This is a genomic window from Cyanobacteria bacterium FACHB-DQ100, from assembly GCA_014695195.1.
Lineage (GTDB): Bacteria > Cyanobacteriota > Cyanobacteriia > Leptolyngbyales > Leptolyngbyaceae > Leptolyngbya.
The window spans coordinates 115,344-230,686 of the sequence record JACJNW010000032.1; the positions used below are offsets into that span (position 1 = coordinate 115,344).

Sequence of the window (115,343 nt, forward strand, 5' to 3'; positions counted from 1 at the left end):
GGAAGGGAGTCCTTCGTCCCCATATCCTACCGTTCTAACTTGACCCCCGTCAAAGAAGAGACGGTCGGGATCAGAGCGGCAGCAGGCGATAATTCTGCCAGTGCCCCGAACGCGGCAGTCAGCAGCCGAGCGGGCTTGATGTCATCTTTGACCAGTTGCCATAAGCGTTGGACTTCTTCGGTGTGGAGACGATCGTCCTCGGTCAGCGCAAGCAGCAACTGACGACGCAAGAACTGTCCTTCATTGGAAAAGAGGTACTGTAAGCCCAGTTGAGCCGTCGGAAGAATGTCAAAATTAGAGTCCGATCGAGCGATCGCAATCATATTTTCCAACCGGTGCCACTGGAATTTGCCGTCTTTGAACAGCACTTCGATCAAGCGACGACGCAACCGGGGTGATTCACCCGTCAGTAATCGGCGTGCGACGTAAGGATAAGCAATCTCAACAATTTTAAAGTTGGGATTGAGGGTGAGAGCTAAGCCTTCCTGAGTAACGAGCGATCGAATGATCAGCGCAAATTTTGCGGGCACTCGGAAGGGATATTCATACATCAACTCACTGAAGCGATCAGTAATCGTTTTGAAGTTGAAGTTTTCGACGCTTTCACCCATTATGTCGCCCAGAACCGATTCGATCGCAGGAACGATCGGGTAAATATCGGTGCCGGGTGCGAGAAAACCCAGCTTAACGAAGTCTTGTGCGAGATCAACGTAATCTTTGTTGATTAAGTGAACAACGGCATCGACTAGCGTTTCTTTTGCTTCTTCTTCAAGCTGATCCATCATGCCGAAGTCGATATACGCCATTTGCCCGCCGGATGGGGCTGGCAGAGCGAACAGGTTTCCAGGGTGCGGATCAGCGTGGAAGAAGCCGAACTCTAAAAGCTGACGTAACCCAGAGGTGACACCGATGCGAATGATCGCGTTTGGATCGCCCCCAACGGCACGAATGCTATCGACATCCGTTAGCTTGTAACCTGTAATCCACTCCAACACGAGAACGTGCTCAGACGTATAGCGCCAGTAGATTGAGGGCACTTTCACAGAAGGATCGTTGCGAAAATTTGTAGCGAATTTCTCGGCGTTGCGTCCTTCGTTGAGATAGTCGATTTCTTCAAACAGCTTGGAGCCGAACTCATCCACAATTAGAGTGAGATCGTGTCCTAAGTTCAACGGTAGCCAGGGAGCCATCCAACTCGCAGCCCAGCGCATCAGGTAGAGGTCGAGTGTCAGGGTTGGGAGAAGGTTCGGGCGTTGAACTTTGACTGCGACTTCTTCACCTGTCTTGAGTTTGGCGCGATAAACCTGACCGAGTGATGCAGCAGCGATCGGGCTTGGCGTAATTTCCGCAAAAATTTCATCGACATCAGCATCAAGCTCGGTTTCAATAATGCGAAACGCGATGTCAGTCGAGAATGGGGGCAACTGATCTTGCAGCTTGGTCAGTTCGTCCAAGAAGTCGCGGCGAATTAGATCAGGACGGGTCGAAAGCGCTTGCCCAACTTTGATGAAGGTGGGGCCTAGTGTCGTCAGAATTTGACGGAGTTGGGCGGCGCGTTTGAATCTGTTACGTTCTACGACTCTGCGCCAGTCGTCAAACTTCAAGCCTAGAACAAACCCGATGAACAGGGCGGTCACTCGAAGCGCTCTCCAGATGAATAGCCAAGGACGCAAGCGGTAATAGTTTGCGATCGCGTTTGAGTCGTAACGTTTAAGTTGAAAAAGCGGAGTACGAGCCACGATATTATCTGCCTCTTTGTCGATCGATGGTCGCAATCATCCGCAGCGATGCCCTCGTCGTTTTTCCACTTCTAATTTAGTCACTGGTCATTCAGTAACTGGAAGTGTCGGGACTATCCCGCCGTCTCACCGCTCTGTGATGATTACTATTCGTTATGTTTCATCTCATTCTAGTATATAAAACTACAACTTTTCAGCATGAAAATCCAGCCGCTTTTATCTACCGAAAGCGTGATTTTATCAGGCTTTCAGCAGATAAAAGCAGTCTAGAACTGAAGCTTTTTAACCCAAACAATCTTTCAAACTGTAAACAACTTGGTTCTGCTGTTCGTGCGAGAGTTCGGGGAACATAGGCAGCGACAGGACTTGATTAGCGGCACGATCGCTTTCCGGGAGTTGTCCTGGTTGATAGCCCAGCGACTTGTAAACAGGCTGCAAGTGCAAGGGAAGCGGGTAATAAATCATCGTGTTCACGCCCTTGGCTTGCAGATCGTTCTTGAGCTTGTCGCGGTAGCTTTGCTGCACGGAGTGCTCGTGCTCAACCCGGATCGTGTATTGATTCCAAACGCTTAAGCCCCCCTCAAGCGACTGAGGCGCAGTAATTCCAGGAATGGGGCCAAGCAGAGAATGATAGCGATCGGCGATGGCTTGACGCTGTTGGTTCCAGCGATCGAGATAGCGAAGTTTGATTTGCAAGATTACCGCTTGAACCGCATCGAGGCGACTATTTACGCCTAATTCTTCGTGATAGTAGCCGCTATAGCGTCCGTGGTCGCGCAGCATTTTCAATTTCGCTGCAAGCTTTGGATCATTAGTCGTGATTGCGCCACCATCACCGCAGGCACCGAGATTTTTGGTTGGATAAAAGCTAAAACAGCCGATTTGACCAATGCTACCGACTCGTTTTCCTGCCCATTCCGCCCCGGTTGCTTGGGCACAGTCTTCGATTACAAACAAGTTGTGAGCGTTGGCGATCGCCATTAATCCCGTCATATCAACCGGCTGACCGAACAGATGCACCGGAACGATCGCTTTCGTTTTTGCGGTGATAGCGGATTCGATTTGATCGAGGTCGAGGTTAAAGGTATTCGGATCAATGTCGATAAACACTGGAGTGGCACCGACTGCGCTAATCGTTTCTGCGGTGGCGATAAAGGTAAAGGGAGAGGTAATCACTTCATCGCCTGCGCCAATGCCAAGCGCTCGAAAGGCGAGAAATAGTGCATCCGTGCCAGAGTTACAGGCGATCGCAATTTCAGAACCAATGTATTGGGCAAACTGAGTTTCAAACTTCTCGATCGCGGCTCCGCCAATGTATCGACCGGATGCCAGCACTTCTAAAACAGCCTGATTAATCTCTGCACCAATGGATTTGAATTGCTCGGACAGATCAAACGGGGGAATTGTATTCACTCGGTTGTACCACGCACCTGTAATGATTGGTCTTATTCTTAGACCGGGAAGGTTTGAGATTGGTTTCATCAAATCTTGAATCTAAAGATATCAGGCAAGGGAAATTCAATCAATGAATTTGGCGATTCAGGCAGTTTGGGCGATCGGATTAATTTTGGCGGCGTTTGCGCTTTCTTCGTGGCAACGGTTGGGGTTAGAAGGCAGCTTAATTCTGGCGGCGGGACGTGCAGTAATTCAATTAGCAGTGGTCGGCTATGTTTTAGCGGTTGTCTTTGCGCCGCCTCAGAGTCCAGTTTTAATTGTGTTTGTGTTGGTGGTATTGCTGATTGTCAGCGCGATCGTCACTCGAAATCGGATTAGCCAAAAGTTACCGATTCTACCTTGGATTATTGGGTCGTTTTTGATGACTACGATTGTCACTGTTGCGTATGTTCAAGCGATCGTGGTGCAGCCACAAACCTGGTATGAACCGAGGTTTTTGATTCCGTTGGGAGCGATCGTTCTTTCTCAGGCGATGAATGCCGCAACGATTTCAGGGGAGCGGTTTTTTACGGCGTTAAATTCTCATACGTTAGAAATTGAAACGCATTTGAGTCTAGGGGCGACTCCGCAACAGGCGATCGCGCACTATCGCAAAGAGGCAATTCGGGCGGGAGTGTTGCCTGTGATTAATACAATGTCGATCGTGGGATTGGCAACCCTGCCAGAACTGTTAAGCGGTCAGCTTTTGGGGGGTGCAGATCCGATTCAGGCAACAGCAGTTCAAATTGTTGTGCTGTTTATGGTGGCATTTGCGACGGTGTTGGTAACGCTACTGGTTGTTCATGGAATTGGGCGACAATTTTTTAACACTCAGGCACAGTTAATCCGATGGTGATTTGCTCCGATCAGCGATAGACTGAGGGCAATCTCTTCGATCGAGTGATTAACCTTGACTTCTCAGTTTTACCGATCGATTCCCGCATTTTTCAAAGGCATCGCTCTCTTTACGCCAGGAGGGGATCTAATCTACTGCATTGATCCTGACAAAAAGGGGCGATGGCACTTAAATTTGTGTTCTGCAATTCAAGATGCGCTAGAACTTCCTGAACCGCCGCATTTCCTCGTGCCTTGCTATACAGCAACGCTCGATCGCTGGTTTGATGCGAGAGCGCAGCAGGTTCGGGTGTTCGCAGAAACCTATCCGCCTGTGTTTCGCTATCGATCGTTGTTAAATCGGGTGTTTGAAGCGGGTGATTTAGTTTGGCAGATTGCGCCGTCGCAAGAAATTTGCGATCCAATGATTCTAGAAAACTATCGTTCTCAATTTCCGCAGCTTTGGGAGAATCACGATTTAGTCATGCGCTATGAGCCAGTTCCGCCGCCTCAATCTGCTGCGCCTGTCTCTCCCTATCCACAAGGCTATGTGTTGCGATTGTTCGTATCGGGCTACAGTGCTGCAACAGCAAGAATTTTACAGAACTTACACGCGCTTCTAGAACAATCGCTTGATAGCCCATATACGCTAAAAGTGATTGATATTTTCAAGCATCCAGAGCAAGCAGAATCCGATCAGATTTCGGCAACGCCTACACTAATAAAAGTGTATCCGCGTCCGGTACGTCGAATTGTGGGAAATTTGGACGATGCCGATCGCGTTTTACGCTTGCTAGGCGCACTGGATGAAGGACGGCAAGAATGATTGACGCAATTTTAGAGAAAGCACTCTCAGGAATTGATTTATCTCCCGCAGAAGGGGTGAGGCTACTGCAAGCAAAGTCCGAAGAGATTGAGCAGATTCGGCAGGTGAGCGATCGATTACGGCATCAACAATCGGGCGACACTGTTACTTATGTGATCAATCGCAACATCAACTACACCAATATCTGTGAGCAACACTGTAGTTTTTGTGCGTTTCGCAGAGATGAGGGTGATGAAGGGGCTTACTGGTTAGATTGGTCGCAGATTTTAGAGAAAGCGACAGATGCGGTAAGACGCGGTGCGACTGAGATTTGTATGCAGGGTGGATTAAATCTGACTGCAAAGATTAACGATAGTTCACTACGGTACTATCAAAACCTAGTCAATACAATTAAATCCGAGTTTCCGCAGCTACATCTTCATGCGTTTTCACCGCAGGAAGTCCAGTTTATTGCGCGAGAGGATCATTTAACCTTTGCGGAAGTAATTGCAGCATTGAGAGATGCAGGGGTGGATTCGATGCCCGGAACGGCTGCGGAAGTGTTGGATGACCAGGTTCGCAAGGTTCTATGTCCTGAGAAGATTGATGCTGAAACCTGGATTGAGATTGTTCGGACAACACACGAACAGGGTGTTCCAACAACCAGCACAATGCTATCTGGACATATTGAAACACCAGAACAGCAGATTCAGCATCTCGAAAAGCTCCGATCGCTCCAACAATCGGCGCAACGATCGGGTTACACCGGAATCACAGAATTCATTTTGCTCCCATTTGTCGGGCAGGAAGCTCCGAAACCTCTGCGTCGTCGCGTTGGGCGCGATCAGCCTGTGTTATCTGATGCGTTATTGTTAACGGCTGTAGCTCGAATTTACCTGGGCAATTGGATTCCGAATCATCAACCGAGTTGGGTGAAATTAGGACTCTCTGGAGCGGTGGAAGCCTTGAACTGGGGCTGTAATGACATTGGCGGAACCTTGATGGAAGAACACATCACCACAATGGCGGGCGCGATCGGCGGAACCTGCATGGAAGTAGAAACTTTGCAAAGCGCGATCGCGTCTCTCGATCGACCTTATCAACAGAGAGATACACTGTATCGACCGATCGCGCTCTATCGTTCTGTTGTTTAAGTCTGCCCCGCTAATTCTCAGCGCTGCGGGAAAGTCGATCGCAAATTCGTCACAGATTTCAAAGACTTTGCTAAAGTGTCTACGGCACTCCACTCACCCTGTTGCTTCTCATGAACGCCCCCACTAAACCCCGCCCTCCAAAGCAAAAACTTCCCTTACCTGTGACTCTCGGTGCGGCGACTGCTCTCGTTGCCGGGGGTACGATCGCTTACTTCTCTTTGACCCGTCAACAGCAGCTTAGCGTCATGCCAGTCGGAGCAAATGCCATTCCGCAAGATGCTTTGATGGTGGTGTCAGTTTCGACTGATCCGGGCAAGTGGCAGCAGCTTCGAGAATTTGGGACACCGCGATCGCAAGCCGGATTCGATCAAAGTTTGGCGCAGTTTCGCGATCGCTTCCTTAGAAGTCGGGGTTTAGAGTATGAGCGCGATATTCAACCCTGGATTGGTAAAGAAGTGACAATGGCATTTCTGCCGCCTCAAGCGGGGGTGAGTGTTCCCCCGCCCGGACAAAGCGCAACGCCGCCGACGCAGCAACCTACCGTGATGGTGTTACCGATCGCCGATGCGCTGAAAGCTAAGGAAGTGTTGGAGCAATCTCCAGCAACCAAGGGCGGAACCTGGAAAGAGCGAGATTACAAAGGCGTAAAGATTCGCGAATCCCAAGATACAGCGGGACAAAGTGCTTCGATCGCTGTTCTAGATACCACTCAAATTCTCGTTGCCAACAATCCAACTGCGATCGATCGAGCGATCGATACGGTGAAAGGTGGCGCATCACTAACACAAACGCCCGGATATGGAGATGCGCTCACGCAGATTAAATCGGATGATGCAATGGCGCGATTATACGTGAACATTCCTGCTGCCGCAAATATATCTGCTACCACCTCAGGTCGAGCAGTACCACCGCAAACACTCGCACAACTGCAACAAAATCAGGGATTAGCGGCAACTGCAACCCTTGCAAATGATGGAATTCAATTCAAAAGTATCTCCTGGTTAAAACCAGATAGCCAACGCAAGTTTGATACCAGTAATAACGCAAAATCGATACCAACGCGATTACCCGGAGACACGCTAATGATGGCATCTGGTGGTGATTTGAAGCAGTTCTGGCAAGACTACTCGCAGGGCGTTTCTGCAAATCCGATTCAGCTTGTGAATCCAGAAGCACTGAAGCAAGGCATGCGATCGACCGTCGGACTTGATTTAGAGAAAGACTTGCTCGACTGGATGCAAGGGGAGTATTCGTTAGGCTTACTGCCTGCACCCCAAGGTGCGCCTGGTAACTTTCCGGCAAGTTTGGTGCTGATGGTGCAGGCAAGCGATCGACGCGCCGCAGAAGAAACACTGAAAAAACTTGATGGCGTAATGGCAAACAAATACGCTTTCAGAGTGGAAGAGTCGAAAATTGAAGGACAGTCTGTGGTGAATTGGTCGTTGCCTGCTGCGAACGTCAACGTGACTCGCGGTTGGCTCGATGGAAATATCGCTTTTCTCTCGCTCGGTGCGCCTGTGGCAGGCTCCTTTTTACCAAAGCCAGCGACCACACTGGCAGAAAATGAGCTATTCCGCAAAAGCACACAATCTGAACTGAATCCCCGCAATGGTCATTTCTTCGTCGATATGGATCGGGTGCTGAAGCTTCAGAACTTCCCACTGCTTCAGATTCCCGCCGCAAATCGAGCTGCATTGGAGGCAATGCAATCGATCGGGGTCACTACTGCGATTACAAGCGATCGCACCTCTCGCCATGATGTGTTCGTGTCTTTGCGGAAAGGCAATAAGCCGGGAGCATTACCCTAAACGGGATTGACCGTAGGGACAGAGCGAAAGAACTACACAGCGATCGCACTGGGGACTGCGGTAAAAACAACAGCGCTGTCCATGTAGCATGAGAACTTCGTGGTTATCGTACACCTGTTGGGCTGTCCAACCTGCGGGCAATTGTGCTTCTAGCAAGTCGTGAGCTGGGGCAACCGCGACCGTTTCGGGAATTAAACCGAGTCGAATTGCTACGCGGTGATGATGACTATCCACAGGTAAGGCGCGTCGCCGGAGATTGCTGAAGGCGAGAACTGCCGCGCTGGTTTTACGCCCGATGCCCGGAAAAGATTCCAGCCAGTTTCGAGCTTCTTCGACGCTGAGATCGGCGAGAAACTCGATCGACAATTCGCCGCGCTGGACAGTGATTTGCTGCAAAATTTGTTTGAGCCGCAGTGCTTTTTGATCTGCCCAAGTGCAAGGTGCGATCGCGGTTTCAATTTCTTTTTCTGGCGCGTCGCGGACTGCCTCCCAAGTGGAGAACTTTGCTTTTAATTGTTTGAATGCCCGCGCAGAATCCGCATTTTTAGTCCGATGAGATAACAACGCTGAAACTAATTCGCTCAGCGGATCGAGATTATGAAAATACGGAATTGGACAGCCGTATTCTTGGCATAAACGATCGTGAATCTGAATCAGTTTTTGCTGAAGTTCTGGGGTGACAGAAGGGGGGCGCGATCGCATAAAAATAGGAATAATCGTTCTGAATTGGGACTTAAATCTTCACTGGTTTTCTGAGTTTCTATCACCTCAATAGTCTCGCTACTTCAACCTCGACCTCTGGAAAAGCTAGAGGAGTAACCCTGTCATCGGTCAACACAACTTGATGCTGATACTCCCCATTTACCGCATCCCGAAAGATGTTCAACTCCCTAGTTTTTAGGTTAATCACCCAATACTCGCGAATTCCTGCTTCTGCATAGACTTTGGGCTTGATCTCTAAGTCCTTTTGCAAACTTGTATTGGAATACTCGATGATCCAGAAGATGTTCTCCGGGTAGGGGTGATGCCCAGTGATGTAGACCTCTCCGAGCGGTTCAACGATCGCTAAGTCGGGTTCGGGTTCTGAGTTGTTTGGCAGGGTAATCGGGTGTCCCTCTCGAACTTTGGCGCGACTGCCTAGACGATCGCGTAAATAATCGCCTGCATCGCTGCTTAATCCAGTATGAGAAATTCCTTCAGGGGACATTTCTACCAGCTCTCCCTTCAATAGTTCAACCTGCACATCATCAAACACACCTGCTTCTACTGCTTGGTGATAGCGATCAACTGTCCATTTCCAAGTCGAAATTGTCATACAGATTCCCTTACTCTAAATTTCAGTGATCTAACTTTTGAGTCTGCGAATTCGACTGGTTTCTTCTAAGATACTTTCTACATCATCCTCACTCAGTTGTCGCACATAATTAACTTTCACTTCCTCTAACAGATCAATGACCAATGATTGAAGCTCTTGTAGCGATCGCTGTTGCTGCAATTCGGTCGTCAAATTCTGACCAAAGCTTTTCACCAGTTTGCTGATTAATTCTGCACCCTTTTTATCTTCAAGTGCCGTGACGATCGCCTCATACATACCGCTTGTCACTTCAGAAACTAATCGCTCATTGATTTGGCGCGGCAAATCTCCAACCAGCGGCATCGTTTTCAAGCCTTGATAAGCAGGCGACTGACTCAAAACTTGATCGATCGTATGCCGCAACACTGCATCTAGTTCAGGCTTTATCTTGGGTAGAACTTTGTAAACAGTCGTCTGAACAAAATGTGTTGTTAATTCCTGAATTTCGTCGCGCTGATTGAGATCAATGTAAGGGCGATTCATCGACTGAGCAATCCAACGGGAAAACTCGCCCCGCTCGATCGTCGATTGAAACCGATCGATCACCTGAGTTACCACCGCTTCTGCCATATCCTCTGAGATATTTGCGACAAAGCCTTGACTCGCTTGAGCGCGAATGTGGCTGAGATCGATCAGTTTTGCGTGATCCAGTCGAACTGTGATCGGAATCACTCGCAGCCACCGGAAAAAGGGCAATAGCAGAAAGATGTCATACCATCGCCAAAGTGCCGCATCGAGCCAGCTTAAACTTCGATAACGCCGACTAAGATAGAAAGTCCGAGCGATAAACTCTAGCGCAAAGATGGCGATAAATGGAGCATCGATCGCCCAGAACCAATCGACAAATTCACCGTTTTCACCAATGCTGCGGTAATAGTTTGAAGCAATCAACGGACGGATCTCACGATTGAAAAATTGCAGTTCGTTATTGATTCCGCGCTGGGTTAAGTTTTCTGTGCTCCAAAAGGTTGCGAATGCCTGTTTTGAAGATTCACGCCGACGCTCCTGAAAGATATGCTCTCGCATTCGATTTTTGATTTTCTCTAGCGTTCCGCTTTTATTTGCGACTGCAAAGGGATTGGTATCAACCATCTCGGAACTGCGCGATCGCAATTCCTGTAATCTTGCTTGCACTGCCGGATTTTCTAATCCAGTTTGCTGAAGTTCCTGCTGTAACGCGTTAACAGTATCTAAATACGCTTCGGTGTCGCGATGTGGCTCAATTCCTTTGACCCGATCGTACCCCCGTGTCACACCGGGAAAATTACGAAGCCAGAAATCTCGCCACGGGATATACGACCAATCAAACGCCACCAGTCCTAAATTTGCCACTGCTAAAAATGCCATCGATCGCTCAAACAGCAGATTACGACGGAGCGGAGAGCGAGAAGGAGACGATCGCATAAGTTCAAACCAGCACTGACTTTCCTAGATTGATCATAGAACCGTTTATCCTAGATAAGGACTCGATCGAAAGTGTTGACTATGACCGAACTTTCTCCAATTCATGTCATTGGCGGCGGATTAGCAGGCACCGAAGCGGCTTGGCAGATTGCTCAAGCGGGTGTCCCCGTCGTGCTACATGAAATGCGCCCGATTCGTCAAAGCCCTGCTCATCACTCCGAGCATCTGGCGGAATTGGTGTGCAGTAACTCATTTGGAGCGCAAGCAACCGATCGCTCCTCCGGACTGCTGCACGAAGAATTGCGGCGCTTGGGGTCGATCGTGATTCAAACCGCAGATCAGCATCAAGTTCCGGCGGGTGGGGCATTGGCGGTTGATCGGGGGGTGTTCAGCCAAGAATTAACCGAAACCCTGTCGAATCATCCTCTAATTGAGTTACGGCGTGAAGAAGTGGTCGAAATTCCGCGATCGGGCGTTGTGGTGCTGACGACAGGGCCTTTAACCAGTGAAGCGCTCTCCCAGGATTTGCAGCGCCTGACCGGAATGGAGTATATGAGTTTCTTCGATGCAGCAAGCCCGATCGTCGTGGGAGAGTCGATCGATTTTGAAACCGCATTTTTGGCTTCTCGGTACGATCGTGGCGAAGCCGCCTACCTCAATTGCCCAATGGACAAAGCGCAGTATCTCCACTTCTGGCAAGAGCTGTGCAATGCAGAACAGGCGGAATTAAAAGATTTTGAGCGCGAAACGGCGAAATTTTTTGAAGCGTGCTTACCGATCGAGGAAATGGCGCGACGGGGCGAAGATACGATGCGTTACGGCCCGCTTAAACCTGTGGGACTGTTTGATGCCCGAAAAGGCAACTTCCGCGACAACAAAGAGCATCGCCCTTATGCAGTTGTCCAGTTGCGCCAGGAAGATAAATCCGGGCAATTGTGGAACATGGTCGGATTTCAAACCAACTTACGCTGGGGTGAACAAAAGCGCGTCTTTCGGCTCATTCCCGGTTTAGAGAATGCTGAATTTGTGCGAATGGGTGTGATGCACCGCAATACGTTTATCAACTCACCCGAACTGCTTCTACCAACCTTGCAATTTAAATCGCGATCGACCCTTCTTGCCGCCGGACAACTCAGCGGAACTGAAGGTTACACGGCGGCTTGTGCAGGCGGTTGGTTAGCGGGAACCAATGCTGCTCGTGTGGCGTTGGGATTACCAACCCTGTCTCTTCCGGTCACAACGATGATGGGCGCGTTGTTCGATTTCATCAGTTCTGCCTCTCCAAAGCATTTCCAACCGATGCCGCCGAACTTTGGCATCTTACCGGAACTGCCGCAGAAGATTCGCAACAAACAAGAGCGGTATGGACAATATCGCGATCGTGCCCTGTCCGATTTAGACCAATTCCGCGCTTCTTTATCCTCGAACAACTATGCGTTTGCTTTGTCTTAGTAACGGTCACGGTGAAGATACGATCGCAATTCGGATTCTTCAAGCGTTGCAGCGAAAATCAGATTGCAAGATCGAAGCTTTACCGATCGTTGGAGAAGGTCACGCATACAGAAATGCAAATATTCCTGTAATCGGCTCGGTGAAAGCGATGCCATCGGGCGGATTCATCTACATGGATAATAAGCAACTGGTTCGAGACATACAAGGTGGATTACTAAAGCTCACACTAGAGCAAATCAAAGCGATTAAGAATTGGGCAAAAGACGATGGCTTAATTCTGGCAGTCGGCGATATTGTTCCAATGTTGTTTGCTTGGATCAGTGGTGCGCCGTTTGCCTTTGTTGCCACTGCAAAGTCAGAGTATTACCTGCGCGATGAGAAAGGCTGGTTGCCAAGACAATCCTGGTGGGACGATCGATTAGAGCGATCAACCGGATGTATTTTCCAACCGTGGGATCGCTGGCTGATGAAGCGTCCTCAGTGTAAAGCTGTGTTTCCTCGCGATCGTTTCACCGCTCAGATTCTCAAACGCTTTGATGTGCCTGCTTTTGATCTGGGTAATCCGATGATGGACGGCTTGGAATGGTCAGGCTCAGAAACCTTCGATGGTTTGACTGTTGCGCTGATTCCTGGTTCTCGCCCACCCGAATGTTTTGCGAATTGGGAATTGATGCTGCAAGCGATCGATAATCTGAGCGATCTAAAGCAACCCATGCAGTTCTTGAGCGCGATCGCACCTGGAATCGATCTCGATCAATTACATACTTTATTAGTTCGCTATCGCTGGCGCTCCACAGATTCTAATACTTATGTGAACGGATACGGTGAAAATCAAACAACACTCAAGTTAATGCCTGGACGATTTGCAGAATGTATTCAGCGAAGTGAGATTGCGATCGCAATGGCAGGAACCGCCACCGAACAATTTATCGGACTGGGTAAACCTGCGTTTATCATCCCTGGTGCAGGACCTCAATTTACTCCTGCTTTTGCAGAGGCTCAAACTCGATTGTTAGGGGCTTCAGTAACGTTAGTTCCGCATCCCGCTCAGATGAGTCGTGCAGTGCAATCGCTCCTAGAAAATCCCGATCGCATTCAGATGATTGCAGAAAACGGACGGCGACGCATGGGAGAACCGGGAGCAGCGGAGCGGATTAGCGATTGCTTAATTGACATTCTTCACACCCTCTAAAATTTTGAAGCTAACGGATGGACTTGATAGAGTGAGAGTGCAATTTGTAGGTTTCAATGGATTACGATCTCTTAATCGAAATTTTTCACGCTACCTCAAATGACGAATACCGAATTGCAAACATGGCTTGATCGTGATGATTTTGAGCTTCTTGATGCGATTAAATCAGAAATTCGTACTCACATTGCAAAACTTCATGCACATAGTACGCAATTCTATGGATATGCACTATTACCTGGTGAACTTGAGGCAATCTGTGATCTTGTTGCTGCTTTCAATTGTGAATCGGATATTGCTCCAGAACATATTGCTAGCAGTTATTACCGATACTCTGTCGATGAATGGGCTAACTATGCACATAGCGAATTTCCAAGAAGCAGCGCAATCATCGATTCGCGCAACGCTCAATTCAAGAAACTCCACCGTAAAGATAATTCTAATGAATATCTACTGGATGACTGGGAAGTCGCACACGCTAATAAACTGCTTACCACAATTCTGACAGCAATGATTGAATTACGACATGATGGTCTGCTCGGAGGTGAAAAATCGTTCGCTATCATCTGGATCTCTGATTCGGATCACAGCATCATGTCTCAGTCTGCTAAAGCGCTGAATTCTGATGCTATCTACAAAACGTATATACAAGAGTTTTGTGATTGAGAGTGCAGCAGCCTACAAAGAATGAAAACTATTTGCAAACTAATCTGTAATGATCGCACTTCTCAACGTCTGACAAAACTCCTCGATCGCTTTCAATCCCTCCGCAGGCGATCCCTCAGACAATCGCTTCACAAACGCACTTCCGACGATCGCCGCATCTGCGCCCCAGTTCATCACTTGCCGCGCCTGTTCCGGTTGTGAAATCCCAAATCCAACACCGATCGCTTTATCCGTCACCTGTCGCAACTCTGCGATTAAATCTTTCACCCGCGATTCCATTTGCGATCGCATTCCGGTGACACCCGTTGTACTCACTAAATAGATAAACCCTTGCGACTGTTGCGCGATCGCTGCGATTCTCTCCGGTGGACTCGTCGGTGCAACCAACAGAATTAATTCAATCCCGTATTCTTTTGCGGGACGGAGCAGTGTTTCAGCCTCTTCTAGTGGCAAATCTGGAACTACTAAACCTTTCGCACCCGCTTCAGAAATCTCCTTCAAAAAGGATTCAATGCCGCGATTCAGAATTGGATTGTAGTAAGTGAAGAGAATGATCGGCGATCGCAAGCTCGGAGCAACCTGCTTTACTAATTGCAGAACATCATCGAGTCGGGTTCCATTAGCGAGCGATCGTGTGGCTGCCGCTTGAATCACCGGGCCATCCGCCAACGGATCAGAATAAGGAACGCCCAACTCGATTAAATCGGCTCCATTGCGATCGAGAATCTGCAACGCCTGAGCGGTCGTCTCTAAATCCGGATCTCCGGCAGTTAAAAAAGGAATCAACGCACACCGACCCTGATTCCGTAGCCGCTCAAAACATTCCGACACTGAAGCCATCTCGATTCTCTAAAACGCACAACTTCAGTAGATTACTGCAAATTTGGGCACGAAATTCTAAGAACCTTGCTTTTTCCGTTCCGCTTCAATCTCTGCCTGAATTTTCTCTAATTCTTCAGGAGTTAATTCTTCTAAGCGCTTGCGGAGGACGGCTTCTTCGTAATCCTTAAGCTGCTGGTTGTACGTCATGTTCTTTGACAGCACCCGAAACAGGTAACTCGCCAACCATCCAATCAAGCCGCCGACTAACAGCAACTGACTCCAAATTCCTGCGCTAACGCTGTCCAGACCTGCGCCCTGAAGTGCCAGAAACGCAAGTCCGCCCGCTAAAAACACACCAAACGTAATCCCGATCGCGTCAATTCGTCGCATCGTTCTAAGCTTCTATCTGTCGCGCTTTCGGTCTGAAATTCAAGAACGGCGCAAGCAAGAGCATTCCCGGAAAATAGAGAAACACCATGAAATACATAAAGCCCCGCTCAACTGAACTTGCCACATACCAGCGCGACTTCAGATAGAAAAAGATGATTAAGGGCACAACCACCAGGTAAGCGCCGCCCAAAGCGAGGTATAGAAGTGCTACATCCATGCGTTTCAACCGGATATCAACTTTTCTATCCTAGCGCTTTCGTGCGATCGCGCTCTGAAAATCAAACAGTGAAATTTAATTTGCGATCGTTTCACAAATTTCTATACCAATCCTGCAGATCTAGTGATATCCTTGGAAAGCTTCTGAATTGCAATCCTAATTCAGAATATTGTCTTGGGGGCGTGGCGGAATGGTAGACGCTACGGACTTAAAATCCGTTGACCGCAAGGTCGTAAGGGTTCAAGTCCCTTCGCCCCCATACCTTAAAGATTTATTGCGGCAGTCCCTCTACAAAATTTAGCCGCACAAAAATTACGGATTCCCCAACTCGTCCCGCTCGGCTTGGGCTGTATTATTCCTCGTTCCACGCGCTACCATGAATAAACCGCCACTTATAGGCAAATTGTTTCAGGCAACTGCTATGGAATCACCGATTAAGGCTGTTCAGTCCTCAAATTATTATGGCGATGCCTCTTACCGCACGCCCCCACCCGATTTAGCATCTCTGATGCTGAAAGAGCGCATTGTTTATCTTGGCGGCCCCCTGCACTCGATCGATGAATATCGTAGAAACCCCAACCAAGATTACACCCGATTGATCATCGCGCAACTGCTGTATCTGCAATTCGACGATCCGGAAAAGCCGATTTATTTCTACATCAACTCAACCGGAACTTCCTGGGAAGGTGAAACGATCGGGTTTGAAACCGAAGCGTTTGCAGTCTGCGACACCCTTAGCTACATCAAGCCTCCGGTGCATACGATTTGTATCGGGCAGGCGGTTGGTACAGCCGCAATGATTCTCTCGGCGGGAACCAAGGGATTCCGCGCAAGTCTGCCGCACGCGACGATCGTTCTCAACCAACCGAAATCGGGAACACGCGGACAAGCAACCGATATCCAGATCCGGGCGAAAGAAGTTCTAGAAAACCGAGCTGCAATCCTCGACATCCTGTCTAAGAACACTGGACAACCGATCGAGAAAATCGTTAAAGACACCGATCGCACCTTCTATATGACACCGCAAGAAGCGAAAGAATATGGACTGATCGATCGAGTTCTCGAAAGTACCAAGCAACTGCCCAAACCTGTTGCCGCTTTGACTTAATTCACCCCCTCACTGAGCCTTATGCAAGTTCCTTACCGTCTTCCCGGTAGCCAATATGTGCAGTGGGTCGATATCTACACCCGCATGGCATTCGAGCGGATTATCTTTCTCGATGGCGAGATTGATGACAATACTGCGAATAGCATTGTTGCGCTACTGTTGTATCTCCATTCAGAAGACGCAACCAAGCCGATTTATCTGTACATCAATTCGTATGGTGAGCGGATCGGTGGCGGTGTGTCCTCGTTAGCGGCAAGCATGGCGATCTACGACACAATGCAGTACATCAAAGCGCCGGTGCATACGATTTGTATGGGCATGGCAGCGAGTAGTGCAGTGTTGCTGCTGTCATCCGGTACAAAGGGATCGCGCCTGAGCTTACCGAATGCAGAGATTGTTTTATCTCCGCAGTATGGACGATCGCGAGGACAAGCAACCGATATTCAAGTCGATGCCCAAAAGGTACTTGCCGATCGTGCAACCTTCCTGCAAATTCTGTCGCTCAACACTGGTCACACTGTCGAAAAACTCAGCAAAGATCTCGATCGACGCTTCTATCTCACCGCTCAGGAAGCAAAAGACTATGGACTGATCGATCGGGTTCTCACCAGCACTAAAGAGTTACCCAAACAATTGCCCGCCCTCGTTTAATCAAGAGATTGTCTTATGCCAATTGGAACTCCAAAAGTCCCGTATCGTTTACCGGGTAGCTCATACGAGCAATGGATCGATATTTATCAGCGCTTAAGCTTAGAGCGGATTATCTTCTTAAGCCAAGATGTCGATGACAATATCGCGAATCAGATCGTGGCAATCATGCTCTATCTCGATTCCGAAGATCCGACCAAACCGATCCAGTTGTATATCAATTCTCCTGGGGGATCAGTCACCGCAGGAATGGCGATCTACGACACGATGCAGCACATTAAATCCGAAGTGATCACAATCTGTGTCGGGCTTGCTGCTTCAATGGGAGCCTTTCTTCTCGCCGCTGGCAGCAAAGGAAAGCGCGTTGCACTGCCGCACTCTCGAATCATGATTCACCAACCCTTGGGTGGAACCGGACGACAACAAGCGACCGACATCGAGATCGAAGCTAGAGAAATTATTCGGATGCGGCACCAGTTGAATGGAATGCTGTCAGACCGCACCGGACAACCGCTTGAGAAGATCGAAAAAGACACCGATCGCGATTACTTTATGTCCGCCGCAGAAGCGAAAGAATACGGACTGATCGATCGCGTCATCGAAACGGTCTAATCGTCAAACACACGCTACACCAATTTGATAAAGAAGTGGCAGAATGCAATAAGTTCTGCCCTTTTTTTTGTATCTATGAATATTGCTGATTCTTACCGACTGTTAGGGCTAAGGACGGGAGCAACTCACGAAGACATCAAAGCTGCCTACCGTAAACTAGCGCGGCAATTACACCCGGACATGAATCCGGAGGACGATCGCGCCAAAGAACGCTTCATTCGCATCACCGAGGCGTACCAGTTTTTATTGGGGATCATCGCTGAGAAGCCGCCCGACCCTACTGAAGCACCATCGGCAGAACCCCAATCGGCAGAACCCCCTAAAGTGACCATTAAAGTAACTCATCCCCAAACCGCACCCGAACTTTCCCTGATCGATCGCCAATTGCTACAAACCTCCTACGAGCAATTGCAGGATTTCTTCAAGCTGAAGAAATTCCCACGGGCGATCGCGCTAGTGGAAGGACTTGCCCAGCGCTTCCCAGATCACCCCGATGTACGCCAATGGCAAGCGATTACTTATCACCGCTGGGCACAACATCTCATTCAGGAGCGCAACTATGAAAAAGCGCGGCTTTACCTGAAAAAGGCTCTCCGCACTGATCCCCACAATCGGCGGCTTTGGGCGGAAATTGACCAGGATTTTCGACGATTAGAAGAAAGAGTTTATCGGCGACGATGACAGAAAGATGAGTAAAAATTCGTGTCTCAGCCCTCGTATTTTGGTATAGGATGAAGACATAGGCATACAGAGCGCGTTTCGCTTCTGCAAAGCCTCAATAAATTTGCGAATTTATAACAAGGTTGCTTAACTCTTTTAGGTACAGGATTGACGGTAAAGCAGGATAAAAACTCTAAGGTTCTTCAATCAGTACCAAGCTGATTTCTCTAGAAGCAACCCAGTTTTTCCACGTGCAATTGCTAAATGATCTATGTGTTGATCCATTTGAAAGCAACGGAGTTCTCCGAGTGATTGCGATGTCTCCTCGTCCGGTTGGACGCAATTGGAATACGGTCAGCTTTCCTTCAACGCTGTATCTTCTTCCGATTCTTGATCTTCTGCTGTCAAAAGTTCCCGCCCGCTGGAAAGCCGAGGTGAGGTTGGGATTGCAGGAAGCTCTTGTCAACGCCGCAAAGCATGGAAACTGCCTTGATCCCTGCAAAAAAGTCCTGATTCAGTTTTCAATGGTTGCTGACGAATACTGGTGGATTATTTCAGATCAGGGATCTGGATTTGAAGCGCCTGAATGCTGCTGTGTAGAAGAGGCAGAAGAACACCTTCCTCAGCATGAAGGCGAATCTGGACGAGGTTTGTACATTCTGTATCAAGTGTTTGACCAGGTTGAGTGGAATCGTGAAGGGACAGAACTAAGGCTATGTAAGCAGGTTCGGAATGCTCACCGATCGCCATTAGTAGTTTAGTACCAGTCTTTCTCTAAGTCAAGCTTAGGTAGAAGAACGACTCACGCCTTAATTTGAACGGTCTCGCTCGTTACCAGATTTGCAACACAAGCGCATCATTCTGGCGAAATTTTGTTATCGTGGCAGAGCAGATTGCCCATTGTGCGAATAGTCAGAAGAATGAAGACCAAGCGATTAGAGTTATTTTTGTTAGCAAGTTGTTCTTGTTTGATCACGCTGTTGGTGCATCCGATCGCATCGGCGATCGCGTCTCCCCCAGTGATCCCCAATCTTCAAGCTCCAAAACCTGTGACTGGTGCATTCTGTGCCCTCAAATTGGAGTCAGAATTCTTGCAGGCGCGATCGGACTCCTAGCGCTTTTGTCTTAGTTTTGCTGATTGGAGTTCGAGCCACTCTAGTATCCAGCAGGAAATGAGACCCACAACCATGATCGCGGCCCCATGAGCCAGATGTTCCTGCCAAAGAAACAATATGGCAAAGACTCCAATTCCACTCAGGGTGATGAGCAGCAAGGATTGCAGGTTTCTTCTTCGGCTTTCTTTCAGCACGGATGAACTCTGCAAGCCGAATGTCATGATCCCCAAAAGCAGATAGACCAAAAGACTAACGAGACTAACCAAGCCTCCCGCGTAAAGGAGAAGTCCTGGTAGCTTTCCGGGGATCGCGATCGCTTGAAAAATCACACCGGGTAGGAATAGCACCAGCACAAATAGAATGTGCAAGTAGTTGATCATGCCGAACTCTTGATCCTGAACGACTGGGATTACAAAGCCGATCGTTAGTAGAATCAGATTGACCAACCTCCACGTGCGTCTGAGGCTAGAAGATTGGTAAAAACGCGATTTGCTCATGGGCAAGAAGCAAGATAGCCACTGTCTCAGGATAACGATTGCCATCAACAAGTGCGATGAGCAACCGTGACAAAGTGAGATAAAAATAGTTCAAGAACGCAGCAGTTGTCCCATTCCTGTCCACCAGTGGTCGCGCTCTTATTCAGGATTGCGCTGCGCTTTTATTCGTCTAATTGTCGTCTACCAGTTCTCTACCAACGTTGGGTCTAAACTTCTCAAGAAGTTCCCAAAATCATAAGTCCCCAAAATTGTCTTTTGCTGAGAGTAGGACACTATCAGAAGTTAATGCAAAAACGACAGAAACCTCTCAATGAGAGGTTTCTGCGAAAGCCCGTGACGAGGATTGAACTCGTGACCTCACCCTTACCAAGGGTGTGCTCTACCACTGAGCCACACGGGCGGAAGGCGATGAAAACCATCGCACTTGTGAATATGGGCCGAGCTGGATTTGAACCAGCGTAGGCGTAGCCAGCGGATTTACAGTCCGCCCCCATTAACCACTCGGGCATCGACCCTTGCCATTCACAGTTATATATAGTAGCACAGGATTGTGAGCAAGAGCGAATCTCGAATTAAAAAAATGTTTTTTGTTGTTGACTTACTAGGGCTGGAATCAGAAATTGAGTCAACGTATGGGCATCAACTCCAAGCTCTGTGCGGTTTTGAGCCGCGAGAATGCCTGCTTCAGCATGCCACCAGGCAGCAGTCTGAGTCAGACCGAGCAGCGGAATTGGAGGCTGATCTGCAAGATTTTGTGCCAGGAGTCCGCCGAGTAGTCCGGTCAAGACATCGCCGCTACCGCCACGGGCAAGCGCTGGGGTACTCTTTGGGTTAATTCTTGTTTGCGCTTCGGGAGATGCGATCGCAATTCTTGCTCCCTTAAGCAGTACGATTGCACCTGTTGATTTTGCCGCTTGCTGAACCGCAGTCACTCGACATTCAACCGCAAGATCCGGAAATAAGCGGTTAAACTCGCCGAGATGCGGTGTAAGAATCGTTGCAGCTTGGCGCTTTTGAAGAGTCGGAACGGTTCCAAATTGCGCTAAAGCATTTAATCCATCGGCATCGAGCACGACTGCGCGATCGGACGCTAAAACCTGACCGACGATCGCAGCGGCATCGAGCGTTAATCCGGGGCCGCAAGCGATTGCATCAAATGCGCTCAAATCGATTTGTGAAAGCTCGGCGACCGCGCCGGATTTAGTTTCAGGACAACCAATGATTAAGGCTTCGGGCAGTTGAGCGGAAAGGGTCGGTTTGAGCGATTCGGGAACGGCGATCGACAGCATTCCCACGCCGCTCGATCGTGCGCCGAGTCCAGTTAGTAGCGCTCCACCTGCATATCGACGAGAGCCGCAGATTAGTAGCAAATGCCCCATCTTATATTTATGAGTTGAGGCAGGACGATGAAGCGGTAAGGCGGACATTGCCCAGGCTGAGGTAACTCGTTGAATTTGGGGCGGATCGCCTAACACCGCAGCGATGTCAGTTAGGGGAATATCAAAATCAATTAATTCAGCTTGACCGACAAACTCCAAGGCATGATCTTGCAGTAAGCCGAGTTTCCATAAGCCGAGACAGAGCGTGTGAGTGGCTCGGATTGCGGCTCTAAGGGGGCGACCTGTATCGGTGTGCAGTCCTGATGGCAGATCAATGCTGACGATCGGTAAATTCCATTCATTGACAGAATCAACCATTGTAGAAATCGGGGCTTCGAGCGATCGGGTTAGCCCAAAGCCAAATAAGCCATCAATTAAAAAGTCAGACGATCGCAAACTGTCGATTTCTGCGTCACAAGGAATGCCTAAACTTTTTGCGTACTGTAGGTGACTGGTGGTTAGCTCTTTGCAGCGAGAGAAGGGACAGCACAATCGCACGTCATACCCTCGAAAGTGCAGTTCTCGCGCCACCACTAAGGCATCTCCGCCGTTATGCCCTGACCCGACGAGAACTCCAACTTTGCAAGCAGAAGGATACAGGCTGACAATGCGATCGCTCAGCCTTCCAGCAACCTTTTCCATCAGTGCGGTAACGGGCATTCCCGCATCAAATAGGCGCTGCTCGATCGATCTCATTTGTGCAGCCGTGACGATCGTGCGGTGGATTTGTTCTAGCCTGGTGTCTAACTTCGTGCGTGGAGAATTCACAACCTCAATTCCAATCACAGCACTCTCAGGCTATCAAGCAAACGCCAACTCTACGAGCTTTTTCCGGGTTCCAATAGACGGAGGTACAGAAGGGTTGCCACGAAGAAAAAGGGGACAAAAAACCATTCGGGCGAATTGCGATAGACCCAAATCATGAGGATAAGCCAACAGGCTAGGCTGGTCAGAGCGAGAAGATCACGCATGGAATGCCTCCATGATTTTTAGAGAACCAGTTAGTCCTTCAGCAGATTTACTGGCTTGTCAGACAAAATCAGTGAAATCTTTCTAAAGATCCTGTGAACTCGACACTCCATACGTGACCCTTCTGTTCGCGATCGCCCCTACAGAGTACGGTCTCCCCCCAAAGCGCAGAGATCCCGGAAACGGAACGGCTTCGCTACAATAAACGAAAACCACCCCGAATACGCACGAGGCTTGCTTAATGCAATCACCGACTCTTTTGATCTCCAAAGAGCTACCCAGCTTGAACTATACCTATGCTCCCGATCGCTTCGATGAAACGTGGGAAGCACCGTTGTCGATTTTGCTTGGACTTGGACGGGCAGCCGGGGCAGACTTTATCGAATTTTTCTTAGAGCGCGTCAACTACATTAGCTGTATGGCAGAAGACGACGCGATTACCAGCATTTCGCCTCGATTGGCAACGGGTGCAGGGGTGCGGGTGTTTCGTGGCAAAGCAGACTGTTACGTTTCGACGAATGACTTGTCGTTTAACGGTCTGAAAGCAGCATTAGAGAAGGGCTTGTCGATCATGGGGTTGCACTTGCCGTCTCCCAATTCGTTTATCCCAGAAATTCATCTCGAACTGCTGCGCGATTACGCGACGAAGAAGGGCAAAGAAGCGTGGCTCGGTCAGTCGAGTTCGATGCGGGAAATGGGCGATGTGCTGCTTGCGGCAAACGGATCGCTCTTGCAGAAAGCAAATCACGTTCAATCGCGCCGCGCTGTGTATTTCCGCGATTGGCAAGAAGTGTTAGTTGCTGCGAGCGATGGCACGTTTGCGCGGGACATTCGTTTAACGCAGTCGGTTGGATATAGCTTGCTGTGCGCCGAGGGAACGAATCGATCGTCGATCAATAAGCGTGTCGGTAGCACCAGTGAGCCAGATTTTCTCAGAAATTGGAATTACGCGAACGATGCGGAAGAAGTAGCAGATTCTGCCGCGAAGATGCTGTATGCGGATTATGTTGAGTCGGGCAACTATCCGATCATCATGGCAAACGAATTCGGCGGCGTGATTTTCCATGAAGCGTGTGGACACTTGCTCGAAACGACGCAGATCGAACGCAAGACGACTCCGTTTGCTGAGAAGAAAGGCGAGAAGATCGCACACGAAAATCTCACTGCTTGGGATGAAGGCATTACATCGGATGCGTTTGGAACGATCGACATGGATGATGAAGGAATGCCCGCTCAGCGCACGTTGCTGATTGAGAATGGCATTTTGAAGAACTTTATTTCCGATCGTGCAGGTTCGGTGAGAACTGGGCATCCAAGAACTGGCAGCGGTCGCCGTCAAGGATACACTTTCGCAGCAGCCAGTCGGATGCGGAACACCTACATTGCACCGGGAGAGTATGAGATCGATGACTTGTTTGCGTCGATCGAGAAAGGCATCTACTGCAAGAAAATGGGTGGCGGTAGTGTTGGGCCTACCGGCCAGTTCAACTTTGCAGTTGATGAAGCGTATTTGATCGAAAACGGCAAAGTGACCAAACCGCTCAAAGGTGCAACGCTGATCGGAGAAGCAGTGGACATCATGAATAAGATTTCCATGTGTTCTAAGGATCTAGGCTTGGCGGCAGGGTTCTGTGGTTCGGTGAGCGGTAGCGTTTATGTGACCGTTGGACAGCCGCACCTGAAGGTCGATTCGATCACCGTGGGTGGTCGATAAGGGCAAATTGCTTCGTTTTGGGTGGGTTGTTGCCCCCTAAATCCCCCACCAGTGGGGACTTTGAGATAAAGGAATCGATCGACTGTAGGAGCATTCTTGGCGTTAAAGCTTATACCGAATTAAACATAGAATGCGACAGATCATACTCAAAGTCCCCCATTCTGGGGGATTTAGGGGGCGAGAATCTGTCGCATCCACAAATCAATCTGGTATTAGTGGTGCTTCTCAGGAGGTTAAAGCATTTTGTTCAAAGTTTCTGATTGGGGATTTAGGGAGCAAACCCGAAGTAATTAAAGAGATTTATTTCTGCACAATAGGCGCTAAACAAATGGCAAAGGTTCAAGACATTGCAGCCGCAGCACAAGAAGCTGCAAAGAAACTCGGAATTGAGAAGTTTGATATCTATGGTTCATCGATCGATGAAACCAGCGTGCAGGTCGATCAAGGTGAGCCGCAGCAAATGAAGGCTTCACAACGATCGGGCGTAACGGTGCGCGTGTGGAACGAAGAACACAGTGTAGGTGTAACTTCGACAACCGATGTTGATTCGATCGGCTTAGAGCTTGCTTTGAAGACGGCTAAAGAAGCAAGTTACTTTGGCGTGAAAGACAATGCACCGGATTTTAGTCCTGAAGCAACGGCGAAAACAGCGGATGTGAACAGTGAGCATCTGCCGCAAGCTCCGGTGTCGCAATTGTTAGAAACATTGATTCACGCAGAGAAAGAACTACTATCGGCGCATCCTGCGATCGTCGGTGTTCCCTACAATGGTTTGGCGCAGCGGGATATCGATCGCTTCTATCTCAACAGTCAAGGTGCATTACGGCATGAAGCGCATTCTTATGCGTCAATGTATCTCTACACCAAAACCGAAGAAGAAGGCAGAAAACCTCGTAGTGCAGGAGCTTTTCGCGTCAGCCCTGGAATCGAAAAGCTGGATGTTGAAGGCTGTTTGAAAGAAGCAGCAGAGAAAACAATCAGTCATTTGAACTATGACAAAGTAAAAACAGGCAAATATCGCATCGTGTTTTCACCAGAAGCCTTCTTGAGCTTGATTGGTGCGTTTTCTAACTTGTTTAATGCTCAGAGCATCTTAGATAACCAAAGTCTCTCTACTGTTGAATCTTTGGGCACAACGATCGCCTCTCCGCTCCTGTGCTTAAATGACAATGCCCTACATCCTGAAAACATTGGTGCAGAAGCATTTGATGGCGAGGGAACTCCGACTCGTGCCATTCCATTGATCAAAAATGGCGTGTTGTCGAACTTCCTACATAGTGCAGGCACAGCAAAACGGATGAATGCACAGCCCACTGGACACGCAAACATGGGCGCAAAGGTTACAGTCAGTCCGCATTTCTTTCATGTCTATGCGGGTGAACCCGCAGCGCAGGAATATAGCTTAGAGAATGCAGACAATCTAATTCTGATTGATGATCTGAGTGCGCTTCATGCGGGAGTTCAAGCGCTGCAAGGTTCGTTCTCGCTGCCGTTTGATGGTTGGCTGATTCAGAATGGAAAGCGTACCAGCATTGAATCTGCTACCGTTGCAGGTGACATTCGGGAAGTGCTGAAGTCGATTATCTATGTCGAGAAAGAGACGGAATTTACAGGCTCAGGGGTTGCTCCGAGAGTTTGGGTAGACGAACTATCCGTTACTGGAGAATAGCGAACCATTGAACTGATCAAAAACGATCGGAGCTTATCAATCCTCCGATCGTTTTTTTGCACCTTAGAACGTGAAAGTGGTTCGGATTGTTCCAATCACAATGTCATCGTTGCGATCGTCATGATTCGGAGCCGTTAGCCAAATAATTCCGGGTGTAATCGCAATGTTGTCATTGAGTTGATATTGATAGAAGCCTTCAACATGGAGTGAGGTGCTGCGATCGCGTCCCACCGCAGATCCGAATGTTCCCCGCGCTCCGGTAACTTTCGGTTCCATCCCCACAATCACCCCGGCAACGCTGCCTTTTTTGAGAAAGTCAGGAACCGCTAAACCGACTGACCAGTTCCAGATGTCCAATGTCCCCCGCTGTCCAGGCTGTAACGATTGAGCATTCGTGTAGCCGACTGCACCATTAAGTACAAGCTGCGGCGCAAGTTGGAAGGTTGCCGAGATGCCGTAAGCATTCGCCGAAGTAGGCACATTGTTGGCTAAGAAGCCTGTGTCGCCGAGAGAGCGGAAATTTGCACGAGTGCTACCTACCGAGCCGTTTCCTGCAAAATCGACGTTGTAAGCGTGAATGTAAGTCAAACCGATTCCCAGTCGTTCAGTCGGACGGAAGGTGAGTTGAGCCAGCGCACCGTAAGAACCGTTAAATAAGCCGTCTCCGGCTGCGGGAGAATTTGGCTCACCTGAGAGATAGCCTAAACTCAGTTCTAGAGCATCGCCGAACTTATGGCGCAGTCCGAGGCCGGTTCCGGCGGTACCGTTGCCTAGATAGTAAATCGAGTTGCGTGTGCCGAAGTGCGACAATGCGCCTGAACCACCATCTCCATCAAGATAAGGATTCAATGTATCGGTAAAGTCATCGATCGCACCTGCATTCGCTTCGACCACAACGGTCGTGTTTTCTCCGATCGGAAACGTATAGTTCAAAGCATCGATCACCACTTCATTATTATCACCCCCTGCAAATCTCAACGCCCCTTCGGTGGTCAGTTGGTCGCCACTCACGCTGGCAGGAAGCGCAGAAAGGTTTGCCGCTTGCAGACGGGTTCTCAAGTTGTCGCGTCCGGTGAAGCTGGTGTCGAAGTTCAAGCGGATACGATTGCCGACGATCGTATTGCGGGAGACGCGATCGAGCACTTCGGTACTGGTTCCGGTCACAGGATCAAACTCACGTCGAATAAAATCGCGTCCTGCGGCGGCTCCGGTGATACCTAAAACGACTTCGGCATTGAGCTTTGTGGTGGTTGAAAATTGTTGTTTTTCCAGCGTAGTCGTGCGAGCTTCCAGCGAATCGACCCGACCCCGCAGGGTTGCGAGTTCTGCGGCAAATTGTTCTTGCAGTTTTTGCAGCGTGGCGAGGTCTTCTTTTTTGACTAAATCTGCGGTGGAAGCGGCGATCAGTTCATTAATGCGATTGAGGCAGGCATTCAATCCGGCTGCAAATTCATATCGAGTGGTGGCACGATTGCCTCGGAAGGTACGATCGGGATAACCCGCGATACAGCCATAGCGCTCAACTAGAGACTGTAGCGCCTGAAATGCCCAATCTGTCGGGCGGACATCGGAAAGCTGCGAAACCGATGTCACCTGCGCTAAAGGCTCCTCGTTGCTCAGTTCTGCAACAGCTGGATTTGCTGAATTTACCTTAATTTCTGAATCTACGCTAATTTCAGATGCGGTGGCGTTAGAAGCAAGTCCCAATCCTGCTGCTAAAACCAGGGAATGAATCAAAAGCTTTGTCATGACCTATCTATCCTTACACCAGTGAATCATGAATCGTGTTGCAAACTAGCAATACCGAAAAGGGCGGTCTTTTTGATAATAGGTCTTATTCTCAACTAAATCGCGAGCGATTTTCTCTGAATTTAAGATTTTCTTTTTCTGGGGAAGGGACTCAGACTGTTACAACGACAGGCTGTAAAACTTGAAGCCTGTCATTTTTGAAAAGTAGTATCGTTAATTCCTGCCTTGGGAAATCGTTGTTGGTGCAGGCGTAGTGGCTCCGAACGTCATCGAGTCTAAATCATTCAGTAGCTTCAGTGCTTGGGCACGACGCAGGCTCGAATCTTGGGGTTGTTTCTTGAGCCACGCGATCGCGTTTGGTTTGCCATGTTGTGCGGCGAGTCGGAGTGCTGCCCAAAGCTGCACGTCCGATCGAGCAGGATTTAGGTTTAGCACTGCATCAATACGCTTCTGAACTCGATCTGAATCCAATTTGAGCGTATCCAGGATTTCAGCACGATCGGTTGCAGGGTTCTGCACAAACTGGGCAGCGCGTTCCCAGCGTCCATCAATTAGGTTGGCTAACACTTGCTGTCCTGGACTTGCCCAAGGCTGATCAGCTTGTGCTTTGGTCACTTTGGCATGACGCTCGACGAGATCCATTTGAGCTTGAGCCGTCATCGTCCAGTTTTTGCCAACTTGCTGCTTGACAGACTGCATATACTCAAGTGCTGGTGACCATAACCCACTGCGGGCAAGGAACAACGCATCGACAAAGGCTCCATTCTCTTGCCGCAGTCCGCTTTGGCTGAGTGAAATCGGCTGAAGCTGAAACGGAATGTTTTTTCGCTGCACCGATCGCAGTTGATACACCTGAAAATCTGGCTCTAGTCCGACGGTTTGATTGACTACAAACTCAGCCGGACGACCTTTTGAAGCCGCTTGCCAGGTTGGAAACTCGCCCGTTGAACTTGTCCAAGACAGCATCACGCTCATCGCAGTCGTGATGGGATTGTAGTAAACCACCTGACCGTAAGCGATCGATTTGTCCCCCTGCTGGAGCTTGCCGCTCAGGGTGAGCCATGCCCCGTTACGTGGCGCGCGGTCTTCAAATCGTTGAACTGTGGTGAACGGGACAGATCGATCGACACCGGAATCGATCACATGGGCGCGAATGAGAGGTTCGGTGACAAAATCTTCCTGTAGCTCCCGCACTGCGATTTGATTGACGAACTGCAGGGCTTCGGGTTTGTTTGGGGTTGGATTGAACACCAATTGATAAGCCCGGAGTTCGGTTAAGCGATCGTCTCCGCCATTTTTATCAGGACGATAGATCGGGATGAGCAAATCGGTTTGGTTTGATTTGGCTTTGATTGCCGTTTCAATGCGGATTGGTTCTCCTGCAAATAAGCCAGCTTTTCTTAGGTCTGCTTGGATTTCTCGGAGCGTTTTTGGATCGTCCCAAGCGCTAATCGGGATTTTGGCGTTTGTGGGCAGGTATTGATTCATCCAGGCGACCGATCGCGGGTCTTTGATGAATTGCAAACTTAGCCAAATGCTAGAAGCAACCAAACCTGCTGCGGTCACGATTACCACACTCGATCCGACTGACTTCCAGGGAATTGCACCGATTTTTGGCAATTGCACTTTCATAACGCGATTTGAAACACTGCCCTTTCTTTGAATGGTATATGCGTTTTTGAGTTTTCGAGCTAATTTCTCTCTAAGACTTGTAAATATTGCCGTCCTGCGCGTTCCCAAGTGTATTCGGTTTCGATTAACGATCGTGCATTTTGGGACAGTTGCGATCGTAACGCTGGATCACCAAACAATCGTGAAATTGCTGCAACATATTCGCTCACTGTATTTGCTTGCAGTGCCCGAATGGGTCGGTTGAATTGTACTCCTTCAAGTCCTCGATCGCTCGATACAATCGGTGTTCCGGCTGCCATTGCCTCAAGTGTTTTGTTTTTAATTCCGTATCCGGTTCGCATTGGAATTACACAGACTGTTGCTTGGTGTAGGTAATCTGCGATCGATTCAACTCGTCCGGTAACGATGATATTTTTGCGCTCACCCAATTTGCGCTCACCTAATTGTTGAATTTCTGCGGTTGGACGTGCGCCAACGATCGACAACGTAACATCAGGATAAATCAATTGAAGCTGCGGTAAGATTTCCAGACTTAAAAACTTTGCAGCATCAATATTCGCTAAATTATCCATTGCACCAATGAAAACCAGATGATGACCACCCGGATCAGTGGTGCGGTAAGGAAAAGCCGTGAAATCGACTCCATTCGGAATCACGGTGAAATCGGCATTTGGATTAAAGCGTTGGAGTTGGGTACGATCGTCGTCAGTTGTCACCACAATGTTGGTAAATTTTCGACAATAGCGTTTCTCGTAGCGTTTCAGAAGCGGTAGATTAATGCGATCGCGCAGTTGATTCTCAGAAGTTCCAGTCTGTAATTGATTCTTGCAAGATCCATACACTGAGCTATGTACGTTTACGATTTTTTTCTGTTGGAATGTTGGACGGAGATAGATTTCGTTAACGCTATGTTCACAAGTAATCACATCAAACTGATCGATGTGCTGATCAATCCAAGCTTGCATCTGGGGTGAATAGTTTGATCGCACACTCGGTGGTGTTCCTTCGATCAAAAACTCTGAAAATCGTTGCGCTTTATTCGATCGAGAAATCGGTTTCTCAAATACAACTAATTTCCCCGTAAATTCCCGTAGTGCTTCAATTTCTGCATCGCTAACATCCTCGCTTCGCTGGGTCAGAAGCGTAACGTGATGTGCTTGATTGAGATACTTCAGCAAATGAAATGTACGAACCTGCGTCCCGCCTTTGGTTGGGGGATACGGGAAAGTTGTGGACAACATGAGGATATTCATGGGGCGATCGTGTCGATATTGAGAGAAACTAACCTCCTATCGGTATGCCCAAAATTAGCGTTTGCATTCCTACGTATAATCGCGCTCACTTTCTGCCTTATGCGATCGAGAGTGTTTTCGCGCAAACGATTTCGGATTGGGAGTTGATCGTCTGCGATGACGGCTCTCAAGATGGAACTCCAGAAATCATGCAGCGCCACACTGATCCGCGAGTCCGATATGTGCGACATCCTCGCAACGTGGGCAAAAGCAACAATATGCGATCGGGCTATGAAGTTGCGAGTGGGAAGTATTTTATTAAATTCGATGATGATGATCGCCTCATCCCAGAGTTTTTAGAAAAAACGAGTGAAATTCTTGATCAAAATTCAGGGATCGACTTTGTTGGAACGGATCACTGGATTATTAATTCCGACAATCAGCGCGACCTTGAACAAACGGATAAAAATTCGCAAAAATGGGGCAGAACTGAATTGACCGAAGGAATTCCGCGATCGCTTCTAGAAATCGTATTTGTGAAGCAGAGTTTTCAAGTTGGTGCAACGCTTTTTAGAATGCAAGCATTACAAGATGTAGATTATATGCGCCCAAATATTCAAAACTGTGAAGATAATGATTTATTTGTGCGATTAGCAATTGACGGAAAGCAGGGTTATTACTTGCCACAACGCTTAATGGAATATCGAGTACATCCAGAGCAGCAAGGCATCGATCGTGCCATTCCTTATCTCAAAGACAAGCTGCGTTATTTAGAGAATTTTCAGTTTACGTCAGAATTAGAGCAGATCCGGCGATCGCGCTTAGCCGAAACGCAATTGTTACTTGGACTGAGATTGATCGAAATGGGTGAAACAAAGCGCGGACGGGAATTAGTGCAATTTGGCAAATCTGCTTCAGTTCCAAAAGCTTATGCTGGATTAGCACTTTCGCTGGTACCCAAATCCTTGAGACAAATGCTGTTTCAAAGGATTCGGAAAGTTAAAGCTTGACTATAGCTTTGTTTCGTTTAAGCTTTCCGCATCGGTAGAACGCTGCACCGCTAACCGCACGATCGACAAAACTAAAATCATCAAAAACATCACAAGCCCGATTGTACAGGCATAGCTAATTTCTAGTTTTGTGAACGCCTGCTCATACACGTAAAACACGATGGTTTTAGAACTATTCAACGGGCCGCCTTGCGTCATGATGAATATTTCTTCAAACACTTTCGTTGCAGAAATTGCAGAAATCACCGCAACTAACAACAAATAAGGCTGCATCAACGGCAGAGTAATATCCCAGTGCTTGCGAATGCCGTCTGAACCCTCGATCGCTGCTGCTTCGTATAATTCCGCCGGAATCGACTGCAATCCTGCCAGATAAATCACCATGTAGTAGCCCAACCCTTTCCAAATCGTCACCGCCATCACGCTAAACAGCGCCCAATTTGGATCAGTTAACCAGGGCACGCCTCCAAAACCGATCGCTCGTAAAAACTGATTCAACAATCCGTTATCCGAGTACAACCACTTCCAAGCAATTCCCGCCACCACCATCGAAATGATCACAGGCGTATAGTACGCTACTCGAAACCAGCGAATTCCTCGAATCTTCTGATTGACCAGAATCGCTAAAGCCAGAGGTGCGATCGCCAGAACCGGAACCACGCAGACCAAATACAAAATCGTATTGCGTAACGTCTGCCAAAACACCGGATCAGTACTCAACCGCTTAAAATTTGCCCACCCGATCCACTGCGGTTCTGTGATCAAGTCGTAGCGCGTAAAACTGAAATAAAACGCTTGCAGTGCCGGATAGAAAACCGTAATCCCCAACACGATCAACGCTGGCAACAAAAACAGATAAGGCGTTAAACGCCGCTGAATCGGAGACCAACTGATTCGGAGTGTCTTAATCATCAGGAGTGGAGTTGCAAAAAGCCAACTCACACTCTACCGCTAATCGATTTCCTCTGCTTCAACTCGTCGGATCGATCGCCGCGCAGGCAGCACTTGCGTTCGACGACGGTTCGACAAATAGCCCGGATACTCATCGTGAATCACTTCGATCGTTCGCGAAGGGCGCTGCTGCTTTGCGAATAACACAAACATTCCAACCAGGGCAATCCCACCGCCAAAGGTTAAAATCACCCCGCCCAGCATCCAGAGAAGATTCGAGAGAACAGAATTGTTTTCGCTTGTTGGATTTGCAGTCCTTTGTGGCGCGGGTACGGCAACTTTGTTTTGAGTATTCAGCGTTTCAATCAGAGCTTGCTGGCTTTGCAGTTGCGTTTTGAACTGCTCGGTTTGAATCCGCTGTTGCTCGACGATCGCTCTCAACTGCTCAATCTCTGCTTTTTGTTTATCAAAATCAGCGCTCGTTGTGGCGATCGGAGAAGGAGGTGCAGTAGGAACAGCAGGCGGCACAGAATAGTTATAGTTCGGCAAGGGTTGAGACGGGATCGTAGGCGAACTGTTGCCGACTCCTCCTTTCAGCAAAACAACAGCCGCCAGTCCTGCAAGTGCTGCGCCTCCTAAAAATGATGTCGTTTCACTCATCTCCCCTTCACCTTCTCATGCTGGCTGTAACACGGATTGCGGTCTCCCAACGGTCTCTAGTTTATAGTCTCTAGTTTGTAGTCTCTAGTTTATTGTGACTCAAGCCAGGATTTCTGAATCTTATTGGTGATTCCATACTTATTCAAGTTCAGATTTTCTGACTTGTCCATATCAGTTTATATAGATTTTTCCGGAAAAGGGCAATTTCTAATCTATTTAAAGATTGAAGCTGCCCCGTTTTGAGTCGCTTTTACTGAAGCCTAGAATGCCCTAGTGCGCGATCGATCTCGACGTTCTAACCCAGAATTCGTTGACACAGCAGAACGGCAAAGGCTTGCTCGGAATCTGTCCAGACGTGAACCCAGTCTAATTTTTTTGCGCTTAAAAGCTGTTTCATTTCATCGAGATCAAATTTGCGCGAAATCTCGCTTAAAATCGTCTCCCCGGCTGAAAATTCGACCGTTAAATCTAATGTGTTCAGGCGAACGGTTTGCGATCGCAAACTCCGTAAGTGCATCTCAACTTGTCGCTCAGCTTCGTTATAAATCGCGACGTGCTGAAACTGCGTTAAATCAAAATCGCCCTGAAATCGCTGATTTAAATGACGCAGCATATTCAAGTTAAATTCTGCGGTTACGCCTTGGCGATCGTTATACGCTGCTTCTAATCGGGCAGTGGATTTATGTAAATCAATTCCGAGTAGAAAATATTCTTTCGGCTTCAGCGCATTTGCAATTTGATCAAGAAAAATATCGCATTCCTGCGGATTCAAATTTCCTAATGTGCTGCCGATAAACCCGATCATTCGACTTTGAAGATGAGTTTGCGGAAGTTTTTCCAGTGCCTGTTCATAGGTTCCGACTAGCCCATAAACTTCAAGGGTTGGGTAGTCCGACAGCAAGCTTTGAGCGCTACTTTCAAGAATTCCAGCGCTAATGTCGATCGGACAATACACCAAAGGATGATCCGCCGCTCGGTAGGCATCCAGCAAAATTCGCGTTTTGGTTGAATTGCCGCTACCGAGTTCAATCAGTTCGCAGGCTCCGGTGATTTGAACAATTTCGGGCGCACAAGCTTTGAGAATTTCTGTTTCAGTTCGAGTTAGATAATATTCTGGCAGTTCGGTAATTTGCTCAAATAGTTGAGAGCCGCGATCGTCATAAAAATAGCGCGGCGGTAAGGTTTTTGGTGCTTGACTCAATCCGCGTATAACATCACTTCCCGGATGTAGCTCATCTTCAGAAGGAAGGGAGCGATCGACGAGATAAACGAGGTGAACGCGATCCAACGCACTAAAATTCTGCGGCACAACTAACTCCTTACACCAGCCGAACAAACACAGCGAAACCCTGAAAAAATCTCTCGAACCTGCGGATAATACCAGTTTCGGAAGCTGTTTCGCATTGCCCACGGGAAAGTTGCCCAACTTCCGCCTTTGAGTACGCGATGCGCTCGATCGAAATAGGTTTGAGAATATCCCGGATACGGATAGCTCTCAAAGCCCGAATATCCATCAAACCAGGTCGATGTCCACTGCCAAACCTCACCTAGCATATTCTGAAATGCAGCCGCTTTTTCCCATTCGGCTTCGGTTGGCAGTCGTTTTCCCACAAATTTTGCGTAAGCGTCCGCTTCATACCAACTCACACCGCAAACTGGAATATTGTCTGCACTCCCATACAACGGACGATCGATTCCGCTTTTCTGAACCCATTCCCATCCTTCTGCTGTCCACCACTCCCGATCCTGATAGCCGCCCGCTTCAATAAACGATCGATATTCCGCACAAGTCACTGGATGTCGATCGATCCAATATGCCTCTAAATAGACTTCGTGCTGGGGTCGCTCATTATCTTGTGCCTTGATCGCCTCATTCCCCTGAATAAAAGAACCCCCTGGAATTGAAATCATGCGCTCTGATTCAAAATCCCCCACGGGTGGGAGATTTAGGGGGCTTCCTGCATCTCCCACCGCAGCCCGTCCGATCAGCGCAAGCACGATCGCCATCGTTTCCGCGTGTTGACACTCATGTTGCAATAACCATTTCCACAATCGTTCCTGCTGATCCACAGGCGCGATCGCCAAATAATCAAACACTTTTGCCCTCACCGTCGCTAAATATTCAACGACCGTATTAATTTCAGGTAATCGAACACGATCGCTTTTCGGCAATCCATCCTGAGCAAACAATCGATGATATTCAGGCAGCAACGGCGGATAACCTGCACATCGCTGCAAAATCCACAGCGCCTCAGTATAAGCAATATGTCCCAGATGCCACCCGATCGGGCTGAAGTCCGGATGTGCCTGAGTGCAAAAAGTGTTGTAATCAATCGATTCAATGAGCGCTAACGTTCTCGATCGACACTGCTGCATCGAGTGTTGCAACTCAGATAGAAGTAATGTTTGGCTCGAAATCATCATCTATAGTTAACAAACAGCGATCGCTTAATGCTTTCCAATTTCCCTCGAATAGAGGCTCAGATGCAACGAGAACCGACTGCGGAAAATTCGGGTCGTTCACCAGATAATAAAGCGTGGGAGTCGGAACTCCCTGAGCATAACGAGATGCAATCAACTGATTGCCATCACTCAGGATTAGGTTTGCCGAGAAAGGAACTTGATGTTTTTCACCCAGTTCAGTCAGCACCTTCAAAGTACGATGCAACGCCTCGGTTAAATTCGCGCTCGTTTCTAGCTCATTAATCACGGTTGCAAAAAGATGCTCTGAATCCGTCAGTCCTTGGATTAATTCATAAGCAACGTCGCTAAGACGATCGCGCAGGGGACGATACAGCGTTTTGCGAAAATTCTGAATAAATCCGTTGTGAAGTCCCAAGATCGAATCGTACTGGAATGGCTGACAGTTACTCAAATCCGTCGCAAGTCCAGCCGTTGCGCTCCGAACATTTGCCAACACACAGCCTGATTCGACATACCGACTTAAACTTTGCAAGTTCATATCATTCCAAATCGGTAAGGTGTTGCGATACATAAACGCTTCAGTTTCCCGATACCAACCGACCCCAAAGCCGTCAGCATTCATTAAACCCGCCGTCATTTCCTTCGGTTGATAGCTCTGCACGACCAGAGAATGATCCGATTGAGAAACTAAGCGATCGAGTAAAACAGGCTGTCCCAAATAACCTAGCAATCGACACATATATAAATTTCGTGGGCGAACTGTCTAAATGGTGACATAAATCTTTTGCTTATAGTTTCAGTCTCCAAGCTGAGATCGCCAAACATACCCAACCGACGATAAACGCTGTTCCGCCTAATGGAGCCACCGCTCCCAACCACTTCACGCCAGAGAGCGACAGCGCGTACAAACTGCCAGAGAAAAGCACAATTCCTACAATAAACGCGATTCCTGAAGCAGTTAAAAGCGGATCTGCAAATTCAGTTCTGCTAATAAATAATGCAACTAGAACTAATGCGATCGCGTGGTACATCTGATATCGTGCCCCCGTTTCAAAAATAGTCAAAGCGCGATCGTCTAGTTTTCCCTTTAACGCATGACTTGCAAATGCCCCTCCTGCAACCGAAATTGCAGCAAAAATCGCTCCGATTGATAAAAAGAATCGCATTACAATCAATCCTTCTAATTAGTTCTACTCAATGATTTTAGATCTGACTTTCACGATCGAGCACGGGCTATAAAACAATTATGAAGATAAATGAATAAGAGCGAATTGATTCTGCTCTATCTAAAGAATCAATAAAATTGCACTGAAACTGATCTCGCTTCGAGCAAAACGCAAATTTGTAGGCAGATATTTTGTAATTTAGCCCTGTGTAATAGAGCAAACATAATCTAACCAAAAGCGCAATTTCGATAGATCAAAACAATCATTTGGCGGCTGAAACTTCCTTAATATCTTTCTTCTAGCCATTTCTGAACGTTCATAGGTTCCAATCAATTTTTAGCATTAATAGGTTCAAATAAGAATAATTGCTTAATCAATAATTCGGATTATTAAATCAAAATAAAAACTTATCGAATGGATTGGATATTACTCTCATGGTTTTATTCCTAACTTGATCAAGATGGCTATAAAAGGCTATAAACTAATTTCCATCAGAGAAGAAAGTTCTGAGTTCACAAAGTTTATTTACTAATTGAATACTTGAACGCAAACACAAATGTCAGCGCGATCGCGGCTTCTATCTGTTTAAACAAATGTTAGAAGACCTCAGGGATTGTGCGGCTTTGCGTCCTTCCGGTTGCAATATTTGTGTTTCGTTTTGGTTCAATTTCTGCTCAGCTTTTACTTCTCAAAAGGCTGTCACTTTGGGATAACTCCTGACAGCTTCTCATGCCAAAAAATAGCGATTTTGTTTGTTAGGAGATTCGAGTTATGAGTCAGTTTTCCCGTCGCCGCTTCTTATATACTGCAACTGCATCCGGTATCGGCGCGTTTGTGCTGAAAGGCTGCGTTGGCAATCCTCCCAGCCGGGATAATGCGGCTGCCCCTTCCTCCCCCGGAGCCGTTCCAGCCGTGAACTCTGGTGGTGGAGATGCCCCAGAAGTCACAACCGCTCGGCTTGGCTATTTGCCTATCTTTGAAGCTGCGCCATTCGTCGTTGCCGTTGAAAAAGGCTTCTTTAAGAAGTACGGCATGACCGATGTGCAAGCCTTGAAGCAATCTTCCTGGGGTGCATTGCGAGATAACATTGTCATCGGCTCGGCAGGTGGCGGGATTGACGGCGCACAGTTCCAAATGCCGATGCCTTACTTAATTTCAGAAGGCAGAATCACGGATAACCGCAAGGTGCCAATGTACGTGATGTTGCAGACCTCAACTCAAGGAAATGGCATTGCGATCGCCAATAAGCACCTCGGCAAAAATCTTCACCTCGATCTGTCCAAAGGCGGCGCTACCTATTTGAAGGAACTGCAATCGAAAGGCACTCCGTTCACCGCAGCCTACACTTTTCCTGGCGCAAACCAAGAGCTGTGGATTCGCTACTGGCTAGCTGCAGGCGGTGTGAACCCCGATACCGATGTGAGACTGATCGTGGTTCCGCCCGCGCAAACCGTTGCCAATATGAAAACCGGCACAATGGACGGATTTAGCACCGGCGACCCCTGGCCCTACCGGATCTTGTCTGACAACATCGGCTTTATGGGAGCGCTCACCGCTCAAATCTGGAAAGACCACCCCGAAGAATACTTTGGAATGCGAGCAGACTGGACAGACAAGCACCCGAAAGCGGCCAAAGCGATTCTGAAAGGCTTGATGGAAGCGCAACAATGGTGCGACAAGCAGGAAAACCGCAAAGAACTGGCTCAGCTTGTGGGTGGACGGCAATACTTCAACCTGCCGGCGAACATCCTCGACTCGCCGCTCGCCGGTAAGTACAACATGGGCGACGGTCAGCCTGAAATCAACGATATCAGCATGGGGCCGCTCTATTGGAAAGACAGCAAAGGCAGCGTGTCTTACCCCTACAAGAGTCACGACACCTGGTTCCTCACCGAGAACATTCGCTGGGAAATGCTTCCCGCTGAAACCGATGTCAAAGCGCTGGTAGATAAAACCAACCGCGAAGACCTCTGGAAAGAAGCGGCGAAAGAAGCCGGAATTGCAGATGCTGACATTCCGAAGGATGCCTCGCGCGGGGTCGAGAAGTTCTTTGATGGGGTTTCATTCGATCCTGCTAATCCGATCGAGTACCTCAAGAGCCTGAAAGTGAAGAAAGTCAAAGTCTAGAACGCGATCGATTCCGAAGAGTCGTGTCTTGCTCTTCGATCGTTCATTGCCAGCCTGACTTAAACCAACATTGCGAAGGTTGGAGCGTCGATACATTCTCCACTTTCGATCGAGTGTCCCAAAGGATAGCATCAAGAGTGCGGAACGTCGAAAGACCGACTGTGCTCTTGTTTTCTTTTTAAATCTTCAACGCCCTAGCTTATTCGGAATTCCTTCACACCCACCGGGAATAGTGCTGCGTGTTGTTGAGCCACCCCAAGCGCAGCAGTAGTATCGTTGCTCCTCAGACATATCTTCTGCATCAGTGAAGTCTGCGTTTTCGATCACGGCACCTGTATAAGCTCCGGTTTTGAAGTTTGGCGGCTCTGTGCGACTGCGAGGCGAGGCGGTTTCTGCTTTGCCATAGAAGAAACGAGTCCCGCTTAAATCAGCGCCGCGTAAACTCGCACTACATAATACCGTGCGGGCAAAATTCGTTTTCACTAAGTCGCAGTTGGCTAGATTTGCACGAATGAGGTTCGCTTCACTCAAATCTGCCCAGCGTAAATCCGTTCCTGAAAGATCTGCTGCTGCCAGCATAATTCCTAAATCGATCACCCGAATCCCGTTGACTCGATCTTCTGCATATCCACCCGTTCCGTTAAGGATTGCTCTGCCCAAGCGTGCATCTCGCTTGAGGGGAGACAGCAATTTTGCCCGCGAAAGGAACCGAATGATCTTGGCTTTTCCGGCACCATCGACACTGCTTAAAATTGCAGCTGTTCGCCCTTCTGCGATCGCTCGTTCTTGGGGCCAATCTTCCAGCAGCCCTTCTTCATCCAGCACTAGATCCGAGATTCCCTGGAAATACGTATCGATCGTTTGCTGTTGCGTAATTGTATTTTGCTGCACGGTGAGTTCGATCGAGATGATGTACTGTCGCCATGCAATATAAACTGCCAAGATCGCGATCAAAATCTGTCCCAACGCGCCGAACACTTCACCTAATGCCCCAACTGCATCCCAATCTAAAGCGCGATATAACTGTGCGATCGCTTGATCGGCTCCGAAAATTTTTGCAATCCCAATCAACCCCACAACTGCCCCAATTACCCCCAAAGTAATCCCTTGATCTTGCTCGGTGAGAATTTCGATCAGGACGGGCTTTACGGTTGGGTAAAGCATCTGCGCTGAGAACAAGAGCGTGACGATCGAGCCTGCCAAAATTAGCCAGAACTGGTTGAGAAATAGCCCGATCGACACAATGAGCAATGCCACAATCAAAATGATCGCTCGACTCGGATTTGGGGGCGATGAGCCAGATTGTGAAGACGCTAGATGAGAGGCAGTCCGCTCTCTCGAAACTTCTGCGCGAGTTGGCGTGATTGAAACCGCAGAACCATTGGTGGTATTGGAAGCAGGCAAATTGGGATCAACAGACATGGAGCTTTGTCAATTCAGTCAGTAAGCTTATGTTACCCGTTACGCACAAGGCTGATCTGTGTCTTTGCTGCGATTCCAATCTCGAATACAGTGCGGATTGATCAATTCATCGTTAGATTGTGGGAAAAATATTTCTCCAATGTGACAAAAGTTGGCTTTATGCCATAAAATTCGTTCAACTTCCCAGAATTGCAGTATTACTAATTTGTGTCCTTGTGCGTGTGGAGTCTAAACAGTATGGGTCAGGCAACTCAGTCAAATCAGCCCTCGGTGCAGGAGTTGGCACGATCGGGCGATTTGGATGCACTCACGTATTGGCTGAATGTGTTTTTGCTGCCTCATAATCTGTTCGCTCAGACAGAATCCGCTTCATCGCCGGGATGCGTCAGAATCTTTGTCGAATTTTATCCTTCTCCGGAAGTCGATGCCCAATCGCCAGAATTTCAGCAAAATCTGGTGCGCTTCATTTGCCATCACATTTGGCAATTGAACTCTGCCGCGATCGATGGCGTTCAAATTGCTGCCCGCTTTACGGGTAAACCTCAAATTCTCTGGCGTAAAACGGTGCGAGTTGTTTCTCCCGCTCGTCGCGCCAAACTCGCACAACCCCAGGCGCAAGCTCCCACCACAGACGTTGCTCAGATCAAGTCAAAACTCCGGCAAACCACTCGTCAAAGAGTGCAGTTTCGCGCCCTGCGATCGCTCTTACTCACCGGGACGACTGCTGCCGCGTTTATCTTCGGCTGCTGGTTAGGGTACAAAGACGCACCGCCCACCCAAACCACGGCGACAGCAGCCAACTCTACAGTCAGACCCCAAACCGTGACCACTGCGCTAGAACCTGTGCAGGTCGAGACTGCCGGAACTTCCACCGATGGAACCGCCACGCTTCTATTTACGGGTGATGTGTCGCTCACGCATACTTACGCAGAGTTGGTGAAGGACGACAAAAACTGGGCATTTGCCGCGCTGCCAGAAACACGGCAAGCGGATGTCTCGATCGTCAACCTCGAAGCGCCGTTTACTACGGCATCCGATTCAACCAAGAACGAAGGGTTCAAAGCTGATCCGGCTCAAGTAGACGTGCTGAAAAACGGCGGCATCGGTCTTGTGAATCTAGCAAACGATCGCATGATGGATTACCAGGGCACCGGACTCGAAGACACGATCAAAACGCTTGACCAAGCGGGAATTCGTCATTTTGGGGCAGGACGAGACACGAAAGAAGCCCGTCGCCCTGAAATTCTTGATGTCGATGGGCAACGAGTGGCGTACCTGGGTTATTTTGGCGCACCGGAGCAAGCCGCTAGCGAATCAACCCCCGGAACGAACCTGAAGCAAAACGATCGCATTGCAGCCGATATTAAAGCCATTCGCGATCAAGTCGATTGGGTGGTTGTGAACCTCCACTGGGGCGATGAGATTGCCAAATATCCCAGCGAATCTCAGATCGAACTCGCCCATTTTTCCATCGATCAAGGCGCAGATTTAGTGGTGGGTCATCATTCCAGCGTTTTGCAAGGCGCAGAAATTTACAAAGGTCGCCCGATCGCCTATTCGCTCGGAAACTTCATTTTTGGCAAAAAAGCAGAAGGGAATTATGACAGTGCAATGCTGCGGGTTGCGCTCAAAGATCGGCAAATGAAGGTCGAACTTTTGCCCGTTGAGGTTAAAGGATTTCAGCCGCATGTGGCAACGGGCGATCGTGGACAAGAAATTCTCAACCAAATCGAATCGGTTTCCGATGTGTTCCAGCAACCGCTAAAGTCGCCTACGATTATTGATGCGCGATCGAACAGCATAACTCAGCCGAATACCCCATCTCCGAGTCCCTCTAGCACTGTTCAACCTGATTCTGATCCTGATCAGGCTGCACCAAACCCAGAGTCAACGCCTTCAGATTCCCAATTGAGTCCCGATTCTGCAAGTCCGACTTTAACGCCTGCTCCAGAATCAAGTCCGACTTCTTCTGACCAACCTTGGAATCAAAATTCGTTCATCAATCAACCCAGCCGCGAATCTCCGGCTCCAGAGGTTCAGCCCTCTATTTCACCCAGTCCGCAGGCGACCGACGATCCAAACGATCGCCAAACAGACTCAGATGGACTCAACCCTCCAGCACCGAGTCAAAGCATTGAACCCGATCGTCGTCGTTATGCAACCTCAATGCCTAATGACACGATCGTCGATGCTGCTCTCTATCCTTAACACCATTTATTCATCTGCCTGTGTTTTCCATTGAACGTCGTCGCCAGCAATTCGATACCTATGTCTTATCTGATCGAGCTTCTAACTCTAAGCTCGAAATCGTTCCCGATCGCGGGGGCATTATCACCAGTTGGCAAGTTCAGGGACGCGAACTCCTGTATATGGATACCGCTCGGTTTGCTGATCCCACGCTTTCAGTCCGGGGTGGAATTCCGATTTTGTTCCCTATCTGTGGGAATTTACCCAACAATGCTTATACCTACAAAGGACAGTCCTACACCTTGAAGCAGCACGGATTTGCCCGTGATTTGCCCTGGGAAGTGATGGAGCAAAACACAGAAGCGGAACTCAGCTTTACGATCGGGCTTTCCAGTACTCCTCAAACTCGTGAACACTATCCGTTTGACTTCCGGTTAGTACTTACTTACCGATTACAGGGTCAAACGTTACTGATCGAGCAGCAAATTAGCAATCTCTCAGATGAACCGATGCCGTTTTCGATCGGGTTTCATCCCTATTTCTTGGCTCCAGAAAAACATCAGCTTCGATTCGATATTCCTGCGAACGACGCTCTAGATCAAAGAACTCAAGCGCACCATTCGTTCTTCAATACGTTTGATTTCGCTCAGGATGAGATCGACTGGGCGTTTCTGCAAATCAGCCGCCAAGTCTCAAATGTCACGGATCTAAGCCGTCACACACGAATTACTCTGACTGCGGCGGATGAATTTCCTTTGCTGGTGTTTTGGACGCTGAAAGGCAAGGATTTTTATTGTCTAGAACCTTGGAGCGCTCCCCGCAATGCTTTAAATACAGGCGATCGATTACTTTCGGTGGAACCTGGCGCAACGATGAACACAACGATTAGCTTATCTATTGAGTTTTCGTGAGAAGGCGATCGTCTTAAAGGCGCGATAAGTGTAGAACTTGTCATAGCGACGCGAGTAATCGCGTCGCTACGATCACGGATGCAATAAATCGGCGATCTGCCACCTTTATTCTTTAAAGCTACGACGCAGCCAAAACTTGTTTTGCGTGACTTGCAACTTGCTCGGCTTCATCGTGGGTCAGAGTTTCGATCGTCGCTCTTGCTTCAGGTGTATTCAACCGAGCTAGGGCTTGCACCACCCGATAGCGAATCTGCCAGTCGGAGTCAGTTGCATAAGGCGTAAGCAATTCAACGGCTCGCGCATCCCCTAATTCTCCCAGTGAGCCGATCGCTGCCGTTTTGACCAATACCTCACTGTTAGAGCCGAGCGCTGCTTTCAGCAGATCAAACGATCGCGGCTCACCCAGTTCGCCCAGCGCTGCAATCACACTGAAACTCACCAACCATTCTGACGTTCTGTGGTAGAGGGCTTCGAGTTGTTCATAAGCTTCCGTCAGCTTCAGCGCCCCGATCGAGTCCGCTGCTGCCGCTTGCACATCCGCTTCCACATCTGCCAGCGCCACTTTTAATAAGCTCAGTGCAGCCTCGCGATTTTGGCTCCCCAGCGACGCAAGCTGACTAACCGCAGCATATCGCACCCGCACATTGGAGTCTGCCACAGGAATTTGTATGAGTTCAAACGCGATCGCCGGATCAATCGTTCTGAGTTGATTGACGCCACGCAGGCGATCGCCAAAATCTTGAGATTGTAATAGGTCGCGAATCGAATCTGGTGTATTCATAGGGTCAAATCTCTAATAAATCAAGCTTGCTCTGCTGCCATGCTGCGGATAATATCGCCACGAGTTAAGATGCCGACGACCTTACCGAATGAATCAAGCACAGGCAATCGATGAATTTTGTGGTCGTGCATTGCCTTGGCCGCTTTGGACAGGAGTGTGTCTGAAGTCGTGGTGACTGGAGCCGAACTCATCACCTCTCCGACGGTTTGCCCGATCGCTTTATGCAATTCTTTTTCATACCGCCCTGGATTTTCTAGATAAATCACACTATCGAGCAGCATGATATAAGCGGGGGGTGTGACATCGGTTTCGCGCCACATCAAATCGGTTTCAGAAATGATGCCGACCAGTTGACCGTTGGCATCGAGTACAGGCAGACCGCTAATATGCCGCTCGGCTAGGATTTTGATCACGTCGTTGATCGGGGTTTCAGGATGAACCGTGATCGGATTGGGGGTCATCGCTTCCGCAACAGTTTTCGGCATGGAGGTTGTGAACCGTTCTTTTCTAAGGTCTAGATCAATTATTGGGGAATTGGCGATCGAGGCTGCGATCGATTCACCCGATTTAACATTCGTAGATCTACCGTTGCGGAATAAACACTCTAAAGGAGGATGAATCTGCGATGATAGAAGCACTTCGCCACCGATAGCGCGAACACGCTCAAGCTTGACTATGCAAGGTTCCCTCAGACGAATCATCACCGGAGTCGTCTTTTTTGTGATTACCGTCTTGATTGCTGCCGCAGGCTATGTTGTCGCGGGCTGGTCGGTACTCGATGCGTTTTACATGGTAGTGATTACGGTGTTTGGGGTGGGGTTCGGAGAGGTGCGTCCCGTCAATACCCCGGAACTCAAAGTTTTTACGATGCTGGTGATCATCAGCGGTACGTCGTCTGCAGTTTATGCCGTGGGCGGATTTATCCAGATGGTGACTGAAGGCGAAATCAAGCAGATTTTACAAAGAAACCATATGTCTCAAACAATCAAGGCACTGGAAGACCATGTGATTATTTGTGGTTTCGGTCGGATGGGGCAGATTTTGGCGAAAAAGCTGACCGATGCTCAAGTCAAGTTTGTGGTGATTGATCATAACGACGATCGCATCGAGCAAGCAGAATCTCAGGGCTATTTAGTGTATTTGGGAAATGCGACCGATGACACGGTTTTGCATAAAGCGGGAATCAATACGGCGCGGGCATTGGCGACGGTGCTACCCGATGATGCAGCGAATGTGTTCATTACGCTGACGGCTCGCGAACTGAATCCAAAACTCTTGATTCTGTCTCGTGGGGAACTGCCTTCGACCGAGAAAAAACTCCGACTTGCAGGAGCCAATCAAGTAGTGTTACCTGCTTCGATTAGCGCTTTGCGGATGGCACACATGATCACGCATCCGGCAACGCTGGATTTTTTCAGCCAAGGCGACGATCGCAATACGCTGAATGAACTGCTTGGACAGATGGATATTCAGATGGATGAACTGGCGATTACCCAAAAGTCCGGCATGATTGGGGCGACGATCGGCGATATTGAAACGCGGGGACGCGGCACGATGATCATCGTAGCGCTGCGACGAGCAGACGGGACGACAATCACCCATCCGGGACAAATGATCGTTTTAAGCGAAGGCGATGCGGTGATTGTGATGGGGCATCGCGGCGATATTCCGCAGGTGATGCGAAGTTTAGTCGTGCGCCGGAAGATGCGTTATCGCGGCTCTCCCCGCATTTGGAACTAATTGACGGACGCTTGATCGATCACTCCTGCGTCAGATTGAAGCGAACCTGCGACGATCGGCATTCGACTCGGCATTCCTAATCCGAATCCCTGCCCCAGATCTACGCCAATCGATCGACAAAATTCGATGTCTTCTACAGCTTCGAGTCCCTCGGCTAACACCGTGATGCCAAATTCTTTCGCCACCTGAACCAAGCTCTTAACCATCACTTGCTTCATTTCGTAGCGACTACACCGGTGAATCAATCGTCGATCGAGCTTGACCACATCCGGGCGTAACTCGGTGCAATAGTGATCGATTCCCACATTACTGCCCAAGTCATCCAGCGCTAACCCAAACCCGCCTGCCCGAATTTGTTCAATCACTCTCGGTAAGTTAGGATGCTGAGTCAGCGCTTCGACTTCGGTGAGTTCAAACACGATTTGTTCTGGGTGCAAGCCGAGATCCAGCACTTGCTGAAAGTTCTGCTCTAGCGATTCGGGATGATGCGCGATCGCGTTGGGTAAGACATTAATGAAAAAAGTAGGGCGATCCGGCTGATTCCACTGCGCCAAGGTGTTAAAGCACATCGATCGGGCGAGCGTATCAAACTCTCGGGTCAAATTCATCATCAACGCTGCATCAATCAGTTGCTGTCCGTTAAAGAGCTGCCCCTCTTCATTGCGAGCGTGGGCTAAACATTCATGCGCCACCACCTGACCCGAATGCAGATCAAAAATCGGCTGATAGTTAAAAAACAGTTGCCGACTCGACAAGACCTGGAAAAACCAGGTGTGTTTGCCCAGCAGCATCATGTGTTTGAGCGATTGGGCACTGTGGAACTCACTCAATAAATGCTCCAGATCCAGCACCGATCGCGTCACGAGATATCGAGATAATGCCTTTGCCTGGTTCGAGACGTGCTGACAGATTGCCGCGAACAGATTCGACAGTTCAAACTGGCTCACAGAACGATAGAGCAGTTGCGGCAAGACTGCGATTTTCTCAAAGCCCAATCGATACAGCACCGCACGCGTTTCGCGATCGCTTGGCTGCACAATCAAGGTGAACAGATGACTAGATTGGGGAATGATCTGCACAAAAGAAACCCCTCACATTTCTTAAAGGATGCACCACGGATGACGAATTTTTCTCCGTGCCTATAGAGTATCAAATGTGACTTGGATCGCGCTACTTTGCGATCTAAATCACACCCTAATTTGCAAATTTTAAGGAAGAAGCTTCAAGAAAACCATTGCGTGAGATCATTTTCTACAGGATTTGAATCGTTCTCCCTCCTGACCTATGACTACCCCGGCTCTAGAAACCGCACAATGGTCTGAATTACTTCAGCAGCTTCTCGATCGCGACTCGCTCTCGCTCAATCAAGCTTCAACGTTGATGCAGGGATGGCTCAATGATGAGATTCCCCCAGTTTTATCGGGTGCAATTTTAGTGGCGTTGCAAGCAAAAGGTATTTCAGCGCCAGAACTCGCGGGAATGGCGAAAGTATTGCAGTCGCAAGCCCAGTTGATCGAGCGCCCCAATTTTTCTCTGATCGATACGTGCGGAACGGGTGGCGATGGTGCTTCTACATTCAATATCTCAACTGCCGTGGCGTTTGTGGCTTCAGCAGCCGGACTACGAGTGGCAAAGCATGGCAATCGATCGGCATCAAGTTTAGTGGGATCAGCAGATGTTCTCGAAGCGTTGGGCGTGAATTTGGGTGCAGACCCGGAGCGAATCCAGGCGGCAGTATCAGAAGTGGGCATCACGTTTTTATTTGCTCCGGGTTGGCATCCGGCGCTGAAGGTCGTGGCTCCGATGCGAAGAACGCTGAAAGTGCGGACGGTGTTTAATTTGCTAGGCCCGTTGGTGAATCCGTTACAGCCGACAGGACAAGTGATCGGAGTGTATAGTTCTGTGCTGTTAGAGCCGATCGCAGAAGCATTAAAGCTGTTGGGCAAGGAATCTGCGATCGTGCTGCACGGCAGAGAGCGACTCGATGAAGCAGGCTTGAGCGATCTGACTGACATTGCAGTATTGAACAATCAAGCGGTGGAACTGACGACGATCGATCCCCAAGCGCTTGGATTGCAGAAAGCCGCAACCGATGCCCTGCGAGGAGGGGATATCTCTGTGAATACGGAGATCTTACGATCGGTGCTGCAAGGGAAAGGAACGCAAGCTCAACAAGATGCTGTGACTTTGAATGCGGCATTAGCGCTGCGTGTGGGACAGGCGGTAGAGTCGTATGAGCAGGGAATTGATCAAGCAAGAGAAATCCTTAAGTCTGGTGCAGCATGGGATAAGTTAGCCCAACTCGTTGAATTCTTGAAGTAGGAGCTTATGCCAGCTCTTGACCTCTATCATCATGTTGTAAAACAGGCACTCACCAAGGATGGCTGGATCATTACCCATGATCCGCTCCATTTACGGTGGGGACGGAAAGATATGTATGTGGATTTAGGAGCAAAGCGGTTAATTGTTGCAGAACGAGCCGAAGAGAGAATTGCAGTTGAAGTGAAGAGCTTTACTGGAGACTCCGAAATGCAAGCTTTTCGCGATGCAATTGGACAATTTGCAATTTACCGATCGGTTCTACGTCGCACAAATCCTGAATACAAACTATATCTCGCTGTTCGCGATATCACGTACAGTTCTTTCTTTGAAGAACCGATCGGGCAACTTTTGATCGAAGATGAGGATCTCAAGCTGATTGTATTTGATGCGGAGCAAGAGGTAATTCAACAATGGAGAAGTTAGCGGAGTATCGCCGAATTATTCAAGCCGTTCTGATCCCATATACTGAAATTCCTTACTCGCATGGCGAGCTGATTTGCAAACCCATTTTTGATGAAAGCCGGGATAGTTATGTGCTGATGACGTTGGGATGGGATCGTAAAACGCGGGTTCACGGTTGTCTAGTTCACCTAGATATTATTGATGGCAAAATTTGGGTGCAACGGGATGAAACAGAAGATGGTGTGACTCGTGAATTGGTAGAAGCAGGTATTCCCAAACATGATATTGTTCTGGGCTTTCATCCTGCCGATGTGCGACCGCATACGGGATACGCGATCGCTTAACTATTTTTCTTGGCGCTCCACGACGAAAATCGCGTCTGTCTGATCTAAGCGGAGTTTCCCTTTTAAGGTGGGTTGAGTCTAAAGTGGATTGAGTCGTGGCTGCTCCGCTTGCTGCGATCGCAATTCAAGCTGCGATCGCAGCAAGCGGAGCAGCCTGAGATCTGCGCGGTTGTTCCCGATAGCTCTAAATTAAGCTATCGGAAAACCCAGTGAGAGAAGGTCTCTTTCTAGAAGCCGTTTGCTCTTGTGTTGATGCAGAGAATTCTAGAAGCGATCCGTTGAGATAAAGTCCGGGTAGAGTACACCTCAAAAGTATTTCTGCTGATCTTGCACTTGATCGGATTCATCCGCGAATCTTTACAATCAGTCTGCTCTAATAACTATCTTCTCCTGGAACTGCGAACGGGTCAGAATCCGCCAATTGCGCGAGTGAAGCGTCGCGAATCGCTTGCCAACGCAGAAGTAGTTCTTCGCCTTGCCAATCATTTGTAATGTAGTTTCTGACTGCCTCATCAAGTTCCTGCCTTGTCTGCAACACTTGACGAACGGGAACAACGATCGCATCTGCCATACAAACCTCCAGATAAGCTGTGCGATTTGTCTCCAATTTTACTGAGGTCTGGAGAAGTGCAATCCTATTTGCGACAAATACTTCAACTTATTCACACTTCCACGCAGTTGGTAATGAAAATTGATAAACATCTTCGAGGACTTGTACCCATCCATTCACTAGAGCGGTGAGAATGCGATCGCCCTTTTCTTTTGTGGCAGTTGTGGGATCGCCCAACACACCGCTGCGGCTCAAATCACGAGTCATCCAGGCAAACGGAAGCGCTCCTTCCATGCTGAGAACCCCTGCTTGCGGTTCACCCAGCGGATATTCGGCTTTAGCACGTTCCATTTTCACTTGATCCGGCAGGATTGAAAGTAGCAAACTCGTCTCAACATCGCCTGCATGAATTCCAAGTTCGAGTTCTTTTTCGCTGAAGAGTTCAGATGCAATCGCGCCGATCGTTGGAACTTTCCAAGTAAATAACGGAAACAAGGCAAAGTCTTCGTATTGCTGGTGCAAATCACGGGCAGCGATTTCGAGAATTTGCGGCTGCCCTCCGTGGGAATTGATGAATACTAACTTACGAAATCCAGCCCGATAAATGCTTTCTGCAACTTCAATTAGAACTGCGAGTAGGGTTTGAGTGCTGAGTGTGATCGTTCCGGGAAAGTGCCAATGTTCATTTGATTTGCCATAGTACAAAGGCGGTAAAGCATAGGCGGGAATGTTGGGATCAAGTTGAGATAATGCTTTACCCAAGACAGCGACACTAATAGCAGAATCCACCGCTAACGGTAAATGTGCGCCATGCTGCTCGATCGCGCCGATCGGCTGCACAATTACAACGTTCTCTTTGTTAGGCATTGATTCGATATCTGTCCAACTGAGATAGGGAAAATAGCGATCGCTGGGAATAAAACCGTGCATCATGGGGTTCCTAAGTCTGATACCGTTGATTTCAGATTGTAAGGTGTCTTGCTCGATGCTCTGGTTTCTCTCGACTGTTTTAACAGGGGCGATCGCGTTTGCGGCGACGAATATCGATGATTTGTTTGTCCTGATGCTGTTCTTTACTCAGGTCAATTCGTCTTTTACAAGAGCACACATCTATTTAGGACAGTATTTAGGATTTGCCGGAATTGTTGGGTGTAGCTTATTGGGATTTTTAGGTGGATTGTTGATCCCGCAGACTTGGATTGGTCTGCTAGGAGTTCTGCCAATTTGTCTGGGAATTCGGGCGATCGTAAGCCGAGAGGAAGAAGGTGAAATTCAAGGCGCAACGCTACCGGATCACCCAGTCACGAAGGTTTTATTGCGATTTTTTCAGCCACAGATCCTAAGTGTTGCGATCGTCACGTTTGCAAACGGTGGAGACAATATTGCAACCTACATTCCCCTGTTTGCCAGCTTAGAGTTACAGCGAATGATGATTGTGTTGACCGTATTTTTTAGCTTGGTTGCGGTGTGGTGTAGAGTTGCCGACTGGTTATCGCGTCATCCAGCGATCGCGCCTGTGCTGGAACAATACAACCGAATTTTAGTGCCGATCGTGCTGATTGGGTTAGGAATTTACATTTTGATCGAGAACGAAACCTGGAAAATTTTTGCTTAGCTCCAATCGTCGCGTTTTGCGCCGCGCCCTTTGTACGGTTGGGATTCTGCATGAATTTTGCGAGTTTTTTCAAACAAGACCTCCTCGGTTAAGTTCCACTGTTTGAGAACTTTGTCTAAATCCGCTTGAATGTCTCGCGCTCCAGGAAAGCCATTGTAGCGAATGCGAAGCCGCGCGAGTTCAGCAAGATTCAAATCGGTCGCTTCACCGCTCAGTAAACCATTCACAATCTCGCGATCGGTCTTCCACAACGGATGTTCTTGATCTTTTTGCTCTTGCGCCATAGCTCACTGCCGAAGGAATGTTCGATACCATGATAGGGCTTAGCGTTGTCAATTCTCATGAATTTCAATCGTCTTCCCTCTCGGATGCAAGCAGTTCAATCGCCGATTATCCCGATCGTCGGTGAACTGATCCGGCAACACCCTGGTACGATTTCACTCGGTCAAGGTGTGGTGAACTATCCGCCGCCTCAAAGTGCGATCGATCAAATCACCACGTTTCTCAGCAACCCAGCGAATCATAAATATCAAGCGGTTGAGGGAATTCCAGCATTGAAAGCGGCGATCGCACAGAAATTAACCACTGAAAACAAGATTGATTTGACTAATCGAGAAATTGTTGTCACCGCAGGCAGCAATATGGCGTTTCTGCATGTTGTTTTAGCCATTACTGATCCCGGTGATGAGATCATTCTGCAAACTCCGTTTTATTTCAATCACGAAATGGCGATCGAGATTGCGAGTTGTCGAGCTGTGTTAGTGCCAACAGATGAAAATTATCAGCTTCAGCCTGAGTTAATTCGAGCTGCCATCACCGATCGAACTCGTGCGATCGTCACCATTTCCCCGAATAATCCAACAGGTGCAGTGTACTCCGAATTTGCATTGCGAGAAGTGAATCAATTGTGTCGTGAATCGAATTGCTTTCACATTACCGATGAAGCTTACGAATATTTCACTTATGGCGTTGATCATTTCTCTGCTGCCAGCATTGGCGATAGTGCTAACCATACGATCTCAATCTTTAGTTTATCTAAAGCGTATGGCTTTGCCAGTTGGCGCATTGGATATATGGTCATTCCGGCTTACTTGCTCGAATCAGTGCAGAAAATTCAGGATACGAATGTGATTTGTCCTGCTGTGGTTTCTCAATATGCAGCACTAGGAGCATTGCAGGCAGGACGATCGTACTGCGAAGAAAAACTTGTATCCATTTCTCAAGTCCGCGACATTGTTTTAGCTGAACTCGAATCGATTCGTCATTTCTGTACCGTTCCAAAAGCAGATGGCGCATTCTATTTTCTGCTCAAAGTTCACACCGAACTAGACACAATGGAACTCGTAAAACGACTGATTCAAGATCACCAAGTTGCTGTACTTCCAGGGTTTACCTTTGGACTAGAAAATGGTTGTTATTTGCGTGTGGGATATGGCGCACTCGAAAAAGAAACCGCGATCGAAGGCATTCAGCGACTTGTCACCGGATTGAAAACGATCGTCGAGACACGCTAGAACATTAAAAAATGCGGTGTTAATTATGCTCTCTACTTCCGAATCGATCGCTTCCTTAACAGGCTGTTTACGTCAGGTGCATCACCTCGCTCTGAACGTCAAAGATATGCAAGCATCTCGCCATTTTTACGGCACAGTTTTAGGCTTGCATGAACTCACTGGATCAGAAGTTCCCGAAACGCTGAAAAACGCAGTTGCTTCTGGGAAAGTTGCCAACTTCAAAACACCAGATGGCACCATTATTGATTTGTTTTGGGAACCCGATTTAACTCCGCCTGATCCCGATCCCAAAAAAGGCTTTACCCGAATGAATCATTTTGCGTTTGACATCGCACCGGAGTTGTTCGATCGGGCTGTTGAAGTGCTGCATCACTATCACGTGGCGATCGATCATGGCCCTGTATCTCGCCCAACCGGACGCGGAATTTATTTCTACGATCCGGATGGCTTTATGTTAGAAATTCGTTGCAATCCTTCACCTTAAGTTACAGTTTTGTCCTCACTCATTTCTTCTGTTCTCTGTTTGCTGACCTGACTCATTTTCACCAACCTAAAGTGAGTCAGATCACTCCATTTCCTGCAAACTTATAAGACTCTAAAGATACGCGATGTGCATCAAATGTGGGTAAGATCATTCAAAAGGTAGATGCACGATTTGCCTTCCTGAAAATTGAGCGAGGTTCGAGATGCTAGAAAAACTTCTACAAGCGATCGTCATTACTGCGCTTCTGACATTGTTCGCAGGCATTAGCGCACCCAAACCGAAAGAGGCTCCGACTTCATTTTTTAACACCTTCTCCCTCTCGCTTCTCACTTTGGGATCAATGGGATCAATAAACTAATGCTCCTGCACATTACAGAGCGCGATGCTGCAATTGCGGCTCAACAATCCGGAGCCTATCGGGCTGATTCGCTTGAGACGGAAGGATTTATTCACTGCTCCACACCGGATCAAGTGATTTGGGTTGCAAATCAATTTTATCGAGGAAAAACTTCATTGGTTTTGCTCGTGATTGATCCCGATCGCGTTCGTGCAGAAATCAAATATGAAGCGGTCGAAGGAGTCGGAGAGTTTCCGCATCTTTATGGTGAACTGAATACAGAGGCGATCGTGCAGATCGTTGATTTTCCGCCGAATGCAGACGGATCATTCACGCTACCGAAACAGTTCGCAACTTAAAGATCGAATTGGGTTAGGGTTTGTTAAGATTCTAGAACTTGCCTGCATTCCTAACCCTTGGAGTTTCTTATGTTGCGACTAGAGCACGTCAGCAAAATTTATTCGACTGGCGAAGTTCTTAAAGATGTGAATTGGGAGGTTAAACCGGGCGATCGCATCGGTCTGGTTGGCGTGAACGGAGCAGGCAAATCTACTCAGCTAAAAATCATTGCAGGCGAGATCGAACCGACTGACGGAGAAGTCATCCGCCCTGCCAGTTTGCACATCGCTTATCTTACGCAAGAATTTGAAGTCGACCCAACTCGAACCGTGCGCGAAGAATTTTGGCGGGCGTTCAAGGAAGCCAACGAAGTGCATGAAGCCCTGACCCAAGTTCATTGTGCGATGGAAACCGCGACCCCCGAAGAATTAGACAAGCTGCTGAACAAAATGGATCGCTTGCAGCGTCAATTCGAGGCGATGGACGGGTACGGCTTAGAAACTCGAATCGAGAAGATTCTGCCCGAAATGGGATTTGATCCTGACGATGGCGATCGCTTAGTCAGTGCGTTTAGCGGCGGCTGGCAAATGCGAATGAGCTTAGGAAAAATTCTGCTGCAATCTCCGGATCTGCTGCTGCTTGACGAGCCGACCAACCATTTGGATTTGGAGACGATCGAATGGCTGGAGAACTACCTCAAGGAATTATCGACTCCGATGGTGATTGTGTCGCACGATCGCGAATTTCTCGATCGCCTCTGTACCCAAATTGTAGAAACCGAGCGCGGCATATCGGCAACGTACCTTGGCAATTACTCCGCTTATCTGCAACAAAAGCAAGAACAACGAGACGCGCAACTGAGCGCCTTTGAGCGGCAGCAAAAGGAATTAGAAAAGCAGCAAGCGTTTGTCGATCGCTTCCGCGCCAGCGCCACCCGTAGCACTCAGGCAAAAAGCCGAGAAAAACAACTCGACAAGATCGAGCGGATTGAAGCTCCCGATTCTGATGTCAGAACCCTACATTTCCGTTTTCCGCCTGCGTCTCGAAGCGGTCGTGAAGTGGTGATCATCGAAGATCTCACGCATATGTATGGCGATAAAATTCTATTTTTAGGAGCAGAATTGCTCATCGAACGTGGGGATCATGTCGCGATTTTAGGGCCGAATGGAGCCGGAAAATCAACGCTGCTGCATCTGATGACCGGAAGCGAACAACCTGTCGAGGGCACCGTTAAGTTAGGGGATCATAATGTAATTCCCAGTTACTTCGAGCAGAACCAAGCCGAAGCGCTAGATCTAAACAAAACCGTGATCGACACGATTCACGATGAAGTTCCGGACTGGAAAAATGAGGAAGTTCGTACCCATTTAGGGCGATTTCTGTTCAGTGGTGACACCGTTTTTAAGAGAGTAGAAGCGCTCAGCGGTGGCGAAAAAGCGAGGCTGGCACTGGCAAAAATGCTGCTTCAACCCGCCAATTTACTCATTCTTGATGAGCCGACCAATCACTTAGATATTCCAGCCAAAGAAATGCTGGAAGAAGCCATTCAGAACTATGATGGCAGCGTTGTGATTGTGTCGCACGATCGCTATTTCATCTCGAAAACTGCAAATAAAATTGTTGAGATTCGAGACGGTGAACTCCGCCTGTACCGAGGCGATTACCACTATTATTTAGAGAAAATCGCTGAAGAAAAAGAGAAAGCAAAGCTAGCTGCAATCGAGGCTGAAAAAGCCGCGAAAGTTGCTGAAAAACGCACTAAACAAAAAGCCAAAGAGAAGGAAAAAAAAGCTCAAAAAAGCGCGTAATTTTTGGCGAAACCCGCTACTATTCAAAAAATAAGAACTTGCGATCGATGGTTTGCTATGAGAATGTTGACTGATAGCAAGCCATTTATTGTTGGGTGAATTCCCTGCTGTGATTTGTTGAACTGATAAGATTCTTAAGAAATCATTAATAAAATAACTGATTAAGAATCTTCAGGGGCATGGAAAAGGGAATGGTCACGATAGCAATGGTATGATTTGCGGAGAATATTTCAGTGAAAGGGCAGAACAATATGGGGCAACCGCCTGTTTCTCCTGTGGTGCTTGTTATTCTGGATGGCTGGGGCTACCGCGAGAGCCGCGATGGAAATGCGATCGCGCAAGCCAATACGCCAGTCATGAATAGCTTGTGGGCAGCGTATCCTCACACGCTAATTCGCACATCTGGAAAAGATGTCGGATTGCCAGACGGTCAGATGGGCAATTCGGAAGTCGGACACCTCAATTTAGGCGCAGGGCGCGTCGTTCCTCAAGAATTGGTCAGAATTTCTGATGCAGTCGAAGATAAAAGCCTGCTGCAAAATCCAAAATTAGTCGAAATTTGCCAGGAAGTGTCTTCGCACCAGACGAAGTTACATCTCGTGGGCTTGTGTTCAGAGGGCGGGGTTCACTCTCACATTTCGCACTTGGTCGGCTTGCTAGAACTTGCAAAAGCACAAGGGATCGAAGAAGTCTGCATTCACGCGATTACCGACGGGCGCGACACCACGCCGATGTCAGCGTTATCAGAGATCCAAAAGTTTCAGCTAGAAATCGATCGTCTCGGTGTCGGTCGGATTGTGACGATTAGTGGTCGCTATCATGCAATGGATCGAGATCGTCGCTGGGATCGAGTTGAAAAAGCCTATAAAGTCATGACCGAGAGCGGCGAAGGCACTGGGCAAAGCGCGATCGAGGTGCTGAAGGCTTCCTATGCGGCAGGTGTAACCGATGAGTTTGTCGAACCGGTGCGGATTGCACCGGGAGCCGTGGAACCGGGAGACGGGGTAATTTTCTTCAATTTCCGTCCCGATCGGGCGCGTCAACTCACTCAAGCATTCGTTGATCCCAAGTTCAATGGATTTGAGCGATCACAGATTTCGCCGCTCTCGTTTGTCACTTTTACGCAGTATGATCCTTCGCTTTCGGTCAAAGTTGCGTTTGAGCCACAGAACTTTAACAACATTTTGGGCGAGGTCGTTGCGCGGCATGGATTACGCCAACTCCGCACCGCTGAAACGGAAAAATATGCTCATGTGACGTATTTCTTCAACGGTGGGCTAGAAGAGCCTTTCCCCGGAGAAGATCGGGAACTGGTGCCAAGTCCGATGGTGCTGACCTACGACAAAAAACCTGCGATGTCAGCCGAAAAAGTTACCGAAGGCGCGATCGCAGCCATTGAGAAACGTATCTACTCAATGATCATTCTCAATTACGCCAATCCTGATATGGTCGGACATACAGGACAGATCGAAGCGACGATTACGGCGCTTGAAACGGTTGATCGATGTTTGGGTCGCTTGCTCGAAGCGATTAATCGCGCCGGCGGAACTGCGTTGATCACAGCCGACCACGGGAATGCTGAACAGATGTACGACGAAAATCACAATCCCTGGACAGCTCACACGACAAACCCCGTTCCCTTCATTTTGGTGGAAGGCGAAGGTTTAAAGATTCCGGGACATGGAACTGAAGTGTCACTACGAGATGATGGACGATTAGCGGATGTCGCACCAACCATTCTCGATATTCTGAGACTACCGATTCCTGAAGAAATGACGGGTCGATCTCTGATTCAGAAAGCTGAGTTTGATGTCAGAGCAAACCGGACTCCGGTGAAAATTGCACGATAATCGGCTCTCGCACTAATCTGTCCCCTTTGTCGGATTGGGTTCTGTAAATTGGATTCAGTCTTACAGAGGGGATCGGTTTTTATTGCGAAAAGAAGCCTGCCAGCAATAGCGGGATCAGTAGAACTGCGATCGCAACAACTAATAAAGTTCCAGCATCAACATCAATTACATTTTTCGGCTTATTATCCATAATTTGAATTATTGCGCTGGTCTCATCCTATGCCTCCAAAGCTGATCATTCAACTAGGGCGTTTTGTTTGGACGACGATGTGGCGGATTATGATGTCCAAACTTGCGCCGCGTGATGCGTCTGGTGCTTATACTCGTCCTGAAAGCCAGTTTCGGGATCGCATTGGATCAGAGAATTACCCCGCCGCTTCAGGACGCTATAAGCTATTCGTGGGAATGAGTTGTCCTTGGGCGCATCGCACCTTAGTCACACGATCGCTGAAAGGATTGGAAGCCGCGATCGCGGTCTCAATCGTCTCTCCTTCTCCGGAGAATGGCGGCTGGATTTTAGAGAAACCTGAGTTTGGCTGCTCTACTTTAACGGAACTCTATCGGTTAGCAAAACCAGGGTATACAGGGCGATCGACCGTTCCAGTGCTGTGGGATTGTGAAACAAATACGATCGTCAATAATGAAAGTTCTGAAATTATTGTGATGCTCAATGCTGAGTTGAACGAATTTGCAGCGCATCCAGAAATTGATTTATATCCAGAAGCATTACGCGATCAGATCGATCGCTGGAATCTAAAAACTTATAATCCAGTCAACAATGGCGTTTATCGGTGTGGATTTGCTCAAACACAAGCTGCTTATGAATCCGCTTGCAACGAGTTATTTACAACGCTGGATGCGATCGACAACACATTAGAAAAAAATCGCTACCTCTGTGGTGATACTCTAACGCTTGCAGATATTCGCCTCTTTACAACGCTATTTCGCTTTGATGCTGCTTATTACGGCATTTTCAAGTGTAGCCGCCGCCGCATTCAAGATTATGCAAATTTAGGCGCGTATGTTCGAGATATTTATCAGCTTCCTAGCGTTGCGGAAACGTGCGACTTACAAGCGATAAAACGAGACTATTACGGTAATCTATTTCCGCTTAATCCAGGTGGGATCATTCCGATCGATAGCGATTCCCAAAACTTACTCGCACCTCACAACCGGGATCGGATTTACGCCTGATGACCACTTTCGCCGTTAATAACAGCCGAAGCAATTAGATGCGCTAATCTTAAGGCTTCGGGAACATGACCCCGATCGGTTAATCTCGCTAACACTCGCGCTGTCGTGTCCGGTGCTGCACCCTGAACTTGAAACACAAACGGCGGCGACTGATAGATTTCCCCCGCTCGCGCAATCAACTTTAATCGGCGTTCTGGCTCTGGCAATCGTCTAAGCGCGTATTCAACCTTCTCTAACTTCGGATAGCGACGCATTACGCTCACACAGGGACGATCGATCTCACCCGATAATGCAGGCAAATCCACCACATTAAAGCCCCCTAGCGAAATCCCGTCGAGCAGCACAATATGAGCTTGGGGTAAAAACTTACTGTTTAACAGAATGTTTGCGATCGTCTCGGTGGCATTCCAACCATCCGGCTCAATCTGTCCCCACAACATCCCCTCAAATCGTGTCCCGGCACAAACCACGCCCGCGATCGACACAGGTTCTCCGGACTTGCGGATAAACGGTGCATCATCAAACCCGATCGCTCGAATCAATCGACGCTGTTCTAATAATGCTTCTAGCTCCATTGCAGTCTACTTCAGCTTTTCCCCACCAGAATAGATCAGCAGATCGCCAGAACCCCGCAAAAAGCCCTCGATCGGAAACTCACGATCGAGGGCTTTCTAAGCTTTCATCTTAGTTGCGAGCTAACCACTTCTGACCGTTCAGGCGTTGAACTGTACCAAACACCAGCAGATCTAGCGTAACTTTGCGCTCATCAATCAAAAAAGATTCCAGAGTGCTAAGACGATCGCCCTCTGCACAAGCAAATCCTTTCAAACCATTGATATTTTCATCGAAAAAATAGATATTAAATTCCCGCAATTGCTTATAGCTCGGTTGCCATTTGCCAATCACCTGCCAGCACTCCGGCGCTTGGTCGTAACCCTTAATTGGAATCTTGCGCTTCTCGAAATGCAGTTCCAGCGATCGCGTTCCCAGGTTCTCTAATCCTTGCTTCAAAGCAGGCAAATAATCTTGTTGAATAAAGTCACCGAAAGGCTTATCCTCAACGCCTGGAGCCTTTTCTTTCTTCGCCTTCGCAGGCTTGATTCCCGCATCTTCTTTTGGAGCCTTTCCGGTTGCGGGATTCGCTGCGTTAGGATTATCTCCAGCATTTACGGCAGTGGGATCAGGTGCGTTTGCCGTCGGAATCTCCGTGGTGGTGGGTACATCTTCCCCATGCAGGTTTTCTTTGACGACATCGGGTACATTTTCGCCCACCGTCGGGGGGAGTTCCGATTCGCCTTGAGGCTTGGTTTCTTCCGTTGCCATAACACCAGTTTGTTTGCGAGTATTCGTCTCTCATGATATCGGAGAGCGGGAAGCGAACGTTGAGAATTAGGGGTAGAAATGAATCGATTTTCTTTAAAGGTATGGATTGATGGAGCGGGCTATCCGATCGTTTGTCTACATGGACATCCGGGATCGGGTCGCAGTATGAGCGTATTTACTCAACATTTATCAAAGCGGTTTCAAACGATCGCGCCCGACCTACGCGGCTATGGTCAGTCAAAAACCCGCGCCAATTTTGTCATGCTCGATCACCTGGATGATTTGCAAGGGGTGTTGGAGCAGTACGGCATCGATCGTGCCTTAATCCTCGGCTGGTCGCTCGGTGGAATTGTTGCGCTCGAACTTGCCGCCCGCTTCCCCGAAAAAGTGAGCGGTTTGATTCTCGTTGCTACGTCTGCGCGCCCCTGGGGAAATCATCCTCGAATTAGCCTGCAAGACAATCTCTATACTGGGATCGCTGCCTTGTTGAATGTGATTAAACCTGGATGGCGCTGGAATATTGACACCTTTGCAAAGCGATCGCTCTTCCGGCACCTCATTCAGCAGCACACCCCCGCAACCTACCGATACATCGCGAGTGATGCAGTCTATGCTTTTCTGAATACCTCGGTCGCTGCAAATCGAGCGCTGAATGCAGCACTAAGCGAAGGGTATTATCGAGTGCAAAACTTTGAAAAGATTACCTGTCCGGTGCTGATGTTAGCGGGTGAACATGATCGCCACATTACCGCAGCGTCAAGTCTTGAAACCGCAAAACATCTGGCGAACTGTGAATGTAAAGTCTATTCCGACACAGCACACCTGCTGCCGTGGGAAATTCCGAATCAAATTCTAATGGATATCGATCAATGGCTCGATCGACATCCCGAAGTGTATCAGTCCGAAGTGTGTCAGTAGCTGGAAAGACGCGATCGCACATCGCGTCTTTCCCAAGCGCTTTGCCAGCTTATGCTTAATACTAATACTGACCGCTCAAAACACCGGGCATCTTGTTAAACCCCACATCCGCTTTCTCATCGTAAATGGTGAGATTCGAGGGCTTACAGCGTTTGATCGTGATTTTGATGTTGGTCGCGCCTTCGCGCTCCAAATCTTCGAGATAGCCCGACTGGTGACTTTGAGCCATTTTCTTGTTGGGAAAAGGGCCGAAATAGTAGACGCATCGGGGGCTATCAGTCGTGATCTCAACCCACCAAGCAAGACCGATCGAGCTAAGAAAACCTGTCAAGAGTTCATTCATAAGCTAGCTAATTCAATCAAAGAACGACCTGCGATCCGCAGCGAACATCGTCAGAGGGGAAAGCTACCAGTGCATCAGATTCAATCTTGCAACAGAATGCTGGGAGATTGTTGTGCTTGATGCTCCAAATCGGAGTTCAAGTCTCTTTATACTCCGTCACACTTGATTTTTCAATCCGATCGATGTCTTAAATCCATCCAGATGGATGGTGTTCTCCCAGCGTTGACGGTACACCTCATAGAGTGCCATTCCTGCTGCAACTGAGGCATTGAGGCTAGGCGTAGTGCCCTGTAGTGGAATTGAAACCAGTACATCGCATCCGCGCTGCGTCATCAATCCTAAACCTTCCCCTTCTGCACCAACAACCAACACCGAGGCTTTAGCAAATTTGACGGTATGAACTGGCTGGCTTGATTCGGAAGCTGTACCATAAATCCAGAATCCAGCCGCTTTGAGGTCTTCCAGCGCACGAGCCAGATTGACCACTCTAGCTACAGGAAGCTTTTCGATCGCGCCTGCTGCCACTTTCATCACGGTTGAAGTTACGCCCACCGCACGACGCTGCGGAATCACGATTCCCTGTGCTCCTAACGCTTCAGCCGTCCGGATAATTGCGCCTAAGTTGTGGGGGTCGGTAATGCTATCTGCAACCACGATCACAGGCTGATCGGTTGCAGCTTTCGCACGAACAATCAAATCACCAAGATCAGTGTACTCATAAGCTGCAATTTGCGCTGCGATCCCCTGATGATTTGCACCATGTGTTAGCTGATCTAATCGCTTTGGTGTGACTTCATCGATGACTGTTCCGTTTGCTTTCGCTTGATTCAGCAATGAAAGATAGCGGGGATCATAGTGAAGCTTTTCTGTAATCCAGATGCGATTAAGCGATCGCTCCCCTTGCAGCGCACTTAACACCGGATGACGACCATAGATTAGATCGGGAGCTTCGTTGCTTTCAAATGGCTCATCATGCGACACAAAATGCTGCGGGATATCATCGCGGGCTTGCTCGGCTAAATGGTCAGGCTTGCGGGGAGCGAAGCTATCGCGTCTCTCAAATCTCGCACTGCCGTCATTTCGAGGACGATCAAAGTTCCGTTCTCTTCGTTCCCCGTTAAATTCGCTTCTGGGACGATCGAAGCTGCGTTTTTCACCATTGGGGCGATCAAAGTTCCGTTCTCTTCGTTCTCCATTGAATTCGCCTTTCGGACGATCGAAGCTGCGTCTTTCACCATTGGGGCGATCGAAATTCCGCTCTCTTCGTTCTCCGTTGAATTCGCCTTTTGAACGATCGAAACTACGTCTTTCACCGCTGGGGCGATCGAAATTCCGCTCTCTTCGTTCTCCGTTGAATTCGCCTTTTGAACGATCGAAGCTGCGTCTTTCACCGTTGGGGCGATCGAAATTCCGCTCTCTTCGTTCTCCGTTGAATTCGCCCCTCGGACGATCAGAATCCCGTCCGCGCCGCTCTCCATTGAAATCATCTCTAGGACGATCGCGCTTCTCAAATCGCCGATCGTCGTTTCTGGGACGATCAAAACTTCTTTCTTTGCGTTCGTAGCGTCTTTCACCGCTTGAGTCTGAGCGACCCCGATTAGAGCCGTCAGCACCGGCACTGCGCTGATCTCGATCCCCATCGAAGCTGCGGTCGCGCTTTTCAAATCGGCGATCGTCAGTTTTAGGGCGATCAAAGCTTCCCTCGCTGTTGCGTTTGGGATTGCCCGACTTTTTGAAATTGGGTTTTTTACCGCCAAAGTCACGATTTGACCGACCTTGTGAGCCAGCGTTGCGGTTATTGGGAGTAGCCATAGTAATTTAATCCTGGTTGAAGAGGCAGAAGGAACAGGCAAAAAGACGACAAAGAAAAGCGATCACGTCAAATCTTGCTTTTTCTAATTTTTTACTTAAGGTTGAGAAACCCTAACAATTCAAACAAGCGGGCAGGGTCAGTCAAATACAGATAGCCAATTAGGGCTTCTAGGCTGGTGGCGTGTTGGTAAATTTCGGGGTCAAGTCGTTTTGGGCGATTTACAGCAGCATTGCGTCCCCGCTTGAGAAACTCATGTTCAGACTCGCTTAAATGGGGCATGAGCGATCGCAGGTGCAAGGCTTGGGTTTCTGCCCTCACGTTCGACACAACTTGTTGATGATAGACTTCAGAACGCTTCGGTGGCAACAGACAACGCCTCCGAATATACAGTTCGTAAACTGCATCGCCTAAATACGCGAACGCAGCCGGAGAGAGCCGCTGGATCTCAGACATCGATGGCGCAGGCAAGCCTGTAGATAATTCTAGAACCCCTAACTCATTCGATGAGATCACATCTTTTCCGACTCCGTAAGACGCTTTTTTATCGTAACAGACTACGAAAAAAACCGACTATCCAACCATTTGGACAGCGGTTCTTTTCTGAGATGATGCGACTTAGGCAGATTGAACATTCTCGATCGCGGTTTCCACGGACGGTTGCAGCGCCAAAAATTGTTCTAAACGAACAAGCTTGACCGTCTGTGTGACTCGCGCATTCGTCACAATCTGTAAGGTTCCCGATGCCTGCTGCGCTTTTTTGGCAACTTGCACCAAAGCGCCCAGACCGGAACTATCAACAAAGTCAATTTTAGACAGATCTAAAATGACGTGTTTAGGGCCGTCTTCAACGCATTTTGTCAGAACTTTCCGGAAGGTTGGTTCAGAAAAAGCATCAAGTTGCCCGACGAGGCGAAAGAGTTGATATGTATTGTCCCTAACTTCGCGTGTGCCTCGAAGACTGACTGTTAGGGTTAGTTGCTCAGGAATAGCCCCCTCCTACCGCGTTTAAACTCTAAATTTAATTTGACGCTCCAGTATACACCGTTGCAGCAATATTTTCTATTGCCTGATTTCTGATTGTTTATGTTCGCGCATCGATCGCACGAAATTTTCAAATAGATAATCAGCATCGTGTGGCCCAGGACTCGCCTCCGGATGATACTGCACTGAGAACATCGGCAGGGTTTTATGCCGTAATCCGGCAACGGTGCGATCGTTGAGATTCAGGTGAGTGATTTCGATCGAGGCATCCGGGAGCGAATCGGCAGCGAGCGCAAAACCGTGATTTTGGCTGGTGATTTCGATTTGCTGGGTCAGACCGCAGGGTTGATTCAAGCCGCGATGTCCGAACTTGAGCTTAAAGGTTTCGGCACCCAGTGATAAGCCGAGAATTTGGTGTCCCATACAAATTCCGAAAACGGGCTTCTCAGCCTTCAAGAGTGCTTTTGTAGTTTCGATGCCCTCGGTGACAGCAGCCGGATCGCCCGGCCCGTTCGAGAGAAAGATTCCGTCTGGATTATACTTAAGGACTTCTTCAGGCGGAGTGTTGACCGGAACAACGATCACACGGCAGCCATAACTCGCAAGCCGTCGCAGAATATTGCGCTTGATGCCGAAATCGATCGCAACCACAGTCATCGGGTCTTCAAGGCTCGAAGCAGTCGAGCTAAATTCCCAAATCGTCTCGGTTTTTTCTGACCATTCGTAAACTTGGGTCGTACTGACTTCTTTGACGAGGTTCAATCCTGCCATGCTCGGTGCGTTCTGCACTTGTTCGAGCAGTTCGCTGGGGTCGAGCACTTCGGTTGAAATCGCGCCGTTCATTGCACCCGCCGATCGTAGTTTTCGCGTTAGGGCACGAGTATCGATGCCGTAGATGCCGAGTAAGTGGTGCTGTTTGAGATAGTCGGGCAGGGATTGCGTCGATCTCCAGTTGCTCGGACGTTCGCAAATATTTCGGGCAATCACGCCCCGGACATGCGGCACGTCGGATTCTTCATCGTCGGGATTTACGCCCGTATTGCCCAGTTCTGGATAGGTGAATGTCACAATCTGACCCCGATAGCTTGGATCAGTCATGACTTCTTGATAACCCGTCATTCCGGTATTGAACACGACTTCTCCGATCGTGGTTCCCGTTGCACCGAACGAGTAACCCTGATAAGTTGTGCCATCAGCCAGCACAAGTAACGCAGGTTGAGCAGAGGACATAAACACAGTCAATTACAAAGATCTCATCATTATTATCATGTCTATTGCGGCTTGCAAGGGGTCTCTAAGCTTTTGCACAGAATTCTAGGGAACTCTAAGACGGTCAGGATTGAGTCCTTGGAATTCTCAGTATGCTCAGAGTTGGTGTTTGGGTTGGGTCGGCGATCGTGTTCGCGGCGATTGCAGCGGGGTGTAGTCAGGAGCGATCGACGCAGCGAGTTTCTCCACAGGTTTCGTCTTCTCCGGTTCAAACGGTCGCCACTCCTGCGGCACCGACTGAAGATTTCTATCAAACGGCGCTCGATCGAGCGGCAAGTGCCCGCACGATCAGTCAATCGGCGCAGTCTCCGGAGGATTGGCAACTGGTTGCGAGTCGGTGGAAGAGTGCGATCGCAGCGCTCAAACAAGTGCCGAAATCTGATCCAAACCGCAAGCGAGCCAATCAAAAACTCTCTGAATTTCAGCAAGCCCTTTCAAGAACGGAAGATCGAGCGGCACGCACCGGAAAAGAAAAAATCGCCGCGCAAGATCCAGGCATTCGCATCGATCGCGCAATTTCAGCCGAGGAACTAAGCGCGATCGCAGCTCAAAAAGAGCAAGGGATTCGAGTCCCAATTAAGTATCGTAAGAATCGTATTCCTGTGATCGATGTGGTTTTTAACGGCAATCAACGCTATGAAATGATGGTTGATACGGGGGCATCCGCGACGATGATCACGGCGGAAATGGCGCGGCGATTGGGAGTTAGGGTCGTCGGTGAGGCTCAGGCGATGACCGCAGCAGGTGTGACGACGGTGAGAGTTGCGGTGGTGCAGTCGATCACCGTTGCAGGGAGTACGATTCGCGAGGTTCCGGTGTCGATCGGCCCGTTGGATGTGGGGTTACTCGGTCATGATTTCTTTGGCAATTGCGATATTTCGATTAGTCGGGATCATGTCGAATTTCGGCAGTGTAATGTGTTGTGATGCCCCTTGGGTGTGTTGCTCATGAGTTGCACATCAATTGATCGTTACCGGGATGTAGAGACGCGATTAATCGCGCCTCTATATCCATTGGGATTTTTTACAACAAATCCTGAAATTCCGATCGCGCCTGAATCGTTTTCAACACCGATTTAATTTCTTGCGTCCGGTCTTTTTTCACAATCAGCGTCACTTTGCCATCGCGAACGATCACTGTGTCTTCTAAACCGATCGTCACCACCACTTCATCATCATCTGAGGTATAAACGATCGCGCCACTGGTATCCAGCCCGACATGCTGCCCTAACTCCACATTTGGATTATCGGACTTCATTAAACGCTCGATCGCTCCCCAATCGCCCAAGTCATCCCAGCTAAAGCGCACTGGCAGCACACAAGCACAATCGGTCTTTTCCATCACTGCGTAATCGATGCTGAGTTTAGGAACGGTTGAATACGCCTCGATGCCTTTCTCTTCTAATAATTGAATGATTTCTGGGGCGTGTTTGTGCAGCTGATCAAGCATCACTTTTGCTTGAAATACGAACATGCCACCATTCCAGCTAAACCGTCCGCTACTGACAAATGCTTCTGCGGTCTCGCGATCGGGCTTTTCTGTGAAGCGATCGACTCGATAAGCAGGATAATCGTCATACACTCCAATCTTTTCACCCTGCTCAATGTAGCCATATCCCGTTGCTGCATGAGTTGGCGCAATTCCCAAAGTGACGATCGCTGCATTTTGGACGGCTGCATCTGTTGCGGCTTTTAGCGTCGCTTCAAAAATGTTTTGTTCTGCAATCCAGTGATCGGCTGGAAAAAATCCGGTTACAACATCCTCACCGTAGCGCTTTGCAACTTCGATCGTGCTCCATGCCACTGCCGGAGCCGTATCGCGCCCCTCTGGCTCTACTAGGATGTTTTCGATCGGCAAGTCGGGAAGCTGTTCACGCACCCCATCGGCTAAATGGGAAGCCGTCACGACCCAAAGATTGCTCCAATCGCCTGCGGTCGAAAGTAAGCGATCGGCGGTTGTTTGTAGAAGGCTGCGTCCGCTGCCATCTAGACAGAGAAACTGTTTTGGACGGTGTTTGCGGCTGAGGGGCCAAAAGCGCTCACCTTTTCCGCCAGCAAGGATAATCGGAACAAGAGATGGGGTCATATCGCGTCACACCATTGGGGTTAGAACAACGCTCAGATTTTAATCAATTCACGACTATTCGTATATCGTTGATTACTATCTTTGCGGACTCTTCTCATTCTTCCCCGATCGATCTAGGCGGATCAGCAATATTCAAGGTTTATCGTGGGAATCAGGCAGCTTGCCTGACTCTGAGAATGCTACTTCGGTTGGCAGATGCGAAAGATGCGGTTTTCTTTGACCCCAAATCGTGCAATTTTGATAGACAACACTAGCCGAATGTCGGAAGGGGAGTGTAGAATTCCCTGGAATGACCCAAGCCTGGTTGCTCAGAATTTCATCTACCGAGTGATAATTCAAGTGGTAATTAATTTACTTAGTTTGGCAGGAGAGAATATCTCCAAAAGCTGAAGAAAATTAGAAACTTTCTGGCTAGGATAACGACGAACAGCTTGGTAGAGCGTTTGAGCGAAGTTTTTTGAGGTGTGAACGGAGTGAAAGAGTCTAAGCGACCATCTACGCTAGATCCGTCTAGCGCGACTGAGAAATTGACCGCTCAATCTCGCCCTGCCGTCCCGATCTCGCCTGTGACCTCTCCTAAGCAGCCTGCGATCGCACGATCGCTCTTTTGGATTGCTGGATTTTTGGGAGCCGCGACGATTTCGGCAACGCTTGGAACCACCTTGGCGCTGATCGCCCCGCTTCCCGGTGTCGCTCCAGACCAGGGGCGAAGATTGCTCGGAGATTTTTGGAGCAGTGGGTTTCGGTACAAAGTGTCTCGTCCCGTGAATGTGTTGGTGATGGGGATCGATCGCGTGCTGGATGCTCCTGCGGGTTCAAGCGAAATCTTCTCCGGTCGAAGTGATACGATGCTGCTGCTCCGAGTTGATCCAACCGATGATTCGGTGAGTTTGCTGTCGATTCCACGGGATACTCAAGTTGAAATACTGGGCGTGGGAGTCACAAAGATCAATCAAGCCAACGCCAGCGGTGGGCCGCTTTTAGCGCGAGAAACCGTGAGTCAGGCGTTAAATGGAGTGCAGATCGATCGCTATGTCCGCGTCAGTACCGATGCGTTTCGCGAACTGGTCGATCTGCTTGGTGGAGTTGAAGTGTATGTGCCTGAAGCGATGCAGTACACCGACAACACGCAAAAGCTCAAAATTGATCTCAAACCCGGTTGGCAGACGCTAGACGGAGAAAAAGCAGAGCAGTTTGCTCGATTTCGGCATAACTCGATCGGCGATATTGGACGGGTACAGCGGCAGCAGGCATTAATCAAAGCGCTGCGATCGAAATTGACCAGCCCAATGGTTTTGCCGCGCATTCCCAGGTTGGTCAGCTTGATGCAGAAGTACATCGACACGAATCTGACGATGGAAGAGATGCTGGCGCTGGTGAATTTTGGGCAGAAGCTCGACAAAGATGATTTCAAGATGGTGCTGTTGCCGGGTCGGTTTAGCGCTCCGAATGAATTTCGTGCCAGCTATTGGATCATGGATACGCAGGGGCGCGATCGCGTGATGCAGGAATATTTCAAGTCTGCCGCAACGGAAACCGGACTGGAAGCTCCCTTAGCGAATCTCAAAATTGCCGTTCAGAATGCGTCCGGCGATCCGAAGGCTGGAACTCAGTTTGCTCAGTATCTTGAAACGCTTGGATATACGAATGTTTATCAGGCTCAGAATTGGCAAGACCCACAGCAGAAAACGCAAATTATCGTGCAGCGCGGCGATCTTCAGGGTGCGAAAGTGCTGCAAAGTGCGCTGGGATTTGGCAACGTTGAAGCCAATTCGACTGGGGAACTCGACTCGGATTTGACGATTCGGATTGGGGATGATTGGCAAGCTCAGCGATCGAAACTCCCGCAGTAAGCGTTAGGCTGATGGTAGCTCTTTCGTTCACGCTGGTCTGATGTTTCTTGTTCCAATTCCCCGCACGGTAAAGCGTATCGTTTACGCTCTGTTGATTGTTGCACTGGCTTGGTTTTGGATTTTGCTGGCGGCAAATCCGGCATTCGCTGAGACAAGGTTTCTCAACTATGCCAATGCTCAACTCACTGGACAGGATTTTTCCAACCAAAATTTTGAGGGCGGGGTGTTTGTTGCTGCCGAGATGCGGGAGGCAAATTTTCAGGGGGCAAACCTGAAAAATTCAATGCTGACCAAGGGAAATTTACTGGGTGCAAATCTGAGCGGCGCAAACTTGGAAGGATCGCTGATCGATCGCGTCACGCTTTACAAAGCGAATTTGACGAATGCGATTTTAGTCGGTGCAACGTTGACGAATAGCATTCTGGATGAGGCGGACATTACAGGGGTTGACTTTACCGATGCCATCCTCGATCGCTACACGACAACGCAATTGTGTAAACGTGCGGCTGGGACCAATCCCACAACCGGAGTAGACAGCCGCGAAAGTTTAGGCTGTCGCTAAGGTTTGATCAGGTGTAGCGCAATTTTCCCAACTAGGGCGATCGCTCCAATTAACACCGCCAGAATAACCCAAAGATAGCCGGGGCGATGCGTTCGCATCTCGATCGTCGTCGCCTTCGGGTCAGCAAGAAAGCGATCGAGGGATTCCCTCTGCTGCAATAGCTGCTGATTGTTGCTGATTGACCAATTGCGGGTGAGTGGAATTTGTTCGCCAGACTGGGTGACTAAAGCAAGTCGAATTTGATTAGATCGGCTCTGGATTGTGGTCGATCGCAGCCGGGATTTATCAAACTGCTGCGTTTCTAGCTTGCCGATGAGTGGTTCGCGGGTGAGTTCACAAACCACTCGATCGGATTGAGGACGAGCATTGAAATGAACCAGTTCACCGATCGAGTCGATAAAGTGCGCCCCCGCCCACAATAGACCCACGATCAAACCTACAGAAATGCCGAGAATCAAAACCTTGCTCATCGCACTCAAAGCGCCTCGAAAGGAAGCTCAACCACAAAAGTTGTCCAACCCGCTTCGCTTTTGACCGCGATCGTGCCCTGGAGTTGGTCAACCAATTTTTTCACCACCGCTAGTCCTAACCCTGTTCCACCTTTGAGCGCACGATCGCGACCCGGAACTCGGTAAAACTTGTCGAAAATTTGCGGTAGGCTCTGCGAGGGAATTTCGGCTTGATTGGCGATCGTAAATCTCAGCACGGTTCTCCGAGTTGAGCGGGCGATTTCATCCACTCGAAAGCAAATTTCGCCGCCGCTTTCGGTGTACTTACAAGCGTTGTTGAGCAGCTCCACCAAGATGCGTCGTAAGCTGATGCTATCGGCTACGATCGTGGGTAGCGTTTCTGGCAAATTGACTCTGAAGCGTTGCTGACCCTCGCGGCTTCGCACTCGAAACCCCTCGGTCGTTAAGCGCATCAGTTCCTTTAAGTTGAGCGGTTCTGCAGGAGATAATGCCTCACCCGCCTCTAGTCGATATAAGTCAAGCAGATTTTGAATCAGCTCCTCGCCTTGCTCACAGGCAGTCAGCGCAATTTCGGTATATTGCCCTCGATTTTCGGGCACGGCTTCCATCAGCTGCAGCGCCACTTTAATCGTGGTGAGTGGAGCGCGGAGATCGTGCGTAATCGTGTTGAGCAGATCGTTTTTTTGACTGTTGAGCTGTTGGAGCTGATCGACTTTCTTCTGAATTTCGACTTGGGCGCGATGGCGTTTGAGGCGCGCCGCGATCGTATCGAGCAATTCAACGCGCCGAAACGGTTTGACAAGATAGTCGTCGGCTCCCAAATTCATGCCGTGCCGAATTTCGGCTTTGTCCGCTTTTGCGGTGAGAAAGATGAACGGGATCATGGCGGTTTGGGGATCTTGCCGCAGGGCTTCTAGAACGTGGTAGCCGTCAAAATCGGGCATTTTAATGTCGCACAAGATCAGATCGGGCGATCGTTCTTTTGCCAGTTCTACGCCCATTCGTCCATTGTCTGCATTCAGCGAGTCGAATCCTCCAGAAGCCAAAATCTCAACAATATTGAGGCGCACGTCCCTTTCGTCTTCGATGACTAAAATCTGCATCAAATCTTCCCTTAGCGTCGGTTGCAGCGATTGAGGGTTATTCTTTCGAGTCATTGCACGGCTGACTAAATCTGAAGATAGATTTGCTGGAAAATTAGCGGTATTATACTAATCCGGTCATTTTTCTGGTAGGTATTACCTGTGCTGCTCATTAGATGAAACCGCTTTTTAGCGTTAGCCAAAACATTCTGTATAAGTGGAATGTCACCTTAAAAATTTCATCTTAAAGATGCTGTATCAGTTGCAGATACTCATGATCTTTCTAGCCAGAAACCTAGAATCCTGAAAGCTTCTACTGTTTTTTCATAAAAACATCGCTAAATTTACATCAATTTATTTGCACAAATTCAATACTTTTACTTCTGTGTAGAAAGGTTGTCCTTGAGATAGATCCGATTCTATCTCTAAAGCGGTTGCTTAATATAGCTTAAAGGTCATTATGTTGAGCACTACGAAGCTGATTCACGGTTGGGTTTCCGTATTAATTTGCTATTCAGAGCAATATTACTGGTTAGAAATCGATCCCTGGAATTACTGAGAAGTGATTGAGCAGGCTGAACAGCGATCGGGTTTGAGTTGTGAACGCTAAAACGACACCCCACTCCCCGACTGATTCAGGGTCGCCCCTACAGGAGTCAGAGTTGGCACGACATCCGCTACTGTAGGAAGCGATTTTCGATTAGGCTAGAAAGCGAAATTTTACCGATCGCTCATGCAAAATTACGATGTTATTGTTTGCGGTGCGGGCCCGTCTGGAACGATCTCGGCTGCAAAGTTGGCTCAAGCAGGATTGAAAGTAGCGCTGCTCGAAAAGCAGTTTTTACCGCGTCATAAGACTTGCGGTGGTGGAATGCCGATGGTGATGCAGGATCAACTGCAAGATTTGGCTCCGGAGGCGTTTGTGGAGTCGGATGTGACGATGATGCGGCACACCTGGAAGTTTGAGGATGCGTATTTGGGCTTGATGAATCCACGATCGACAGATGAGCGGTTGTCGTTGTGGATGGTGCAGCGCCCGATTTTTGATCAGGTTTTGGCGCAGAGAGCGCTGAAATTTGGAGCCGAGTTAAGGGATGGGATTGCGGTGCGATCGGTGGAGCCAGAATCGAATGGCGTGATCGTGAGAGCGCAAGGCTTTAAGACAGGCAGTGAATTTACCGCAAAGGCGCGATATGTGATCGGCGCAGATGGCGCAAACGGAGTCGTGGTGAAGGCAACACAGCTAAGGAAGAAGCCGACGATCGCGCTGGCGATGGAGATTGAGCATCCGCATCAATGGGGCGAGGGTCATGCGGATTTGCGTCCGGATATTGCTCATTTAGAATACGGGGCGGTAAAACGGGGCTATGCGTGGATTTTCCCGAAGGGTGATCATTTAAATATTGGGGCGGGTGCGTTTCGTCCGAATTCGCTGGACGCAAGGAGCGATCGTGCTTTACCCGCGCAGTTGAAGCAGACGATTTTTGAATATATGGATGCGCTGGGGGTGAAGTATGACCCGGATGCGCTGAAGTTTCATGCTCATCCGCTGCCGATTTGGGGTGGAAAAGAGCGACTGCATGAAGGACGAATTTTACTCGTTGGGGATGCGGCGGGGTTGATTAATCCCCTGTTTGGTGATGGAATTTTACACGCGGTGAAGAGTGGTGCGATCGCGGCAGATTCGATTATTGATGAGGCAACCGATGAGTACACGAATCGTATTCATGCGGAATTTGCGGCAAATTTCGATGCGGCGTTGAATTTGGCGCGGATTTTCTATCAGTGGACGGGGGCTTGCTACAAGTACGGTGTGAAGTATGACAAGGCGACGCGGTATGCAACGCAGCTTTTGTGCGGGGAGTTGTTGTTTACCGAGATGGCGGGTCGAGCGATGCGGCGACTGAAGCGATCGGTCGGGGAGAACTTCTTTCCAGCGTTTAATTGGTAGGACTGAAGAATTGCACTGTTTTAGTGCAACGGATCACTGAAATAGTGCAACGGATCGCTGAAATAGCGATCGCGTGAACTGTTTTAGCGATCGCGTGAACTGAAATAGCTCATCGATGAACTGAAATAGCGATCGCGTGAACTGAAATAGCTCATCGGATCACTGAAATAGCGATCGCGTGAACTGTTTTAGCGATCGCGTGAACTGAAACAGTGCAACGGATCACTGAAATAGCGATCGTGACCACTGGAATAGTGCATCAGATCACAATCGTCCGAAGTCCTAGTCGATTTCACGGAGTTCGATAAAAATTATCCGCTTCGTTGATTGCCTTTGCTAGCCCCCTAAATCCCCCACGAGTGGGGGACTTATACCGAATTAAACATAGAATGCGACAGATCATACTCAAAGTCCCCCAGAATGGGGGATTTAGGGGGCGAGAATCTGTCGCATCCACAAATCAATCTGGTATTAGAAAACAAAACTAAAATTGGGAGTTTTCCAACCTTCAAAGTCCCCCAGAATGGGGGATTTAGGGGGCAAGAAGCCGGTAAAACGAAGCAGGAAAACTCGTCGAACTGACGTTAGATGAGGAGACATCACCCGACTCAGCCGCAGCGAAAAACTCTCCCAGACCGATCGTTAAATCCCCTCGATCGCCGCCTGCAATCCCTGACTCATCAGCACTTGCAGCAGTTCATCTGCCTCGGTGCGATCGCGAAACGCACCCGCCTGCATCACATTCCGTCCCCGCAGCGAAAACGCACCCGGAACTACCGATCGCAATTGCGACTGTTCAATATCCGTATTCGCTCTCACAATCACCCGAAACCGAAACCCTAAACTCGCCGCTTGACTCACCACCGCTGCGCTCCGTGCTCCCCCTCCTCGCCAAACCCGCACCGTCGTTCCGCGTGTATTCCCGATCGGCGGTACAGCACGAGGCACAGGTAAGAGCCCTGCTGGAACAGCGCGCCGAGCCTGAAACGCAGAAGGCTGCGAGACCGGCGCTCGCGAGATGCTATTGATCTGGATTGGTGTCGCTGATCGAGGAAACGCTGATGCCGGCAGTAGAATGCTCTGCCCGACAGGGAGCGACGCACTTTGCCTCGGTTCAGTCGGACGCGGAAACGCCGATCGCGCGATCGGCAATGATGCAGATTGCCCAGAATCCATTGGGCGTGCAAACGTCGATCGCGCGATCGGCAGGGGTGCAAATTGTCCAGAATTCATTGGGCGTGGGAACGCCGATCGGGCAATTCGGCGCTGCACCACAGGAGTCGGATTGCTCATCGGAGCTGGAACCGGAATCTCAATCGCGCCTGAAGCCGAGGCGGAACGACTACGACCAACTGGAGATCTGGCATTAATGGTGATCGGAGTCAGACTGGTCAAAGGTCGCGCCTGTCCGAACCCAGTCGAAGACGCAATATTTGTTGTAATCGGTGGAGTGTTGTCAATTCCAGATAAATCCAACCGTCCGATCGTCCGGGCAGAGAGTTGATTTCCAAAGGCTGGAACCGTTTGCGTCGTCCTCTGAGCATTGACATCAAACTGACGATTACTCACAAACGTATTGTTACCCGGATCAGCCGAAGTACCCAAATCCGGACGAGACTGCGCGATCGAAACAATGCCATCGCGATCGTTACTGTCGATCACATTGTTTCGCAAAATCGGCTGAGCATTACCCTGAATCACAATGCCGTCTTTGTTCAGAGTAATCCGATTGCCGATCAGCCTCGGAGCCGCATTTTGAGAAATGTTTACGCCAAATCCAGTCCGTTCAAAAATGTTCTCTTGAAGCTCAGGGCGTGAAGTGCCATAAATTGTGATGCCGTTTGCACCATTTTGGTGGAAATAATTGTTTTTCAGAATCGGAGCGCTATTGCCTACGATCGAAGCGCCGTCATGACTGCTCCCGGCGAAAGTATTCGCCACAACCACCGGACTACTCGATTCTGTCCAAAGTCCATATCCTTGCGGGTTCGGATTGGTTACTGTAACTCCGGTTAAAGTCGCCCCATTCGCCCCCAAAATCGTGACATTCTGCCGCGCAAACGATCGACTCAAAAACATATCGCCGCCGCGAATCACCACATTCTGCCCCCGATCGCGGGGATCGCCCTGAACCGTGACGCTGGGTTTAAGCTGGATCGGGAAAACCTCCCCAGTTTCGACACTATAGACTCCAGGTAAGAGAACGATCGTCGAATTTGGAGCCGCACGATCGAGCGCCACCGTAATCGTTTTAAGCGGAGAATTCGCTTGACCCAACGCACTATCACTACCGATCGCGGGATTCACATAAATTACAGAGCCAGTCGATCGAATCATCTGATCAGGAATCGGATTTGCACTGGCAAGCGGTGCAGCGAGTCCCGATACACTAAAGACAGCAAATACCGAGAAAGCAAAACGGGGCTGAAAAGGGCGATTCACAGTTGTTCTCCTACATACGGCTTGTTCGGATAACATGGCGCACGCAAATGGATCGGTTACAGAGATTTCAGTCTACATAGGAAATCTAAATCGACCTCTGTAGAACTACTGGAACCTTGAGCAAGAGGCGATTTCTACGTAAATTACCACGCTGGGATGAAATTCTCTCAGTTAATCTACTGACAGATAGTTAAAGATTCTTTATAAAAGCGTTAGGTCTCGCACCCCTGATACGATAAACAATCAATAGGACTGATCGAATGGGCAATTCAGCGCAGTTTCAACCCCTTATGCAGCCAGCACTATACCGAATTTTAGATGCGAACCTCGATCGTGCCCGCGAAGGCTTACGGGTGATTGAGGAATGGTGTCGCTTTGGCTTAGAGGATGCCACGTTAACCGAACAGTGCAAAGACTGGCGGCAAGAACTCGCCCACTGGCATGAGTCAGAACTGCGTGCGGCTCGAAATACCCCGGATGATCCTGGCACCGACTTAACCCATCCCCAGGAAGCAGTCCGCACTAGCGTCGAACAAGTGCTACAAGTGAATTTTGCCCGCGTAGAAGAGGCACTTCGAGTGCTGGAAGAATATGGCAAAGTCTATCGATCGGAGATGGCAAGCGCGGTCAAACAAATGCGCTACCAAGTCTACACGCTCGAAAGCCATTTACTCTCGATCCAGCGCCGTCAGCAATTAGAATCTGCACGGCTATACCTCATCACCTCACCGACCGACGACCTACTCAGCACCGTAGAAGCAGCCCTACAAGGTGGACTATCCCTGGTGCAGTATCGCGATAAAGAAGCAGACGATTCTGTCCGGCTCAAGAATGCTCAAAAGTTACGCCAGTTGTGCCGGGAATATAACGCGCTATTTATCGTCAACGATCGCGTCGATCTGGCATTAGCCGTGGATGCTGACGGCGTTCACCTCGGACAAGACGACCTGCCGCTAGAGTGGGCACGCCAAATGCTCGGTCAACACAAAATTATTGGTCGATCGACCCACAGCCCAGAGCAATTAGAGCAAGCGATCGCGCAGGGAGCCGACTATGTTGGAGTCGGGCCTGTTTACGAAACGCCGACAAAAGCAGGCAGACCCGCAGCAGGCTTAGACTATGTGCGATACGCAGCCGCACACTGCTCGATTCCCTGGTATGCGATCGGTGGGATTGATACGCAAAATGTCTATGAAGTGTTAACCGCCGGAGCCGATCGCATTTCTGTGGTGCGGGCGATTATGCAAGCCGACCAGCCCACCTTTGCGACCCAGTTTTTTGTCGCCCAATTAGAGCAGAAACGCCGATTTCGGGCGCACACCACGCCCGATCCGTGGGGGGACGCATGATCACGCTACAAGTGAACGGAGAAACTCAAACCTGTGAGGCAGCTTTAACGCTGCCGAAATTTCTCGAATCGTTAGGGCTAAATCCCCGCTTAGTCGCGGTCGAATACAACGGCGAAATCCTGCATCGCCAGTTTTGGGACGAAACCGAAGTGAAAAACGGCGATCGGCTAGAGATCGTGACGATCGTCGGTGGCGGCTAACTTCTAGTACGGAAATCTCTCCTAAAACGTATCGCTTAGGACATTTGCAACCTCTATTGAAAGCGATACAGTAGATCTGTGAGCTTAAAACTCTGTAACAAAGAGTTAAGACAAGCCGGACGGCTGAACCTGACTTCTCTCCGTCTGGAAGCGATAGGGGAAAGATTTATGAAGATTTCAAAACGATTTAAAGCCTTACTCCGTCCGGTGATCGCACTGGCGCTAGTGATTACGCTGGCGTTTGGTCATGCGGATGGTGCGCTGGCAGCAAGCGGTGGACGGATTGGTGGCGGCTCATTTAGAGCGCCGGCTCGGAGCTATTCGCCTCCCAGCCGGACTTATTCTCCACCTGGAGGCGGTTACGGTGGTGGCTATTACCCCGGTGGCGGTGGGTTCTTCCCGTTTGTCTACTTCCCGTTCTTTGGCACTGGAGGCGGACTGGGTGGCGTGTTCTCGCTGTTCATTCTGATTTCGGTTGCAGGCTTCTTGGTCAACAGCTTCCGCCGCGCTAGCAGCGATGGCGAACTGGATTACGGCTCTTCGACCGTTTCGGTAGCGAAAGTCCAAGTCGGGCTGCTAGCTCAAGCACGGGAACTGAAAGCCGATCTCGATCGCATCGGTGAACGCGCCGATACGGAAACCTCGGAAGGCTTAGCTCAAGTGCTGCAAGAAGTAACGCTGGCTCTGTTACGTAATCCTCAGTATTGGGTGTACGGCATTGCCGAATCGAGCCAAGCTCGACTTGAAGCCGCAGGTGCAGAGTTCAATCGTCTGGCGTTATCTGAGCGCAGCAAGTTCAATGCAGAAACCCTCTCAAACGTAAACAATCAACTGAAACCTGCTTCATCGAGTGCGTTGACTGTTGCAGAAAAAGGTGGCGCATTATCAGAGACTTCCGGCGAGTACATTGTTGTAACACTGCTGGTGGGAACTCAAGGTAAGTTGCAGCTTCCACAGATTAATAGTGCTGAAGACCTGCGACGATCGTTGGGTCAGTTGGGTAGTGTTTCAAGCGATCAGCTTCTAGCTTTGGAAGTGCTATGGACTCCGCAAGCTGAAGGTGATGTTCTGACTCGCGATGATCTGTTGGCAGAGTATCCGAACTTAAAGATGGTTTAAGCCATTGAGAAAAGGGGCGAATCATTCGCCCCTTTTTTGTGTCAAAAATTTCTCCCTGTTTTGATACCGATTCAAAAACAAATTCCGCAGCGATCAATCGGGCGCAAAACTCATAAATCAAATTGGTATTACGATCTATTTAGAATTACAGACAGAGTAATCATCACATTAAGGGAACCTTCATAAAGTTCAGGTCGCCTGAAATCAGACTGATAATAAAGGAACACTTCCGACGGACGATGCTCAACACCCCGCAGTGTAATAGAGTCAATCGCTTCCTCTAAACCTGCCGCTTGCTCTCCCGGATATGCCTAGCTTCCAGAACCTGAGTCAAACTTCTTCCTGGATTGTGTTTAACCAAGTCGGAAGCTTGCTCCAACAGATGGTTGGATCAGATGCGATCGTATTGACAGAAGCCAATTTTCCTCAAATTGCCTCTCGCTTTGTTCTTGTAGCATCGCCCGACTTTAGCGCCTTGCTGCTAGGAGCACCCCTAGATTCAGAGCACTGTTGTCTAAAACTATCGTTTTCGCCTACTGAGATCGCCGACTTTCTCAGCACTTTAAGCCATCCGCCTACCTTTTCATTCGAGCTACAGGAAAACAACAGCGATCGCCAAAGTGAATTCGCACTAAAACTGATCGAACTGTTGTCCCATCCTGCACCGGATGCTGCAATGTTTCATCAAGTCGAGCAAGAACGCCTACTGAGCCAGGTCACGACTTTAATTCGGCACAGCTTAAATCTGCCTGTGATTCTCGAAACCGCAGTTCACCGAGTGCGCGATTTTCTGCAAGCCGACCGTGTAATCATTTATCAATTCAACTTTCCGGCTCCTTCTTGTGCAATTGATCCGATGACAAGCTCGATCGCTGACGGCATGATTCAGAAGCTGGATGGTATTACCTATGAGTCACGCAGTAACGACGCGATTGCTTCGATTCTGCATGTGATGAGTGAATATAGTGCTGCCAGTCTACAGCGTCTTCAGAAAACTCAGCACGAATCGATTACCTGGACAGTGAACGGACGTAAATCCTCAACAGTTGCCTCGTTGTTGGATCAGTTCTCACTCGATATGCAAGCGGAACTGGTCACTCCGATCGTTGTACAAGATGAGCTTTGGGGATTGCTGATCGTGCATCAGTGCCAACAGCCCCGTCAGTGGAACGATCGCGAAAAAGTCCTGCTTCAGCGCATCGCCGAACACCTCGCGATTGCCATTTATCAAGCAAAACTTTACAGCGAACTAGAAGAGCAGAAAGACACGCTAGAGCAGCAAGTTATCGATCGCACTCAAGAACTGAGAGATACTTTGATCGCTGCTCAATCTGCTAGCCGTGCTAAATCAGAATTTCTCGCTACGATGAGTCACGAACTACGCTCTCCCCTCACGACGATTATCGGCATGGCTTCAACGCTATTACGCTGCTATAACCAGGATGTCAGTTATACACTGGCTCCCCAAAAGCAGCGGGAATATCTCCAAACGATTCAAGATCGCGGCGAACATTTGCTGACACTTATCAACGACATTCTCGATTTGTCAGAAGTACAAGCGGGGAGAATGTTTCTGCAAATTCAACGATTTTCCCTCGCTGACCTGGCTCAGCAAACCATTCAACTGCTGCGGGATAAAGCCGATGCGAAACAGGTAGAACTATCGCTAGAACTGCTGCCACAACGATCTCAAAGTGCCATAGAGCGATCACAAGACTTTCTATTTCAAGCTGATCCACAGCGAGTCCAGCAAATTTGCCTCAATTTGCTCAACAATGCGATTAAGTTCACTCCAGCGCAAGGTCGCGTCACGATGCGCGTCAGAATTAGCCGAGAAGCCGCAGTCTTACAAGTCGAAGACACGGGAATTGGCATTCCTAGCCATCAGCGATCGTTTCTGTTTCAGAAGTTTCAGCAGTTAGATGCGTCATATGACCGCAAGTATGAAGGAACGGGGTTAGGACTCGCGCTCACCAAGCAATTAGTCGAGCTACACGGAGGTTCGATCGAAGTTGAATCGACGGTTGGGGTTGGCTCAAAGTTTACCGTGTACTTACCGATGCAGGTACTTTCGGCGATCGAGCATAGCTGAAAATGATCCGCTATTTGGGGAGCGATCGGATTGTTCAGGATTGATTTTCTAGAGGAAGTCACTAGACTGAATTGTAAGGTGCAAGGTCTAGAATTATTGATTTTTTCCCACCTGCTCGAATCTCCGGCTTCAGACAGGTTTTTTGTTAATGCGAAATAACCATGTTCAGCTCAAGGAACTTAACTTCTAGCTGCAAAGTCAATCAAGACATCGCCGCTAGATTCAGACTTGAAGGACAAAAATCATGTTGAACCTGAAAAAACTACAGTCCGGGACTGCACTTGCCCTGACATTAGGTGTAACAGCAACCGGAGCTGCCCCGATCGTCTTGGCAAAAGACGCGGTTGCTGCCCCTGCTTCCATGCAGATTGCTCAGCTTTTTCCCTCGCAACCCCGCTCTACGGGAGCAGTTCGCATCCCCGCCAATACTACTCTGCGCCTAGCTTACCGCGATGCTGAAAAAATTCTGGTTGCCCCTAATGAGCGTCTTCCCATTACCCTAACGATCCCCAACAACGTTCGCACCTCGAATGGAGCGCTGCTCATTCCCGCAGGTAGCCAAGTCAAAGGCGAATTCCAGCCCGCCAGCGGTGGAACGCGCTTTGTCGCCAATACGCTGGTCTTGACCAACGGCACTCAACTCGCACTCGATGCCCAAACCGATGTGATCAGCCGGACTGAAGAGATTCGACGCGGAGTCAGCACCGATGCCATCCTCAAAGGAGCCGCGATCGGGTCTGGTGCGGCGGCGATTATTTCCGCTGTCAGTGGAAATCGTCGGGTTTCCCTGGGTAAGGTTTTAATCGGAACAGGCGCAGGTGCATTAGGCGGCTTGATCTTCGGACGCAACACAAATCAGGTCATTTCGGTTAATTCTCAAAGCGATCTAAATCTCCGCCTTAACTCATCGCTAGCGCTTAATCCGCTTTAACTGGATTTAACGTATTAGAACGCATTAGACTGTCCGCCGCCCCTGCGATCGGCGGACAATTGTTTTTGAGAAACTTAAACCACGGGGGTTGGCTCTGGAGTTGAGCGATCGGCAGGAGCGAGTCCCATATGCTCCCACCAGAGCTTTGCCAAGTCTTCTGCTTTAGACCGAGCTTCCGGGCGCAGGTGATACATTCGGCGCGGACGACCCCGCTTTTCTAGTTTTTTCCAGTAGCTTGTGATCAGGGCTTGTTTTTCCAGAAACCGCAGCGAATTTTGCAGAATCGTGTCTGACAGCCGATAGTTGGGGTAGTCCTGCTGTAGCTGTTGTACCAGTTCTGTCCCATAGGACTCAGAGCGAACTAGCACCGACATCAAATAGCAAACTGTGAGTTCTTGATTGAGAAAGACCGGCTGCGGGGTTTGAAAAAATTGATAAATTCCCTCGAAAGTTAAGCGTTGAGCATTCATCATAGAGAATCACCGTCTAAGTTAGGGCAAGCTATTCCTAATGATAGATGTGAATTACAAAAAAAGACTGATGAAAATTTGTTCTGTCGATCGTAACTTCTAATACCAAATTTCTTTCGTTACCGATCAAAGCGAGCAATCAATCACAACGCAACTCGCTCTAGCCCCACCAATACCGCAGTGATCCCTACTGCTAAGGCAAACAAAACGAGGTTATTTTCGCCGCCTGCTCTGAGAGCAAAGCTGAGCGAAGTAGCAACCGCAGGAGGATGAACAACATCTAGATCATCAACACGATCGTCAGAATCATCGCGCTTCCGGCGGCGAAATACCCTGCTCCCAACCACCAAAACGTCAGCCAACCGATCACGGCTGACATAATTTGCGCTGAAACCAAAGTTCGGACGGAGTTTGTTCCATGCTGCGGATCGAGATAAATCAAAAACGCACTTGCAGCTAAAGAAGCAAACAATAGGCGTTGCCGACTCAGCACTTCAACCAGAGCTAGGACACGCTCAATACAACGACGGTTGGAGCCGTTGCCAGCAAGAGTTCCCCTTTAATTCCCAATCTGCGCCGCATTGTGCGATTTGCACCTTCGATCGGCTTTAAGCTTTTTCGACTCATCACACTCTCGGTTGTGCAGGTTGCTCGGACATCCGATTTTGTTCGCCTTGCTGGATTTCGCGCTCTAGGAAATGGTTCAACAGGGTTCGCAACAGCACGATCGCACCCAAATTTAGAATGTCTTGACGAGTTGGAGCAACCGCAGTACGAAGAATGTCGCTCGCAACCGTAAACTCTAATCCCAGCGCCAGAACTCGCCCCAATTGTAGGCGAATCCCTTCGGTGGCATCCAAATGTTGCCTCCGAGAAAACACTTGCCGCCCATAGCTCACGATGCCACGAAGCACCGCCGCTCCGATTACAAATGCTGCCGCCATTTCCGCCCCGGCGGCTAAGTAACTCACAAGCAACTTCAGCCAAGCCTCCAACGGACTGCTTTCTGTCGTTTCTGAGCTAGTCTGTCCTGCATTGAGGCTGAGCAAGAGTACGAGACCTAAAATCAGAGTGAGCGGTAACACCAGAGACGCGATCGTGTCTCTGGACGAATCTGGTTTTCTTTCCCAGTTCATAGAGGTTCGTCCTTGAGCGGCAGTTTAGCGCTACGTTAGCGTAAGCAGCCCGGTGCAAAATTGCTTCTCTCTTAGGATTGTTTATTGCAGGTGTGATCGTGGCAGAATACCTACCGGATTTGCGATCGTAGGCTGCCTATCTCGCAAGCCTCTTCAATCTCAGCCGCTAAATTCTCGCTCAACGAGGATTACGTTTTCTGTGACTTTCTCGAAGGTGTCATCGTGGCTAATCACAAACAGTTGACGGAAGGATTTGATGTTACCGATCGCTTCGGCTAAGCTTTCTCGTCTGGGTCGATCCATGTTTGTAGTGGGTTCATCAAAGAAAGCAATGTCGATGTCTGCCAGTACCTTTAACAGGGCTAAACGCACGGCTAAAGCGGCACACATCTGCTCACCGCCAGATAGATTGATGAATCTGCGGGAATGTGCGCCTTCTTGCACCATGATTTCATAATCGCGTGTCCATTGCAGGGCAACATTCGGACGGTTGAGCAATTCTCTAAACAAGCGATCGGCTTCATGAGAAATTGTTTGCACATAGCGTTCTGTGATTCTAGGTGCGGCTTCTTTGTAGGATTTTCGCGCAAACTTGATAAATCGTTCAGTCTTTTGTTTTTGCTTGAGTTGGGCTTGGGCTTCGGTTCGCTTTTGCTGAATGGCTTGTAGGCGAGATAGCCTGGTTTCGCATTCTTCTAGGCGCTTGGTTTCGATCGGGAGTGTTGTGCTAAGTGAGATTTTTTGACGGTTGGCTTCTTCGTACTCAGCATTAATCTGTTTAACTTGCTCTGGATCGTAGCTTTCTTCTAGCCGTGCTTTTTGATTGGTTAATGTTTGAAGTTGTGATTGATATTGATTTAACTGTGCGATCGCTTCTTCTAGCTGTGCTTTTCGGTCTTTGAAACTGTTTGCGGATTGCTGGTGAGCTAGATAAAGCTGATAGTCTTCTCTGTAGCGATCGCGTAAGTTCTGCTGTTCCTGAATTTGATCGGCTAAGTTCTCAAAAGTCTTTAACTCCAAGTCGATCGCGGTGATTGCGTCTTGCCCGTTTTTCAGTTCTGATTGGACTTGAGTAAGTTCAGCATCCAGACCTGCTAAAGCTTTTAGATCGCGTGTGAGATACCGACTACGATCGCGGGGATTGTCTAGTGCTTGTAGTTGTGCTGTAATTTCAGCGAGTTTTGCTGTGAGTTCGGGTTCTGTGAGCAGTTGGGATTGATGTTCAGCAATCAGCGATCGGAGTTCTGCAACTTCCGCAGCAAGTCTTTCTTCTTGATCAAACTTCGCGTCTAGACTGCGATACTGTGTTTCTTGATCGCGAACCGTTTTAAGCTGAGTTTGAGTTTCTTTGAGTAATTGTTTTAAGCGATCGACCACTAGCTGCTGGGATAAATCATCTAAGATTTCTTGAAGATCCTGCATCAAAAGATGATTGAGCTTTGAGCTATGGGCGATCGTGGTTAACACTGTTTCAAGCTGAGATTGCCAAAGCGGTGTTGCTTGTTGCAGTTCTTTTAATGTTACGGTTGCCGCTCGAATGTGTTGGGTTTGAATGTTCTCGCGCTTCTGGGCTTGTGAGATAATTTGGCGCAAGTCTGCCTCGAATTGAGTAGCAGCTTCGATGCGGCTGAGTTGTTGTTGATAGCGCTGCTGTTGTTCCTCAAGCTGAGGAATTTGTTTGACGATCGCGCCTAATCCCTCTAATCGCTCGATTTCATCGCTCAGTTGTTTTTGATTCTGCTGAAGTTGCACTAGCCGCTTTTCATCGCGCTGCATAGTTTGCTTCCAGCTTTGACAGGCCTGGAGTTGCTGATTGAGTTGGGTTTGCTGTTGCTCTAGTTCAGATTGTTGCTGGATTAATGGTTCTAATTGCTTGAGATCCGCTTCGATTTGCGATCGACGCTCACCTTTTTGAGTTAAAACCGCTAACTTGGATTGATAGGCACTGAAAGATTCAATTCGCGTTTGGCGATCGCGCAATAGTTTCTCTTGCTGAGTCCGACTTTGATCGAATGCTTGCAAAGCTTGGTCAGCTTGCATATAAGTTTGATAACTCTCACGGCGCTCTGTACAGATAGCAACCGATTTTTCCGCCGTCTCTAGTTCTAGCTTCAATCGCTGGACATTTAGTTCCTCAGCCCGCATTCGACTGGCGATCGCTTCTAAATTAGCAGTAAGTTGCTGAACCTGAGCCGCGATCACACTGTACTGCTCTTGATCTGCTTTGAGCCGATCGTATTGCTGCTCCCAATGCTTCAGGTCAATTTGAATCTGCGCGATCGTCTGGCTAAGCGCTTCTTTCTGCTGACTCAGTTCATCCCATTCTTGCAGGGATTCCTCATACTGCTGGATATCACGCTCTAACTTCTCAGATTGAGCTTTGGCAAACTTTTCTAAGTCGCCTAACTCTTTATAGACTTTCTTGTACTCTTCAACCTTCAGAATCGGATCAAAGACCTTCTTGCGCTCCTCTGCGGTCTTGAGAAAATCAACTGTAAACGTGCCTTGCGGAACCCCGATCGTATTGCGAAACAGATCGGATAAATTTGTCCCTATTGGCACTCCCAAATGTTCTCTCAGCCAGGGAAGGACATCTTCTTTTTTGGTGTAATTGAGCTTTTCGCCCAGTTCCGGATCATAAATGGTGTAGCTCGATCGCGTACAGCGACTTACATCATAGGTGCGCTGATCCCGGCTCGAAACAAAGCTTACCCGCACTTGGGCACTATTGGAGCCATTGCGAATCAAATCATCTTTGGTGTACGCGCCCGTATAGTCAAACAATACCCACGCGACCGCTTCGAGAATGCTCGTCTTGCCTGCACCATTCTCACCACAAATCGCATTTGTCCCCGGCTGAAACGAAAAGGAGCGATCGCTGTGAAACTTGAAGTTTTTAAGACTAACCGAGAGTATTTCCATACACTGATTCGGGGCGCAGATCAGATGTTCTGATCTTAAATCGGAATGGAACTGATTCTAGCGTCGATCGTCTCATCTGAGAAAAAAGAAATCCTCACAGCAATGCTCATCAAATCTCCGATCGCTGTTGTCATACCAAATTAATTTTTGAGTGCTACAGATCTTGGAAGCCCCCTAAATCCCCCACGAGTGGGGGACTTCAAGCCAAATCTGTTTCGGATTCTCAAAGTCCCCCAGTATGGGGGATTTAGGGGGCGAAGGATCTGTCGCATTAACAAATTGATTCGGTATCACGGCAGCGAATCGATTTCTTCCTATTTTTATTCAGCAAAGTTCCGATTTCTCTAGAAACAGTAAGCTGCTTTAAATGGATTTCAGCGTATGTGCAGATTGCGGCGGAGGGGTGCGATCGTATGAACGTCTTTGCTCCCCCTCAACCGCTTAGTCTTACCCCGTAAGCTGCTACAGTCCTAAATCCACTGCAATCCGATGGGCACAGGCAAATCCTGAAAACGCTACCGCATTCAAACCCTGTCCAGGAAAGGTACTATCACCCACGCAGTAAAGATGAGGAACCGCAGTCCGATTAAACGGCATTCCCAATAATCCCAGCAGTTTGCGCGAGGGAATCGGGCCATACGTGCCATTGTCACGCCCCAGATAGCGGCGATGGCTTCTCGGTGTCCCAACTTCCTCAAAATCTAAACCACGATCGAGATCCGGAATAATCTGTGTTAAACGATCGATTAAGCGATCGGCAGCTTTCTCTTTCTTCTCGGCGTATTCGCTCGGAGACAAGTTCTCCCATTCCTGCATCCAGCTAGGGGTAAAGGTATGAACAATGTGATGTCCTTCTGGTGCCAAACTCGGATCAAGCAGCGTCGGAATCGAGACGAAAATCGTTCCTTGTTCTGCTTCCATATCCTCCCAATTCTCTAGCAAGATGTGATGACATTCGATTCCAGCAGGTAATGATTCAGCCTTGACTCCAAGATGCAAACTCAAAAAACTTGGGGATTGCTGATAGCGTTTTTGCCATTTTTTCTCAGAGGTTGGCTTCTGCGTTTCGGGAAGTAATTTCTCAAACGTATCCCAGCGTGTTGCATTAGAAACAATCCGCTTTGCTCGGAATGTTTCCCCGGAGGCTAACTTAACCCCCACCGCGCGATCGTTTTCAGTGACGATTTCCGTCACTCTTGCTTTGTACTTGATGTGACTTCCAGCCTTCTCTAATCCTTCGACTAATTTTTGTGCAATCTGCCCGACACCGCCTTTCGGATAGTTGATGCCGCCGTAATGTCGATCGCTAAATACCATCCCCGCATTGATCATCGGAGTACGATCGGCAGGCACAACCGACCAGATATAACATTCCGCATCAATAAATTTCAGCAATTGCGGATCGTGAATATACCGACGGGCAATATCTCCAGCATTCTGCGGCAAATATTTCACTAAGCCCAAACAAGCAAAGGGATGTTGGAAAAACACTCGCGTCAGATATCGCGGTTCTTCTAATGACAGCAGCTCCATCGCATTCAGGCAATTAAATACCTTCCAGCACTCATCATAGAATTGCCGAATTCCCTTTTCTTCGTGTGGAAAGTAGGCGATCAATTCGTGCAAAAACTTCTCGTAATCGCGATGAACTTTCAGATCCAATCCATCCGGCAAGTGATAGTGAACCTGAACCGGATCGGGAATCGTTTCGATCGACATTCCCACGCCATCCAAAGCGCGGGTGAGTAAATTCGTCGTTCCCTTGTCCCCAAACCCAAAAATCATTGATGCCCCGACATCAAAGCGGTAGCCTTCCTCACGATCGAAATAGCCTGCACTGCCTCCAGGAATCAGATACCGCTCTAAAACTAAGACGCTGGCTCCTTTTGCCGCGAGCTGAGTGGCTGTCACCAAGCCGCCAATGCCTGACCCAATTACAATCACATCGTAGTCGGTAGAATTCATGAAACCCGCGATCGCTCAACAGTTCTCAGTGTATCCAGATTCGGTCACAATTCGGCAGCTTTAACCGACCTTACCGCCGCCCATGAGATAGAGCAGTGCCATTCGCACAGCGACTCCGCTCGTCACCTGTTGAGAAATTAAACTCAAAACCGGATCATCCATCAAGTCCGAGCTAATCTCGACCCCACGATTTACGGGGCCTGGATGTAAAACTCTCACCTCTGGCTTACACAACTTCAGGCGATCTCGAGTGATCCCAAACTGCTGATGATACTCCCGCAGACTCGGCAGCAAATGACTGGTCATCCGTTCTTTCTGCAATCTCAGCGTCATGACAAAATCCGCATCAATCAGAGCAGGTTCTAACGTCCAATGAATGAACAACTGACGCGAAATTTCCGGGTTACTGTCTTTCACAAACGCTGCAAATGCTTTTGGTAACAAGGTCGGAGGTGCAGCTAAATGCACTTCTGCACCACTTGCTGTCAAGCTCCAAATATTCGATCGCGCTACTCGCGAATGCAAAATATCTCCCACGATCGCGACTTTCTTTCCAGTTAATAACGTCGAGCGCGGCTTCTCCACATCAATCAGCGAACAGATTGTAAACAAATCTAGCAACGCCTGCGAGGGATGCTCATGCTGTCCGTCGCCTGCGTTTAACACGCCAACTTTCACGTTTAAGCGATCCATCTCATCGGCGATCGCCTGCGGTACTCCTGCTTCTTTATGCCGAATCACCATCATGTCCGTTCCCATTGCTAGATACGTTTTCGCCGTATCCAGAATGGTTTCGCCTTTTGTAATTGAAGAAGTGCTGGCTGCAAAATTTAATGTATCGGCAGATAATCTTTTTGCCGCAAGCTCAAAACTACTGCGGGTGCGGGTTGAGGGTTCAAAGAACAAATTTGCTACCACTTGCCCTTGCAGGGTCGGGACTTTTTTAGTGCGGCGCGTTAATACTTCTCGAAAACTGCTCGCCGTTTGCAGAACGGTATCATATTCCGCAGGCGAGAAATCAGCCAGCGAGAGAACGTGACGACGATTCCAACTCATATATCGCAGTAACTGAGGGCGTGAACTCACTATTCATACCGCAAAACGTTCCGCTCAGCACGGCTTGATCGAGATAGAGTTTTGGAAATTTGGGCGATCGTGCAAGAAAAAAATCAGGATGCACCAAGTTCTGCTGTGGTAGAAATTCTGTGGCTTGAAAAAGCTGCCCATCTGGAGAGATGGCCGAGTGGTTTAAGGCGCAGCACTGGAAATGGTTTGAAGGAATTGACTCTACAAGGATTCCAAGAACGATTTAGCCATAATTTAGACATTAGAGGAATACAGGAATAGAGGAAAGCAAGCTTAACATTGCTTCTTTTTTGCTATTTAGGCAAAGCTCTTTCACTTTTAACAAGCCGCTAAGACAGCAGGAATTTTCTAAAGTTGATCGTGATCTTGACTTAATTTATTTACTTTAGAGATTTTTGTTTCTAAAGCTGAGGAAGTTTCCTTCTAAAATCTGCTCAACGAAAGAAGTTGCTGCTCAATCTAAATTTAATTTACCGTGATGAAGTACTCTGCTCTATGAAGGGAGATTGGCTTCCTAGACACCGCTTCATTGCATCATTTTGAGATCGAGGACTTTGATAGTCGGCCTCCCAAGAAGCAAGATTATGTAACGTACCAAAAAGTAAATTTCCAATAGTGGGTTGGTGCAAAACAAGTGTTTCCTTACTGTCAGCAGTTTTGAAATTAACCACGTAAAAGTCAGGTAATGTATAGGTTCCAATTGAGGCAGTAGTGCTACCTCTTGCCGATAGTCCCTGATAGCAGAGGCGATCGCCGTTGGCTGAAATTTGAATGTACTTAGACCCAATTCGATACATGCCTTCCTGAAGAGGCAAAGCCATCGCAGGAATACTGGAGCAGCAAAGCGCAAGCGTGGAGAAGAACGCACTCCATAGTTTGACGGAAGCAGTTTTCATATCATCCTCGATGAAATCAACAGAGTTTATAGCCTATGCAGAAAAGCTTCTCTTACATAATATTCAGGATACAGCTAGATAACCGATGGACTGCTGAACTTGAACAGATAGCAATGCATAAAAATTAAACTAGATGTCGATAAAAAAGGATACAAGATTAGAAAAATGGCGGTGTCGCTTCGGGAAGGGTGAGAAAAATAGACTAAAACGAGCAACCTCATCTACAAGGCAGGCAGCTATGCCTGATTATTCTTCATCCTTTTCGAAATAGGATCACCTGGGGTTGAACGGGATCTTAGACAGAATAGTATAATTTTCTTTGAGAGGAAATACTGAAGTTTCCGTCTATTTCCTCTGCGGAGGGGTAATATGCGGAATATGAGTCGGGCTAACGTTTCAAATCCCGGTATTAGATAGAAAGAGTCGGTCTAATGTCTCAGTTTGGGGTGTTATACCGACTTCGAGCGGCCTAAATCGCCCTGGCAGAATGTTATGCCGACCATTTTCGGTCTATCGTCCAGATGTGGATGATTAGGCAGAAAGAGTCAGTCTAAACAATTGTTATGCGGCTCAATCTGCTGGTGAGGGCGATAGTTGTAAGTCTTCGGTGGAGCAATTAAAGTTAAGTTGACGTTAGGCTAAACCGACGTTGTATAAAATTGCTCATGGTGGACCAACTTGAATTGAATGAATACAAGCAAGAGGTCGCAGACTCATACGATCATAGAAGTCAAGCCTATGACGATAGCGATTGGCACGTACAGATTTGTCATCGTCTGCTTGAGTATTCTCACGTTAGGACTGGACAGACGGTTTTAGATATTGGAACTGGAACAGGTCATCTGCTGATCGCAGCCGCTCAGGTTGTTGGTGATCGAGGACAGGTGATTGGAATCGACATTTCTGCCCGAATGTTGGAGCAAGCGCAAAGCAAAGTTGACGCATTAGGACTCAAGAACGTAGAGTTTCAACTTGCAGATGCTGAGGTGCTTGATTATCCACTCAACCATTTCGATCAGATCTTATGTGCAAATACATTTCCCTGGATGGAACGCAAAGAAGCGACGTTAAAGCTGTGGCATCAATTCCTCAAGCCAGGTGGTGGAATCGGTGTTCATACTCCTGCTGACACAGCATATATTGGTGCGGTTGTTTTACGAAGAGTATTGGCAAAATATGATGTCTCGTTAGAAGCTAGCAATCGGATTGGATCAATTGAGCAGTGTCAAAATTTGTTTAGCAACGCTGGCTTTGAGGCAGTTGAAGTCAAAACAGAGCAGCACGGCAGCTACACGAGTTTGGATAAAGCAAAGGCAACTTGGGAAGGAGTCATTGTGCATCCTTCGTCTACCTCGCTCAAGGTATTTGGCAGTGGGTTGTCACAATTGACATCAGCACAGTTGGCGCAAGTCAAGGCTGAATTTGATGCAGAGTTAGAATCTCTTCAAACTAATCAGGGAATCTGGGATGATCTCACTACTTTATATATCCTGGGTCGTAAAATTTAAAGTAGAGGTTTGTAGAGTTATTGATCGCCGCATAACAACCCTAGTGCAGCGGACGGTTGAGAGATTTGGGTGGTGATACAAAAGTGATCTGCCGCCGCTGACCAGGAACGTTAGACCGCTAAATTACTAATGGAGTTGAAATTGAAAATTCATCTGTGGGTTGTATCAATCAAGCAAAATCTTCAAGAGTATTCACTGTAGCAAAGGTGATGAAACCCAACAGTTAGCTACATTCATTTAACATTTAGTCTTTGCCTGGAAGTATCTGTTAAATAATAGGAATAGGTAACCACATTCGTAGCCGCAGCCTGCTTTAATTCTCTTGATTTGCAGGGTTAACACAGTCTAACAACCCCATTGCACACCGACTGTATCAAGTCTCTCTGCCGAGTTCAAGAAGTTGTTAGCGGCGGGTGAATGGGGTCGTTAGGCAGCACCCAATTAAGAAGCTACACTTGGACTCTTAAATGTAGGCAACTTCATTAAATGTTCAGTTTATCCAGATTAAAAGACAAGGAATTTGTAGAATGATTAAGATTTTATCGATTGATGGTGGGGGTATTCGAGGGATTCTCCCAGCAATGTTGTTAGCCGAAATTGAAGACCGGACAAATAGACCAACCGTAGAACTATTTGATTTAATTGCTGGTACTTCTACTGGTGGAATTCTAGCCTTGGGACTCAATAAGCCAGACTTGAATTCTGAAGGGAAGCCACAGTACAGTGCTAAGAAATTGGTAAACCTATATGAAAATGAAGGCAGTAAGATTTTTCCCCTTCATCTGTACGATAGTTTCTACAGTAAGCTTGGAGCTATAGATCATCCCAAATACCCTTTTCAACCGCTTGAGGAGATTTTAGATACCTACTTTGGTGAAACTCGCCTTAGTGAATCTCTAAAGGATGTTTTGATCACAAGTTATGACCTTGAACGTCGCCGTCCTCATCTTTTTCTAAGTAGTCAAGCAAGGAATAGAGCTAGCGAAGACTTTCTGATGAAACAGGTCGGACGTGCAACTTCTGCTGCGCCGACGTACTTTGAACCCCTTAAATTGAAGAAACCTAGTTCATCGGATTACTATGCTTTGATAGACGGTGGTGTTTTTTCCAACAATCCTACTTTGTATGCTTATGCGTATGCTTCTGCGGAGGCAAGACGGGTTCATAGAGATGCAAATGATTTCTTACTCATCTCACTTGGTACTGGAGAACTTGCTCCCAGAATGCCGTACGAAGAGGCAAGAACATGGGGATTAGTTGAGTGGGCACAGCCAATTCTAAACGTTGTTTTTGATGGTGTTAGTGATGCCGTACATTCTCAGCTTCAGCAGTTGTTTCCTGAAGATAGGTATTACCGTATTCAAGCTGCACTTGGTGGGATAGGTGATCGCATGGATAATGCCAACAAAGACAATATCACCGCACTAAAAATCTTGGCAGACAACATGATTAAGGACAATGATCGATTAATCGATAAACTATGTGAGCTTCTAGTTAAATAAGTATAGACAGCTTGCATTATTGTCATTTTCAAAGCTGCCTAACAACCGCGCTGCACCGGAATGCCCTAGATAGTGGTTAAGTTGCAAAAGTCTTCTGTCTCCGGTGAGCGCGACCGTTATGCTGCTTGGCTATCAGTGAGGGCAGTGTTGCAACGTTATTGGTTTTTGTTGAGAATCAAGGCAGAGTAAGGTAAGGGCTGAATTTGTATAGTTCGTCAATTTAGTTGAGTTAAAGGACATGCACTCTGATCCTGTTCAAAACGAATACGCCCATCTTGCGCCTCGGTATGATCGTCGTTGGTCGTTTTATGTGAATGCGACTGTTCAGGAAACTATGCATCGTTTAGATCTCAATTCTCATGAGCGCATCTTGGATCTTGGTTGTGGAACAGGAACGTTAATTCAGCGCCTTTTGCACTTGGCTCCAGACACAGAGATTGTTGGATTAGATCCTTCCGCAGAAATGTTGAGTGTAGCCCGACAGAAATTACCGAAGTCAGTTGAGTTGCAACTCGGTAGTGCAGATAGTATTCCATTTCCGAACGAGAGTTTTGATTTGGTGATTTCAACCAATGCATTTCATTACTTTCGCCATCCTTCCCAAGCGATTCAAGAAGTAAAGCGAGTTCTAAAGCCTAATGGGCATCTAGTTATTACAGATTGGTGCGATGATTATCTGACGTGTCGTATCTGTGATATTCTGCTACGTCTTTTTAATCGCGCTCATTTTCGGACGTATGGTACAAGTGAGTGCCAGAGAATGCTTCAAGATGAAGGATTAGCCAGGGTTTCAATTGAGAAATACAAAATTGATTGGTTGTGGGGGATGATGACAGCAACGGCTGTTAAGGAGTTGATCGCAGCATAACGTTCCTGGTGGAGCGGACTTACAGAGAGATCTTGTCTGTATTGCGAAGGCTACTTGCAACCGCTCAGCAGGAACGTTATGCTGTGCCAGATATGCTGTTAACTCCTATTGAAAGTCTCCTAAGACAGCTTGTGGAGTTACGATCTAGTGCTGTTAACGTTGCTGTCTAACAAATCCACTGCACTATAACACTGAATTTTTGGTTGAGTTTCAAGAATTATCCGCATCTGGTGATCGGAGCCTTTGTTTCACAAGTGACTTGAAAAATGTAAATCTAACTTTAGGATTCACCCAGCTTTTTCTAGAGATTTGGCGATTTATCTTCCACTCTTTTTATTTCAATTCAATTAAAGCCGCGCCTTCTCACGATCCAGAAATAGGATCTGAAAAAAGTAAGTTACAGAAAATTCCTGCAGAAAATTCAAGAAATTCAAGAAACTAACTAGAGCGGTTCACCAAGCTCAGTTAACTTAGTTTTTTCGAGAACTAGCGATTCTAATACAGCGCAAGTTCCCTTCCTATAATTTGATTAATTTTTGGACTCAAAACTGAATTGAAACCCCGCTTTTTATTGCCTAAAAACGCCTAAACGCTTCTTGGGCGTTCTAGAAGCCAATCAAAGCATTTTTAATGAATGACCTACGACATCTGAAATCATTTTGAGCTTGGATACTGGTCATTCTCAGAGGACTATTTAGAGGAGTATCACCATTTAAAGATCGATTCCAAGTCAAAATTTAGAATCTACTCAATCTTTCTCAGGACTTCAATTGGAATGAATTTATGCTTTTCATTTTTCAAAGCGATACCAATTAGCGGGGATCACTCTAATTTCTCTACAGATTTGAGATAAAAGGCGCGGGTCTTTTTCCCCAACTTCCTTTCATCGTTGACCGAACCCAACCTGCTCAGTTTCATCAAGCAATCGGTCTAATAGCTTTTTGAGTGGTGGGGTCATCTAATTCAAGGCTTATCGGGTAAATGTGGTTGAACGGGCTCTTAGGCAGAATAGTACAAGCCTCTTTAAGAAGTACTGAAAGATTCAGTCTAATTACCCTGACGAGGGGTAATATGCGGAATATTGAGTCGATCTAATACTCCAATTTCTGGCATTAGACAGAACGAGTCGATCTAATCGCCCAGTTTGGGATGTTATGCTGACTCCCAGCAGCCTAGCTCGCTCGATGAGGACATTAGATCAACAAAATTCGGACTAGCGTCCGGATTGAGGTAGTTTAGGTGGAAAGAGTTAGTCTAAATAATAGTTATCTTGCTCGGTTTATGGGTGAGGGCAGTAGTTTCAAAGCTATCTGTTCGTATTTGAGATCAAGTAAGATTCAGCAAGTGATCATAGAAGCAACCTAAATGAAGCCTGAAGTAATCACTGCAATCATTGCGGCGATTGTTGCAATTACTAGCGCAATTATCAGTATTTACGGTCAAAATCGCATTACCCGATTAACTGACCGACTCACAAAGCAGCGCGAAGCCGAATCGCGCGAAGCTCAAACTGCTGCTTTGATGTCTAAGTACCGAAACCCTTTATTGCGCTCAGCGATTGATCTTCAGAGCCGCTTGTACAACATTCATCAGAACAGGTTTTTGGAGCGTTTTTATCATCAGTCGCCATCCGCGCAGAGCTATGCGATTAACAACACCTTATACGTTGTGGCGGAGTATCTTGGATGGGTAGAAATTTTACGCCGGGAAATTCAGTTTTTGGACTTGGGTGATCTAGAACTGAATCGTCGCTTGAGTGAACTACTGGTTAATATCAATCAAGCATTTGCACATTATAAAGCCGGAAGCACTTTCCAACTCCATAACGGTGAACAGCGAGCAATTGGGGAAATTATGACAGTTCCTCGTTCTAATAGTGAAGCGATTGGATATGATTGCATCGGTTATGCGATGTTTGTGAAAAAGATGAGCGATCCGGAGTTTGCGGGTTGGTTTGCGAAGCTGAAAGATGATATTGACACGATGGGAGATGCGCCAAAGGTTGATGCTGAGAGACTTGTATTGATTCACAGTAAGCTCATCGATCTCATTGATTTCCTTGATCCTCATCACATCAGAGTGCCGCCGCAGTACAGGACTAGGATTGAAGAGAAATAAAAACCTTGTTTGCAATTGTGTTAGAGCGTAAGTCAAATCGGCAACGCCAGATACGCTGTTAACTCCTATTGAAAGTCTCCTAAGACAGCTTGTGGAGTTACGATCTAGTGCTGTTAGCGTTGCTGTCTAACAAATCCACTGCACTATAACACTGAATTTTTGACTGAGTTTCAAGAATTATCCGCATCTGGTGATCCGAGCTTTTGTTTCATAAGTGACTTGAGATGTAATATCAAACTCTAGAATTCACCCAGCTTTTTCAAAAAATTGGCGATTTAGATTCTGCCCCTTTTATTTCAATTTAAGTAAAGCCGCACCTTTTCTCCGTCCAGAAGTAGGGTTGCGGAAAATTAATTTATAAAGAGATCGCTTCAAACCCTTTCAGAGAATTCATTTAATTCATCCTTACTCAAATCAGTTCCGTTCCTAAAACTTTCTTAATTTCCCGAACTGAAATCAGAAAATTTACCCTTTAAAAAGATATCTTGAAAGTCCATCATCCGACTTTAAATCTAGTCAAAAACTAGTCAAAAAAGTCAGAGTTGTCGATTTAGTTAAATACAAAAGCTTTATAACAAACACTTTGTTTAGATTTTCTATCTCACTTTTTTCTAAATCCTCATAGAATTTAGGGATAGACACAATTTGTTTCTTTCGTAACGCATTTGATTCAATTTGATCTTAAAAGACACTTTTTGCTTCTTGTTTCTTGTGTCATTTTGAAATAAATTGCTTTACAATGAATTAAATAGAAACAGTTTGTGTCTGTTTGAAGAAAGTAATAAAAAGGTGAAAAATATGGTTCAAGCAGTTGAGATTATTGAGTTAATCAAGAAGCATCCAACAAAGGTTTTTTCATTTGGTTTCGATATTGGAAATCTTCACGGGAGAATCCAATGGGGTAAGAAAAAAAGTGAGAGACAAATTTGTGCAAGCTATGTTTTAGAAATTGAGGAAGATAAAAGCTTTCCTGGAATGTATAAGTGTTTAACTAGTACAGCGAGCCATAAATATGTGAATAAGTGCTGGTTAACTGGAGCTGAAGCGTTAGATGTTAATCAACGTGCGGGGAGCTGGGTAAAGAATGACAACGTTGGGAAGGCTGAGCTAGCATTTCCAATTTTTGCTCATCTTGCTTGGGATGAGATTGAAGCAGAGAATACTGTTCTGAACGTGGCACTGTCCGTACACGATCCTGCGGCTTTGAAAAAACAAGCCAAGGCTAATTTAGAAGGAATTCACGAAGTTGAGAAAGATGGTGTTGTTAAGAAATTTGAGATTAAGGTACTTGCAGTTTATGCAGAAGGAATTGGTGTAATTCGAGGTGAGAAAGCCAAGAAGCTCTCATTCTTATTTGACTTAGGTTCCAATACTTTAATTGGGAGCGCTTTTGTTGGTTATGAATCAAGATGCGAACCTTGGTATGGGGAGTTTATCGCTGGAAATCAATTGATTACAAATATTGCTTCTTGCTCCAAGATCTCCGAAATCTTAAAAAGAAAGCCGACTTTTGAGGAAGTTAGACAATGTTTAGAAAATCCTGTTGCGGAAACGAAAGTAAATAAAAAAGGCGAGAGCAGAAATATTAGCAAATATAAGATCGCTGGCAAGGATATCACAGAGGTTGTAAACTGCGAAGCTGAGAAATGGCTAAAAGAAGGGTTGAATGATTTGGAAGGAATGCACCGAAAGAACATTGTTGAGTCTCAAGACAAAATCGCGACTGGCGGTTGCTGCCTGATTCCTAAAGTCAAGGAGATCTTACAGGCTAGAGGATATCGGATCGCTGCTGAACCTCTTTGGAGTAATGTCAACGGTCTATTTGAAATTGCCGAAACATTAACCAAAAAAGTAGGAGGTTAACTTATGCCCAGTCCTCAACTTAGAATTAATTCTGAACTTATTCAAACTTTTAGAAGTAGATTTTCTGATGTCTTCTACTTAAATGATAAAGATTTTATTGAATGGACTTTATCTCATATGTGGGAAGTTTATTCAAAAGTGTCTCCACCTTCTTTAGCCAATATCCCTGCTATTTCTTCATTTTTTTCCACGCAGCAACATAAATACGAAGACGATGATAGCTATGTAGATAAAGGATCTGCATCTTCGAATGAGGATGACAGTTGGCGAAATGATATCCCTTTAGACAATTAGCCGCTTAATGTTTTACCCCCGCGATTGATCTTTTTATAAACAAGAAGTAACAAAATGAAGAATTCAGAATGGACGACTTTAATTTCGGATTCTAAGATTCAAGAATTAGCTAGATTGTTTAGTGCTACTCCAGAGCAGATTATTGAAGGTGTTTGATTTACTTGAGGATTATCTAGGCGAGGAATATGGTTATCCGTTTGAGCCTAAGAATGCAAAAGCACGACTTAAATCAAAGTTGAAAATTGAAGATGATGACATTCTATTTTAAGTAGGATAATTGCCCTCCCAATCGGGGGGCTTTTTAGTGGGAATCTTAAGAAGACGCGACTGTTTTGCGGAATCAATTTATCCAGGACGAAGCCATTTCAAACACCTGCTACTCCCCCCCAGGGGTCGAGTCCAAATAATTTTCAGTGCTGCACCTTTAAATCCTGGAAATGAAGATTCCAAAAGTGATGTCTGCTGAAAAGGTGGGGGTCGATCGATGAGCAGAAAAATGGGTTTGTTCTTTCTGATTATGCATTGGGATGAATGACCCACTTCTTTTGTTGCAGAACGTGATGTAAAAAGTGCAAAAAAGCATCAACAAGTTACAAAAGAATTAAAATTACTCCTTTAAAACTGTCCAGGAATACTGGCATTCTTGAAGCGGTGAGGTGATTCATCCTTATGTTTTTATTGATCGATAGCCTTCTGACCACTCAGAAGTTGGTTTTTTGGCTCCTACCCTTATGCTTCAGAAGAATTTCTAGGAGTTCATCAAATAATTGATGAACTTGTAACAGCAACGCTCAGTAGAGTAGTGTCGAATGCAAAGAATTCCTGGTTTCTTGAATCAAACGTCCTTTTCAGAATTCTTCTCAAATCGATCGTGATAATTTGAATCCTCAAGAATTCCCCAAACCCCATCGAAGCGAATTAGAAAATCTGCTTCACACTGATCCTGATAGAAGTTATACGTTTCTGCTCTGATGGGTATTCAACTGGCTTAAACCGGCACGTCCCTCAAAAAAGGTGTATTTTTACGGAGCCTAATTCAACAGATAGCAAGTATATTACAAAATATTGTGGACTTAAAGAAGCCCAAGCTGAGGTAACAGCAGAATCTCGTTAATCCACAAATTGAGTTCAGCTAACCTACTTGAAAGCGTGATTTATAGCTATTGATGTTGGATCAAGTTAGTCAGCTCATCTTCTCAGTGCCATAATTTTGTTTCCAGGAACATAAAGTATGAATCATGTTAATACAACGAGGTTCTATTGGGAGCAACAGGAAGATAACAGTAATGGGATGTTACTGAACCCTGATGCTGCAGTTATCGATGAACTGGAGAAGCAAGAAATCATCGGTTATCTACCTCCGCTGGAAGGAGCTGAAGTTTTAGAGTTGGCTGCAGGCATCGGACGCTACACAGCTTTTTTTGCTAGTGTAGCCGATCACGTTACGGCTGTAGATTTTGTCGAAAAATTCATCAAGAGAAATCAAGAAATTAATAGAGCATCTTCAAACATCACTTACTACTGTAGAAATGTTATGGAGGTGAACTTTGATACTGGTAAATTTGATTTCATTTTTATTAATTGGTTGCTCATGTATCTAGAGGATCATGAAGTGCAGCTACTGGTTCAACGTATGTACCAATGGATTAAGTTGAATGGAAGCCTTTTTGTTAGAGAAAGTTGCTTTACTTCTTCAAATCCTGACCGTATACATCCCCACACCTACTACAGAAGCTCGAACTTCTACTTGAATCTGTTCAGTCAACACTTTAAACTTGTCTCTCATGGCAACATCTCAGTGTATGAGAAGAAGTATCAGAATCCCAATCAATTGTATTGGCTATTCCAAAAAAACTAGTTCTTTCTAGTGCCTTAGAGCTTAGAATCAACTAAGGAGACAATCATATGAGGAGTAAGCTCTTTCACAGACTGTAAAACTACGTTCGCTCCTGCTTCAATTAGCGTTTTTTCATACGCTTGGGCCGTTGAATCTGCTTTCTGAACGTGCGGTGGTAGGACACCAATGCTTAACCACTTCCGATCAGGTACAACAAGGCGAGATCGATGTATGGTTTCTACTTCGGCTGTTGTATCTCCTACAAATATCACTGGAATGGAATTGTCTAGTCTTCCTACACACTCTAGCTGATTAACTACTGACAACAGATTTGTTGGATCAGGTTTGCCAGGGCCATCTTCAAAAGCCGCTATAGTTGGAGAAGCGAGTTTGAGGCGGCTTTCGAGAACATAACTAGCAGATCGTCGAGTTGTTCCAGTGAAAAATCCCCAAGGAATGCCAAATCGCTTCAATTGGTCAAAGTAATCTCGATCGACTAGTAGTGTTTCTTGGTAAACGTAGCCTAAATTACTTCCTGAGTTCTGCCCCCAATAGCAACCTTCAAAAAATTCAACTAATGCTTCATAATTCAGTTCAATCTGTCCTCTAGAATACCCTTGACCCTCGAAATAGCGGTAGATAAGTTCTTGAGAGGCAAGCCAATCGTTATTCCAAGTTCCCTCTGCTGTGAGTATATCAATGTCTTCTAAGGTGGGACAGTAAACTCCATCAGTGAAATGCACAACAGTATCAGCCATTGCTCGGAAATGAGAACTAGCAGCATCTCGAATGACACCATCAACGTCAAAAATAACAATGGCTGGAGTATGGGAATGAGCAGAAGATTTCGACATATAGGCTCAAGCTCATAATTAGCTTGAAGGAAATGTTGTACATAAGCCCGGCTAGAAATTTTAGGAACTCAGCCTGAACCAAATTCTGTGCTTTCCACCTAGCAAGATACTATGCAGCTTGCATAGCTACTTCATAATCATACTCAAGTGGAAGGCTGTAAATACTGTTTATCGCATTGATAATTGCTTGATTCTCTCCTTTAGTTCTGGCAGCAATTCTGACAAACTGCCCGTCTAGCCCAATCTTATCTGAGCAGCTTCTAGTGTAGATATGATGCTGAACAAGCATTTTAATAAAGAAGTCAGCAGCACGGGAACCATCGATCAGTTCAACGAGAGCAAAATTTGCCATACTGGGATACACTTTTATGCTAGGAATTTTTGAAAGATTCTTAAAAAAGGTTTGAGCTTCCTGGACATACTGGACTCTAACCTTTTCATATTCCCGCGAAAACTCTTCTCTCGCATAGAGATTGAAAAAGTACTGGGCTAACCCAGATACATTCCATAGGTATCCATTCTTGAGCAGATAGTTGACTTTAGCTTCGCTCATCACTGCATAACCAGCGCGAATACCAGCAATGCCAAAATCCTTGGACATGCTTTTGATAATAATCAAGTTGTTGAAGTGTCTAGATAACTCTAGGGCGCTCCTAAATTTGTTCACACGTTCTTCAAAGGAAAAGTGAATGAAGCTTTCATCAATGATGATGTTGTCTACTTCCCTTAGTTCCTCTAGTAAATGCTGAATTTCTGCAAATCCAATATACCCGCCATCTGGATTGTTTGGATTAATCAATACGACAGTGTCTGGTTTCTCTCGCTTTATGGTTTGAAGATAAGAATCTATATCTAATCTAAAGTTGTTGTCCTTGTCGAGCTTAAAATAAAGCACCTGAACATCATCTTTTGCAAACTCGTAATAGGATGAAAACGTTGGGATATTCACCAAAATCTTCTTGGTTGTGAAGTTGTGGATGACTGCTTGAATAATTTCGGCGGCTCCATTACCAACAAAGATTTTTCCCGTAGGCACATCTAAATGCTCTTCTAGAGCGCTCGCAATTACCTGATTTTGGGACGGGTAGAACTCCAAGAAGTCTCTTAACCTTCCAGTGTCAATTAGCTCGCGCCTGAGAAAGTTCAGAAATAATTCTGTTGCATAAGGGTTAGACAAATAGCAGGCATCAATCTTGACCCTTAGCTCAGGGAGATTTTCAAAGAGCGTAAACACGCTTGGAGAATGAGATCCTGCTTTTGACTTCATTTCAGCAATGCTTGCTGCGATCGCTTTTTCTTGCTCAGTTAGAATTAACATGATTAAGGCTCCACTTTTTCAGATAAACAACGCGGGTAGGTGTTAGTTTTGGAAGCTTGGAAAACTAAGGCTTTCGGTGATTTTCAGCTTTATTCGTGAGCTGTTTGCCAAGATGAATTGGGATTTTGATAACAAACTTTGTACCTTCTCCAGGAGTTGAGACACACTGCAATTCCCCTTGATGATTCTCTGTGATGATTTGGTAGCTGATTGACATTCCTAAGCCTGTTCCTTTGCCTACAGATTTTGTTGTAAAGAAAGGATCAAACAAGCGTTTCTTTGTTTCTTCCAGCATTCCCGGACCATTATCGATAATCTCAATTTCGATCCAGCCAGAGCGTGCTTGCTTTGTCACAATTTTAATAATTGCCGCTTGTCCTGCTGAGGAGAGCTTGTCTTGATATTCCTCTAGGGCATCGATCGCATTAGCAAGAATATTCATGAATACCTGATTAAGCTGACCAACATAACACTCGACTAATGGTAGGTTACCGTACTCCTTAATAACCTGTACTGGAAGACGATCGGATGTACCTTTCAAGCGGTTTTGCAATATCATCAGCGTGCTATCTAAACCCTCATGAATGTCAGCATCTTTAATCTCAGCCTCGTCAAGGCGAGAGAAACTGCGAAGAGATCTGACAATTTCTTTGATTCGGGATGTTCCTATCTCCATTGAAGAGAGAAGATTCGGGAAGTCTTCTGCTAAAAACTCCAAATCAATCTCTTCTGCTTTTCTCTGAATCATCAAAGGTTGTCGCTCGAATTGCGCTTGATAAAGACATAGAAGTTCCAATAATTCCTGTACGTATTGACTGGCATGAGTGAGATTGCCGTGGATAAAATTAACTGGATTATTAATTTCATGTGCCACTCCAGCAACGAGTTGTCCTAGGCTTGACATCTTCTCGCTATGCACCAATTGAGCTTGAGTTTCCTGCAATTCGCGCAAAGCTTCTTCTAAGCGCAGGTTTCTATCATTCAGCTCTTTTGTTCGTTGCTCAACGCGCACTTCTAGCTCTTCATTCGTAGTTTTTAATGTGCTAAACGACTCTCGTAATCTTTGTGCCATTAGGCTGAAGGAATGTGCTAGAAAATCTAGTTCGTCTATGTTTCCTCTTAGTAAAAAGGAAGATTGCTTTTCGTCGGAACTAGTTGTAGAAGAAATTGAATAAGTTACAGTTTCCATCGCATTGGCTGTCGCTAAATCGCTACATTCCTTCAGAATGGGCTGTAAACGTTGATTGAGGCGGTGGACAAATAAGGCGACAACTAATGCCAGCAAAACTCCAGCTCCTAGTGCTCCAGTGAGTGTTCCAACTAGCACAGGCCCTAAAACCACAGATTGAGGAACTGCGGCAATCATTAACCAATTAGTCGCAGGGATTCTTTGATAAGCCCAGAAAATACCATCTGACTGGATCAGTCCTGATTGATCTGCCTGAATCTGATTCCAAATAGACTTTAGTGCTGGTACTTCTTGATAACTTGCTCGAACTTTAGCCTTTTCAGAATTAGGAGGATACGCGAGTAGTTTGCCTTGCTCACTCAATATAATAAAGTAGCCTCCGCCGGAAGTTACAGAACTTTTTACTTGATTTCCCAGAGCAGTTACATTAACATCAGCTCCAGCGACACCAAGCATTTTGCCGGTGTTATCAAAGAAAGGGTTTAAGAGGCTTGTCATTGTAATCCCATACCAGTCGTATGGTTCTATCCAAACCGCCTTTCTGGTTGCAACAGGAGTTTTGTAGTAATCCTGCTCTGGATATTTATCGTCAACGGCTAAATCTGCATAACGAATTGAGTTGTGAGGAGCTGGAAGCAACTGTCCGACTGCTCCCGGAACTCCTTGATCAGCGTAAAAGTAGGGCCAATACCACTGAGAATCGGGCGTAATTGCGAAGGGAGTTTGCCCAAAACCAGCCGCCATCATTAGACTTGGGCGTTTTTGAAAGACTTCAAAAACGATTTGTTTATATGCATCTGGATCATTAATTCCCAAACGTTGCATATTTTTGATTGCTGCTGACATGGTAATCATGGAAGTTTCCGTTTGGGAAAGCAGACCATCAATTGCTTCAACTTGGGTGCTAAGTGTGCCTTGAATCTCAGTTTTTATTCGGTTCTCCGATACAACATAGAAGAAGTAAGATAAGCAGGTTAATCCAACTAAAGCACTGCCTAAAACATTAAGAAAAAGCCTGGAACCAATAGAGTTCAGACCTAAAAAAACCAATTTAGAAGATTTTTGCGATTCTGCATTGGTACCACAACGTTGCTTGAGCACAGAAGATCCCATGACGTGAATATCGAGTTGCAATTCTCAAGAAGATAAAGCCTTAATCTATTACAGTCTTGCAATGAGTTGCTTCATCAGCTAGCAGTCTGGTAGTTTTATTCCCATATTCCCTTGCAAGTCTTTCTACAACCTCTTAATGGAAGTATCCGAAGTTGAAAGCAGATGACCTTAAATGTATTTTCGCTAATTTTCTTGGCAAAAGAATGAGCTATTCCACGTATTCAATATATGAATTTACGTAGAAGTAACCGTAGTAATACGGAAACGCTGCATTTGAACCTTAGACATGAAGACTTACCGCTTTTATCGATTCATGCGCGATTCAAGATGCTCAAATTTCAATTAAAGGAGCGATGACAGAATTTATTATTGCGTGAAATTACTGAGTCCAAGTAACGATTGTATAGTCAGGTCAAATCGCTCTAATAACATCAAATGGAAAGATAAATCAGCCAGTCATGCCCGTGGTGCTCAACCTAATGTCTCAAAAAGAGCAAACACTTCTGATGCATCTTTCAAAAACTGAACTTCCCTTGCTTATAGCAACTAAAGACGTTTCTCTAAGATAGAAGTGCTTTATAGAGCGCTTTTTCCATTGAATTTCATAGGATGTTGAAGCAGGTTAGGTTAGAACCGACATGACATGTCTATAGCTAACTCAGATCTTTAATGGAATTTTTTAAAGAGCCGATAAAGGGTGAGATAGTAATGCTCGTTCCAGGAATAATGAGGCATGCCTCAGCCAACTTATCAACGTGAACAAGCAAATTGCCACGGGTACAGTCCTTGCACTAAGCAACCCAATTATCAATGCAACTGCTAATGCTATTAGAGTTGCTAAAACTGGAACCGCGATCGCAACCTCACATCGAGCAGCCCATACCAGTGCTACAGCAGCCTAGGTTGGATTTGGCAGCATGAAAGCTGGCATGTTTGTGATGGGTGCTTTTCCTGTCATTGGGGACTGCTGATTCTTGATGCCATCTGTGGTCGCGATCCTGGAGTACCAATGATTGATTGGTATGAAGAAGCCTGGAAGAGATATGAAGCCCAAGCTGAACTGGAGGAAATGAAGAAGACAGTCAAGGTAGATCCTGACCATCAAGTGAGGACAAAGCAAGCTGCTTCATTAAGCCAATTAAATGATCAGTTCCGAGCGCTTGAAGTTGAGCATGAGCTTTATTTAATGAAAAAAGAGTTGGGACTTATCTAATTGAGTGGACAAAGAATCCAAAATGGGAAGAAGTTGAAATGCTACTTCCCATTTTCTTTCACTTGAGTTAAGATTCTGGATGTTAACTGAGGTGAATTGAGTGCCTTAGAGGTCTGTCATAACCTATCTATTTTCTTTTCTAGAGAGTAATAGATAGTAAAAATAGTCTTGCGATAGCGGCTTTTTAAGCGCGGTGAACGTGGTGAGGATTAATTTCTTTCCGCAAGGTTTGGTTGTGGCAATAGCTGGTTGACAAGTTATCTCCAGAATTTTCTCCGCGCGCTTCTTGCATCTCTTTTGCATTTCTTTTGCATTTCTTGATCATCTCCTTTGCACCTCATTGGGAAGTGAGATAGTCTTTCCATTTCTTTTGCACTCCAGCATTTTTTTGCTCCCTATGAGGTGCAAAGAAGTGCAAGAGCGCCAAGCGGGAGTAATTTTGTGTCCCAATAGAGCTAAATCAGTTGGGGTTCAACCTACAGGATCGATCGCCCCAACCCAACCAGAATAAACTGAGTGCGCATATTTTTATTTATAAAGATGAGGAGCACTGAGCAGATTGGAGCAGCTTCAGTTTCTGTTCAGGAAGCAATATGATTTTTATATTGGAAAAATCACAACTCAAATTTATAAATGAGCCAAACATCGAAAAGAAAACGAGGTCGTCCCAAAATTCTGGCTAAATCTACAACTTATACCTTTCAGATCGAGCAAGAGCTTTTGGATAAGATAAAGCAAGATGCCAAAGAAAAAGAAGTTCCAACTGGAATCTTAATCCGGCAGATATTAGCTGATAGATACCCTTAGAATTGTTACCAGAACGATGAGATTGAAACTTGGAATCATGGCTGCATTGCTAATTTTCATTTGGGGATGCAGCAGCGCCCCTTCGAATCAAGAACAGCTCAAACAATTAGAAAAACTTCAAGCAAGTCCGAAGGCATCAATCTCTTCATCTCCTAGTCCAACTGTTTCTGCTTCTCCCTCTCCACCGATCGCTCCCTCAGCAGAGGCTTCTCCATCAATTGCGCCGGAACCTGAAAAGAAGTTGGATTCCCAGGAACAAGGAAAATCTCAACCTGTTGAACCGCAGCAGAACTCAAATGAAATTCCTTTGTTTGCCAATTGCAAAGAAGCAAAAGCAAATGGTTACAGCAATATCAGTGTCGCGGAGCATCCAGAGTATGCATCTAAGGATCGAGATAAGGATGGAATTGCTTGTGAATCTTAATTGTGACTGAGTGGGAATTCTAATATTGCGCCTTATTGACGTTAGACCATGAAGAAAACAATTCTTTTATCTGCGATCGCATCTCTGATAATTAGTCCTGCTGCGATTGCTCAATCTCGCACTCCTGCTACAATCCTTTCTGTGGGAGATGGAGACACCGTCCGAGTCAAAGAGGGCAACAGAACTGTGACTGTTCGATTATCCTGCATTGATGCACCAGAAATGGCGCAGCGCCCTTATGGAGAGGGAGCATCAGCAAGACTCAAACAACTCTTGCCAGTGGGTCAATCAGTGCAATTGAGGACAATCACTATAGACAGATATGGTCGGAAAGTTGCTGAAGTTTTCAAAGGTGAGCAATCAATCAATTTAGCAATGGTTGCAGAGGGACAAGCTGCTGCATATCGGCAGTATTTGAGTGGTTGCAACGCGGATCAATATTTGAAGGCTGAGGCTCGTGCGAAAAGTCAACGGTTAGGATTCTGGAATCAATCAAGACCAGTCATGCCTTGGGATTTTCGCAGAGGTGGGCAACGTGCTACTTCTAAAACAGTGGCTCAACCTTCAAATAACTTTCCTGCTTGTGTGAATAGTGATTGCGATTGCAGTGACTTTAAAACTCAAGCTGAGGCTCAACGAGTTCTAGTTGCTTTTCCTGGCGATCCATTTAGGTTAGATGGGGACAAGAATGGCAGAGCTTGTGAGAGGTTGCCTTGAGAGGATGTCTGAGAAGCAGAAAAGCTGTTTTCGAGTGTGGCGACTGGATGGAACTTGGGGTAACTTTTACCCAACTGCATTCAAGTCATAGCAATTGGGTAAAAGCTGCTGCAATACCCTTCAATTTGGCTTCTGATTCTGAGCCAAAGCTGTACGTTAGATGTGGAGTATAGTCGTTGATTTAGATCACAATTTTGAGCAGTAATTATCACTAAAAAGGAGGGAACTATAGCAACTACGTAGTGTCTTTCAGCGTAGTTAATTCTTGGGATGTTTCTAAACAAGTCAAACACTCCTGAAATTATTCACCTTATTGCTGAGGAAAAGAATTATGGCAACTTGGAAACAATTTACAGCGGTATTATTGGGAGCCGCCATTTTGAGCAGCTTGTGCATTACTGCTGCTGAGGCAAAACCTAGCAAGGGCAAAAAAGGTGAACAATCGAATATAGTGCAGCCCACTACGTCTTCTACCCAAACCACCACAATTTCTTCTTTTTCTTCCGAACAACGAACCCAGTTGACAGCGCTGCTAAGTGGCAGAGTCGTGCGCAATGATGTTCTGAATGTCAGCACTCGCAATCTGGTCGCCAGCCAAATTTCTTCCCTGCCCCCTGGAATTCAAAAGCGGTTAGCTCGTGGGAAAGGCTTGCCCCCTGGCATTGCTAAAAAAGTAATTTTGCCCAGAACGGTTAACACATACCTCAATATTCCGGCTCAGTATGAGTTGGTTGTCATTGGATCTAATGTCGTCCTCTGCGATTCTGCGACAAAGATCGTAGTCGATTTGATCTCCCAATTCATTTAGGGTTTGGCTCCCTGGATAAGCTATCCAAACTGATGGCTCTTTACGTGAACAATAAAGCCAGATCGCTCTTTCCAGCGATCTGGCTGATTGTTTTAGAGGATGTCTGAAAAGACTATCAAGCCAAACAACGTAGCATCAATCGAATGTTCGCGACATAGAAAGGCTCTCAGAATGCTGTCGTGTTTTTGTTGTAATTGACAGCCTATCGTTTTGAGAGCTTTTCTATTTCATTGTCTTCTCAGACATTCTCTGAGGAGCAAGGTTTTACCTTATTAATATAAAATAAATTGGCTAGAAACACGATGACCGATCCTGAAATGCCAGGGAATGATCCGGCTGTTTATGCTGGAGAATTAGTGATCCAACCTGTTCAGCGTTGGACAAGAGAGCAGCAGCTTGCTTTATTAGATTGGCATCCAATGTTTACTGGAAGATGTCCTAATTGTGAGCGAACAATTCTGCAAACTCATCCAGCGCGGGTAAATTGGGATTGTGAGCAGTGTGGCTGGAAAGATGACTTAGTTTAGATGCATTCATCTACGATCGCGCTTCTATCATTTCTTCTCAATCGACCAGCATACAAGTTGATGAATTTCAGGTTCATTGATTTATGCCATTCTTCTTCAGCTAGCCAAGTTAGACGCAATATCGTTCACCCCAATTCGGCTTTCTAGTATCCCGTCCAGGTTCTAGACACTGAAACGACTCGATTTTTCCACCTGGAAATACTCCAAATGAGTCAACATTGCCTGTTCTCCACACTCCAAACGTCACCATTCCAGTTGAGCTACAGTTTTGAATAACTTTGGTAGCGACCGACTTTAAAAACTGAGGTGATTCCATCAATGAGTGTGCGCTTCTCCCTTGAAAGAGAAAGCGGTACTCTACTGGTCGATTCTCTGGGTGATCAGAGTAATCGCTAGAGATGTCATGTGGCTCAGTAGAAATGACTTTCACGGATCGACCCGTCTCAAATTGTCTACGAGCATTTTCTAGTGCTGCCGTACATTTCCCAGATGAGTTTTCTGCTCTGAGTACGACAGGCTTAGGAGATGAAGATCGCGACTCGCTTTTCTCAAGCTGCCAATGACGCAGAATTAGCCGACCTCCACCAACAGTGACAACAGCAAGTTTTCGACCATCTGCTGCGGCAAATTCAAACCGGCAAAATCCCATTCCTGTGCCAGAGCAACTGACCACTTCGTTGTAGCCCCGATCAAGAGCAGGTTCTATCCAACTCCTTGAGCCTGCTTCACGTTGCAGAGGCGGAATCTCGATCGCTTGCCATCCTGCATTAATTAGAATCTCTCTTGCCTCTGAGTAATGCATTCCCTGTTTTAGACGCGGTACTTCTTGAGCTTGTACTGTTCCCTGTAAAGCTGTGATTACTCCAGCAAGAGTTCCAATGATCGAGAGGGCAATAGTTTTTGCGTTCATTTGATGGCAAAGCCAAAATTCTAATTAGTGTTCTTAGAGGCTACAGAATTCCTGTCCTCACATTTCATTGTTTGAAGATCACTTCATGGAGAAATCTCTGTACCATCGAAATTATTTACGGAAAATGAAGCAGCATTAGTATTAAATTCCTGGTAATGCCAATTGCTCTTCTTCAGCCCCCAAATCTCGTTTAGGAACACGCTTAAATACAAAGGAGAAGGTATCTCCACTGCTAATCACCTGGGTCATCTCCTCATACATTGGGTAGTGACCACTTCCACTAAGTGTTGCCCATCCCCTAGAACGGGTTAACGCAGTGAAGACCTGGTTTCGGAGAGTTATATTGCTCTCGTCCTTAGCTACTTGGTCGAAGCCCACAACATAAACTACATCAGCTTCATTACCCTTAGCTCTGTGAATCCGAGATACAGTCACCGCTCCTTCACACCAAAATTTATTTGGATCAATATTGGGATATCTGGGCTTGAGAACATTCGCCGTGAGCGCACTGGGAATAAAGATGTTTAATCCTTGCTTCATTAAGAAGCCTGCTACGTGATTTTCTAATTCCATAGCCTCGAAAGTAGAACCCAGCACAACAACTAGGATGTTGCGGCTAGGCTGCAGCCCCTCATTCTTCAAGTTGCTATGAATGTTTGCAGCAAGAGCGCTTAATTCTTCTTGCCGAGAGTGATAAGTTTGAAACTCCAGAACTGGTCCTCCCCAGAGGTAGGGAATAAGGTTGGGAGAATTTTCTGGAGGACGATGAATTGTGACTTGCTGACCTGGAATAAATTTACCTGTTACCTTGTAACCGATCGCATTCCAGTCTTTTTGTGTTGTTAATCCAGACAGCATTCCATCAGGGCGCAGTAACCCCATTCCAATAGCATGAGCAGATGTCAAAATTGAGCCAGGAGTCCGATAGCATCGGTGCATAATTTCACTCTTTTTAATGCCACCAGCATGTGCTCCTGTCACAAGGTTGGTCAACTTCTCTCCCAGCAATTCCTTGGCTTGGGGAATCTTGAGATTGTCTAGACTCTGCGCTTCATCATACGCCCAAATAAGTCTGCGTTGTTCTGGTTGAGCTGGATCAACAGGGTGCAGAGTTTGGTAAGCCATCCAGTAAAAAGGCTGCTTTCCTTCAATTTTCAGGTCATCATCAACAACTAAATCTTGTCCCTCATCAATTAAGATGGCATCAAATATTGGCTTGATCTCTACAGTTTCTAGTAAAGTTCGACATACATCTGCGAGAGCCTCATTCGGTTTCTTCCTGTCACTGTTTAAGGGGGTTAAACGTTTGACATTATGTGCTTTACAGATCTCTCCATAGAGTCCGGCTTGGTCTTTAGCTCCCCAAGCATGTAATACTCTGAGTTTAGAAGTGTTGGAGTCATATTGAACGTCTCCTCCACTAAAATGCCGTAACCATTTGTCTACCTGCTCAATGATCTGACTATACAAGCTGCGTGTGAAGAAGACCAAAGCAATATTCCAATCAGGGTGCTTCAAGTGCATATGTGCAGCTTTTTGGCACAGCAACACGGTCTTGCCAGAACCAGCAATCCCACGAATTCTCTGCGGGCCAGGAGGAATCTCTTTACCAATATGCTCCTGTTGTAAATCGAGATCATACAGCTTTTCGCGCAATGTGCTGACAACACTGGAGCGGGTTTTTTCAAGAGTAATTGTTGTGTAGGTAGGTTTTCGATAAACTGGAGTGCCAGCCAAAACTCCAAGCAGCAACTCCCATTGCTCAGTATCTAGAGCTTTTCCTGTCATAAGTGGAGGAGTATGCTGAATACGCCTCAATATACTGACATCTCCCAAGTCGTTCTTGAAGAGAATAGGTGGACAACTAGGCAGTCGATCCAAACCTTTTTGCTGCCACTCCTTCTCAGTAATTAGCGGGAGTGCCACTAAAGCTCTTCCATAGACTTGGCGACGAATACCAGGTTCTCGATCGCAATACCCTAGAATTGAAAAGAGTTGATTTTCAGCTTGTTGGTAAGGGTTGCCTTGAGACTGGTAGAAATTCTGGAATTGCCACTGATGCCCGTTAATAGCTGAGATTTGATCGATTGTGATTGATTTCACCTCAATCACCGTTAACCCCAACTCAAAATCAGCAATTAAAATATCCGGCTCTTTTCGTGTTTCTCCTGTATTAGAGAAGATGGGGTATCTCCAATATGCAATACAGTCACGACTGGAAAAAGCACTGCGAACAGCATCCCAAACTTGTTGTTCAGCTTTTTCTCCGTTCTTATTGAGCGGTTCAGTCGTAATGAATTTACGTCCTTGATCCCCATCATTAACAGGCATAAAACTACTACCACACACTTATTCCGGTAGTGTGACAGATTTAACCTCAATTGGCACGCGAATTTTTATTACTTTCATTTATATCTGGAAAACTATGAAGATATTCTCAATTTTTGCCCAACTTCTATGGTTTCGGGATGAAGTGAACCGACTTGACAGTTGAATCTTCCGTCTAAGTAAGCGTAGATTCTTTCACTGCCATGAAAGTAAAGACTGATACCTTGACTATGTTGTTGGACTAAAACAATTTGGCTTTGCTGCTGAGGTTCGAGGAGAAAATTCATCCACTCAGCAATATCTTTAAATGGTAGATACAATCGTCCCAGACGTACTCCATCACAAACTTCTATAACGAATTCAGGCTCTGCAAACATATGAACTACCAATCGACAGATATAGTATATATGAACTGATTAAAGTATTCAACCAGCAAGAGACAGAGGGATTGTAGAAATCTTTCAATAATTGCGACAAACAGTACCGATCCACTGCATCGATGCTGCAGGGATGATCATTCTTAGCCAACTTTACAGGGAAGTAATACACAGTGCCGTTCAACTCATTGAATACTGGGGAACTCTGGGATCACAATCCATTTATTCAGGCTGTCCCGCTTCTATCAATAAACGATGTCGAACTTATCCTGGAAAGAAATTCTAAAGTCTCAACAGCAAGATTTTATTGAGCGATTCAAGATCAGATACAGCAAATATGAAATACGGGAAGCCATTGATTTAAGCTGTGCGACTTAAAGAAGAACTTATTGCTTACCTTATTGTTTCAGTGAGGTAATCAGAATTAATCTTGCAGAATCCGAAATCACTTTTGACTCACCTTGAAAGCAGAGCCATACTCATTTAGCCAGATTGGAGTTTATACAGAGATATGACTGGAACTAGAGAAAGAGCTAACTCATCCTTGGATGGCAATGTCGGCCAAGAGCGATATGAACTGTATAAATCAGCATTCACTTGGATCAAAGAGGCAATTGATAATGGTTATTACTTAGAGGCAATCAGTATTGTTGAGAGCCTCATATGCGATCGCCTGGAAAGTCATGTATCTGTTCTTCTCAATAAAGACTTCGGTTTCAAGACATTGGGTACATTAATTAACGCCATAAAGCAGCATGAGACAGATCCTAGTCTACGTTCCCTCATTCTTGATGAGCTTGATGAATGGAGAAAAGCTAGAAATAGAGCAGCACATGAGATGGTCAAAATAGAAGCTGGCAAGCAAATTAGTTGGAGTGAAAGGGTAAAAATAAATGAATTAACAGCAAAAGAAGGTTTAGCACTTTTACGTAAGATTGATCGCCAAGTGAGAGTGCTGCGTACTAAGTAAGTTTACTAGAAATGGCAGAGCTAGATTAGTTTGTCGATTTATATTCCTGAACAGCTAGGGTATTTGTAGATAAAAGGCGTTCTTTCTGAGAACCCCTTTTATCTCTAAATTATCAACCTTCAATTTCTTCAATTACCGAAAAGTATCTGCCCTTCCACACTAGTGTGGCTAGTTTGCCACCAACGTTTTTAAGAGCATAAATTCCATCTTCTTGCCATCCTGATGAGCTTGATGACGGATAAGAGAATATCAATCCTTTCCGATCGCAATATCTTTGATAAGCCTTGGATGCAAGAGCAAATATTTTAGATTCATTTAACATAATTTATTTCTGCTTTTAGTTTCTAGTTATTAGCTTCAATTAAATTTAGTGCGATTGTAATGCAGAATTATTCAGACAGATCACAAAGTCTCGAAAAAAGCCCCGCCTTTTTTAGACAGAGCTGAAGATGATTTAGTTGATCGAGAATTATACCTTCCCAAATGAGCGGTGGGCATCAGGGCTAAGTAGATTCGTCGTACTTTATTTACATAGATCTACGCTGATTGCTTACAGACTAAAGGTGTAACTTTCCTCTGCTCCATCAGATTTGCTCTGAATGCCCATTCAACTGCTTTTAACGGATCGGTGTTCTTTTGAGAGATTAATTTCATTGCTAAATTCTCAATACGTTCTACATCCAGTAAATCTTGAGTGCTCATTAAATCTCTTACTTTTTCTTGGAAAGTGCAGGACAAAATAGCTTGTAGTTTTTTATTGTCTGCTCCAAATAAAAGACGATATAGTTTATTGGTTGTATTGGAGTAGAGCCATTTAGCTTGATTAGTTCCTTGAAGCTTATTACGATCGATATACTCAGCGATTTCATCCTGGAGTGTCTTGCGGGTTGATTTACTTGCTTGACGTACTTTAAGATATCCTTGTCTTGCTTGTTTATCTAACTCTCTACCAGCAGCATCGCAAAACAACTGCTTTAAACTCAGTCCAATTAAATCTCTGGACATACCGATCGCTTTTTGATTTCCTTTGAGTGCGAGTTCAAATAAAAGCTTCTCAAACATCACTAAGGAAATGGCATTAACAGGCTTAGGATTTAGGGAAGTTTGGATCTTGTCGAACTGAAAACCGTTTCCCAATAAGCGTTTGATATCTCTTGAAGCTTGGTTCTTGTCGAACTGGAATTGCTCAGCAACTTGAGAAGCGGCAACGTAGAAGTCTTGCTCTACAGCTTCATTCTCTAGACCTTCGATAGACAAATAACCAACCGGAACCGGAAAAATGCGAGCTTTGATAGTTGTCATAGGTTAAAGACAGATAAATTTACTAAATTCAATTAAATGTATGAGGCAAGTTCTTTTTAGAGCCTGCTTTTTATTTACCGTGTTTTATTAGAAACTCTTCAACGGCGCGAACAATGATCCAATTCACTTTTCGCTCTTGCTCTAAAGATAATTTCTCCATTCTTTCAAGTTGACCTTCTTGAAATCTTACAGACTTAGAAGAAACTTTATTCATAATTAGAAGTATCACTAAGTAATACTCTTTTAATATAAACTACATTTCCAAAGATGTGTAATGTGTTATCTAATTAATTTCGATTTTTAACTTAAAGAGGCTGTGACCTAGATAAAGAATTAATCAATGACTTCTATTCACTTCGAGATTAATTACGCGCCTTATCTTCAACTGATAAGTTCTGATTCTCAGGATACTTTGGTATCAGTCTTGATTAAGATCCATCAGGTGCGATCGCATTTCATACATTTCTAACTGGAGTGGAGATTCTAAAGCGGCGACTGTTTTCTGGAATCAGGTCTCGTAGGATACACTGATATTTTTATAAGGTGATGCCCCCTAGCCTGTGCAAGTCAATTAATTTTCCAGCATTGATTAACCAATTCCTGAGACAAGAAACTTTTAATTAGAAGCCAGAATCATTCGATTCGATTTGAAATCCAAGCGAATGATTTGCTTCAAAACTGATTGCAGAAATTGTAAAAATTGCAGAAACTCTCAGTTTGATAGGAATAAATACGAAAAATCACCTGTTTGAGCAAGAATATCTAGCGTCTAAAATCGTCTACAAGCTGCGTTGGAGCGCTTGTTGGTGTGATTCATCCTCCGGTATCTGAGAGTTTTATGCTTATGGGCAACTAAAAATACTTCTGTGATGGAGAAGTATTTTATGGAGCGCTTGATTTTACTGGGC

The 115,343-nt window shown here is 47.0% G+C and carries 108 protein-coding genes, 3 tRNA genes and 1 pseudogene; 57 read left to right on the forward strand and 55 right to left on the reverse strand.

Annotated elements, in window-relative coordinates; translation table 11 throughout:
• Positions 1-26: 26 nt before the first annotated feature.
• Complete coding sequence (locus H6F51_17605; protein ID MBD1824291.1) at positions 27-1,742, reverse strand: AarF/ABC1/UbiB kinase family protein; 1,716 nt, start codon at positions 1,740-1,742, stop codon at positions 27-29.
• 279 nt (positions 1,743-2,021) lie between these two features.
• On the reverse strand, positions 2,022-3,221 hold the full coding sequence (locus H6F51_17610; GenBank protein MBD1824292.1) for a DegT/DnrJ/EryC1/StrS family aminotransferase: 1,200 nt from the start codon (positions 3,219-3,221) through the stop codon (positions 2,022-2,024).
• Positions 3,222-3,264: 43 nt separating this feature from the next.
• On the opposite strand from H6F51_17610, the gene fetB reads away from it, so the two are divergent.
• The 4 genes from fetB to H6F51_17630 all read left to right on the forward strand — a co-directional run bounded on the left by fetB (position 3,265) and on the right by H6F51_17630 (position 7,774).
• Entirely contained in the window at positions 3,265-4,029 is a 765-nt protein-coding gene (gene fetB / locus H6F51_17615) for an iron export ABC transporter permease subunit FetB (protein MBD1824293.1), read from the forward strand.
• A gap of 54 nt (positions 4,030-4,083) precedes the next feature.
• Positions 4,084-4,833: a circadian clock protein KaiB gene (locus H6F51_17620; protein ID MBD1824294.1), complete on the forward strand. Its 750-nt coding sequence runs from the start codon at positions 4,084-4,086 to the stop codon at positions 4,831-4,833.
• Positions 4,830-5,966 carry a 7,8-didemethyl-8-hydroxy-5-deazariboflavin synthase subunit CofH gene (gene cofH, locus H6F51_17625; GenBank protein MBD1824295.1) on the forward strand — a complete coding sequence of 379 codons (1,137 nt, stop codon included), beginning with the start codon at positions 4,830-4,832 and terminating at the stop codon, positions 5,964-5,966. The genes H6F51_17620 and cofH overlap by 4 nt, the downstream gene beginning before the upstream one ends.
• A gap of 110 nt (positions 5,967-6,076) precedes the next feature.
• Entirely contained in the window at positions 6,077-7,774 is a 1,698-nt protein-coding gene (locus tag H6F51_17630) for a DUF3352 domain-containing protein (GenBank protein ID MBD1824296.1), read from the forward strand.
• On the opposite strand, the gene H6F51_17635 is transcribed toward H6F51_17630, so the two are convergent.
• The 3 genes from H6F51_17635 to H6F51_17645 form a co-directional block, all read right to left on the reverse strand.
• Positions 7,766-8,476, reverse strand: coding sequence for a Fe-S cluster assembly protein HesB (locus tag H6F51_17635; GenBank protein MBD1824297.1), 711 nt, complete (start codon positions 8,474-8,476; stop codon positions 7,766-7,768). The two genes, H6F51_17630 and H6F51_17635, sit on opposite strands and share 9 nt — an antisense overlap.
• Positions 8,477-8,537: 61 nt before the next feature.
• Entirely contained in the window at positions 8,538-9,089 is a 552-nt protein-coding gene (locus H6F51_17640; protein ID MBD1824298.1) for a Uma2 family endonuclease, read from the reverse strand.
• A gap of 30 nt (positions 9,090-9,119) precedes the next feature.
• Positions 9,120-10,532, reverse strand: coding sequence for a hypothetical protein (locus H6F51_17645; protein MBD1824299.1), 1,413 nt, complete (start codon positions 10,530-10,532; stop codon positions 9,120-9,122).
• An 81-nt stretch (positions 10,533-10,613) separates the two neighbouring features.
• Here H6F51_17645 and trmFO point away from each other — a divergent pair, with 81 nt between their 5' ends.
• The 3 genes from trmFO (at position 10,614) to H6F51_17660 (ending at position 13,839) form a co-directional block, all read left to right on the forward strand.
• Positions 10,614-11,984 (forward strand): FADH(2)-oxidizing methylenetetrahydrofolate--tRNA-(uracil(54)-C(5))-methyltransferase TrmFO, encoded by a 1,371-nt coding sequence (gene trmFO, locus H6F51_17650; protein MBD1824300.1) that lies wholly within the window; start codon positions 10,614-10,616, stop codon positions 11,982-11,984.
• A complete protein-coding gene (locus H6F51_17655) occupies positions 11,965-13,176 on the forward strand; it encodes a hypothetical protein (GenBank protein ID MBD1824301.1) in 1,212 nt (403 codons plus the stop codon). The genes trmFO and H6F51_17655 overlap by 20 nt, the downstream gene beginning before the upstream one ends.
• 99 nt (positions 13,177-13,275) lie before the next feature.
• Positions 13,276-13,839: a DUF4303 domain-containing protein gene (locus H6F51_17660; GenBank protein MBD1824302.1), complete on the forward strand. Its 564-nt coding sequence runs from the start codon at positions 13,276-13,278 to the stop codon at positions 13,837-13,839.
• Between the two features lie 39 nt (positions 13,840-13,878).
• Here H6F51_17660 and H6F51_17665 read toward each other — a convergent pair whose 3' ends face one another.
• Genes H6F51_17665 through ndhL form a run of 3 tightly spaced genes read right to left on the reverse strand, consistent with a single transcriptional unit; the run spans position 13,879 to position 15,268 of the window.
• Complete coding sequence (locus tag H6F51_17665) at positions 13,879-14,679, reverse strand: tryptophan synthase subunit alpha (protein ID MBD1824303.1); 801 nt, start codon at positions 14,677-14,679, stop codon at positions 13,879-13,881.
• A gap of 57 nt (positions 14,680-14,736) precedes the next feature.
• Positions 14,737-15,051 (reverse strand): DUF3007 family protein, encoded by a 315-nt coding sequence (locus H6F51_17670; protein ID MBD1824304.1) that lies wholly within the window; start codon positions 15,049-15,051, stop codon positions 14,737-14,739.
• A 4-nt stretch (positions 15,052-15,055) separates the two neighbouring features.
• Positions 15,056-15,268 (reverse strand): NAD(P)H-quinone oxidoreductase subunit L, encoded by a 213-nt coding sequence (gene ndhL, locus H6F51_17675; protein MBD1824305.1) that lies wholly within the window; start codon positions 15,266-15,268, stop codon positions 15,056-15,058.
• A gap of 176 nt (positions 15,269-15,444) precedes the next feature.
• Between ndhL and H6F51_17680 the strand changes: the two genes are divergently transcribed.
• The 7 genes from H6F51_17680 to H6F51_17710 all read left to right on the forward strand — a co-directional run bounded on the left by H6F51_17680 (position 15,445) and on the right by H6F51_17710 (position 19,411).
• Positions 15,445-15,527: transfer RNA gene (locus tag H6F51_17680), tRNA-Leu, on the forward strand.
• A 162-nt stretch (positions 15,528-15,689) separates the two neighbouring features.
• Positions 15,690-16,376, forward strand: coding sequence for an ATP-dependent Clp protease proteolytic subunit (locus H6F51_17685; protein ID MBD1824306.1), 687 nt, complete (start codon positions 15,690-15,692; stop codon positions 16,374-16,376).
• 21 nt (positions 16,377-16,397) lie between these two features.
• A complete protein-coding gene (locus H6F51_17690) occupies positions 16,398-17,027 on the forward strand; it encodes an ATP-dependent Clp protease proteolytic subunit (GenBank protein MBD1824307.1) in 630 nt (209 codons plus the stop codon).
• 15 nt (positions 17,028-17,042) lie between these two features.
• Positions 17,043-17,636, forward strand: a complete 594-nt coding sequence (locus H6F51_17695) for an ATP-dependent Clp protease proteolytic subunit (GenBank protein ID MBD1824308.1) — start codon at positions 17,043-17,045, stop codon at positions 17,634-17,636.
• A gap of 75 nt (positions 17,637-17,711) precedes the next feature.
• Positions 17,712-18,317 (forward strand): DnaJ domain-containing protein, encoded by a 606-nt coding sequence (locus tag H6F51_17700; GenBank protein ID MBD1824309.1) that lies wholly within the window; start codon positions 17,712-17,714, stop codon positions 18,315-18,317.
• Between the two features lie 287 nt (positions 18,318-18,604).
• The gene (locus H6F51_17705; protein MBD1824310.1) at positions 18,605-19,057 is read left to right on the forward strand and encodes an ATP-binding protein; all 453 of its coding nucleotides are present in this window, start codon (positions 18,605-18,607) and stop codon (positions 19,055-19,057) included.
• A 159-nt stretch (positions 19,058-19,216) separates the two neighbouring features.
• Positions 19,217-19,411 (forward strand): hypothetical protein, encoded by a 195-nt coding sequence (locus H6F51_17710; protein MBD1824311.1) that lies wholly within the window; start codon positions 19,217-19,219, stop codon positions 19,409-19,411.
• Here the strand turns inward: H6F51_17710 and H6F51_17715 are convergent.
• The 4 genes from H6F51_17715 to H6F51_17730 form a co-directional block, all read right to left on the reverse strand.
• Positions 19,408-19,908: a hypothetical protein gene (locus H6F51_17715; GenBank protein ID MBD1824312.1), complete on the reverse strand. Its 501-nt coding sequence runs from the start codon at positions 19,906-19,908 to the stop codon at positions 19,408-19,410. The two genes, H6F51_17710 and H6F51_17715, sit on opposite strands and share 4 nt — an antisense overlap.
• A 328-nt stretch (positions 19,909-20,236) precedes the next feature.
• A tRNA-Thr gene (locus H6F51_17720) sits at positions 20,237-20,308 on the reverse strand.
• Positions 20,309-20,341: 33 nt separating this feature from the next.
• Positions 20,342-20,423: transfer RNA gene (locus tag H6F51_17725), tRNA-Tyr, on the reverse strand.
• A gap of 57 nt (positions 20,424-20,480) precedes the next feature.
• Positions 20,481-21,983 (reverse strand): NAD(P)H-hydrate dehydratase, encoded by a 1,503-nt coding sequence (locus tag H6F51_17730; protein MBD1824313.1) that lies wholly within the window; start codon positions 21,981-21,983, stop codon positions 20,481-20,483.
• A 514-nt stretch (positions 21,984-22,497) separates the two neighbouring features.
• On the opposite strand from H6F51_17730, the gene H6F51_17735 reads away from it, so the two are divergent.
• Both H6F51_17735 and H6F51_17740 read left to right on the forward strand, forming a co-directional pair.
• The gene (locus H6F51_17735) at positions 22,498-23,970 is read left to right on the forward strand and encodes a TldD/PmbA family protein (GenBank protein ID MBD1824314.1); all 1,473 of its coding nucleotides are present in this window, start codon (positions 22,498-22,500) and stop codon (positions 23,968-23,970) included.
• A 328-nt stretch (positions 23,971-24,298) separates the two neighbouring features.
• Positions 24,299-25,639, forward strand: coding sequence for a TldD/PmbA family protein (locus H6F51_17740; GenBank protein MBD1824315.1), 1,341 nt, complete (start codon positions 24,299-24,301; stop codon positions 25,637-25,639).
• Positions 25,640-25,702: 63 nt separating this feature from the next.
• Here the strand turns inward: H6F51_17740 and H6F51_17745 are convergent, their stop codons facing one another.
• The 3 genes from H6F51_17745 to H6F51_17755 all read right to left on the reverse strand — a co-directional run bounded on the left by H6F51_17745 (position 25,703) and on the right by H6F51_17755 (position 30,273).
• Positions 25,703-27,388, reverse strand: a complete 1,686-nt coding sequence (locus tag H6F51_17745; protein MBD1824316.1) for an iron uptake porin — start codon at positions 27,386-27,388, stop codon at positions 25,703-25,705.
• A gap of 213 nt (positions 27,389-27,601) precedes the next feature.
• Positions 27,602-29,020, reverse strand: a complete 1,419-nt coding sequence (locus H6F51_17750; GenBank protein ID MBD1824317.1) for a hypothetical protein — start codon at positions 29,018-29,020, stop codon at positions 27,602-27,604.
• A gap of 59 nt (positions 29,021-29,079) precedes the next feature.
• On the reverse strand, positions 29,080-30,273 hold the full coding sequence (locus H6F51_17755) for a glycosyltransferase (GenBank protein MBD1824318.1): 1,194 nt from the start codon (positions 30,271-30,273) through the stop codon (positions 29,080-29,082).
• A 44-nt stretch (positions 30,274-30,317) separates the two neighbouring features.
• Between H6F51_17755 and H6F51_17760 the strand changes: the two genes are divergently transcribed.
• The gene (locus H6F51_17760) at positions 30,318-31,262 is read left to right on the forward strand and encodes a glycosyltransferase family 2 protein (protein ID MBD1824319.1); all 945 of its coding nucleotides are present in this window, start codon (positions 30,318-30,320) and stop codon (positions 31,260-31,262) included.
• Here H6F51_17760 and H6F51_17765 read toward each other — a convergent pair whose 3' ends face one another.
• The 6 genes from H6F51_17765 to H6F51_17790 all read right to left on the reverse strand — a co-directional run bounded on the left by H6F51_17765 (position 31,263) and on the right by H6F51_17790 (position 36,403).
• The gene (locus H6F51_17765; GenBank protein MBD1824320.1) at positions 31,263-32,174 is read right to left on the reverse strand and encodes a sugar ABC transporter permease; all 912 of its coding nucleotides are present in this window, start codon (positions 32,172-32,174) and stop codon (positions 31,263-31,265) included.
• A gap of 39 nt (positions 32,175-32,213) precedes the next feature.
• Entirely contained in the window at positions 32,214-32,813 is a 600-nt protein-coding gene (locus H6F51_17770) for a hypothetical protein (protein MBD1824321.1), read from the reverse strand.
• 295 nt (positions 32,814-33,108) lie between these two features.
• The gene (gene egtD, locus H6F51_17775; protein MBD1824322.1) at positions 33,109-34,122 is read right to left on the reverse strand and encodes an L-histidine N(alpha)-methyltransferase; all 1,014 of its coding nucleotides are present in this window, start codon (positions 34,120-34,122) and stop codon (positions 33,109-33,111) included.
• 2 nt (positions 34,123-34,124) lie between these two features.
• Positions 34,125-35,189: an ergothioneine biosynthesis protein EgtB gene (gene egtB, locus H6F51_17780; protein ID MBD1824323.1), complete on the reverse strand. Its 1,065-nt coding sequence runs from the start codon at positions 35,187-35,189 to the stop codon at positions 34,125-34,127.
• A 13-nt stretch (positions 35,190-35,202) separates the two neighbouring features.
• Entirely contained in the window at positions 35,203-35,976 is a 774-nt protein-coding gene (egtC, locus tag H6F51_17785) for an ergothioneine biosynthesis protein EgtC (protein MBD1824324.1), read from the reverse strand.
• A gap of 49 nt (positions 35,977-36,025) precedes the next feature.
• Positions 36,026-36,403 carry a DUF423 domain-containing protein gene (locus tag H6F51_17790; protein MBD1824325.1) on the reverse strand — a complete coding sequence of 126 codons (378 nt, stop codon included), beginning with the start codon at positions 36,401-36,403 and terminating at the stop codon, positions 36,026-36,028.
• Positions 36,404-37,174: 771 nt separating this feature from the next.
• Here H6F51_17790 and H6F51_17795 point away from each other — a divergent pair.
• Positions 37,175-38,530: an ABC transporter substrate-binding protein gene (locus tag H6F51_17795; GenBank protein MBD1824326.1), complete on the forward strand. Its 1,356-nt coding sequence runs from the start codon at positions 37,175-37,177 to the stop codon at positions 38,528-38,530.
• A gap of 186 nt (positions 38,531-38,716) precedes the next feature.
• Here H6F51_17795 and H6F51_17800 read toward each other — a convergent pair whose 3' ends face one another.
• Complete coding sequence (locus H6F51_17800; GenBank protein MBD1824327.1) at positions 38,717-39,952, reverse strand: pentapeptide repeat-containing protein; 1,236 nt, start codon at positions 39,950-39,952, stop codon at positions 38,717-38,719.
• 237 nt (positions 39,953-40,189) lie between these two features.
• On the opposite strand from H6F51_17800, the gene H6F51_17805 reads away from it, so the two are divergent.
• Both H6F51_17805 and H6F51_17810 read left to right on the forward strand, forming a co-directional pair.
• Positions 40,190-42,160, forward strand: a complete 1,971-nt coding sequence (locus tag H6F51_17805) for a CapA family protein (protein MBD1824328.1) — start codon at positions 40,190-40,192, stop codon at positions 42,158-42,160.
• A 20-nt stretch (positions 42,161-42,180) separates the two neighbouring features.
• The gene (locus tag H6F51_17810) at positions 42,181-43,050 is read left to right on the forward strand and encodes an aldose epimerase (GenBank protein MBD1824329.1); all 870 of its coding nucleotides are present in this window, start codon (positions 42,181-42,183) and stop codon (positions 43,048-43,050) included.
• A gap of 118 nt (positions 43,051-43,168) precedes the next feature.
• Here the strand turns inward: H6F51_17810 and H6F51_17815 are convergent, their stop codons facing one another.
• Together H6F51_17815 and H6F51_17820 are read right to left on the reverse strand one after the other, a co-directional pair.
• Complete coding sequence (locus H6F51_17815) at positions 43,169-43,831, reverse strand: HEAT repeat domain-containing protein (protein MBD1824330.1); 663 nt, start codon at positions 43,829-43,831, stop codon at positions 43,169-43,171.
• A gap of 20 nt (positions 43,832-43,851) precedes the next feature.
• Positions 43,852-44,316 carry a CBS domain-containing protein gene (locus H6F51_17820; protein MBD1824331.1) on the reverse strand — a complete coding sequence of 155 codons (465 nt, stop codon included), beginning with the start codon at positions 44,314-44,316 and terminating at the stop codon, positions 43,852-43,854.
• 190 nt (positions 44,317-44,506) lie between these two features.
• Here H6F51_17820 and H6F51_17825 point away from each other — a divergent pair, with 190 nt between their 5' ends.
• Complete coding sequence (locus H6F51_17825) at positions 44,507-45,571, forward strand: potassium channel protein (GenBank protein MBD1824332.1); 1,065 nt, start codon at positions 44,507-44,509, stop codon at positions 45,569-45,571.
• Here H6F51_17825 and H6F51_17830 read toward each other — a convergent pair.
• Positions 45,568-46,650 carry an EAL domain-containing protein gene (locus H6F51_17830; GenBank protein MBD1824333.1) on the reverse strand — a complete coding sequence of 361 codons (1,083 nt, stop codon included), beginning with the start codon at positions 46,648-46,650 and terminating at the stop codon, positions 45,568-45,570. The two genes, H6F51_17825 and H6F51_17830, sit on opposite strands and share 4 nt — an antisense overlap.
• Before the next feature lie 205 nt (positions 46,651-46,855).
• Here H6F51_17830 and trpD point away from each other — a divergent pair, with 205 nt between their 5' ends.
• Genes trpD through H6F51_17845 form a run of 3 tightly spaced genes read left to right on the forward strand, consistent with a single transcriptional unit; the run spans position 46,856 to position 48,639 of the window.
• The gene (gene trpD / locus H6F51_17835) at positions 46,856-47,893 is read left to right on the forward strand and encodes an anthranilate phosphoribosyltransferase (protein MBD1824334.1); all 1,038 of its coding nucleotides are present in this window, start codon (positions 46,856-46,858) and stop codon (positions 47,891-47,893) included.
• A 6-nt stretch (positions 47,894-47,899) separates the two neighbouring features.
• Complete coding sequence (locus H6F51_17840) at positions 47,900-48,316, forward strand: XisH family protein (protein MBD1824335.1); 417 nt, start codon at positions 47,900-47,902, stop codon at positions 48,314-48,316.
• Positions 48,304-48,639 (forward strand): XisI protein, encoded by a 336-nt coding sequence (locus H6F51_17845; protein MBD1824336.1) that lies wholly within the window; start codon positions 48,304-48,306, stop codon positions 48,637-48,639. Before H6F51_17840 ends, H6F51_17845 begins: the two co-directional genes overlap by 13 nt.
• 373 nt (positions 48,640-49,012) lie before the next feature.
• Here the strand turns inward: H6F51_17845 and H6F51_17850 are convergent, their stop codons facing one another.
• Positions 49,013-49,210 (reverse strand): hypothetical protein, encoded by a 198-nt coding sequence (locus H6F51_17850; GenBank protein MBD1824337.1) that lies wholly within the window; start codon positions 49,208-49,210, stop codon positions 49,013-49,015.
• 87 nt (positions 49,211-49,297) lie between these two features.
• Positions 49,298-50,122 (reverse strand): creatininase family protein, encoded by an 825-nt coding sequence (locus tag H6F51_17855; protein ID MBD1824338.1) that lies wholly within the window; start codon positions 50,120-50,122, stop codon positions 49,298-49,300.
• A 52-nt stretch (positions 50,123-50,174) separates the two neighbouring features.
• Between H6F51_17855 and H6F51_17860 the strand changes: the two genes are divergently transcribed.
• A complete protein-coding gene (locus tag H6F51_17860; GenBank protein MBD1824339.1) occupies positions 50,175-50,804 on the forward strand; it encodes a cadmium resistance transporter in 630 nt (209 codons plus the stop codon).
• Here the strand turns inward: H6F51_17860 and H6F51_17865 are convergent.
• Complete coding sequence (locus H6F51_17865) at positions 50,801-51,088, reverse strand: DUF3288 family protein (protein ID MBD1824340.1); 288 nt, start codon at positions 51,086-51,088, stop codon at positions 50,801-50,803. The genes H6F51_17860 and H6F51_17865 overlap by 4 nt on opposite strands.
• A 57-nt stretch (positions 51,089-51,145) precedes the next feature.
• On the opposite strand from H6F51_17865, the gene H6F51_17870 reads away from it, so the two are divergent.
• The 7 genes from H6F51_17870 (at position 51,146) to H6F51_17900 (ending at position 58,330) form a co-directional block, all read left to right on the forward strand.
• Entirely contained in the window at positions 51,146-52,318 is a 1,173-nt protein-coding gene (locus tag H6F51_17870; GenBank protein MBD1824341.1) for a pyridoxal phosphate-dependent aminotransferase, read from the forward strand.
• A 25-nt stretch (positions 52,319-52,343) separates the two neighbouring features.
• A complete protein-coding gene (locus tag H6F51_17875) occupies positions 52,344-52,802 on the forward strand; it encodes a VOC family protein (GenBank protein MBD1824342.1) in 459 nt (152 codons plus the stop codon).
• Positions 52,803-53,004: 202 nt separating this feature from the next.
• A complete protein-coding gene (locus tag H6F51_17880) occupies positions 53,005-53,160 on the forward strand; it encodes a hypothetical protein (GenBank protein MBD1824343.1) in 156 nt (51 codons plus the stop codon).
• Entirely contained in the window at positions 53,160-53,498 is a 339-nt protein-coding gene (locus tag H6F51_17885) for a DUF952 domain-containing protein (protein ID MBD1824344.1), read from the forward strand. The genes H6F51_17880 and H6F51_17885 overlap by 1 nt, the downstream gene beginning before the upstream one ends.
• 69 nt (positions 53,499-53,567) lie before the next feature.
• Positions 53,568-55,286 carry an ABC-F family ATP-binding cassette domain-containing protein gene (locus H6F51_17890; protein ID MBD1824345.1) on the forward strand — a complete coding sequence of 573 codons (1,719 nt, stop codon included), beginning with the start codon at positions 53,568-53,570 and terminating at the stop codon, positions 55,284-55,286.
• Between the two features lie 251 nt (positions 55,287-55,537).
• Entirely contained in the window at positions 55,538-57,136 is a 1,599-nt protein-coding gene (locus H6F51_17895; GenBank protein ID MBD1824346.1) for a 2,3-bisphosphoglycerate-independent phosphoglycerate mutase, read from the forward strand.
• A 219-nt stretch (positions 57,137-57,355) separates the two neighbouring features.
• Positions 57,356-58,330, forward strand: coding sequence for a glutathione S-transferase family protein (locus H6F51_17900; protein ID MBD1824347.1), 975 nt, complete (start codon positions 57,356-57,358; stop codon positions 58,328-58,330).
• Here the strand turns inward: H6F51_17900 and H6F51_17905 are convergent.
• Both H6F51_17905 and H6F51_17910 read right to left on the reverse strand, forming a co-directional pair.
• Positions 58,321-58,905: a DUF99 family protein gene (locus tag H6F51_17905; GenBank protein MBD1824348.1), complete on the reverse strand. Its 585-nt coding sequence runs from the start codon at positions 58,903-58,905 to the stop codon at positions 58,321-58,323. The genes H6F51_17900 and H6F51_17905 overlap by 10 nt on opposite strands.
• Positions 58,906-59,014: 109 nt before the next feature.
• Positions 59,015-59,653 carry a DUF2996 domain-containing protein gene (locus tag H6F51_17910; protein MBD1824349.1) on the reverse strand — a complete coding sequence of 213 codons (639 nt, stop codon included), beginning with the start codon at positions 59,651-59,653 and terminating at the stop codon, positions 59,015-59,017.
• A 78-nt stretch (positions 59,654-59,731) separates the two neighbouring features.
• On the opposite strand from H6F51_17910, the gene H6F51_17915 reads away from it, so the two are divergent.
• Positions 59,732-60,571 carry an alpha/beta hydrolase gene (locus tag H6F51_17915; GenBank protein MBD1824350.1) on the forward strand — a complete coding sequence of 280 codons (840 nt, stop codon included), beginning with the start codon at positions 59,732-59,734 and terminating at the stop codon, positions 60,569-60,571.
• Positions 60,572-60,632: 61 nt separating this feature from the next.
• Here H6F51_17915 and H6F51_17920 read toward each other — a convergent pair whose 3' ends face one another.
• The 5 genes from H6F51_17920 to carA all read right to left on the reverse strand — a co-directional run bounded on the left by H6F51_17920 (position 60,633) and on the right by carA (position 64,944).
• Positions 60,633-60,914: a DUF1816 domain-containing protein gene (locus H6F51_17920; protein MBD1824351.1), complete on the reverse strand. Its 282-nt coding sequence runs from the start codon at positions 60,912-60,914 to the stop codon at positions 60,633-60,635.
• Between the two features lie 156 nt (positions 60,915-61,070).
• Entirely contained in the window at positions 61,071-62,726 is a 1,656-nt protein-coding gene (gene rlmB / locus H6F51_17925) for a 23S rRNA (guanosine(2251)-2'-O)-methyltransferase RlmB (GenBank protein MBD1824352.1), read from the reverse strand.
• A gap of 91 nt (positions 62,727-62,817) precedes the next feature.
• Positions 62,818-63,180, reverse strand: coding sequence for a ribonuclease III (locus tag H6F51_17930; protein ID MBD1824353.1), 363 nt, complete (start codon positions 63,178-63,180; stop codon positions 62,818-62,820).
• 162 nt (positions 63,181-63,342) lie between these two features.
• A complete protein-coding gene (locus tag H6F51_17935) occupies positions 63,343-63,714 on the reverse strand; it encodes an STAS domain-containing protein (protein MBD1824354.1) in 372 nt (123 codons plus the stop codon).
• A 72-nt stretch (positions 63,715-63,786) separates the two neighbouring features.
• The gene (gene carA, locus H6F51_17940) at positions 63,787-64,944 is read right to left on the reverse strand and encodes a glutamine-hydrolyzing carbamoyl-phosphate synthase small subunit (protein MBD1824355.1); all 1,158 of its coding nucleotides are present in this window, start codon (positions 64,942-64,944) and stop codon (positions 63,787-63,789) included.
• Positions 64,945-65,069: 125 nt separating this feature from the next.
• Here carA and H6F51_17945 point away from each other — a divergent pair, with 125 nt between their 5' ends.
• On the forward strand, positions 65,070-65,903 hold the full coding sequence (locus H6F51_17945; GenBank protein ID MBD1824356.1) for a retroviral-like aspartic protease family protein: 834 nt from the start codon (positions 65,070-65,072) through the stop codon (positions 65,901-65,903).
• 97 nt (positions 65,904-66,000) lie between these two features.
• Here the strand turns inward: H6F51_17945 and H6F51_17950 are convergent, their stop codons facing one another.
• Positions 66,001-67,062: a mannose-1-phosphate guanylyltransferase gene (locus H6F51_17950; GenBank protein MBD1824357.1), complete on the reverse strand. Its 1,062-nt coding sequence runs from the start codon at positions 67,060-67,062 to the stop codon at positions 66,001-66,003.
• Positions 67,063-67,526: 464 nt separating this feature from the next.
• Here H6F51_17950 and H6F51_17955 point away from each other — a divergent pair, with 464 nt between their 5' ends.
• Complete coding sequence (locus H6F51_17955; GenBank protein ID MBD1824358.1) at positions 67,527-68,915, forward strand: LCP family protein; 1,389 nt, start codon at positions 67,527-67,529, stop codon at positions 68,913-68,915.
• A 40-nt stretch (positions 68,916-68,955) separates the two neighbouring features.
• Positions 68,956-69,477: a pentapeptide repeat-containing protein gene (locus H6F51_17960; protein ID MBD1824359.1), complete on the forward strand. Its 522-nt coding sequence runs from the start codon at positions 68,956-68,958 to the stop codon at positions 69,475-69,477.
• Here H6F51_17960 and H6F51_17965 read toward each other — a convergent pair.
• Together H6F51_17965 and H6F51_17970 are read right to left on the reverse strand one after the other, a co-directional pair.
• The gene (locus H6F51_17965; GenBank protein ID MBD1824360.1) at positions 69,474-69,947 is read right to left on the reverse strand and encodes a hypothetical protein; all 474 of its coding nucleotides are present in this window, start codon (positions 69,945-69,947) and stop codon (positions 69,474-69,476) included. The genes H6F51_17960 and H6F51_17965 overlap by 4 nt on opposite strands.
• Positions 69,948-69,952: 5 nt before the next feature.
• On the reverse strand, positions 69,953-71,104 hold the full coding sequence (locus H6F51_17970; GenBank protein MBD1824361.1) for a response regulator: 1,152 nt from the start codon (positions 71,102-71,104) through the stop codon (positions 69,953-69,955).
• 658 nt (positions 71,105-71,762) lie between these two features.
• Here H6F51_17970 and H6F51_17975 point away from each other — a divergent pair.
• The gene (locus H6F51_17975; GenBank protein MBD1824362.1) at positions 71,763-72,980 is read left to right on the forward strand and encodes a geranylgeranyl reductase family protein; all 1,218 of its coding nucleotides are present in this window, start codon (positions 71,763-71,765) and stop codon (positions 72,978-72,980) included.
• Between the two features lie 642 nt (positions 72,981-73,622).
• On the opposite strand, the gene H6F51_17980 is transcribed toward H6F51_17975, so the two are convergent.
• Positions 73,623-75,458 (reverse strand): DUF1565 domain-containing protein, encoded by a 1,836-nt coding sequence (locus H6F51_17980; protein MBD1824363.1) that lies wholly within the window; start codon positions 75,456-75,458, stop codon positions 73,623-73,625.
• A gap of 254 nt (positions 75,459-75,712) precedes the next feature.
• Between H6F51_17980 and H6F51_17985 the strand changes: the two genes are divergently transcribed.
• The 5 genes from H6F51_17985 to H6F51_18005 all read left to right on the forward strand — a co-directional run bounded on the left by H6F51_17985 (position 75,713) and on the right by H6F51_18005 (position 81,113).
• A complete protein-coding gene (locus tag H6F51_17985) occupies positions 75,713-76,771 on the forward strand; it encodes a thiamine phosphate synthase (GenBank protein MBD1824364.1) in 1,059 nt (352 codons plus the stop codon).
• Positions 76,768-76,971 (forward strand): thiamine biosynthesis protein ThiS, encoded by a 204-nt coding sequence (thiS, locus tag H6F51_17990; protein ID MBD1824365.1) that lies wholly within the window; start codon positions 76,768-76,770, stop codon positions 76,969-76,971. The genes H6F51_17985 and thiS overlap by 4 nt, the downstream gene beginning before the upstream one ends.
• Before the next feature lie 168 nt (positions 76,972-77,139).
• Positions 77,140-78,090 carry a DUF1517 domain-containing protein gene (locus H6F51_17995; GenBank protein MBD1824366.1) on the forward strand — a complete coding sequence of 317 codons (951 nt, stop codon included), beginning with the start codon at positions 77,140-77,142 and terminating at the stop codon, positions 78,088-78,090.
• 307 nt (positions 78,091-78,397) lie between these two features.
• Entirely contained in the window at positions 78,398-80,182 is a 1,785-nt protein-coding gene (locus H6F51_18000) for a GAF domain-containing protein (GenBank protein MBD1824367.1), read from the forward strand.
• Between the two features lie 244 nt (positions 80,183-80,426).
• Positions 80,427-81,113 (forward strand): hypothetical protein, encoded by a 687-nt coding sequence (locus H6F51_18005; protein ID MBD1824368.1) that lies wholly within the window; start codon positions 80,427-80,429, stop codon positions 81,111-81,113.
• Positions 81,114-81,187: 74 nt separating this feature from the next.
• Here the strand turns inward: H6F51_18005 and H6F51_18010 are convergent, their stop codons facing one another.
• From H6F51_18010 to H6F51_18035, 6 genes and pseudogenes are all read right to left on the reverse strand, one after another.
• Positions 81,188-81,583, reverse strand: a complete 396-nt coding sequence (locus tag H6F51_18010) for a helix-turn-helix transcriptional regulator (protein MBD1824369.1) — start codon at positions 81,581-81,583, stop codon at positions 81,188-81,190.
• A 143-nt stretch (positions 81,584-81,726) separates the two neighbouring features.
• A pseudogene (locus H6F51_18015) lies at positions 81,727-82,210 on the reverse strand (HPP family protein).
• Complete coding sequence (locus H6F51_18020) at positions 82,210-82,719, reverse strand: DUF1622 domain-containing protein (protein MBD1824370.1); 510 nt, start codon at positions 82,717-82,719, stop codon at positions 82,210-82,212. The pseudogene H6F51_18015 and the gene H6F51_18020 overlap by 1 nt, the downstream one beginning before the upstream one ends.
• Before the next feature lie 159 nt (positions 82,720-82,878).
• Positions 82,879-85,641, reverse strand: a complete 2,763-nt coding sequence (locus H6F51_18025; protein ID MBD1824371.1) for an SMC family ATPase — start codon at positions 85,639-85,641, stop codon at positions 82,879-82,881.
• Between the two features lie 462 nt (positions 85,642-86,103).
• On the reverse strand, positions 86,104-87,606 hold the full coding sequence (gene crtH, locus H6F51_18030; protein ID MBD1824372.1) for a carotene isomerase: 1,503 nt from the start codon (positions 87,604-87,606) through the stop codon (positions 86,104-86,106).
• A 60-nt stretch (positions 87,607-87,666) separates the two neighbouring features.
• Positions 87,667-88,662: an aspartate carbamoyltransferase catalytic subunit gene (locus tag H6F51_18035; protein MBD1824373.1), complete on the reverse strand. Its 996-nt coding sequence runs from the start codon at positions 88,660-88,662 to the stop codon at positions 87,667-87,669.
• Positions 88,663-88,743: 81 nt separating this feature from the next.
• Between H6F51_18035 and H6F51_18040 the strand changes: the two genes are divergently transcribed.
• On the forward strand, positions 88,744-88,953 hold the full coding sequence (locus H6F51_18040) for a hypothetical protein (GenBank protein MBD1824374.1): 210 nt from the start codon (positions 88,744-88,746) through the stop codon (positions 88,951-88,953).
• Positions 88,954-89,162: 209 nt separating this feature from the next.
• Here the strand turns inward: H6F51_18040 and H6F51_18045 are convergent, their stop codons facing one another.
• Positions 89,163-89,588 (reverse strand): hypothetical protein, encoded by a 426-nt coding sequence (locus tag H6F51_18045; GenBank protein MBD1824375.1) that lies wholly within the window; start codon positions 89,586-89,588, stop codon positions 89,163-89,165.
• Positions 89,589-90,253: 665 nt separating this feature from the next.
• Between H6F51_18045 and H6F51_18050 the strand changes: the two genes are divergently transcribed.
• The 7 genes from H6F51_18050 to H6F51_18080 all read left to right on the forward strand — a co-directional run bounded on the left by H6F51_18050 (position 90,254) and on the right by H6F51_18080 (position 99,599).
• On the forward strand, positions 90,254-91,096 hold the full coding sequence (locus H6F51_18050; protein ID MBD1824376.1) for a class I SAM-dependent methyltransferase: 843 nt from the start codon (positions 90,254-90,256) through the stop codon (positions 91,094-91,096).
• Positions 91,097-91,623: 527 nt separating this feature from the next.
• Complete coding sequence (locus H6F51_18055) at positions 91,624-92,598, forward strand: patatin-like phospholipase family protein (GenBank protein ID MBD1824377.1); 975 nt, start codon at positions 91,624-91,626, stop codon at positions 92,596-92,598.
• Positions 92,599-92,836: 238 nt separating this feature from the next.
• Positions 92,837-93,466: a class I SAM-dependent methyltransferase gene (locus tag H6F51_18060; GenBank protein ID MBD1824378.1), complete on the forward strand. Its 630-nt coding sequence runs from the start codon at positions 92,837-92,839 to the stop codon at positions 93,464-93,466.
• Between the two features lie 1,365 nt (positions 93,467-94,831).
• Complete coding sequence (locus tag H6F51_18065; GenBank protein MBD1824379.1) at positions 94,832-95,584, forward strand: hypothetical protein; 753 nt, start codon at positions 94,832-94,834, stop codon at positions 95,582-95,584.
• Between the two features lie 798 nt (positions 95,585-96,382).
• Positions 96,383-97,447 carry a hypothetical protein gene (locus H6F51_18070; GenBank protein MBD1824380.1) on the forward strand — a complete coding sequence of 355 codons (1,065 nt, stop codon included), beginning with the start codon at positions 96,383-96,385 and terminating at the stop codon, positions 97,445-97,447.
• A 3-nt stretch (positions 97,448-97,450) separates the two neighbouring features.
• Positions 97,451-97,741 (forward strand): hypothetical protein, encoded by a 291-nt coding sequence (locus tag H6F51_18075; protein ID MBD1824381.1) that lies wholly within the window; start codon positions 97,451-97,453, stop codon positions 97,739-97,741.
• Between the two features lie 1,231 nt (positions 97,742-98,972).
• Positions 98,973-99,599 (forward strand): methyltransferase domain-containing protein, encoded by a 627-nt coding sequence (locus tag H6F51_18080; protein MBD1824382.1) that lies wholly within the window; start codon positions 98,973-98,975, stop codon positions 99,597-99,599.
• 14 nt (positions 99,600-99,613) lie between these two features.
• Here the strand turns inward: H6F51_18080 and H6F51_18085 are convergent, their stop codons facing one another.
• The 3 genes from H6F51_18085 to H6F51_18095 all read right to left on the reverse strand — a co-directional run bounded on the left by H6F51_18085 (position 99,614) and on the right by H6F51_18095 (position 104,052).
• Complete coding sequence (locus tag H6F51_18085) at positions 99,614-100,432, reverse strand: TIGR01548 family HAD-type hydrolase (protein ID MBD1824383.1); 819 nt, start codon at positions 100,430-100,432, stop codon at positions 99,614-99,616.
• Positions 100,433-100,541: 109 nt separating this feature from the next.
• Positions 100,542-101,750, reverse strand: coding sequence for a histidinol-phosphate aminotransferase family protein (locus H6F51_18090; GenBank protein MBD1824384.1), 1,209 nt, complete (start codon positions 101,748-101,750; stop codon positions 100,542-100,544).
• A 64-nt stretch (positions 101,751-101,814) separates the two neighbouring features.
• Positions 101,815-104,052: a histidine kinase gene (locus H6F51_18095; protein ID MBD1824385.1), complete on the reverse strand. Its 2,238-nt coding sequence runs from the start codon at positions 104,050-104,052 to the stop codon at positions 101,815-101,817.
• A 755-nt stretch (positions 104,053-104,807) separates the two neighbouring features.
• On the opposite strand from H6F51_18095, the gene H6F51_18100 reads away from it, so the two are divergent.
• From H6F51_18100 to H6F51_18125, 6 genes are all read left to right on the forward strand, one after another.
• Positions 104,808-104,954, forward strand: coding sequence for a hypothetical protein (locus H6F51_18100; GenBank protein MBD1824386.1), 147 nt, complete (start codon positions 104,808-104,810; stop codon positions 104,952-104,954).
• 107 nt (positions 104,955-105,061) lie between these two features.
• Positions 105,062-105,265: a hypothetical protein gene (locus H6F51_18105; protein MBD1824387.1), complete on the forward strand. Its 204-nt coding sequence runs from the start codon at positions 105,062-105,064 to the stop codon at positions 105,263-105,265.
• An 823-nt stretch (positions 105,266-106,088) separates the two neighbouring features.
• On the forward strand, positions 106,089-106,496 hold the full coding sequence (locus H6F51_18110) for an excalibur calcium-binding domain-containing protein (GenBank protein ID MBD1824388.1): 408 nt from the start codon (positions 106,089-106,091) through the stop codon (positions 106,494-106,496).
• Between the two features lie 48 nt (positions 106,497-106,544).
• Complete coding sequence (locus tag H6F51_18115; GenBank protein ID MBD1824389.1) at positions 106,545-107,213, forward strand: thermonuclease family protein; 669 nt, start codon at positions 106,545-106,547, stop codon at positions 107,211-107,213.
• Between the two features lie 331 nt (positions 107,214-107,544).
• Entirely contained in the window at positions 107,545-108,021 is a 477-nt protein-coding gene (locus H6F51_18120; protein ID MBD1824390.1) for a hypothetical protein, read from the forward strand.
• Positions 108,022-108,323: 302 nt separating this feature from the next.
• Complete coding sequence (locus tag H6F51_18125; GenBank protein ID MBD1824391.1) at positions 108,324-108,548, forward strand: hypothetical protein; 225 nt, start codon at positions 108,324-108,326, stop codon at positions 108,546-108,548.
• Between the two features lie 109 nt (positions 108,549-108,657).
• On the opposite strand, the gene H6F51_18130 is transcribed toward H6F51_18125, so the two are convergent.
• The 3 genes from H6F51_18130 to H6F51_18140 form a co-directional block, all read right to left on the reverse strand.
• A complete protein-coding gene (locus tag H6F51_18130) occupies positions 108,658-109,458 on the reverse strand; it encodes a hypothetical protein (GenBank protein MBD1824392.1) in 801 nt (266 codons plus the stop codon).
• A gap of 141 nt (positions 109,459-109,599) precedes the next feature.
• Positions 109,600-111,789 (reverse strand): ATP-binding domain-containing protein, encoded by a 2,190-nt coding sequence (locus H6F51_18135; protein MBD1824393.1) that lies wholly within the window; start codon positions 111,787-111,789, stop codon positions 109,600-109,602.
• Between the two features lie 92 nt (positions 111,790-111,881).
• Positions 111,882-112,163, reverse strand: coding sequence for a hypothetical protein (locus H6F51_18140; protein ID MBD1824394.1), 282 nt, complete (start codon positions 112,161-112,163; stop codon positions 111,882-111,884).
• 511 nt (positions 112,164-112,674) lie between these two features.
• Here H6F51_18140 and H6F51_18145 point away from each other — a divergent pair.
• On the forward strand, positions 112,675-113,133 hold the full coding sequence (locus H6F51_18145; protein ID MBD1824395.1) for a hypothetical protein: 459 nt from the start codon (positions 112,675-112,677) through the stop codon (positions 113,131-113,133).
• A gap of 112 nt (positions 113,134-113,245) precedes the next feature.
• Here H6F51_18145 and H6F51_18150 read toward each other — a convergent pair whose 3' ends face one another.
• The 3 genes from H6F51_18150 to H6F51_18160 all read right to left on the reverse strand — a co-directional run bounded on the left by H6F51_18150 (position 113,246) and on the right by H6F51_18160 (position 114,649).
• The gene (locus tag H6F51_18150) at positions 113,246-113,455 is read right to left on the reverse strand and encodes a hypothetical protein (GenBank protein MBD1824396.1); all 210 of its coding nucleotides are present in this window, start codon (positions 113,453-113,455) and stop codon (positions 113,246-113,248) included.
• A 215-nt stretch (positions 113,456-113,670) separates the two neighbouring features.
• On the reverse strand, positions 113,671-114,435 hold the full coding sequence (locus tag H6F51_18155) for a hypothetical protein (GenBank protein ID MBD1824397.1): 765 nt from the start codon (positions 114,433-114,435) through the stop codon (positions 113,671-113,673).
• A 70-nt stretch (positions 114,436-114,505) separates the two neighbouring features.
• Positions 114,506-114,649, reverse strand: a complete 144-nt coding sequence (locus tag H6F51_18160; protein MBD1824398.1) for a hypothetical protein — start codon at positions 114,647-114,649, stop codon at positions 114,506-114,508.
• Positions 114,650-115,343 lie beyond the last annotated feature (694 nt).

Excerpts from the sequence above, each read along its gene's own strand:
- trpD (MBD1824334.1), top strand. The coding sequence starts at position 46,856 with ATGACTACCCCGGCTCTAGAAACCGCACAATGGTCTGAATTACTTCAG.
- H6F51_17700 (MBD1824309.1), top strand. The coding sequence starts at position 17,712 with ATGAATATTGCTGATTCTTACCGACTGTTAGGGCTAAGGACGGGAGCA.
- H6F51_17825 (MBD1824332.1), top strand. The coding sequence starts at position 44,507 with ATGCAAGGTTCCCTCAGACGAATCATCACCGGAGTCGTCTTTTTTGTG.
- H6F51_18000 (MBD1824367.1), top strand. The coding sequence starts at position 78,398 with ATGCCTAGCTTCCAGAACCTGAGTCAAACTTCTTCCTGGATTGTGTTT.
- H6F51_17795 (MBD1824326.1), top strand. The coding sequence starts at position 37,175 with ATGAGTCAGTTTTCCCGTCGCCGCTTCTTATATACTGCAACTGCATCC.
- H6F51_17930 (MBD1824353.1), bottom strand. The coding sequence starts at position 63,180 with ATGTCTGAGATCCAGCGGCTCTCTCCGGCTGCGTTCGCGTATTTAGGC.
- H6F51_17840 (MBD1824335.1), top strand. The coding sequence starts at position 47,900 with ATGCCAGCTCTTGACCTCTATCATCATGTTGTAAAACAGGCACTCACC.
- H6F51_17980 (MBD1824363.1), bottom strand. The coding sequence starts at position 75,458 with ATGTTATCCGAACAAGCCGTATGTAGGAGAACAACTGTGAATCGCCCT.
- H6F51_17750 (MBD1824317.1), bottom strand. The coding sequence starts at position 29,020 with ATGAAAGTGCAATTGCCAAAAATCGGTGCAATTCCCTGGAAGTCAGTC.
- H6F51_17660 (MBD1824302.1), top strand. The coding sequence starts at position 13,276 with ATGACGAATACCGAATTGCAAACATGGCTTGATCGTGATGATTTTGAG.
- crtH (MBD1824372.1), bottom strand. The coding sequence starts at position 87,606 with ATGAATTCTACCGACTACGATGTGATTGTAATTGGGTCAGGCATTGGC.
- H6F51_17855 (MBD1824338.1), bottom strand. The coding sequence starts at position 50,122 with ATGATGCACGGTTTTATTCCCAGCGATCGCTATTTTCCCTATCTCAGT.
- H6F51_17945 (MBD1824356.1), top strand. The coding sequence starts at position 65,070 with ATGCTCAGAGTTGGTGTTTGGGTTGGGTCGGCGATCGTGTTCGCGGCG.
- H6F51_17860 (MBD1824339.1), top strand. The coding sequence starts at position 50,175 with ATGCTCTGGTTTCTCTCGACTGTTTTAACAGGGGCGATCGCGTTTGCG.
- H6F51_18010 (MBD1824369.1), bottom strand. The coding sequence starts at position 81,583 with ATGAATGCTCAACGCTTAACTTTCGAGGGAATTTATCAATTTTTTCAA.
- H6F51_17665 (MBD1824303.1), bottom strand. The coding sequence starts at position 14,679 with ATGGCTTCAGTGTCGGAATGTTTTGAGCGGCTACGGAATCAGGGTCGG.
- H6F51_17885 (MBD1824344.1), top strand. The coding sequence starts at position 53,160 with ATGCTCCTGCACATTACAGAGCGCGATGCTGCAATTGCGGCTCAACAA.
- H6F51_18115 (MBD1824389.1), top strand. The coding sequence starts at position 106,545 with ATGAAGAAAACAATTCTTTTATCTGCGATCGCATCTCTGATAATTAGT.
- H6F51_18045 (MBD1824375.1), bottom strand. The coding sequence starts at position 89,588 with ATGAAAACTGCTTCCGTCAAACTATGGAGTGCGTTCTTCTCCACGCTT.
- H6F51_18160 (MBD1824398.1), bottom strand. The coding sequence starts at position 114,649 with ATGAATAAAGTTTCTTCTAAGTCTGTAAGATTTCAAGAAGGTCAACTT.
- H6F51_17875 (MBD1824342.1), top strand. The coding sequence starts at position 52,344 with ATGCTCTCTACTTCCGAATCGATCGCTTCCTTAACAGGCTGTTTACGT.
- H6F51_17630 (MBD1824296.1), top strand. The coding sequence starts at position 6,077 with ATGAACGCCCCCACTAAACCCCGCCCTCCAAAGCAAAAACTTCCCTTA.
- H6F51_17890 (MBD1824345.1), top strand. The coding sequence starts at position 53,568 with ATGTTGCGACTAGAGCACGTCAGCAAAATTTATTCGACTGGCGAAGTT.
- H6F51_17880 (MBD1824343.1), top strand. The coding sequence starts at position 53,005 with ATGCTAGAAAAACTTCTACAAGCGATCGTCATTACTGCGCTTCTGACA.
- H6F51_18035 (MBD1824373.1), bottom strand. The coding sequence starts at position 88,662 with ATGAGTTGGAATCGTCGTCACGTTCTCTCGCTGGCTGATTTCTCGCCT.
- cofH (MBD1824295.1), top strand. The coding sequence starts at position 4,830 with ATGATTGACGCAATTTTAGAGAAAGCACTCTCAGGAATTGATTTATCT.
- H6F51_17655 (MBD1824301.1), top strand. The coding sequence starts at position 11,965 with ATGCGTTTGCTTTGTCTTAGTAACGGTCACGGTGAAGATACGATCGCA.
- rlmB (MBD1824352.1), bottom strand. The coding sequence starts at position 62,726 with ATGGCTACTCCCAATAACCGCAACGCTGGCTCACAAGGTCGGTCAAAT.
- H6F51_17790 (MBD1824325.1), bottom strand. The coding sequence starts at position 36,403 with ATGCGATTCTTTTTATCAATCGGAGCGATTTTTGCTGCAATTTCGGTT.
- H6F51_18050 (MBD1824376.1), top strand. The coding sequence starts at position 90,254 with ATGGTGGACCAACTTGAATTGAATGAATACAAGCAAGAGGTCGCAGAC.
- H6F51_17850 (MBD1824337.1), bottom strand. The coding sequence starts at position 49,210 with ATGGCAGATGCGATCGTTGTTCCCGTTCGTCAAGTGTTGCAGACAAGG.
- H6F51_18135 (MBD1824393.1), bottom strand. The coding sequence starts at position 111,789 with ATGCCTGTTAATGATGGGGATCAAGGACGTAAATTCATTACGACTGAA.
- H6F51_17870 (MBD1824341.1), top strand. The coding sequence starts at position 51,146 with ATGAATTTCAATCGTCTTCCCTCTCGGATGCAAGCAGTTCAATCGCCG.
- H6F51_17845 (MBD1824336.1), top strand. The coding sequence starts at position 48,304 with ATGGAGAAGTTAGCGGAGTATCGCCGAATTATTCAAGCCGTTCTGATC.
- H6F51_18085 (MBD1824383.1), bottom strand. The coding sequence starts at position 100,432 with ATGTCGAAATCTTCTGCTCATTCCCATACTCCAGCCATTGTTATTTTT.
- H6F51_17950 (MBD1824357.1), bottom strand. The coding sequence starts at position 67,062 with ATGACCCCATCTCTTGTTCCGATTATCCTTGCTGGCGGAAAAGGTGAG.
- H6F51_18105 (MBD1824387.1), top strand. The coding sequence starts at position 105,062 with ATGATTGATTGGTATGAAGAAGCCTGGAAGAGATATGAAGCCCAAGCT.
- H6F51_17910 (MBD1824349.1), bottom strand. The coding sequence starts at position 59,653 with ATGGCAACGGAAGAAACCAAGCCTCAAGGCGAATCGGAACTCCCCCCG.
- trmFO (MBD1824300.1), top strand. The coding sequence starts at position 10,614 with ATGACCGAACTTTCTCCAATTCATGTCATTGGCGGCGGATTAGCAGGC.
- H6F51_17975 (MBD1824362.1), top strand. The coding sequence starts at position 71,763 with ATGCAAAATTACGATGTTATTGTTTGCGGTGCGGGCCCGTCTGGAACG.
- H6F51_17760 (MBD1824319.1), top strand. The coding sequence starts at position 30,318 with ATGCCCAAAATTAGCGTTTGCATTCCTACGTATAATCGCGCTCACTTT.
- H6F51_18075 (MBD1824381.1), top strand. The coding sequence starts at position 97,451 with ATGCCCAGTCCTCAACTTAGAATTAATTCTGAACTTATTCAAACTTTT.
- H6F51_17695 (MBD1824308.1), top strand. The coding sequence starts at position 17,043 with ATGCCAATTGGAACTCCAAAAGTCCCGTATCGTTTACCGGGTAGCTCA.
- H6F51_17735 (MBD1824314.1), top strand. The coding sequence starts at position 22,498 with ATGCAATCACCGACTCTTTTGATCTCCAAAGAGCTACCCAGCTTGAAC.
- H6F51_17765 (MBD1824320.1), bottom strand. The coding sequence starts at position 32,174 with ATGATTAAGACACTCCGAATCAGTTGGTCTCCGATTCAGCGGCGTTTA.
- H6F51_17970 (MBD1824361.1), bottom strand. The coding sequence starts at position 71,104 with ATGACTCGAAAGAATAACCCTCAATCGCTGCAACCGACGCTAAGGGAA.
- H6F51_18150 (MBD1824396.1), bottom strand. The coding sequence starts at position 113,455 with ATGTTAAATGAATCTAAAATATTTGCTCTTGCATCCAAGGCTTATCAA.
- H6F51_18065 (MBD1824379.1), top strand. The coding sequence starts at position 94,832 with ATGAAGCCTGAAGTAATCACTGCAATCATTGCGGCGATTGTTGCAATT.
- H6F51_18060 (MBD1824378.1), top strand. The coding sequence starts at position 92,837 with ATGCACTCTGATCCTGTTCAAAACGAATACGCCCATCTTGCGCCTCGG.
- H6F51_17730 (MBD1824313.1), bottom strand. The coding sequence starts at position 21,983 with ATGAGATCGATCGAGCAGCGCCTATTTGATGCGGGAATGCCCGTTACC.
- H6F51_17915 (MBD1824350.1), top strand. The coding sequence starts at position 59,732 with ATGAATCGATTTTCTTTAAAGGTATGGATTGATGGAGCGGGCTATCCG.
- H6F51_18110 (MBD1824388.1), top strand. The coding sequence starts at position 106,089 with ATGAGATTGAAACTTGGAATCATGGCTGCATTGCTAATTTTCATTTGG.
- H6F51_18095 (MBD1824385.1), bottom strand. The coding sequence starts at position 104,052 with ATGGGATCTTCTGTGCTCAAGCAACGTTGTGGTACCAATGCAGAATCG.
- H6F51_17690 (MBD1824307.1), top strand. The coding sequence starts at position 16,398 with ATGCAAGTTCCTTACCGTCTTCCCGGTAGCCAATATGTGCAGTGGGTC.
- H6F51_18155 (MBD1824397.1), bottom strand. The coding sequence starts at position 114,435 with ATGACAACTATCAAAGCTCGCATTTTTCCGGTTCCGGTTGGTTATTTG.
- H6F51_17820 (MBD1824331.1), bottom strand. The coding sequence starts at position 44,316 with ATGCCGAAAACTGTTGCGGAAGCGATGACCCCCAATCCGATCACGGTT.
- H6F51_18120 (MBD1824390.1), top strand. The coding sequence starts at position 107,545 with ATGGCAACTTGGAAACAATTTACAGCGGTATTATTGGGAGCCGCCATT.
- H6F51_18005 (MBD1824368.1), top strand. The coding sequence starts at position 80,427 with ATGTTGAACCTGAAAAAACTACAGTCCGGGACTGCACTTGCCCTGACA.
- H6F51_17800 (MBD1824327.1), bottom strand. The coding sequence starts at position 39,952 with ATGTCTGTTGATCCCAATTTGCCTGCTTCCAATACCACCAATGGTTCT.
- H6F51_18070 (MBD1824380.1), top strand. The coding sequence starts at position 96,383 with ATGGTTCAAGCAGTTGAGATTATTGAGTTAATCAAGAAGCATCCAACA.
- H6F51_17900 (MBD1824347.1), top strand. The coding sequence starts at position 57,356 with ATGCCTCCAAAGCTGATCATTCAACTAGGGCGTTTTGTTTGGACGACG.
- H6F51_18080 (MBD1824382.1), top strand. The coding sequence starts at position 98,973 with ATGAATCATGTTAATACAACGAGGTTCTATTGGGAGCAACAGGAAGAT.
- H6F51_18125 (MBD1824391.1), top strand. The coding sequence starts at position 108,324 with ATGACCGATCCTGAAATGCCAGGGAATGATCCGGCTGTTTATGCTGGA.
- H6F51_17745 (MBD1824316.1), bottom strand. The coding sequence starts at position 27,388 with ATGACAAAGCTTTTGATTCATTCCCTGGTTTTAGCAGCAGGATTGGGA.
- ndhL (MBD1824305.1), bottom strand. The coding sequence starts at position 15,268 with ATGGATGTAGCACTTCTATACCTCGCTTTGGGCGGCGCTTACCTGGTG.
- H6F51_17960 (MBD1824359.1), top strand. The coding sequence starts at position 68,956 with ATGTTTCTTGTTCCAATTCCCCGCACGGTAAAGCGTATCGTTTACGCT.
- H6F51_18055 (MBD1824377.1), top strand. The coding sequence starts at position 91,624 with ATGATTAAGATTTTATCGATTGATGGTGGGGGTATTCGAGGGATTCTC.
- fetB (MBD1824293.1), top strand. The coding sequence starts at position 3,265 with ATGAATTTGGCGATTCAGGCAGTTTGGGCGATCGGATTAATTTTGGCG.
- H6F51_17905 (MBD1824348.1), bottom strand. The coding sequence starts at position 58,905 with ATGGAGCTAGAAGCATTATTAGAACAGCGTCGATTGATTCGAGCGATC.
- H6F51_17805 (MBD1824328.1), top strand. The coding sequence starts at position 40,190 with ATGGGTCAGGCAACTCAGTCAAATCAGCCCTCGGTGCAGGAGTTGGCA.
- H6F51_17610 (MBD1824292.1), bottom strand. The coding sequence starts at position 3,221 with ATGAAACCAATCTCAAACCTTCCCGGTCTAAGAATAAGACCAATCATT.
- H6F51_18025 (MBD1824371.1), bottom strand. The coding sequence starts at position 85,641 with ATGGAAATACTCTCGGTTAGTCTTAAAAACTTCAAGTTTCACAGCGAT.
- H6F51_18140 (MBD1824394.1), bottom strand. The coding sequence starts at position 112,163 with ATGTTTGCAGAGCCTGAATTCGTTATAGAAGTTTGTGATGGAGTACGT.
- H6F51_17815 (MBD1824330.1), bottom strand. The coding sequence starts at position 43,831 with ATGAATACACCAGATTCGATTCGCGACCTATTACAATCTCAAGATTTT.
- H6F51_17640 (MBD1824298.1), bottom strand. The coding sequence starts at position 9,089 with ATGACAATTTCGACTTGGAAATGGACAGTTGATCGCTATCACCAAGCA.
- H6F51_17715 (MBD1824312.1), bottom strand. The coding sequence starts at position 19,908 with ATGAGCAAATCGCGTTTTTACCAATCTTCTAGCCTCAGACGCACGTGG.
- thiS (MBD1824365.1), top strand. The coding sequence starts at position 76,768 with ATGATCACGCTACAAGTGAACGGAGAAACTCAAACCTGTGAGGCAGCT.
- egtB (MBD1824323.1), bottom strand. The coding sequence starts at position 35,189 with ATGCAGCAGTGTCGATCGAGAACGTTAGCGCTCATTGAATCGATTGAT.
- H6F51_17670 (MBD1824304.1), bottom strand. The coding sequence starts at position 15,051 with ATGCGACGAATTGACGCGATCGGGATTACGTTTGGTGTGTTTTTAGCG.
- H6F51_17985 (MBD1824364.1), top strand. The coding sequence starts at position 75,713 with ATGCAGCCAGCACTATACCGAATTTTAGATGCGAACCTCGATCGTGCC.
- H6F51_17865 (MBD1824340.1), bottom strand. The coding sequence starts at position 51,088 with ATGGCGCAAGAGCAAAAAGATCAAGAACATCCGTTGTGGAAGACCGAT.
- H6F51_18130 (MBD1824392.1), bottom strand. The coding sequence starts at position 109,458 with ATGAACGCAAAAACTATTGCCCTCTCGATCATTGGAACTCTTGCTGGA.
- H6F51_17645 (MBD1824299.1), bottom strand. The coding sequence starts at position 10,532 with ATGCGATCGTCTCCTTCTCGCTCTCCGCTCCGTCGTAATCTGCTGTTT.
- H6F51_17965 (MBD1824360.1), bottom strand. The coding sequence starts at position 69,947 with ATGAGCAAGGTTTTGATTCTCGGCATTTCTGTAGGTTTGATCGTGGGT.
- H6F51_18020 (MBD1824370.1), bottom strand. The coding sequence starts at position 82,719 with ATGAACTGGGAAAGAAAACCAGATTCGTCCAGAGACACGATCGCGTCT.
- egtC (MBD1824324.1), bottom strand. The coding sequence starts at position 35,976 with ATGTGTCGATTGCTAGGTTATTTGGGACAGCCTGTTTTACTCGATCGC.
- H6F51_17755 (MBD1824318.1), bottom strand. The coding sequence starts at position 30,273 with ATGAATATCCTCATGTTGTCCACAACTTTCCCGTATCCCCCAACCAAA.
- H6F51_17770 (MBD1824321.1), bottom strand. The coding sequence starts at position 32,813 with ATGAGTGAAACGACATCATTTTTAGGAGGCGCAGCACTTGCAGGACTG.
- H6F51_18090 (MBD1824384.1), bottom strand. The coding sequence starts at position 101,750 with ATGTTAATTCTAACTGAGCAAGAAAAAGCGATCGCAGCAAGCATTGCT.
- H6F51_17685 (MBD1824306.1), top strand. The coding sequence starts at position 15,690 with ATGGAATCACCGATTAAGGCTGTTCAGTCCTCAAATTATTATGGCGAT.
- H6F51_17710 (MBD1824311.1), top strand. The coding sequence starts at position 19,217 with ATGAAGACCAAGCGATTAGAGTTATTTTTGTTAGCAAGTTGTTCTTGT.
- H6F51_17995 (MBD1824366.1), top strand. The coding sequence starts at position 77,140 with ATGAAGATTTCAAAACGATTTAAAGCCTTACTCCGTCCGGTGATCGCA.
- H6F51_18145 (MBD1824395.1), top strand. The coding sequence starts at position 112,675 with ATGACTGGAACTAGAGAAAGAGCTAACTCATCCTTGGATGGCAATGTC.
- H6F51_17920 (MBD1824351.1), bottom strand. The coding sequence starts at position 60,914 with ATGAATGAACTCTTGACAGGTTTTCTTAGCTCGATCGGTCTTGCTTGG.
- H6F51_17895 (MBD1824346.1), top strand. The coding sequence starts at position 55,538 with ATGGGGCAACCGCCTGTTTCTCCTGTGGTGCTTGTTATTCTGGATGGC.
- H6F51_17635 (MBD1824297.1), bottom strand. The coding sequence starts at position 8,476 with ATGCGATCGCGCCCCCCTTCTGTCACCCCAGAACTTCAGCAAAAACTG.
- H6F51_17740 (MBD1824315.1), top strand. The coding sequence starts at position 24,299 with ATGGCAAAGGTTCAAGACATTGCAGCCGCAGCACAAGAAGCTGCAAAG.